Here is a 113466-nt window from a genome sequence, read left to right as displayed (position 1 = left end):
GTCGGGCACGGCGTGGCCGCGGGGAGCAGCAGTGGGCCGACGATCACCGTGCCTTCGCGGATCGTCGCCGTGAGGTGGGGGCGGTTGCGGTGGGCGCTGGTGACGGGCGGCCGGGTGGCGGGGTGATCGTGGGCCAGCTGGATGACCAGTGATGCTGCTCCGCGGCGTACCGGACGGGTTCGGGTTTTGGTGGCCGCGCGTTCGATGGCGGCCGCCACGGCCTCGGCCCGGGGCCGGCCGAGGTCGGCCTCGGTGAGCGGGCCGCCCGGGAGCTCGTGGCTGGTCACCGTGCCGGACAGGTCGGGGTGGACGTGGTTGACGCCGGCGGCGGCCAGGGCGACCGCGACGCCGGCGGCCAGGCGGCCGGGGCCGGTGACCACGACCCGGGCCGCGGCGCGTCGGCGCAGAGTGTGGGCCGGTGAGGTAGTCGCTCCGGAGAAGGCCAGGGCGGCGGCCTCAGCGGTCAGCCGGCCCGGCATCGCCGGTGGGAACAGGCTCCGGGCGGGCACCACCAGGCCGGCCGTGTGCAGGGTGTCGAGCAGGGCGGCGGCCTCGTCGGGCGGCAGGCCGAGAGCGCCGGCCCGCGCCACGGCGAGCCGCTCAGAGCGGGAGCCGTCGAGCAGATCGAGCAGGCGGGCCGCTCGCGGCTCCGGCAGATCGAGGAGTACGGCGTGAGCCGGATCGAGGCCCAGCTGCAGCGTGTGCGGGGTGCGCCAGATGCGGGGGAGTCCCGGCAGCAGGGTGGGCCGGGGTAGCGGCGTACGGCTCATGACATGACACGGTGTCACGACCTCAGCGCACAGCGGATTGGTTGTCCACAGGGGGCGCACCGCCTGAGGACAGGGTTATCCACAGGAATCTGCGAGTTATCCACAGGCAGGTGGGGAAGCGGCTCAATCACTTAACGTGTTGAGGTGGTAACTGGTTACGGACCCGTACGGGTGACACGGGGTGCGAAAGGCGACGGGGGCGACCGAAATGGTCGCCCCCGTCCTTGCTTGTCCGGCGCGGTCAGGCCTTGGCCTTGCCCAGGATCCGGTTGACCGTCGTGCCGCAGACCGGGCACTTGCCCTTGGCCATGTTCATGCCGGTCTTCGAGACCTCGACGGTGCCCTGGAAGTCGCGCTTCTCCTTGCACTTCACGCAGTAGCCGTTGTACGTGGTGTCGGCCACGGTTCCTCCTCGTCATGTTGTCAGCCGGGTTGGCCCGGCGCCTGGCTCACGGCGTCAGGCCGCGATCTGTGTTCGGCGCTGGACCGCTCCGCGACCACGTGAATGTGGCCACCCGCTCGGGGCGGTCACTACCCAGGTCGGGCCCATTCCATGTCAGCGCAGCGTCGACTGTGTCGTCGACGGCCTGAGTGTGCCGGGCGAGATGATCCTTTTTGGGAACATACGGGTAGACACGCCGACGATTTACTCCAGATCATCTGAAACAGGACGTTTGACCCGACCGGAGTATGGTCGTTTCTTCGGATACCGTGGGCGTCTGCGGCGGCCCTGGTGCGCGCGGAGAAATATTTTTCGGATTTACTGGGGCGTAGGTCACATTTTGGGAGGGTGGCGTTTCTCGTACCCTTGCGCTGACCTGGCCCTGACACATTAACGTCGCAATGTGAACCCCAGTCTGGGCCGCGCGAGCCGGTAATGGCCAGGACGCGCAAGCCTGTCGTCGAAGTGCGGCGCAGCCAGCGCCGGCGTCGCACGGTGTCCGCGTACCGGGAGGGCGAGCGCGTCGTCGTCCTGATTCCCGACCGGTTCTCCCGTGCCGAGGAGACCGAGTGGGTGGCGCGGATGCTCGAGCGCCTGGCCGCCCGCGAGGAACGCATCCGACGCACGGACAGCGAACTGCTGATGCGCGCCCGCCGCCTGATCTCCCGCTACCTGCCGGACCACTCCGGGGACATCGTGCCCGCCAGCGTCCGCTGGGTGACCAACCAGAACGGCCGCTGGGGCTCCTGCACCCCGGACGACGCCACGATCCGCATCTCCCACCGGATCCAGGAGATGCCGGACTGGGTGATCGACTACGTGCTCCTGCACGAGCTGGCCCACCTGGTCGTGCCCAGCCACAACGCGCAGTTCTGGGAGCTGGTCAGCCGCTACCCGAAGGCCGAACGCGCCCGCGGCTACCTGGAAGGCATCTCGGCAGCAACCGGCCTGGTCCTGGCCGACGACTGACCGCCCGACGCCCACCTGCCCGCCGAGTTTGCGCCGGGCCGCTAGGTCTGCGCCGGGCCGCAGGGCTGGTGGGCGTGCGCTAGGCCCTTGGGTCTGCGCGGAGCCGTCAGGCCGGTGGGCATGCGCCCGGCCGCGGTGTGCGCCGGGGCCGGGCTGTGTGCCGGGCTAGCCTTCGAGTCGTGACCAAACGTGTCGTGGTGGCGCTGCTGAATCCGGTGACCTGGAGCCCGCCCGGAACCGGGCTCGAGCAATGGCGCGCCGCCCTGGCCGAAGACGTCGTCGACCTGCTGGCCCGGCTGGCCCAGGCCGAGCCGGCCATCGCCGCCACCGCCGACGACCTCGGCCTGGCCCGCGAGATCGCCTGGCCCGGAATGCCGATCTACGAAGTCCCCACAGCCACCGTGCTGCCGGTTCTGAAAGCCGCCGAGAAGGACGGCTACAACCAAGCCGCAGTCCTGGCCGCCGACGCCGCCGACGTGCCGGGCATGATCCTCGGCAAACTCCTGCGACCCCTCAGCAGCAAACCCGTGGCTGTGGCGCCCACCGGCCAGGAGAGCGGCCTGCTGGCCCTCGCCAGCAACCTCCCGGTCCCGGCATGGCTCACGGACACCGACCTGGACACGGCGACACCGATGACAGTGCGCAGAAGCGCGCCGCAGCCCAGCCTCGTCGAATCAACGGCCGACTGGCGCCGGCTGCGAGGCCCCTACGACCTGGCAACCCTGGACCCGGCCCTGGAGGGCTGGGAAAACACCAGGGCCCTGCTCGGCGGCTGAGAAGGCCGCCCCGAGCCCCACCATGCAACCAGCAGAAGGGCGGGCAGCAGAAAGCCGGATGGAAGCCATGCAACCACCCGGCAATCGGCGGGAGCGACGGTCAGTGCCATGCAACCAGGCACGACCGCACGCTTTTACTTGTTATTCGTTCTTATCGGCGCCCGAGCCGGTCTCGTCGGTCCCGCCCAGGTTGTCCAGCTCGGAGATGTCCCAGTCGAGCTGGGCCCGGGCGAACTTCTGCGGGTCGGCGAAGTCCTCGTCGGTCGGCAGCAGGTCGGGGTGGTCCCACAGCGCGTCCCGGCCCGCGACCCCGCGGTGCTCGGTGACCGCCGCCCACAGCGCTCCGGCCTCGCGCAGTCGCCGGGGCCGCAGCTCCAGGCCGACCAGCGCCGCGAAGGTCTGCTCCGCCGGTCCGCCGGCCGCGCGCCGGCGCCGGAATGCCTCGCCCAGCGCCGCCACCGACGGCAGCCGGTCGCCCGCCGCGCTGTCCACGACGTGGCCCACCCAGCCCTCGATCAGCGCGAGCGCCGTCTCCAGCCGGGCCAGAGAGGCCTTCTGCTGCGGGGTGTCCTCTGGCGTGAAGATGCCTTCGAGCGCCATCTGCTGCATCGACTCGGGGTCGGACGGGTCGACGCGGCTCATCGCCTCCTCGATCGCCTCCCGGTTGACCGTGATGCCGTTCGCGTAGGTCTCGACCGCGTTCAGCACGTGCGCGCGCAGCCATGGGACGTGCTGGAACAGTCGCTGGTGGGCCGCCTCGCGCAGCGCCACGTACAGCCGGACCTGGTCCTCGGGCAGCTCCAGGCCGTCGCCGTAGGTCTTGATGTTGGCCGGGACCAGCGCCGCGGTGCCGGCCGGGCCGAGCGGCAGGCCGATGTCGCCGGCCGAGAGGACCTCCGCCGCGAGCTGGCCGAGGGCCTGGCCGAGCTGGCCGCCGAAGAGGGCGCCACCGAGGGTGGCCACCATCGACTGCATCGGGCCGAGCTGGGCGCGGGCCTCCTCGGGCACCAGGTCACCCATGGCACCCACCATGCGGCCCGCGATCGGGTCGCACAGTTTCTTCCACACCTCGAGGGTGTTGTAGACCCACTCGTTTCTGTTCCACGCGGTGGCGTCGCGGATGCCGGAGGGCAGCGCGGACGCGGGGTCGAGCCACAGGTCGGCGAGGCGCAGGGCCTCGGCGACGGCGTTGTGCTCGTACATGTTCACCGCGGGATCGCCGGTGGCGCTCAGCTGGCTGGCCGCCACTTGGCGGGCCAGATCCCAGTTGACCGGGCCACTGCCGGGCGCGGCGAACATCTGCTGCAGCTGATTCATGAACTGCTGCATCTGCTGCGGGTCGGAGGGGTCGGGCGGCTGGGCGCCCGGCAGGCTGAAGCCGAACGGGATATCAGGCACACCCCAACCGTACGCGTGTCAGCGGCCCTGGTGAGCAATGCCGGTGTCAGCTCAGAGAGAACTCAGGGTCGGTTGGTACGGTCACGCGCATGAGACGTCGCGGTGTCACGGTCATCCTCGGCGCCCTGATCACCGCACTGCTGGCAGTTGGTGTCATGGCCTTCCCCCTGCCCTACGTCGTGCTGAAGCCGGGGCCGACCGTCAACACGCTCGGTTCGGACAACGGCAAAGAGGTGATCCAGGTGACGAAGGCGGACACCTCGACCTCTCAGGGGCAGCTCCGGCTGACCACCGTAGGGGTCCAGCCGAGCGTGGAGCTGGTCTGGGCGATCCGCGGCTGGTTCAGCGACGAGCAGGCCGTCGTGCCGCGTGACCTGATCTACCCGCCGGACCAGAGTGAGCAGCAGGTCGAGGAGCAGAACGCCGAGGAGTTCAAGTCGTCGCAGTACAGCGCGGTGACGGTGGCGCTGCGAGAGCTCGGCTACCCGGTGCAGACCTTCGTCACCGAGGTGAACAAGGACGGCCCGTCGGTCGGCGTGTTGCAGAAGGACGACGTCATCACGACAGTCGACGGCACTGCGGTGACGAGCCCCGACAAGCTGACCCAGCTGGTGCAGGCCAAGCCGGCCGGCACGGCGCTGACGGTCGGCTACACCCGGGCCGGCAAGGCCGCCACCGCGACCATCAAGACCAAGGCTGCCGAGGGCAGCAACACCCCGCGCATCGGCGTGGCCATCGACAAGAAGCAGCCGCACCCGTTCACCGTCGAGATCGACCTGGACGAGATCGGCGGGCCCAGCGCCGGGCTGATGTTCACCCTGGGCATCATCGACAAGCTGCGGCCGGCCGACCTGACCGGCGGCAAGATCATCGCGGGTACGGGCACCATCGACGACGAGGGCAACGTGGGCCCGATCGGCGGCATCCCGCAGAAGCTGGTCGGCGCGAAGGACGCGGGCGCCAAGCTCTTCCTGGTGCCCGCCGACAACTGCGCCGAGGCGATGCGCAACGCTGTGCCCGGCCTGACCATGGCGGAGGTGGCCACGGTGGACGACGCCCTGACCGCCCTGCAGACCTTCACCTCTGGCGGCGCGCCGAAACCCTGCCCCGTGAAGTAACAATCGGCGCACCTGCCCCGGACGGAACAACGCAACACCGTAATGTGAAATACCGGTCCGACTTTGTGGGGTTCACGTTGGTCATGCGTAACAGTCCTCTACCGAGGATGAGCCGGCGCGGTCGCGTGACCGTCGGCGTCCTCGTCGGGGTCTTCCTTCTTTTCACCCTGCTCGGCTGGGGCATCGACGCGTACACCGATTACCTGTGGTACGACGAGGTCGACTTCACGGGTGTGTTCACCGGCGTACTGGTGACCCGGCTGCTGCTCTTCCTGGCCATCGGACTGCTGATGGCCCTGGTGATCGCAGCGAACCTGTACCTGGCCTACCGGCTCCGGCCGCTGCTGCGGCCGCACTCGGCCGAGCAGGCCACCCTCGAGCGCTACCGGATGGTGATCCAGCCGCGGCTCGGCACCTGGATCACGATCATCGCGGTGGTGATCGGCTTCTTCGCCGGCCTGTCCGCGCAGAGCCGCTGGAAGGACTGGATGCTCTTCCAGAACTCCCAGCCGTTCGGCGTGCGGGACCCCGAGCACAACGTGGACGTCGGCTTCTACATCTTCGAGTACCCGCTCTGGCGGTACGTGCTCGGCGTCGGCTTCACCACGATCGTGCTGTCGGTGCTCGGCGCCCTGGCCGTGCACTACATCTTCGGCGGTGTGCGCCTGCAGGGCGTCGGCGACCGGATGACCGCGGCGGCGCGGGCCCACCTGACCACTCTGGTGGCGTTCTTCGTGCTGCTCAAGGCGGTCGCGTACATCCTGGACCAGCGGGCGCTGCTGCTGGAGCAGCACGTCTCACCCGGCCTGTACGGCGCCGGCTACACCGACGTCAACGCGCTGCTACCGGCCAAGGAGATCCTGGCCTACATCTCGATCGTGGTGGCCATCGCGATCGTCGTGTTCTCCAACGCGGTGATGCGCAACCTGGTGTGGCCCGGCGTCTCCCTGGCGCTGCTGGCCATCTCCGCGGTCGCGATCGGCGGCATCTACCCGCTGGCGGTGCAGAACTTCCAGGTCCAGCCGAGCCTGGCGGACAAGGAGGCGCCGTACATCGCCCGGTCGATCGAGGCCACCAGGGCGGCGTTCGGGCTCTCGGAGACGGAGATCCGGCCGTACGCGGCGTCGACCACGGTGCCACCGGCGACGATGGCGTCCGACACCAGCGCCCAGAACGTACGGCTGATCGACCCGCAGCTGGTCTCCGAGGCCTACACCCAGCAGCAGCAGGTCCGGGGCTTCTACGACTTCGGCCCCAAGCTGGACGTCGACCGCTACACGCTGACCAACAACAAGCCGCAGGACTACGTGGTCGGCGTCCGTGAGATCAACGACAACGCGCTGACCACCCAGCAGCAGAACTGGCTGAACCGGCACACGGTCTTCACCCACGGGTACGGCATGGTGGCGGCCCCCGCCAACCAGGTCGTCTGCGGTGGCCTGCCGTACTTCGTCTCCGGCTTCCTCGGCGACGACCAACAGCCCGGCTGCGCCTCGAGCTCCGAGGAGATCAAGGTCGACCAGCCCCGGGTGTACTTCGGCGAGCAGTCGACCGAGTACGCCATCGTCGGGCAGGCGGACGCGAACAAGAAGACCGAGTTCGACCGCCCGCAGCCCAACAACAACAACGCCGAGGAGCGCTACACCTACGAGGGCACCGGCGGCGTGCCGATCGGGTCGTTCTTCCGCCGGCTGGTCTTCGCGATCAAGAACACCGAGAGCAACTTCCTGCTCTCCGACGCGGTCAACAAGGACTCGCGGCTGATGTACGTGCGTGACCCGCGCTCCCGCGTGGAGAAGGTCGCGCCGTTCCTCACCATCGACGGCGACCCGTACCCGGCCGTGGTCGACGGGCGGATCAAGTGGATCCTCGACGGGTACACGACCGCGGCGACGTACCCGTACGCGCAGCGGATCAACCTGCAGGAGGAGACGACCGACGAGCTCACCAACCGGGGCACGGTCGCGCTCGCCCGGGACAACATCAACTACATGCGCAACTCGGTGAAGGCGACCGTCGACGCGTACGACGGCACGGTCACCCTGTACGAGTTCGACGAGCAGGACCCCGTCCTCAAGGCCTGGAACAAGGCGTTCGGCGGCAAGCTGATCACCCCCAAGGCGCAGACGCCGGCCTCGCTCGCCGCGCACTTCCGCTACCCGGCGGACATGTTCAAGGTCCAGCGCAACCTGCTGGCCCGGTTCCACGTCACGCAGCCGGCCGAGTACTTCAGCGGCCAGGACTTCTGGCAGGTTCCGAACGTGCCCGACGACCCGGACAGCGGCGTCAAACAGCCACCGTTCTATCTGAACGTGCAGCTGCCCGGGCAGGACAGCACCCGCTTCCAGCTCACCTCGGCGGTCACCCCGAACAACCGGGACAACCTGGCCGCGCTGATCTCCGGGTCGTACGTCGACAACAAGCCCCGGCTCGAAGTGCTGGAGCTGCCGGACCAGACAGCGATCCAGGGCCCGGTCCAGGTGCACCAGCGCATGACCAACAACGCGACGGTCCGTTCGGAACTGACCCTGCTGTCCAACAGCAACCAGTCCCAGGTGCTGTTCGGCAACCTGATCTCGCTACCGGTCGGCGACGGCATGCTGTACGTCGAGCCGGTGTACGTCAAGAGCGGGCAACAGGACGCCGTACCGCTGCTCCAGAAGGTCCTGATGTCCTACGGCGACGGCGGCACGTACGTGGTGCTGGCCAACAACCTCAAGGACGGCCTGGACAAGCTGGTCGCCCAGGGCAAGAGCAACCAGCCCCCGGCGAACACGCCGCCGGCCAACAACCAGCCCCCGACGAACACGGGTAACGGGCAGCAGCCGGTGCTCACCGGCCAGCTGGCCCAGGCGGCGGCTGCCCTGGACAAGGCCATCGCGGACGTCAAGACGGCCCAGGCCTCCGGCGACTTCGTCCGGTACGGCCAGGCCCTGCAAGCCCTGGACACGGCGATGACCAACTTCCAGAACGCGCAGAAGGCAGCGGGCGCGACGCCGACGGCGGGACCCTCGGTCCCACCGTCGACACCACCGTCCGGCACACCATCGGCACCGGCCCCGACACCAAGCGGCTGACCAGGTGACACAGTGTGCGGCCCGCCGGGTTACCGGCGGGCCGCGCGCATGTGTGGGGCAGGTTACGGGGGGCCGTTTTGCATGCGGAGCGGCCCGCAGGCTAGGGTTGAGCTACCGACGCGGGGTGGAGCAGCTCGGTAGCTCGCTGGGCTCATAACCCAGAGGTCGCAGGTTCAAATCCTGTCCCCGCTACGAGTCTGGGAGTCCCTCATCCGCATAGTGCGCGGATGGGGGACTCTTTCGCATGTCTGCCTGGGGGGCCGAGCCCCCCAGACCCCCACGGTGCGGTGCCCGCTCTGCGTGCTCCGGTGCGGGGTCTTTGGAGCCTGCCCTAGACCTCAACGGTGCGGTGCCCACTCCGCCGGTGCGGCTCGGCGGTGAGTCATTGGGCTGGTGAGGGAGGCGCGACCCATCGGTAACGGCGCTTGGGACTTCTAGCTGCTCCGACGGCAACGGCAGTTCCTGCCTTGGTCAGGGAGCGTAAATGGTTGAGGACCGCGTTGCGTGACAACCCGGTGAGCTCGGCGAGCTCGCCGGCGGTCGCTTCGCCTCGATACCTGAGCGCCTCACCGACGTCGGGCAGCAGGCCGGAGAAGAGGTCCGGCTGCGCCGTGCGGCCCGAGGCTGCGGGATCGAGCACGTACCGCGCGTAGCGGCGCCCACCTCCTTTGACAGCCAACCCCTGGTCGACGAGGTCCCTGAGCACCTGGCCGGCAGCGATGCGATCCACCCCCCATTGCCGCAGCATCTCGTTCGTGAGGTAGTTCTCGCGCAACATAGCGAGTGCGATTTCATGCGCCGGCGTAGGCAGCTGCGCATGAAGTCCCGCGATCCAATGGCGGACCTCAGGGTTGAGAAGCTCCGAGCGAGCCATGGTGACCACGAAACTGGAGATTGAACTGCGGAAGTTGGGTCGTGGTAGGCCACGACGTCTTGCCACATCGAGCATTGCGGGAATGCCGGAGGACCTGTTCTCGGCGACGAGTTCGTTCGACGACGGAAGATAAGTGTCCGCAAGGAGGCTGGCCAGGACGGCATTGCGTGACGACGAGATTCCCTCCTCGCCCAGCTCATCGACGATGACCCCGCCGAAAAGGCCACCTGGGCTGCGGACAACGAGACGGTCGGGGAACAGCTCGATCTGCACCTGGGTGCCCCTCGTCACCGGGCTGTAGTCGCGGTGCATCAGTGCGTTGACTACTGCCTCACGGACCGCTTCGAGCGGGTACTCAACCTCGTCGACTCGACCGCCGCGGTCGCTGATGACTGCGCGGACCGCAAGGTTCCGGCGGAGCACGGACACGGTGGTCTCGACCATCTCGGGAATCGAGCCTCGCACTGTCTGGTTGTCCAGGAATCTCGTGCCGTAGGAAGGCTCAGAGCCATATACCACCACCGAGACCATCAGCTGGGGGAAGAACTGCTGCGGGAACTGCCCGTAGGCCAGCAGTCCGGCGAGCGTCAAGGGGGAGTCTGGGGAGGCTGCCGCATTGATCCCAAGCCGAAAGCGGACGGTGGCGTCGTCGGACTGCGCCAGTTTCGGGAACCCGGTCCGCATCCTCCGCAGGGTTCTGCGTACCGCATCGTCGTCCAGGTCTTCGATCGAGGATCCGGCGACCGGTTCGCGGTCGTACAGGGGTTGCACCCTGGCGGCCACTAGCATCGCAATCTCCGACTCGGTCAGGTGGCGGTCGCCGTCACCTCCCCTCAGGTACGAGCCCCCGGTGATGCCCTGTGCTGTGACGTACACCGGACGTCGGTCCGCCGGAGCGGGTGGAACCTCGGCGACCACTATCCGGCGGCCTTCGATCTCGACGATTTCGGTGCTTATCTGGAGTGCGGGCGTGAGGTCGTCCCGGGACATCTGCACCAGACCGTCCCGGAGCGCGACAGGGTCCTGCAGATCGACGAGCCCGAACCCGCTCTCTTCATCGACACCGAGAAGTAGCGTCCCGCCATCCGTGTTGGAGAAGGCAGACAGCGTTTCGCGGACGGACTTGGGCAGGCCCCCGGAGGCACGCTTCGCTTCGATGCGCGTGGGCTCCCCGCCGATCCGTCGCAGGGTGGCGAGAAGTTCCAACACATCATCGGGGATCACGTTGCTATCTCATCACCGTACTTCACACTTAGCAAGTGCGGTGTGAAGTACGGTGTGAAGTAAACGTGGAAGTGGTACCGGGAAACAGCTAGCCGAGGGATTTACGGATGTGGTCGGTGATCGCCTCTCGGCCTGCTTTTGCTTCGGGGACGGGTAGCAGGGGGTAGACGTGGATTGCTTCGGGTTCTTCGTGGTACGTGAGCGGGGTTCCGGGGGCCACGCGGTCCCTCAGGGCTCGGCAGTCGGGCAGGGTTATGTCGCGGGTGCCCACCAGGACCTGGATCGGCGGTAGGTCGTCCAGGCGGCCGTACAGGGGGCTCAGGCGGGGGTCGGTCAGGGGGACGTCGCCGGCCCAGGATGCGGCTATCGGGTGCAGGCCCGCTCGGGTCAGCCAGGGGTCAGTGCGTTCCACCGCCGGGATGTCCGGGTTGGACATGGTCAGGTCCAGCCAGGGGGCGATCGTCGTCAGGCCTGCCACCGGGCGTTGCGGGTCGTCGGCGAATGCCTGGGCCGCCAGCAGGGCCAGGCCGCCGCCGGCCGAGTCGCCGGCCAGGTAGCAGCGGCGGCCCTGGGTGGACAGGTCCTTGATCAGGGTGGTGACCAGGTCCAGGGCTTCCAGCGCGTGGTGCTGCGGGGCCAGGCCGTAGATCGGGACGTGGACGTCGTGGCCGGTCTGCTCGGCCAGGTGGGCCACCAGCGCCCAGTGCTCGCGGACGATCTCGCTGGTGTACGCGCCGCCGTGCAGGTAGATCACGGCGTGCTCCGACGGGCCCGTGGCGGCTCGGCGGGAACGCACCACGTACACGTCATGGTTCTTGACCGTGCGGTGGGCCACGACGCAGCGTTTGCGGATCCCGGGCGGTGGGGCCGAGGGGCCCTTCTTCTTGGCCAGCACCGCGCGGCCGGCGGCCTCGGTGGCGAACCTGCGCTTGTAGGCGACGCGGACGAATGCCGCCACGCCCTTCATCTGCCAGCTCGACAAACCGACTCCCCACGAGGCTCTCATGCGAAACGGCCCGCCAGATGAACTCTGGCGGGCCGTTCTGCTTTGTAGCGGGGACAGGATTTGAACCTGCGACCTCTGGGTTATGAGCCCAGCGAGCTACCGAGCTGCTCCACCCCGCGTCGGCTTCATAACGCTAGCACGGGGCCGGCCGTCAGCCCTTCTCGGGGCGGACCGAGCGCCATACGTGCTGGGCCCAGGGCAGGTCGGCCGGGTCGTCGTAGACGCAGACCAGGTGCAGGACGTCGCCCGGGACCGCGACGTAGCCGTGCAGGTTGTGCAGGATGCGGCCGTCGCCCAGGGCCGGGCGCCAGAACGCGTACCGGTGGGTTCCGTCCGTGGTCTCGGTGAGCTCGCCGTCGCGGTCCCGGGGCGCGTCCGCGGTGAGCTCGCGGATCACGTCGGCCGGCCGGGAGTCGGCCGGCGGGCCCAGCGGGTCGAGGTGCACCGTGCGGCCCGGGCCGGTGAAGTAGATCCGGTCCTCGTGCCGGCGCAGCTCCAGGCCCGCCGAGCGGTCCACCGACCAGCGGGTCGTGATCCGCTGCCGGACCGGGGTCGGCAGGGCGTACGTGAGCCGGCTCAGCACGTCGTCGCGGTCCCACTCGTCGTGCAGGATCCGGTGCATCAGGGTGCCCTCGTCGGCGACCAGGTACGGGATCGCATCCGGCTCCCGGACCTCGGCCCGGGCCGGCGCGCCCAGCATCTCCGCCCACGGCTGGACGGCGTTCGCCACCGTCCCCTCGAGGCGCAGGTCCGCGTACTCCGGGGCCTCCCAGATCTCGCTCGCGTGCTGCAACATCGGCGCGGGCACCCGGAGCCACACCGAGTATTCGAGGGTGCCGCCGCCGGTCAGGCGGACCGGCATCAGGCAGCGGACGAACGCGCCGATGCCCTCGGCCGCCCGCAGGTGTCCGTTGCCCCAGGTCGCCTCGCGTTCCGGCGGGGTGAGCGCGAGCAGCGGGTCCGGCCAGGTGGAGCGGACCGCGAAGTCGACCGGGGACAGGGCGCCCCCGCAGCAGGGGCAGTCCGGCAGATGATCAGGCACTCGGGCACCCTACCCAGCACGACGGCCCTCCGGCAGGGAAGCCGGAGGGCCGTCAGCGCGTACGGGGGCTCAGCAGTAGGTCTGGTTCTTGTTGCTGGTCCACCGGCAGGAGTCGATCGACTTGCCGCTGGGGCTGCGCAGGTACGCCGTGTCGCCGGAGTTGTTCCAGACGTAGCCGGTCCGGTTCCAGTAGCGGTGGGCGCTGTCCGGCCGGCCGTTGGTGCCCTTGCCGCTGTGCACGTAGACGGTCTTGCCGGCGCCGAGCTTGTGGTCGGACGAGACGGTGTAGACGTGCCCGGCGGCGTCGCGGATCGTCCAGCCCTTGAGGTTGACCGTCTTGCCGGTGCGGTTGGTCAGCCGGACGTACTCGGCGTTGAGGCTGGTGTTGCTGCCGTTGTCGGCGCCCGGCGAGTTGTAGACGATCTTGGTGAACTGGACGTCGCCGGCCTTGGGGGCGGGCGTCGTGGGGGTGCTCGGGGCCGGCGTGGCCGGGGTCGGCGTGGCCGGGGTGGACCCGCCGCCGCTGCCGGTTCCGCTGCCGACGTTCAGGGTCACCGTCTCGGTGTGCCCGGCCAGCAGGTTGTTGTCGGGTTCGGCGTCGATCACCGCGCGGTACGACTTCGTCCCGGTGCCCTGACCCGTCAGCGTCGTCGTGTAGATCGAGGCGTCGCCGACGGTCTGGCCGCTTGCGACGTTCGTCCAGGTGCCGTCGTTGTTGCGCTGGATGTGCACCGCCAGGCCCGGCTGGGTCGGGTCGGCCGACACGTTGACGTTGACGGTGCCGTTCGAGGCGCTCATCGTCATGGTCGGCACGATGCCCATCGCCACCGAGATGCGGCTGGACGCGACGCCGCCGGCCACGACGTAGAAGCGGAAGCCGGAGTCCACGATGCGGCTCAGCTGGTACGTGCCCGAGCTGGAGGCGATCGTCGACACGGTGCCGCCGTGGTCGTAGTCCGGCGACTTGTAGAAGTCGTTGAAGACGTACGCCGATTCGTAGAGCTCCACCGTCGAGCCCGCGGGGGCCTTACCGGTGATGGTGATCGGGCCGTAGCCGTTGCGGCTGGCCGGTGCCGAGATCGTCGGCGCCGCGTCGGCGGCGCTCGCGGGGGCGGCCAGGCCGAGGGCGGCGACGCAGCCGATCGCGGTCATGACCGCCGTCTTCCGTGCACGCATCAGCAAGTTCTCCTCATAGCTGTGGGGATTTACGCAGCGTAGTGAAGATGACAAAGCGTAGTCACCCGTACGGACGGACCTGGTTATCACCTGGACGTATGAGCGGGATGACGACTCTGAGTTACTTTCGGTCAAGTAGCGCAGTGACGGCAGGTAACCGCCATGTCGGACTCGGCAGCCGAAAGGCGGCTCGGTATACGGTCGGAGCCGTGTTGACCCCCGAGCAGCTGCGAGCGGACTGCGGGCGGTGCGCCGGCCTGTGCTGCGTCGCGCCGGCCTTCGCCAAGTCGTCCGACTTCGCCATCAACAAGCCGGCCGGCAGACCGTGCCCCAATCTGGCCGACGACTTCCGCTGCGGCATCCACGACCGGCTCCCCGAGCGCGGGTTCCCGGGCTGCGTCGTCTTCGACTGCTTCGGCGCCGGCCAGCAGGTCACCCAGGTGACCTTCGGCGGCCGGGAGTGGCGCGGCACGCCGGGCATCGCCGGGCAGATGTTCGCGGTGCTGCCGGTCATGCGCCAGCTGCACGAGCTGCTCTGGTACGTGACCAAGGCGCTCGAGCTGACAGCGGCGCGCCGGCTGCACCCGAAACTGCGCAGCGCTATCGCCGAGATCACGGCACTCACCGCCGGCACGCCGCAGGAGCTGCTCGCCCTGGACGTCGACGCGCACCGGCGGCGGATCAACCCGCTGTTGCAGCAGGCCAGTGAGCTGGCCCGGGCCGGGGTCGGCGGGCGCCGTCCCGACCACCGCGGCGCCGATCTCATCGGTCGCCGGCTCAAGGGCGCCGACCTGCGCGGCGCCAGCCTGCGCGGAGCTCTGCTGATCGGTGCGGACCTGCGTGGCGCCGATCTGCGCTGGGCCGACGTCACCGGCGCCGACCTGCGCGGGGCGGACCTGCGCGGCGCCGACCTGACCGGGACGCTGTTCCTCACCGAAGCCCAGCTGAAGGCGGCCGTGACGGACGCCACGACCAAGGTCCGGTGACGCCGGTCGTCCCCCTAGGATGATGGATCTCGCCGATCGACCGAGACTCCGTGGAGCGTGGTGGCATGCAGGTGTCCGGTCTGGTCTGGGCCTTGACCCTGGTCGGGATCCTCGGGCTCGTCCTCTTCGATTTCTACTTCCACGTCCGGCGAGCGCACATCCCGACGCTGCGCGAGGCCGGGGTGTGGTCCGCGGTCTACGTCGGCCTGGCGATCGTCTTCGGCTTCGGGGTGCTCATCTTCGGCGGCCGCGACATGGGCGCGGAGTATTTCGCGGGCTGGGTGACCGAGAAGGCGCTGTCGGTCGACAACCTGTTCGTCTTCCTGGTGCTGCTCAACAGCTTCAAGGTGCCGCGGGCCGACCAGCAGAAGGTGCTGCTCTTCGGCATCGTGTTCTCGCTGATCGCCCGGACCGGCTTCATCTTCCTGGGCGCGGCGCTGATCAACTCGTTCGCCTGGGTCTTCTACCTGTTCGGCCTGATCCTGCTGATCACTGCGGGCAACCTGCTCAAGGGTGACGAGAGCGAGGACCGGTCGGCCGACAATGTCATCATCCGGCTCGCCCGGCGCTTCCTGCGCACCTCCGACGGCTACGACGGCGACAAGCTGTTCACCGTCCAGGACGGCAAGCGGGTGCTGACCCCGATGCTGCTGGTCATGGTGGCGATCGGCGGCACCGACATCCTGTTCGCCCTGGACTCGATCCCGGCCATCTTCGGCCTCACCCAGAGCGTCTACCTGGTCTTCACGGCCACGGCGTTCTCGCTGCTGGGCCTGCGCCAGCTCTACTTCCTGCTGGACGGGCTGCTGGACCGGCTCATCTACCTCTCGTACGGGCTGGCCGCGATCCTGGCCTTCATCGGTGTGAAGCTGATCCTGCACGCCCTGCACGAGAACAACGTGCCGTTCATCAACGGCGGTGAGCACATCGACGTGGTCGAGATCAGCACCGGCGCCTCGCTGGCCTTCATCATCGGCGTGCTGGTCATCACGGTGATCGCGTCGCTGCTCAGCCCCAAGGGCCGGGCGCAGACGTACGTCGCCGCGGCGCGGCGGCACGCGACCGAGTTCCTCGACATCGAGACCGACCCGCGCTACTGCGACGAGATCTACCACAAGCTGCTCGATGAGGAGGCGCACCTCAAGGGGCTGCCGGAGAAGTACCGGGCCCGGATCCGCCAGGAGGACGAGCTGATGGATCTGCTGCGCCGGGCGCACCGGGTGCACGACGAGCGGGTCACCGCCGGCACCTGCTTCGTCAGAGTCTGACCAGCTCGGGGGCGTCGGCCGGCTCCGGCCGGTGCAGGCTGTCGCCCTCGATGTCCACCCGCGGCGTGATCCGGTCCAGCCAGCGCGGGAAGGCCCAGGCCCGGCGGCCCAGCAGGGTGAGCACGGCGGGCACCAGCGTCATCCGTACGACGAACGCGTCGATGAGCACCCCGAGCGCCAGCCCGAAGCCGATCGCCTTGATGGTCGGGTCGTCGATCAGCACGAAACCGCCGAAGACGGCTGCCATGATCAGCGCGGCGGCGGTCACCACCCGGGCGCCGTGCCCGACCCCGGCCACGGTCGCCGCGGTAGCGGTCGCGTCGCTCGGGGGCCCGGCGTGCACGAAGTCCTCGCGTACGCGGGAGACGATGAACACCTCGTAGTCCATGGCCAGCCCGAAGAGCACCCCGGTCATGATGATCGGCAGGAAGCTGACCAGCGGTCCCGGCCGGTCCACGCCGAACAGCTCCGCCGCCCGGCCGAGCTGGAAGACCGCGACCGTGATGCCGAAGGTGGCGCCGGTGGTGAGCAGGAAGCCGGCGGCTGCCTTCAACGGCACCAGCACCGAGCGGAATGCCAGCAGCAGCAACAGGAACGACAGCCCGATCACCACGCCCAGGTAGCGGGGCAGAGCCGCGGTGAGCTTCTGCGACACGTCGACGCCGACGGCGGTCGCGCCGGTGACGGCCACGCTGGTGCTGCCGCCGGCCAGCAGGGCGACCGAGTCGCGCAGGGCGTGGACCAGCCGCGCGGTCTCCGCGCTGCTCGGACCGCTGGCCGGCGTCACCACCACGACCTGGGTGGTGCCGGCGGCGTTGGCCGGCCCGGGGCTGACCGCGGCGACGTCCGGGAGCTTGCGGGCCCCGGCGGTCACCCGGCCGGTCAGCGCCGAGACGGCGTCGCGCGGGCCGCGGATCACCACCAGCAGCGGACCGTTGGCGCCGGCCCCGAAGGCGGCGGTGGTGAGGTCGTACGCGACCCGCTGGTGCGAGCCGGCCGGTGCGGTCCCGTTGTCCGGCAGCGCCAGCCGCATGTCCCGGACCGGCACGCTGAGCACGCCCAGCCCGCCGACGACCACGATCACCACCGGCACCCGGAACCGGGTCACCCAGCGGGCCCAGGTGGAGCCGAAGCCGTCCTCGCTCGCCCGCCGGGCGTGCGCGCCACGGTTGCGCAGACCGCGCGGCAAGATCCGGCCACCGGCGAAGCCCAGCATGGCGGGCAACAGCGAGAGAGCCACGAGTACGGCGGTGAGTACGGTCCCGGCGGCGGCGAGACCCATCGCGGTGAGGAACGGGACCCCGACCAGGCTGAGCCCGGCCAGCGCGATCACCACCGTGGCCCCGGCGAAGGTGACCGCCGAACCCGCGGTCGCGGTGGCCCGGGCGACCGACTCCTCGGCGGCCATCCCCGCGGCGAGCTGGGTCCGGTGGCGGGAGCCGATGAACAGCGCGTAGTCGATGCCCACGGCCAGGCCCAGCATCAGCGCGAGCACCGGTGCGGTCGACGACACCTCCGCCACGGCCGTCACCAGCAGCAGGCCGCACATGCCCGCCACCACCCCGACCAGGGCGGTCAGCAGCGTCATCCCGGCCGCCACCAGCGAGCCGAAGGTGACCACCAGGACCAGGGCCGCCACCGCCACCCCGATCACCTCGGTCGCGCCGATCTCCGGTCCGCCGCCGCTGACCCCGCCCGGAACCACCCGCGGGCGCTGGTCCGTGCCGTCGGACGCCAGCGTGTCGAAGGCCTCCCGGTCGGCGGGGGAGAGGTCGTCCGCGCCCTTGGTGTACCGCACGCTGATCAGGCCGATCGTGCCGGACCGGTCGATCCGGGACGAGGCGTAGGGATCCACCACGGCGACGACACCGGGCAGCCTCGCGGCCCGCGCGACCACTTCGGCCACGGCGGCCCGGGTGATCGCGTCCTCCAGCCGCGTCCCGGCGGGAGCCTGGACGACCAGGGTGAGAGCGGCGCCGCCGGCATCGGGCAGGTCCCGCTTGAGGGCGTCCAGGGCCTCCTGCGACTCCGTGCCGGGGATGGTGAAGGTGTCCACCGTCTTGCCGCCGAGCGTCAGGGCGCCGGCGGCCAGCAGGAGCAGGATCAGCGCCCAGAGGCCGGCCACCAACCGCCGGCGCCGGAACGAGAAACGGCCGAGGCGGTACAGCAGCTGGGCCATGGTGACGCTGTCCGATCTGCGCTGACAGGCAGGTTTGTCCTGGTCAGCGTAGCGATCGGAGCGCGCCGGGGCGGCCGATCAGGCTCAGCGGGGGCGCTGGCCCCGGGAGGAGGAGCCGATCTCGGGCTCGGGACGGCGTACCCCCGCCTTGCCCGCCGCCGAGTTGCTCGCGAAGCGGGCGGCGGCCCGCCGGACATGGGCCGCCCGGGCAGTGAGATCGGTGGTCGGCACCTCGGACAGGTCGGCCTCCTCCTCGGCCCGCAAAAGCTCGGGCGCGGCCTGTTCCGCGGCGGCCTGTTCCGCGGCGGCTGCTGCGGCCCGCTCGGCTGCGGCGGCCTGGTCCGCGATGGCTTGTTCCTCGGCGGTGGAGACCAGGCTGGCGATCCGGGCCGCGAGGTCGGCCGCGCGCGACGCGAGATCCGGCTGGTTGACGTGGGTGGCCTGCTCGGCCGCGGCCGCCTGCAGCGCCCGGGCCTCGTCGGCGGCCATTCCGGGCCGGTAGCCCGGCACACGCATCCGGGTGCCACTGACCGAGGCCGGAGAGGGCACGTCCTGCGTCTGAGACTCGGAGGTCCGAGGCTCGTACGGCTGCGGCTGAGCGGGCTGGAGCTGAGCGGGCTGGGGCTGATAGGGCTGGGGCTCGTAGCGCGGCGGGAAGTCCTGGTGCAGCGAGGCGAGCAGCAGGCTGTCGTGGTCCGCGTCGTCCATCGCCAGCCGGGACGGCTCAGGGACGGCGACCTCGAGCTCGTAGCCGGCCGGCGGGCCGGGGTCGGCCGGGCGGTGCACCGACAGAGCGCCGAGCAGCGTCACCGTCTGGCCCTCACCGCCCTGGAAGTTGCTGAATTCCGGGCCGATCAGCAGCCGCGACAGCATCCGGGCCTGCGGGGTCGACAAACTCAGCTGGTCCGCGTGGTCGACCCGGAACCGGGCGATCGAGTGCCGGATGAGGTTGGCCAGCTTGTCGGCGTCGCCCACCGTGGCCAGGTCGCCGCCCGCGAAGACCAGCGCCGGGAAGGAACCGTCGGACGCGGCGCACACGAGCTGGATCTGCGCCGCCGCGGCCGCACGGCCCGTCGTCCGGGCGCCGGGCTGCACCCGCAGGTGCTGCGGGTAGAGCCAGCGCAGCTCCCCCGAGGTGACCTCCAGGTCGTCGGGGGACTCCGAGCGGGTGTACGCGTACAGCACCCGGTTGTCGGTCACGAGCACCTCGGTGCTCTCCGGCAGCGCCCAGCGCGGCAGGGACGCCGCCTGGTCGAAGGCGTACTCGGCGACAGCGCACCGGCCCTGCCACAGGGGGCGCTCACCGCCCTGCAACGGGCCGAAGACGTCGGAGTGGCCGGTGGGAAGCGCAGTGGGGAGAAAATGCGAATCCGGCATACCTCGATTAGATCGATCCAGCAGAGGCCGGACAAGTCGCGGGGACGTGAAATTGCCTCATCGTGGAACCACGGCACCCCCGGCCCGGAGCGCCTGAACCTTTGGACGGCGGGGTCCGTACTGCTGTCTAGGGTCGCGCGCTGAACAGCCCCTCCGGAGGGGCCGGAGAGGGAAGAGCGTCGATGTCCGTCGCCGGCTGCTGACCGGAAGTGAATCGATCGAGGTCAGTCTCGACCCGGCCCGGGAACCAGTCCCCGGCCGCCCGCCGGCTCAGCTCGGCCACCGGCGGTGAGCCCCGCCCGGCCAGCACGACGAGATTGCCGAAGCGCCGGCCGCGCAGGACCGCGGCGTCGGCGACCAGGCAGGCCTGCGGCAGCGCGGCCCGGATGGTGGCGACCTGGGTACGGGCATAGCGCAACGGCGGCCCGTCGGCCACATTGGCGATCAGCCAGCCCGGCGGCGCGAGCACCCGCGCCACCTCCCGCATGAACTCCACCGACGCCAGGTGCGCCGGGGTGCGGGAACCCGCGAAGACGTCCACCACGACCAGGTCGTACCCGTCGTCGCGCATGCCGGTGACCGCCTCGCGGGCGTCGCCGACCCGTACCCGGATCTTGGCCTTGGGATCCCAGGGCAGCTCCCGGCGCACCAGCTCGACCAGCGGCCCGTCGATCTCCACCACCCGCTGCGGCGACCCGGGCCGGGTCGTGGCCACGTAGCGCGGCAGCGTCAGCGCGCCGCCGCCCAGGTGCAGGACCCGCAGCGGGGCCCCGGCCGGCGCGATCAGGTCGATGGCCGCGGCCATCCGGCGGATGTACTCGAACTCCAGGTGCGCCGGGTCGGCCAGGTCGACGTGGGACTGCGGGGCCCCGTCGAGCAGCAGCGTCCAGCCCGACGCCCGGTCGGGGTCACCGACCAGCTCGGCGACGCCCGAGCCGACGGTCTCGACCCGCCGCTCACCCCGCCTGCGCTGCGCCATGGCAGCAGTATGTCGGTTGCGATCAGGGAGCACGGCGGCGGGAACCCTGGGAATCGGCGTCCGCGGGCCGACGTCGACGGTCGTGACGGCAGCTGCGGACTTCCTCCCCGGTGACCCGTTGCTGCACCTGCTGCGCCGCGCAACGTACGGTCCGACCCCCGAGTCGGTCGCCGAGATCCGCCGACTGGGCGCGCCGGCCTGGCTGGAGCGGCAGCTCAAGCCGGCCGCCGTCGCCGACCCGGTCGCCGACGACCTGGTCGCCCGGCTGCCGCTGAGCCGGCTCACCATCGACGGTGTCCGGGCCAAGGTACGCAGCGGCGGGCTCAAGATGTACGGCTGGAACAGCATGTACGAGCTGGGCTGCGCCTCCCTGGCCCGCGCGGTCTGGAGCGAGCGGCAGCTGTTCGAGGTGATGGTCGACTTCTGGTCCAACCACCTCAACGTCACCAATCCCGCCGGCGACGTCTGGGACAGCCGGCCGGACTACGACCGGAGCGTGATCCGGCCGTACGCGCTGGGCCGCTTCGCCGACATGCTCAAGGCCTCGGCCCGGCACCCGGCGATGCTCACGTACCTGGACAACCGCTTCTCCACCAAGGCCGCGCCGAACGAGAACTACGGCCGTGAGCTGCTGGAACTGCACACGGTGGGGCTGGGCTACGCCGAGTCCGACGTCAAGAACGCCGCCCGGCTGCTCAGCGGCATGACGGTCAGCTGGGACGACGGGCGCTACCGCTACGACGCCGGCCGGCACGCCACCGGTGCGGTCAAGGTGCTCGGCTTCCGCCACGCCAACACGAGCGCCACCCGCGGCCAGACCGCGGCCCTGGCCCTGCTCGACTATCTGGCCCTGCACCCGGCGACCGCCCGGCGCATCGCCACCAAGCTCTGCGTCCGGTTCGTCGCCGACGACCCGCCGGCCGCGCTGGTGACCAGGCTGGCCAAGGTCTACCTGGACAACCGGACGGCGATCGCCCCGGTGCTGCGCGCCCTGTTCGGCTCGGACGAGTTCGCCGCGTCGGTCGGCGCCAAGACCCGCACGCCGCTCGAGGACATCGTCGCGACGGTACGCACGCTCGGCTACGCGCCCGAGAAGTCCGGCACCCAGGCGCTCAAGGCGCTCTACTGGATCACCGAATCCGCCGGGCAGGCGCCGATGGCCTGGGCGCCACCGAACGGCTACCCCGACGTAGCCGCGGCCTGGGCGTCCCCGTCCGGGCAGGTCGTGCGCTGGAACGCGCACCTGAACATCGCCGCCGGCTGGTGGCCCAGCACGCTGCAGCGGCCGGCGTCGCTGGTCACGGCCTTCGCGGGTACGGTGCCGGCCACCTACGGCGCGCTGATCGACGCGGTGGCCACCAGGCTGGTCGGCCGAAGCCTCGCCCCGGCGCACACCTCGGCCATCGCCGCCTACTACGGCAAGACGCCCGCCTCGGCCCTGAAGGCGAGCGACGCCGCTGTCGGGTGGGCGTTCCCGTACCTGGCCGCCCTGCTGCTCAACTCTCCCTACTTCGCGCTGAGGTGACCATGTCCGTTGTCGAGACCTGCGGCTGTGCCCCGGTCACCCGTCGCAAACTGCTCGCCGCGGGGGCCGCCGGGGTCTTCGCCGGACTGGTCGGTGACCAGCTCGCCACCCAGCTCGCCTTCGCCGCCGACACCTCGTACGCCGGCGACGTGCTGGTGCTGCTGTCCCTGCGCGGCGGCTTCGACGGGCTGTCCGCCGTGGTGCCGGCCGGTGACCCCGGCTACTACGCCGCGCGGCCGGGTATCGCCGTGCCGAAATCCCAGCTGATCGGGCGTGGTTCGTACTTCGGGCTGAACCCGGCGCTGGCCCCGCTGCTGCCGTTCTGGAAGGCGGGGACGCTGGGCGCGGTCCACGCCGTCGGCCAGCCGGCCCCGAACCGCTCGCACTTCTCCGCGATGGAGGAGCTGGAACGCGCGGCTCCCGGCACCACGCTGCCCACCGGGTGGCTGGACCGGATGACGGGCCGGCTGGGCGCGGACCATCCGTTCGACGCGGTCTCGGTGGGCAGCGCCCGGCCCGCCCGGGTGCTGGCCGGTCCGGCGCCGAGCCTCGGGCTGACCTCGATCGACGACTTCAAGCTGTCCGGCGAGGACCCGAAACGCCCGATGGCCGCGACCATGGCCGCCCTGTACGCGGGCGCACCCGACGCCCTGGCGCAGACCACGGCGATGACGACCGGCGCACTGGCCACCGCGGGACAGCTCAAGGCGGCCGGGTACCAGCCGGCCGGTGGGGCCGCGTACCCGGACACCGAGCTGGGGGCGGCGCTGCGGGACGTGGCCCGGCTCATCAAGGCGGACGTCGGCCTGCTCAGCGCGACTGTCGACTCCGGCGACTGGGACATGCACGAGAACCTGGGCGCGGCGGCGCCGGGCAAGAAGATGTACGACCATCTGGCCGACCTGGCCAAGGCGCTGGCGGCGTTCGCCACGGACCTCGGGCCGGCCGGGCTGGGCCGGGTCACCCTGGTCACCATCAGCGAGTTCGGCCGGCGGGTCGGCCAGAACGGTTCCGGCGGCCTCGACCACGGCTACGGCAACGCCATGCTCGTGCTCGGCGGGGGCGTCCGCGGCGGCCGGGTGCACGGCCGCTGGCCCGGCCTGGCCGCCGCCCAGCTGGTGGACGGCGACCTGGCCGTGACGACCGACTACCGCGCGGTGATCGGGGAGATCCTGCGGGCCCGTTGCGGGATCAGCGACGTGGCGAGCGTCTTCCCCGGGGTACGGCCCAGCGATCTGGGGCTGGTCAGCGCACGCTGAGCGGACCGGCCGGGGCGATGAACTCGATGCCCAGCAGCTCGGCCCAGAGCTCGCCGTCCGGGCCGACCAAGGCCGCGTCGCAGCGGGCCCCACGTTCGTCGCGGTGACCGTCGGCCACGATGCACAGCGCCGGGCCCGGCAACCGGCCCCAGCGGTGGATGCGGCACTCGGCGACCCCCATGGGCAGCACCGGGCGGTGCTCGTCCATCGCCCAGACGCCGCTGAGCTGCAGGGCACCGTCCAGGGCGGCGAGGTCCACCGGCAGGTCGTCGTCGGGCCAGCCCATCGCCCGGGCGCCGAGGACAGTGCCGACGACCCCCTGGGGACCGATCTCGCCGAGGGAGCGGACCACGTGCAACCGCGGGCCGTGGAACAGCGGCCGGCCGGCGTACACGGAGCTGCCCGGGAAGCGGGCCGGGTCACCGGCCGGCCGCCACTCGCGGTCCGGGCCCGGAGCGCCGAAGCCGGCCCGGAAGCACGGCTCACCCGCGTCGTTGCTCAGCCACACCTCCCGGCCGAACACCGTGACGCCGATGGTCTGCGGATGTTCCGTGGCCACCGAGCGCAGCACCCGGACGCCGGTCAGCACGGCGTCCTGCTCCCGGACCCGGGCGGCCGCGGCCATCCAGCCCAGCCCTGCGGCCAGGGGCAGGATCGCGACGTCCTGCGGCCGGTGGTCGGCGAGCCAGGGGTGCGTACCGGCGTCGACGGCGACGCTGGCCGGCTGGGCCCGGTCCGGGACCGTGGAGCGGGGAGTCAGCACGATGTGGGCGGGCCCGTCGACGGCCAGCTCGGCGACGAACGCGGCCGCGCGGGCGTGGACCGGAACCGTCTCGGCACCGGCCCGGTCAGCGTCGCCCCGGTCGGCGTCACCCGTCACCGGACCGGCCGGATCCCAGGCCAGCGAACGCACCAGACAGCCGGGACGGCGGCGCTGCTCCGCCTCGGCGATCCGGTCCAGGGTGGCGCCGATCAGCGCCTGGGTGCCCTGACCGAGGTCGCCGGACCAGCCGGCCACCGAGGAGAACAGCATCAGGGTGTCGAGCGGATCCTGGGTGGTCGCCGCGAGCAGGGCAGGCAGTCCGGCCAGGTGGGTGCTCAGCGCCCGGTCGGCGTCCGCCGCGGACTTCTCACCGGGGCGCCGGTCCACGACCACCTCGGCGCAGTGCAGCACTCCGGTGATCGGGCCCCACTCCGAGCGGACCAGGTCGAGCTCGGCGGTGAGGCGGTCGGCGTCGCGGTCGTCGGCGTGCACGTACCGGGCCTCGGCCCCGGCGGCCACGCAGGCGGCGATCGTCTCCCGGATCTCCCGGGCGGCCAGCACCGCCCGGGCCCGCAACCGCATCCCGGCCAGGCCGTCCGGCCCGCCGGTGCCGGCGGCGAACTTGCGCATCAGCGACACCTCGTCGGCCGCGCCGGCCAGGTGCTCCGGCTCGGCGGCCAGCGGGGTACGGCCCAGCAGCACCAGCCGGCACTGCGCCGCACGGGCCAGCTCCACCAGCGCCGCCCCGCAGAAGCCCCGGGCCTCGCCGGACGCGACGATGACCGAGTCCGGCCCGATGACCCGCTCCCGCGGCGTCCCGGCCCCGGCCGACACCAGCCGGCCCACCGAACGGGTGCCGTCCGCGGCGACCCGTACCCGCTGCGCACCCGCACCCCGGGTGAGCTCGTCGGCGATCAGGACGGCCACGTCGGCGGGCTCACGGTCCCCGCGCTCGCACTCGATGGCGATGGCGGACGCCGCCGGCCGGTCCCGGCCGACCGCGCCGACCAGCCCGACCAGGCCACCCAGCCAGGCGCCGGCCCGGCCGCTCACGGTGTCGGCGACGGTCACGAAGATCCCGCGGTCCTTGCCGTTGCGGGCCAGCCACAGGGCGGTGAGCTGGGCCTCGAGCGCCGCTTCGGGAGAGGCCGGGCGGGCCATGCCGCCGAGGAAGATGACGCCGCCCAGGCCCGGGTGGGTGGCCACCTCGGCGGCCAGACCGCGGGCGGTGAGCTCGGCGGCCACGGCGGTGGCGAGGCCGCTGCCGCCGTCGACGACGTGGACCGGGCCGGCGTGCAGGCCGGGCGGGGCGAGGCCGCCGAGCGGGGTCTGGGCCCAGGACATGGTCAGCCTGACCACGTCGATGTCCTGCGGCCCGGCCTGGGTGAGGAGGGCCGGGCCGGCCTGGGTGAAGCCGGTCGGCCCGGCCTGGGCGTGGGCCGGCCCGGCCGGGTCGAAGTCCGCCGGCTCGGTCCGGGTGAGGGTGGCCGGGCCGGTCGGGGCGGCGCCGAAGTCGAAGCCGGCCAGGCCCGGGAAGGTCGGCTCGATGAAGCCGGTGTCGGCCGGGTCGGGATCGGTCGCTTCGGTTTCGGCGGGGACCGTGGCGGTTGTCCGGTCCTCCGGGGCGGTCCGGGTGGCTTCGGGGGTGTCGGGTGCGGCCTCATCGAGATCCGGCCCGGTGGTCGCGGCGTCGGTGGCGGTGCCCTGACGATCCGGCTGGACCGGGACGGCCGTGGGTGACGTCGCGGGTCCCGGCGGCTCGGCCGGCATCCCGGTCCGGTGCTCCGCTCCCGGGCCCGGCTGGACCGGCCTGGCGCGGTGGTCCGTACCGGCAGCCTGCGGCGGGGTCCCGGTCCGGTGCTCCGCGCCCGTGACGGGGTCGGTCCGGCGGTTGATGCCGGACGCGGGCCAGGCCCGCCGGTTGGGGCTCGCCGCCGGTGTCGCCCACCGGCCGGCTGCCGTGTTGGACGCGGCGGCCGGCGCGCGGGTGGGACGGTCCGCTTCCGCCGGGCGGCCGCTTCGGTCCAGGTCGGCCGGGCGGCCGCTTCGGTCCAGGTCCGCCGGCCGGCCGGCTCGGTCCGGTTCGGCCGGGCGGCCGGTGAGGGCCTCGATGACCCGCAGGTACTCCAGGTGCGCCTCGGTCATCAGCCGCTGGAAGGTCGCGTGCGCTTCCGCGCTGTGCCGGGCCAGCTCCAGCGTCTCCCAGCCCGGAGGGTCAGCGGACTGCGCCGGCGCCGCCGAGACGGGCGCGGCGGACTGGGGGACGTGCGGGGTAGGGGGCACGGGAAGTCTCCTCGAATAGGACGGCTTTATCCGTACTATTCGGACACAGGGCGAGGCGTCGCGCCCGGGAAACGGCGGGGGTTACCCCGGTCAGGCGGGGCTGCGGCGCAGCGCGAAGCGGGCGTGGGTCAGCCCGTCCACCGAGCGGATCGCCATCGCGTCGCAGAGCTGCTGCACCAGCCACAGGCCCATGCCGCCGATCCGGCCGGGCCGCGGCGGCAGGTAGCCCGCGAGCGGACCGGGCGGCACCCGGCCGTCGTCGGTGACCTCGCACACCACCGCGTCGTCGGTCAGCCAGACCCGCAGCTCCCGGTGCTCGCCGCCGTGCCGGATGCCGTTGGTGGCGACCTCGCTCAGCGCCAGCAGGAGATTCTCGACGCGGTCGGGCGGCAGCCAGCCCTCCGCGGCGGCCCGCGCCCGGACCTGCGCGCGCAGGCCGGCCACGGAGTCGTGCACCGGTACGGCGATGACCGGCTCCCCGGTGACCGGGTACGGCGGCTCGGGCAGCTCGGTCAGCAACCGTTCCGGCGGCTCGTAGCCCACGCTCTCCAGCCAGCCGTCGTCGTACAGCCGGGGGTGGGTGCGCTCCGCCGTGCGGACGGTCTCCGGCGGGAGGTTGCTGCGGTCGTACGGGCACAGCAGATGCCCGCGCAGCCCGGCCAGTGATTCGTTGAGGGCGGACTCGAAGCGGACCCAGCTGCGCGTCCCGTGCGCCGGCGTGGTGTGCCCGATCAGCCGCATGAACGGCCGGCCGCTCGACGCCGCGGCCCGCAGCAGCTGGGACCAGCCGGCGATCGTGCGCACCGGGCGGACGTACCACTCGTCGGCCGGCAGGAACCGCACCCGGGCACCGTCGGCGGCCAGGGCGTCGCGCAGCAGGCCGGTGCAGTGGGCGTTCGCCGCGACCGCCACGGCCTCGTCACGGGCGAGCCCGTCGCGGACGAAGGCGGCCAGCGTGGTGCCGTACGCGGTGTCGGAGTCGTAGAAGAAAGCTGAGTGGGTGAACGCCGGACGCGCGTCGGCGGCTGCGCCGCTTCCCTGCACCTGGCCTCACCTCCGAGCACCGCCGATCGACCACGGTAACACCGGGAGGGCGGGCCGGAAGATGCCGAGCGTTTCCGGTGCACCACTGCGAGTGAACGAAGGCGCCCTTATACGTGAAACCCGTCATGCGAGCAGTGGGGCGCGGTCCACACTGGGCCCGACCAACCAACGTGGAGGTGAGTGGTGTCGGGTACGGGGACCAGCGCGCTGGCCGAGATCATCGGCAATGGGCCGGTGCGAGCCGCCGGGCCACCACCGGCCGACGACATGGCGGCCATCCTCGCCGCCGCCCAGCACCGGGCGGGACCGCCGCTCAAGATCCGGCGGCACGAGTCGGAGGACGGGCCGGCCTACTGGCGCTGGGACTGCGACAGCTGCGGTGAGTACGGCGGGGGCCGGCACCACAGCGACGCGATCACCCGGGCCATGCGGCACTGCGGGGAGCACCCGGAGCACCGCTCGTCCTTGCTGCCGCCGTCGCGCTGCCGGGAACGGGACCACCGGCTGGCGGTGCATCCCATGCTCTTCGCGCTCGACGACGACCCGCCGCCGGAGCCACTCGCGAACTGAGCTGCGAGCGGCCCCGGAGGGCGAAGGTCACTGCTGGGACGTGTCGCCCTGACCGGTGCGGGTCTGAGCCTGGTCCACGCCCTTGTCGATCTGGTCCGAGTACTTGTTGCCGGTGCGGTCGTCGACCTGGTCGCCGGCCTTGTCGAGGCCCTTGTCGACCTGCTCGTCGTGCTGGTCGGCGAAGTCCTTGGCCTTGTCCATGAAACCCATGTCAATTCCCTTCCGTTGGTACGGACGGGTTGCCCGGGCTCGGTGGCAGCAAACCTCAGGCCCGGGTGTCTCCCTCGCCGGTGCGCTTCTGCGCCTCGTCCACGCCCTTGTCGATGTGGGTCGAGTACTTGTGGCCGGTGCGCTTGTCGACCTCGTCACCGACCTTCTCGAGGAGCTGGTCGACCTGCTTGTCGTGTTTTTCGGCGAAATCCTTCGCCTTGTCCAGGAAGCTCATGCGGCCGTTCCCTTCTTCGCGCTCAGCACCTCGGCGATCCGGGCCACCCGGGGGTCGGCGAGGATCTCCTCCAGGCTAGCCGTGAGCGGGATCCGCCAGTTCGGATACTCGTCCGTGGTGCCCGGCAGGTTGGGCTGGCGCAGCTCGCCCAGCACGTCGTAGAGCGAGGCGGTGATGAACCGGGACGGCGTGCGGGCCAGGAACTCGTGCATCGCCACGATGATCTCGGTCGCCGGGGTGTCCGGCGTGATCAGGCCCTCCTCGGTGAGCCGGACGAGCAGCTGGGCCCGGTCCTTGTCGGCGAACTCCTGCTCATCCTCGACCGGGCCGGCCAGCTGACCGAGCTCGGCGCGGACCCGGACCTGCTCGCCGACCAGGAACCCGGCCGCGGTCGGCAGGTCATGGGTGGAGATGGTGGCCAGGGCGTTGCGGGGATAGTCCGCCGCGCTCAGGTAGCCCTCGGCCGGGTCGTCGTAGTCGCGGGTGAACCACAGCACCGCCGAGCCGAGCATGTTCATGCGTTCCAGCGTCTCGGTGACCACCGGCAGCACCGTGCCGAGGTCCTCGCCGATCACCACCGCGCCGGCCCGGTGCGCCTCCAGCGCCAGGATGCCGAGCATGGCCTCCGGGTCGTAGTGCACGTACGTGCCCTCGGCCGCGCCCATGCCCGGCGGCACCCACCAGAGCCGCCACAGCCCGGCCACGTGGTCGACCCGCAGGCCGCCCGCGCGCCGGAAGATCCGCTGGAGCATGTCCCGGTACGCGGCGTAGCCGGTCTGGATGAGCTGGTCGGGGCGCCACGCGGCGAGCCCCCAGTCCTGGCCGAGCTGGTTGAACGCGTCCGGCGGGGCGCCGGTGTGGACCCCGGCGGCGAGCACGTCCTGCAGCAGCCAGCCGTCCGCGCCGCTGGGGTCGATGCCGACGGCGAGGTCGTGCACGATGCCGACCGGCATCCCGGCGTCCCGGGCGGCCTGGTTGGCCGCACCGAGCTGGTCCTCGAGCAGCTGCTGGAGCCACACGTGGAAGGCGACCCGGTCCCCGGTGCGGGCGTCCGCCACCGCCGGGGAGTCCGGGCGCCGGAACTCGGCCGGCCACTGCTGCCAGTTCGGCCCGTGCACCTCGGCGAGCGCGCAGAAGGTGGCGAAGTCGGTCAGCCCGGGATCGGCGGTCAGGTCGACCTCATCGGCCGGCGGCCGGAGCAGCTCCAGCGCGGCCCGCTTGGCCTGCCAGACCGCGGTGTAGTCGATGAGGCCGTCGGCCGCCGGCGCCGGGCGCAGGGCGTCGACCTGCTCACGCAGGGCGGGATCGGCCCGGCGGTACGCGTCGGTGTCGGCGACCCGCAGGTACAGCGGATTGGCGAACCGGCGGCTCGACGGCGAGTACGGCGACGCCGGCACCGCCACCGCCGGGGTGATCGCGTGCAGCGGGTTGAGCAGCACCAGCCCCGCGCCGTGGCTGCCCTCGACGAAGGTGCGCAGGTCACCCAGGTCACCCAGGCCCCACGAGGCGGCCGAGTGCAGGGCGTAGAGCTGCAGCATCCAGCCCCAGGTCTCCGGCGGCTCGGGCAGCTCGGTGGGGACCACGACCAGCGTCACGTCCTGCTCGTCGGTGACCAGCCGGTGCCAGCCCAGCGGCAGGTCGCGGGGGAGCTCACCGTCGGCCCGGACCTGGGTGCCGTCCTCCAGCCGGATCGTGCCGGTGAGCGGCTGGGTGTCACCCTGCCGGACGACCACGGTGCCCGGCAGCCGGTGCTGTTCCCGGGCTGTCCGGATCTCGGCCAGCTCGGCCGCGATCGACGCCGGCGTGGTGGCGTCGACCCCGAGCAGGCCGAGGACGCCGATCACCGACTCGCGCGACACGTCCTTGCGCTCGCGATGCCAGTCCTCGTACCAGGTCGCCACCCCGTGCGCCTCGGCCAGAGCAGTCAGATCCGCGTCCATCCCCGTCCCCTCGTTCGATTCCGCTGGGTCATACCCTGCCCTGTCGGCGGTAGTCCGGTCATGCAGGTCTTGCGGGTGTCGGCCAAGATGGAGCGCATGTCTTCTGCAGTGAAGTGGTGGTCACGGCTCAGCGCCGCCGTGACAGGCGCGGTCCTGACGCTGGTCATCCCGGTGCACGCCTGGGCGGCGAGCAACGGCACGGCCGAGCTCGCGGTCGAGGCGGCGCGGTCCCGCCGGCGCCGGGGCGGCATCGGTTTCCTTCCCATTTTCGGCGGCCTGTGCTGCCTGCTCGTGGTGGCCGGCATCGTGCTGGCCTTCGTGCTGATTTCCCGGAACCGCAAACGTCGCTGAGCCCGCCCACCTAGCTTGGAGGGGTGGGTATCCGGGCGAAAGCGATCGCGCTGGGCACGGGGATAGCCGCGGTCTGCACCGTGCCCCTGGTCATCACCGTCACCGCCGACGCGGCGCCGGACGTGTTGCTCTCCAAGGGCCGTCCGGTCGTCGCGTCGACGGTTTCCGGCGCCGGTCAGGACGCCACCAAGGCGGTGGACGGCTTCGCGAGCAGCCGCTGGGCCGCCGGTGCGGCCGGCTCCCAGTGGCTGCGCGTCGACCTCGGCAAAGCGCAGGACGTCAGCCGGGTCCGGCTGCGCTGGGACGGCGGGTACGCGAAGTCGTACCGCGTCCAGGTCTCGAGCGACGGCGCCGCCTGGCGTGACCTCTACCGCACGAGCAGCGGCGACGGCGGCACCGACGACCTCAAGAAGCTCCACGGCACCGGACGCTACCTGCGCTTGCTCGCCACCCAGCCGGGCGCCGCGAGCGGCTACTCGCTCTACGAGCTGCAGGCCTTCGGGCCCGGCCCGGCCGCGCCGGTCAAGGAGGGCACGCCCGCGGTGACAGAGTCCTCGCTCGCCGCCGGTCTGGCCGACCCGCGGAAGAAGGCCATCGCGCTGCAACTGGTCTCCAGCGCGGAGAACTCGACGCTGAACTGGCGGGGCGAGTTCGGCTATCTGGAGGACATCGGCGACGGGCGCGGCTACACCGGCGGCATCGTCGGCTTCTGCTCCGGCACCTCGGACATGCTGGCGCTGGTCACCGAGTACACCCGCCGGGTGCCCGGCAACAAGCTGGCGAAGTATCTGCCGGCGCTGCGTACCGTCGACGGGTCGGACTCGCACGCCGGGCTCGACCCCGGCTTCCCGGCCGCCTGGAAGGCGGCCGCCGCCGACCCGGCGTTCCAGAAGACGCAGGAGGACGAGCGGGACCGGATGTACTTCGATCCCGCGGTCGCCCTGGCGTCGGCCGACCGGGTCCGCGCCCTGGGCCAGTTCGCCTACTACGACGCGGCGGTGATGCACGGCCAGTCCGGGCTGCGCAGCATCCGGGCCGACGCCATGCGCAAGGCCAGGACGCCGAAGCAGGGCGGCGACGAGCTGGTATGGCTCAACGCGTTCCTGGACGCCCGGGTCAAGGAGATGCGCACCGAGGAGGCGCACAGCGACGTGACCCGGGTCGAGACGGCGCAGCGGCTGTTCCTGAAGGCCGGCAACATCGACCTGAACGGGCCGCTCAGCTGGCGCGTCTACGGCGACAGCTTCACGACCCGCTGACCGGCCGTCAGCCGTTGCCGGGCTTCTTGTCGTCCTTCTTGGGGTCTTTCTTGGGGTCCTTCTTGTCGGCGTCCTTCTTGCCGCTGATCTGGATGCTCACGAAGCCGCCCTCGAGGGTCCGGCCGTCGGGCGAGGTGCCCGCCGCCTGACCCGCCGGGCAGTCCGACGCGACCTCCGTGCCCGGGCCCACGATGAAGCCCGCACCCTTGAGCTTGCTGGTCGCCGCGGCGACGCTGAGGCACTTCACGTCCGGGATCGAGCGTTGCTCGCCCTCGGGCAGCTTGTCGCCGGAGGGCTTCTTGAACTGCTCCTTCGGCTTGCCCTTCATGATGTCGTGCATGGTCTCCCAGACCGCCGGGTTCACGATGGAGTGGCTCAGCCGGTACGGGTGGTCCTGGTAGTCCGGGTTGACCAGGTAGCCGGCCACGACCATGGACGTCGTCCCGATGATCAGTGACGCGGTCTTGTCGTTGTCCGTGGTGCCGGTCTTCCCGAAGATCGGGTGACCCACCTCGCCCCGGGCGGCGCCGGCGGTGCGGCCCTTGCAGCTGCCCAGCTGGGCGAAGTCGCCGATCGGGCAGCGGGCCGCGTCGATCGCCGTCCGGGCCACGTCCGGCTTGGTGGCCTGCCGGCAGTTGGGCTTGCCGACGTCGAGCTTCTCGCCCTTGGCCGTGGTGATCTGCTGGACCGGGGTGGGCGTGCAGTACTTGCCGTCGGCGGCCAGCGTCGCGTACGCGTTCGCCATCTCCAGCGGGGTGGAGGCCGACACGCCCAGGGTGAACGCGCCCCAGTCCTTGGCGTTCTTGGTGGCCATCTCCTTCTCCTTGGGCGACCGGAACTGCACACCGAAACGCTGCGCGACGTCGACCACCTTGTCCGAGCCGACGCTCTCCTCCAGCGGCACGAAGAACGTGTTGACCGAGGCCCCGAACCCGGTCCACATGTTGTACGGGCCCTTCTCGCTCTTCGACGCGTTCGTGGGGCACCAGTACCCGCCGCCGCACGAGGCCGGCCCGGTGTCCCGGTAACCGGACTTGTACTGGTACGTGGTGTTGATCGGGTACGACGGCGGGTAGCCGTTCTCCAGCGCCGCGACCATCGTGAACATCTTGAACACCGACCCGGCCTGGTAACCGGTGATGTCGCCACCGCCGGTGAGCAGCGGGTTGGTGGTGTTCGGATAGGTGCCGCGGATCTTCTTGGCGGCCTTCTTCGGGTCCGAGGACATCTTGTTGTGCTCGACGTCCAGCTTGAAGCGGCGGTTGGCGGCCAGGGCGCGGACCCGTCCGGTGCCCGGCTGGACGGCGGCCAGCAGCAGGGCGTCGCGGTTGGTGATGCTGATCTTCTCGGAGATGTTCTTGCGCGTGGCCGCCTGCGCCTTGATGTCCAGCGAGCTCTGCACCCGGTAGCCGCCGCTCTTGAGCCGCCGCTCGCGGTCGTACACGGTCCGGCCGAACTCGGGCCGGCTGAGCCACCACCGGTAGAAGTAGTCGCAGAAGAAGCCCCAGTGGTTGGTCTTCACGGAGGCACAGCCGTTGCCGGAGCGCTGCGTCGTGCGGCCGAGCTTGACCTTGATCGCGGCGGTCGCCGCCTCGGGGGTGATGTAACCCAGGTCGCGCATGTTGCCGATCACCCAGTTGCGCCGGTCCAGCGCCCGGGGGTAGCCACGCGGGGTGGTCGGGTCGAAGCCGCTCGGCGCCTTGACCATGCTGGCCAGCAGGGCCGACTCGGCCACGGTGAGGTCCTTGGGGTGTTTCTTGAAGTACACCTGGCTGGCGGCGAAGATGCCGTACGAGCCGTTGCCGAAGGGCGCCGCGTTCAGGTAGCGCTCCAGGATCTGCTGCTTGGTCAGCTCCTTCTCCAGCTGCATGGCGTACTTCATCTCGGTGACCTTGCGGGTGGTGGTGTCCTCGGTGGCGTCCACGACCTCCTGCGGGGTGGTCGCCGAGTACGCCAGGGACATCTTGACCAGCTGCATGGTCAGGGTCGAAGCACCCTGTTTGTCGCCACCCTGCTTGTTGTTGACCAGGGCGCGTACGGAGCCCTTGAGGTCGACGCCGTTGTGCTTGAAGAACTGGTGGTCCTCGGCGGCGACGATGGCGTTCTGCATGGTGATCGAGATGTCCTTGAGCGGGACCTCGCTGCGGAACTCGTCGTAGAACATCGTGATCAGCGTCTTGTTGTCGGCTGCGAAGACCCGGGTCAGCTGCGGCGCGGAGGCCTGCTTGAGCTGGCTGGGGAGATTCTCGAAGGCTTCACCGCCGGCCTTGGCCGCCAGCCCCGACATGGCCACGGCCGGGAACGCGGCCGCGGCCACGGCGACCCCGGCCAGTAAGCCGCACACCAGCAGCGAGGACACGTTCGTGACGAAGTGGTGGTCGCGTCCGCGCATCAAGGAGATCCGTTCCACGGTGAGAAGACAATCAATGCCGCCCGGGACGCCGAAGCGGCCCGGGCGGCAGAGTAACGGTCTTACGCAAACGGTGTCAGACCTTGGTCCACTTCTGGTTCGTCGTGCCCCCGCAGTCCCACAGTTGCAACTGGGCTCCGTTGGCGTTGTTCCAGTCCTTCACGTCGACGCACTTGTTGGCCGAGACGTTGACCAGGTCACCGGCGGCCGACAGGGTGAACCGCTGCACCGGGTTGCCGTTGCAGGTGACCAGCTGGATCGGGGTGCCGTTGGTCAGCGCGCCACCGGCCGGGTCCATGCACTTGCCCAGACCCCGCAGCGTGCCGTCGCTGTTCGGCGCCCACTTCTGCGCGTTGCTGCCGTTGCACTCCCACAGCTGCAGCCGGGCGCCGTCGACGGCGTTGCCGCCGGGGATGTCGATGCAGCGGTTGCTGAAGTTGGACCGCAGCGCGGTGCCACCGGTGGCCGGCGGCGGGGCGGTGCCGCCGTCGGTCCAGGCCGAGACGCGGACGTAGTCGACCAGCATGGTCTGCGGGAACTGCGTGCTGCCGTCCGGGTAGCCGGGCCAGTAACCGCCGACGGCCACGTTCAGGATCATGAAGAAGTTGTGGTCGAAGACCCACTGGTCGCCACCGAGGCTGGCCGGCGTGATCCGGAAGTACTCCGCGCCGTCGAGGAACCAGACGATGAGGTTGGGCGACCACTCCACGGCGTACGTGTGGAATGCGTCACCCAGCGCGGCGCCGATCGTGCGGCCGGCGCCGATGCCCTCGGCGCCGGAGTAACCGGGGCCGTGCACGGTGCCGTGCACCGTGTTCGGCTCCTTGCCGACGTTCTCCATGATGTCGATCTCACCGGTGGTCGGCCAGTTGTTGCCGCCCAGCATCCAGAAGGCCGGCCAGATGCCCTGGCCCTTGGGGATCTTGATGCTGGCCTCGAAGCGGCCGTACCGCTGGGAGAACTTGTCGGCGGTCAGGATCCGGCCCGACGTGTACTGACAGGTGCCGTAGTGGCACTGGTAGTTGGCCGGGTTCTCCTTGCGGGCGGTGATCGCCAGGTGACCCTGCCCGTCCTGCCGGACGTTGCTGGTCGAGTTCGTGTAGTACTGCTGCTCGTTGTTGCCCCAGCCGCTGCCGCCGATGTCGAACTTCCACTTGCCGGCGTCGATCGGGCTGTTGGCCGCGCCGTTGAACTCGTCCTGCCAGGTGATGCCGCCGATGGCGGCGTCAGCCTTGTCGTTGCGGGAAGCGGCCACAAGGCCGCTGCTGAGGGTCGCGGCGACGACGGCCGCCGCGAGCAGAATGCGGGTTTTACGCATGGGGGATGAGCCTCCGGGGGAAGAGGTTGTCGATACTTTTAGCAGTGTTTACAGATTCGCCGGGGTCAGTCAAGGGAGACTGGCGCCGGAACCCCCGATAACGCTTTGTCCCGGTCAGATCTTCTTGAAGAGGGCCGGCAGCGCGGTCGGCTCCCAGCCGGGCAACGACGTGTGCGTCTCCAGCACCTGGTATTCGACGTTCTTGAACGTGACCAGTTGCCCGGCGACGTAGTCCGTGAACGGCGCCCACTGCGCGGCGGCCGGAGCCGACGTCGGCGGGGTCGTGGGCGGCTTGGTGGCCGCCGGCGGGCTCGTCGGAGGCGCGGTCGTCGGCTCGCTGGTGGGCGGCGCGGTCGTCGGCTCAACAGTCGGCGGGGTCGTGGGCGCCTCGCCGGTGGGCGGCGTCGTGGCGGGCGGCTCCGCCGAGGCGTCGGCCCCGGAGAAGCTGACCGAGTCGACGACCATCCGCGCCGGGAGGTCGGCGTCGCGGCGGTCGTCGCCGACGGTGAGGCTCAGCGCCAGCCGGAACGGCTGCCCGGTGTCCACGCCGCGCAGCGCCTCCCGCCGGACCGGGGAGCCGTCGACGGAGAAGCTCACCTCGCCCGGCTTCCAGTCCACCGCGTACGTGTGGAAGTCGTCGTCCGTGACCGGGTCGCCCAGCAGGTTCAGCGCACCGGTGCTGGTGCGCACGGCGCTGACCAGCTCGAACGTGGGCCGCAGACCCTCGTCGGCGGGCACCTTGATCCGCGCCTCGACGTGACCGGCGGTGCCGCGCAGCGTCCCCCGGGTGTAGAGCCGGGCGGTGGAGAAGGCGTCCCGGTCCTCGTCGCGCAGGACGATCACGAGGTTGCCGTCGCCGTCGAGCCGGGCGTTGCGCACACTCTGGCTGAACTGCACCCCGCCGTTGACCCGGTCGGTGCGCAGCGCCCACTTGCCCGGGTCGACCGTGCTGCCGCGCCGGCCGGAGAAGTCGTCGGCGAAGGCGGGCAGCGACCGGCTCAGGCGGTCGGTGCTGCGGTTGCGCTCCGCGGCGTCCGCGCTGTCGTTGCGGGTCGGCAGCCAGACGGCGGTCACCAGTCCGGCGGTCGCGACCACGAATGCGACGACTAGTCGGGGGCGCAGCCACGTGGGCTGCTGCGGCGCGCTGTGTCGCGGCACGGGGAAACCTCCGGGGGGCAATGATGCTGAAGCGTCAGCAGAGACATAAGAAGATCTGCGGGCAAACGTCAAGTCGGGACGGCCGAAATTAAAAAAAGATTCAGGATTTCGCGTCGGTGCGGCTGGAAATGCGTACGGCCGTACCGTCGGGTCCGGTTTTGATCTCACATGTGTCCGTCAGTTCCCGGACCAGCCATAGGCCCCAGCCGCCCGGTTGGTCCGGTGGTGGCCGGTGCGGGATCAGCGCCTCCAGACCGGTGCCGTGGTCGGTCACGTCGCAGCGGACGGCGCCGTCCCGGGCCCACAGCGCGAGGTGCCCGGTGCCGCCGCCGTGGCGCACCGCATTGGTGAGCAGCTCGTTGACGGCTACCACGAAGTCGTCCAGCCGGGCCCCGGTCATGCCCGCCTCCCGGGCGTGGGCCGCGACGGCATGCCGCAGCTCGGTGATCCGGCTACGGTCGAACGCCTCTGAGATCAATGGTTCCGTACCGATGACTCGACCGTAGGCGACGTCTGATCATTCCGCTGGGCGAGCAGCGCCGGGCGGCCGGCGGTATGGGATCGTCGGCCCATGGCGCAATCGAGCGGGCTGCAGAACCCGCTGTGGCGGGCGATCGCGGTGTACCGGATCGCCGCCCTGGTCTACGTGGCCGTCCTGGTGGTCCGCAACGTCGGGGCCTACGAACGGCCCATGCTGGCCTGGCCGGCCCTCGCGGTGGTGGCCGCCTGGACGGTGTTCACCACGTACGCGTACGCCGTCCCGGCCCGGCGGCGGCCACCCCTGCTGGTGGTCGACCTGCTGGTCACCATGGGTGTGATGGCCGCCAGCCTCTGGGTGGTGGGCCGGGCCGGACTCGAGGCCGGCCTGCCGACCCTGGCCGTGGCCTGGCACGTCGCCCCGGTGATCGCCTGGGCCGTGGCCGGCGGCCGGCGCTGGGGCATCGCGGCGGCGCTGGCCATGGGCGCCACCGACCTGACCGTCCGCGCCCACTACGACCAGGCCGCGTTCACCGGCACGGTGCTCATGGTGCTGGCCGCGACGGCGGTCGGTTACCTCGTCGGCATCGCCCAGCGGTCGCAGCAGCGCCTGGAACGAGCCATCCAGCTCGAGGCGACCATCCGGGAACGCGAACGGCTGGCCCGCGACATCCACGACTCGGTGCTCCAGGTGCTCGCGCTGGTCAAACGCCGCGGGGCCGGTCTGGACGGCGAGGCCGGCGAACTGGCCCGGCTGGCCGGTGAGCAGGAGGCGGCGCTGCGCACCCTGGTCACCGGACGGACGGCGGAACCGGTCGACGAGCACGCCGAGGTGGATCTGATGACGTTGCTCGACCCGTACGCGTCGGCCACCGTGTCGGTCGCCGCCCCGGCCGGGGCGGTCCGCCTGCCCTCGCGGGTGGCGACCGAGCTGGCGGCCGCCGTCGGCGCCGCCCTGGACAACGTGGTGCGGCACTGCGAGCCGGGCACCAAGGCGTGGGTGCTGGTCGAGGACGAGCCCGCCGAGGTGACCGTGAGCGTGCGCGACGAGGGCTGCGGAGTCCCGCCCGAACGGTTCGCCCAGGCGGAGGAGCAGGGCCGGCTCGGCGTGGCCCAGTCGATCCGCGGCCGGATCGCCGACCTGCGCGGCACCGTGCGCATCACCTCCGCGCCCGGGCAGGGCACCGAGGTGGAGCTCAGCGTGCCCCGGGCATCGATAGGCTGAGCCGGTGACAGAGGCACCGAGGACGCGCGTCATGGTCGTGGACGATCACCCGATGTGGCGCGAGGGGGTCAGCCGCGACCTGACCGCGGCCGGCTACGACGTGGTCGCCACCACCGGCGAGGGGCGCCAGGCGGTCCGGATCGCCGCGGCGGCCCGCCCCGACGTGGTCGTGCTCGACCTGCAACTGCCGGACGTGTCCGGCGTCGAAGTGATCAACGGCCTGCTGGAGGCGGTGCCCGGGGTCCGGGTGCTGATGCTCTCGGCCAGCGGTGAGCAGCAGAGCGTGCTCGACGCGGTCAAGGCCGGGGCGAGCGGTTACCTGCTCAAGTCGGCCGCCCAGGCCGAATTCCTGGAGGCGGTGAGCCGCACCGCCGCCGGGGACACCGTCTTCACGGCCGGGCTGGCCGGGCTGGTGCTCGGGGAGTTCCGCCGGCTGGCCGTCGAGCCGCCCGCCGCGGACGGCATGACCCCGAAGCTCACCGAGCGCGAGACCGAGGTGCTGCGGCTGGTGGCCAAGGGCCTGTCGTACCGGCAGATCGCCGACCGGCTGGTCCTCAGCCACCGCACCGTGCAGAACCACGTGCAGAACACGCTGGGCAAGCTCCAGCTGCACAACCGGGTCGAGCTCACCCGCTACGCCATCGAGCAGGGACTCGACTAGCGGTAGTCGGGCGCGTTCGTCTCGTGCATGGCCAGCTCTTCCGCGCTGGCGCCGCCACCGGAGGCGCCGGCGTCGTACGCGATGCTGTCGGCCTCGTCGTCGGTGCCATAGCCCTCGTCGGTCTCCACCAGCCGGCCCACCGGCTGCGGGTCGTCCGCGTCGAGCTGGCCGTCGTCGTAGAGCGACACCGCGGACTTCGGGTCGGAGGTCGGGCTCGCGCCCCACACGTCCGCGTCGAACCGGCGCTGCTCGGAGGAGTCGACGGTCTCGTCGATCGGGTCCCGGTCGGCCGGCAGCGGGTCCTCGGCGCCGACGTCGGGCTCCTCCTGGCTCAGCCGGTAGTCCAGCGGCTCGCCCTGCCGGGCCTCCTCGGCGGTGTCGCCGTAGCGGTTGGAACCGCCGGGGCCGACACCCGCGAGCGCGGCCGGATCGGCACCGTCGGCCCACCGGGTGCTCTCCACCGAGTCGTACGCGTTCGAGTCGTCGTCCGCGGTCTCGGGCAGCCCGGAGGCCTCCGGGTCGGACACCTCGGTCGGGTAGTCGTTGTCTCGCATGTCCCGCAATCTACCCGCGGGCGTGGCCGGCCAAGCCTGTGCTGGGCAGTTGGGTGGCGGACTCGCCGGCGTCCAGCACGGCCCACACGACCTTGCCGTCGTCCAGCGGCAGGCTGCCCCAGCGCTGCGCCACCGAGTTGATGAGCAGCAGGCCGCGGCCGCCGTACGAGGTCACCGGGACCGGGCTGCCGGTGAAGCGGGGCACGTGCGTGGAGTGGTCGCGGACCGCCACCGACATGCTCTCGCCGCGCAGGGCCAACAGCACCGTCATCGAGGTGTGCGCGTGCGCGACCACGTTGTTGACCATCTCGGTGACCACGATGCAGGCCGGCCCGGCCAGGTCGGGCAGGTCCCAGCGGGCGCACGCCTCGGTGACCAGCTCCCGCGACCGCCGGGCGGCGCCGACGACGGGCTCGAGCGGGGCCCGCAGGAAGCGCCGCGGCTCCGGGGCTCCGAGGGCGGCGACGGCCTCCTCGGGCGTCGGCCAGACGGGCAGGCCGGTGTCGCGCCAGGCCGGGACTCCCGGGCCGGCACTCAGCAGCAGGTGGCAGCCCGGCCATTCGGCGGCGTCGCGGGCGAGGTCGGTCAGCACGGCGACCGCCTCCGGCGCGTCGACGGTGAGCGGCCGGACGTCCACGACGAGGGCCTCGGGCTGATCGGCGAGCAGCCCGAGCAGGCAGGACCGCACGCGCGGGGCGGTGTCGGCGTCGAGCACCCCGGTCACCCGGACGACCGGATAGGCCTGCCCTGTGTCGACCTGGTGTCGGACCTCGCTCGCCATGATCGCTCCATTGTGCCTAACGCGTGTGGGCTTCGCATTCCGGCACGGGGCCGCCCACGGCTGCGTTGCTTCGGGGTATCTGCACTATTCGGGGCAGAAGGGCATGGGCTTGAGGCATACCCCGTGCACGCCGGCTCATGCACGTTCATCGGCCGGCGGGATGCAGCCGCGCGCCGTCCGGACGCCGCCCCGAGGCCGCGCGCGCCGTGGCGTGATGGTGCTGAGGCTCGGCGTAGCGGGTCATCGCGATCACCGCGCCGAGCGTGACGACGAAGCCGACCGCGGCCAGCCACTCACGACCCGGATGGATCCGGTCGCCGAGCAGCAGCAGCCCCACGATCGCCGCCGGCACCGCCCCGGCGGCGTCCATCGCGGCGACCGCCGCCGTGGTCGAACCCCGCTGCATGGCCAGACCGAGCAGCAGCTGGCCGACGATCGAGTGGGCGACGAGCAGATACAGCAGCGGGTTGCTGCAGTAGCCCCCGAACGACTGCTCGACGGCCAGCGGGCGGGCGGCGATGGCGGCGGCGGAGAAGGCGATGCCGGCCAGTGAACCGAGCGCGACCGAGCCCAGGGCGCCGTGCAGGCGTACCGCGAAGAAGCCCAGGACGCCGATGACGGCCACCGCGACGGCCAGGCCGACCACCCCGGCCGTCCCCAGCTGGCGGGAATGGGCGGGCTGGGCGGACAGCACCAGGGCGGTGATGCCACCGAGCAGGAGTACGAGCAGCGCGACCTCGGCGACGGGCAAGGTCCACTTCAGCAGCAGGACACCCAGCAGCGCCGTCACCCCGAGCCCGGCGGCCACGCTCGCCTGCACCAGGAACAGCGGAAGATCACGCCGGGCGATGAAGGCCAGCACGAAACCCAGGACCTGACAGATCAACCCGAGCAGATACGTACGGTGACAGGCGAGGCGGACCAGCAGCTGCGGGTCGAAGGTGTGATGCACCGTGGTGCGGGCCGCGGCCATCGACTGCAGCAGGTTGGCGACCCCGTACGCGGCAATCATCGCGGCGAGGTAGAACCAGCCCGGCGACATCACCCGGCGAGAATAGACCAGCTTCGGCGGCGCCCGGAGACTAACGGTGCGTCGAGGGCACCCCGGCTGCCAGCCGCCCGAGAATTTCGTCGTGCAGGTGACCGTTGGTAGCGATGGCACTCCCGTCGCCGGGGGCCCGCTCACCCGCGAGGTCGGTGAACGCGCCACCGGCCTCGGTGACGATGGGGATCAGGGCGGCCACGTCCCACAGCGACAACTCAGGCTCGACCATGACATCCACGGCGCCCTCGGCGAGCAGCATGTAGCCGTAGAAGTCGCCGTAGGCCCGGCTGCGCCACGAGTCCCGCATGATCTGCAGCATCGGTTCCAGCCGGCCGGCCTCCTCCCAGCTCGGCAGGCTGGCGTAGCAGAAACTGGCGTCGGCCATCCGGCGCACGGCGGACACGGAGATCCGGGCGGCGGCCCGCTGGTGCTTGCCGGCCCAGGACCCGTGGCCCAGCGCACCCCACCAGCGGCGGCCCAGCGCGGGAGCGGAGACGAGGCCGGCGACCGGCCGCTCACCCTCCAGCAGGGCGATCAGGGTGCCCCAGACGGGCACCCCGCGGATGAAATTCTTGGTGCCGTCGATCGGGTCGATCACCCAGTGCCGGTTGCCCTGCCCGGCCGGCGGGGTCGACATGCCGAACTCCTCACCGAGCACACCGTCGCGCGGCCGGGCCCGGGCCAGGGTCGCGCGGATCGCCTGCTCGACCGCCTTGTCGGCGTCGGAGACCGGGGTGAGATCCGGCTTCGACTCGACATGCAGGTCCAGGGCCCGGAACCGGGCCACGGAGATCGAGTCCGCGGTGTCGGCGAGCAGGTGGGCGAGGGCGAGGTCATCGGCATACGAGGCCATGCGGGCACGCTAGCCGATCACCCCGTACGCCCTCCGCGGGCCGCGCCGCCTCTGCGGGCCGTGGCCCTCCCGGCGCCGCGCCGGAGCGCCTTTGCCGGGCGCGCCGGCCCGCCCTCCCCGGGCCGCCGGGCGCGCCGGATCGCCCGATCCAGGGCCGCCAGGCCCGGTGCTACTCGCTCTGGTCGCGCGAGTTGTCCTCGCCGGCCCGGGAGCTCAACAGCCGGCGGTACGACGCCAGCCGCCGCGGGTCGGCCTTGCCCGCCGCCACCCAGGCGTCCAGCTTGCAGTCCACGTCGGCGGCCGTGTGCCCGCAGTTCGGCGGGCAGTCCACCGTGCCTTCGACCAGGTCCGGGAAGCCGTGCAGCAGGCTCTCCGCGCTCACGTGGGCCAGCCCGAAGCTGCGGATGCCCGGCGTGTCGATGATCCAGCCGGGGTCGCCCTTCTTGTGCACCCGGGGGAGCCGCAGTGCCACCGCGCTGGTCGAGGTGTGCCGGCCCTTGCCGATCGCGCTGACCACGCCGACCGCCCGCAGGGCGTCCGGCACCAGGCGGTTGACCAGCGTGGACTTGCCGACGCCGGAGTGCCCGACCATGACCGAGATGCGCCCGGCCAGCCGGTCGCGGACCTCGGTGAGGTCGCTCTCCGGCTTGACCAGGACGTACGGCAGGTCCAGCTCGGCGTAGTAGTCGAGCACCGCGGCCGGCCCGGCCAGGTCGGCCTTGGTCAGGCAGAGCAGCGGCTCGATGTCCGCGTCGTACGCCGCCACCAGGCAACGGTCGATGAAGCCGGTGCGGGGCGGCGGGTCGCTCAGCGCGCTGACGATGACGAGCTGGTCGGCGTTGGCCACCACGACGCGTTCCAGCCGGCCCTCGGGGGTGGTGTCGTCGTCGTCCGCCGTGCGGCGCAGCACCGAGGTGCGTTCGGCGATACGCACGATCCGGGCCAGTGCGCCGGGCGCCCCGGAGGTGTCGCCGACCAGGGCGACCCGGTCGCCGACGACCACGGACTTGCGGCCCAGCTCGCGGGCGCGCATCGCGGTGATCAGCTCGTCGAGGTGCTCGGCGTCCTCGCGGATGCAGCCGTAGCGGCCGCGGTCCACGGTGATCACGAGCGCGTCGACGGCGTCCTCGTGCTTGGGCCTGGTGCGGGTACGCGGACGCGAGGACCGCCCCGGTCGGATCCGGACGTCGTCCTCGTCGTACTCGCGCTTCTTGCCCGGCAGTTTCAGCTCCCTGTCACGAGGTCGGCCCAGAGCTCGGGGAACTCCGGCAGGGTCTTGGAGGTACACGCTACGTCGGTGAGCCGGACGCCCTCGACCGCTAGTCCCAGCACCGCCGCCGCGTGGGCCATCCGGTGGTCCGCGTACGTCTCGAGGGTGGCCGCCCGCAGCGGTCCGGGGGTGATCTCGAGGCCGTCGGGGTGCTCGACGACCTCCGCGCCGATCTTGCGCAGCTCGGTGGCCAGCGCGGCGATCCGGTCGGTCTCGTGGCCGCGGATGTGGGCGACGCCGCGCAGCTCGCTCGGCCCGTCGGCCAGCGCGGCCAGCGCGGCGACGACCGGGGTCAGCTCGCTGACCTCGGACAGGTCGGCGCGGAGGCCGTGCAGCGCGCCGGTGCCCCGGACGGTGAGGCCGGTGTCGTCCTGGCTCACGTCGGCGCCCAGCGCGGTCAGCAGCTCGCTCAGCCGGCCGACCGGCTGCCAGCTGTCGCGCGGCCAGCCGGCCAGCGTGACGGCGCCGCCGGTGACCATGGCCGCGGCGAAGAAGGGTGCGGCGCCGGACAGGTCGGGCTCGATATCCCAGGTGCGTCCGTGCAGCCCGCCGGGCTCGACGGCCCACACGTCCGGCACGGTCTCGTCCACCGTCGCGCCCGCGGCGCGCAGCATGTGGGTGGTCATCCGCAGGTGCGGCGCGGACGGCACCGGCGGGCCCTCGTGGCGCAGCACGAGCCCCTTGGCGAAGCGGGGCGCGGAGAGCAGCAGCCCGGAGACGAACTGGCTGGACCCGGAGGCGTCGATGACCGCCTCGCCGCCGGTGACCAGGCCGGTGCCGCGGATCACGAGGGGGAGCCCGCCGGTCTCCGAGGCGTCGAGGTCGACGCCCAGCGCGCGCAGCGCCTCGACGATGGGGCGCAACGGCCGGTTACGGGCGTGCGGGTCGCCGTCGAAGGTGACCGTGCCGTCGGCCAGGGCGGCCACCGGCGGCGCGAAGCGCATGATCGTGCCGGCCAGCCCGACGTCGACCCGGGCCGGTCCGTGCAGCGCGCCGGGCTCGACCCGCCACACCTCGTCGGCCGTGGTGTCGACCGCGACTCCGAGCGCGCGCAGCCCGGCGGCCATCAGCGTGGTGTCGCGGGCCCGCAGGGGGTGGCGGATCTCCGACGGGCCGTCGGCCAGCGCGCTCAGCACCAGGGCCCGGGCCGTCATGGACTTGGAGCCGGGCAGAGCGACCGTGGCCGTGACCGGCCGGCTGCTGACGGGGGCCGTCCAGGGGCGTGCTTGAGCTGTCACGGCCCCCATTCTGCCGTTCGGGTACGACAGCTCGCGCGGGGCAACACGATCGACGCGCCGGGCGTAAGGTCGGCCCTATGTGTGGGCGGTACGCGACGACGCGGAGCGAGGCCGACCTCAGCCTGCTCTTCGACGCCACGAACGTCACGGAGGCACTGGGGCCGAGCTGGAACGTCGCTCCCACCGATCCCGTCCCCCTGGTCCGCGTGTCGCAGCGGCACGGCGGCCGGGTCGTGGACTCCGCCCGGTGGGGCCTGGTGCCGCCGTGGGCCGACGACCCGCGCACCGGTGCCCGGATGATCAACGCCCGGGCCGAGACCGTGGCCACGTCGCGCGCCTTCGCCTCGTCCTTCGAGCGCCGCCGGTGCCTGGTCCCGGCCGACGGCTGGTTCGAGTGGGTCCGCGACGGCAGGACCAAGCGGGCGTTCTACATGACCCCGCGCGATTCCTCGGTGCTCGCCTTCGCCGGCATCTGGACGATGTGGCGCGAGCAGCTGTTGACGTGCAGCGTGCTGACCACCGCCGCGCTGGGCGGGCTGGCCGAGGTGCACGACCGGATGCCGCTGATCCTGCCGCGGGAGCGCTGGTCGCAGTGGCTGGCCGGCGGCGGTGACGCACCCGCTCTGCTGCAGCCGATGTCGGCCGCCGAGCTCGAGGCGATCGAGGTCCGTCCGGTCCGGCCGGACGTCGGAAACGTGCGCAACAACGGCCCGCATCTGCTGACCGCACCGGAGCCGGTGCCGACTGCGGAGGTGACCCTGTTCTGAGCCGGGAAATGCCATCATTCCGGGTGTCCGAATTGCCGCTTCGCTGACATGCGCGGAGCGTTATACCCCCATATGCAGGGGTTCTTATCTGGAAACTTTATTGCGAGATAGATAAGACCCTTGTTCTGATCTTCCTCCGTGCGATAGAAACCAGCGCCGGTGTGATGTCGATCCGTACGGTGCGGACGCCCATCACGGCTCTACCGGTACCCACGGGGGAGGTGGGCTGATGACACGTGCTCGAATGCCGCGTCCACATGAGGTCGCCATTGCCAGGCGCGACCCAAGGTTGCTCAGCGCGATCGAAGACCGTCGCAGCGATGAAGCGTGGCGCACCCGCGGCGCCTGCCGCACGGTCGATCCGGAAACGTTCTTCCCGGCTCCGAACGAGCCGTCCGAGAGTGCGGTCGCACTCTGCGGCAGCTGCGATGTCCAAGGGCCGTGCCTGGCCTGGGCCCTGCAGGTGGGCGACTGCCACGGCGTCTGGGGCGGGACGACACCACGCGAACGGCGGGCCATGCTGGTCGCCTGGCGCGAACGGGTGCAGCCGGACGGCGAGGAAGTCGACGACGGGCCGGACGAAGAAGATCGCCGCCTGCTCACCCTGGTGCCGGTGAGCCGCTAGACATAGGAGTTGTGCACAGCTTCTCGATCGACACACCGCGCGGGCCGGCGGGGATCCGGATCACGGACCCCGCCGGCCCGTCGCTCTGTCAGCTCGTCCTCGGCCACGGCGCGGGCGGTGACGTGGACGCGCCCGACCTGACCGCGGTGCACGACGCCGCCGTGGCCGCGGGCGTCAGGGTTGCGCTGGTGACCCAGCCGTACCGCGTCGCCGGGCGCCGCGCGCCGGCTCCGGCCGGCCACCTCGACGAGGCCTGGACGGCGGTGGTGACCGAGATCGCCGACGGCGATCTGCCGCTGATCCTCGGCGGGCGCTCGAGCGGGGCCCGGGTGGCCTGCCGGACGGCGGAGTCACTGGGCGCGGCCGGAGTTCTCGCCCTGGCCTTCCCGCTGCACCCGCCGGGCAAGCCGGAACGCAGCCGCGCCGAGGAACTGCCGGTCCGCATCCCGATTCTGGTCGTCAACGGCGACCGCGACCCGTTCGGCGTGCCCGAGCCGGGCGGCGTCGTGGAGGTCGCCGTACGCCCCGGCGCCGTCCACGATCTGCGCCGTGACCTGCCCGGCACCGCCGCGATCGTGGTCGCGTGGTTGCGGACGCACAGGTGGGCCCGCTGATCCGGAATGCCGGCAGCCCTGCCGCCGTTACACCACCCGGAAGGCTGTACGTCGGAAGGGGTACCCCAAAGTGCAAGCCGGAACCGGATTCGTCCAGCGCGGCGGCCCGCAGGTGCGCGTGCAGCAACTGCTGCACGCACCCGAGTGGCCGGCGGCTGTCACGGGGCCCATCACATCATCGGTGAGCGTCACATCACCGGCGGTTTTTGAATCTGTTGACGGGGCACTACCCGTATCCTCGGCGGGGCGGTCGAGGGGAGACGTGCGGGTGACGCCAGCAGAGCGGACGGAAAGAACCGAACGCAGCGAGAAGACCGAGGAGCGCCGGGCGCGCTTCGAGCGGGACGCGCTGCCCTTCGTGGACCAGCTGTACGCGGCCGGCCTGCGCATGACGCGCAACCCGGCCGATGCCGAGGACCTCGTGCAGGAGACCTTCCTCAAGGCGTTCTCCGCGTTCCACCAGTTCGAGGAGGGCACCAACCTCAAGGCCTGGCTGTACCGCATCCTCACGAACACCTACATCAACTCGTACCGGCGCAAGCAGCGTCAGCCCGTGCAGGCTCCCACCGAGGAGATCTCGGACTGGCAGCTCGCCTCGTCCGAGTCGCACACCTCCGCGGGTCTGCGCTCGGCCGAGACCGAGGCGCTGGACCGGCTGCCCGACAGCGACATCAAGGACGCGCTGCAGCAGCTGCCCGAGGAGTTCCGGCTGGCCGTCTACCTCGCCGATGTCGAGGGTTTCTCGTACAAGGAGATCGCCGACATCATGGGTACGCCGATCGGCACGGTCATGTCCCGCCTGCACCGCGGCCGGCGAAACCTCCGCAAGCTGCTCGAGCAGTACGCCGTCGACCGGGGGATCACCCGCACCTCCGGCACGCCTGCCGCACAGGAGGCGTGAGCGACGTGAACGACGAAGCCCAGAAGGCCGACTGCAGCGTCGTGATCAGCGAGGTCTACCTGTACCTGGACCTGGAGTGCAGTGACGACCGCCGGGAGCTGATCCAGCGGCACCTCGACGACTGCTCCGACTGCCTGCGTGAGTACGGCATCGAGCACGAGGTGAAGGCGCTCGTCGCCCGCTGCTGCGGCGACGAGACGGCACCGAAGGAGCTGCGCGAGCGGCTCCGGGTGAAGCTCAGCGAGTACGTGGTCGAGGCGGAGAGCCACGAGTTCCTGCCCTGACCCGCGGGAACGTCGACGTGAAGAAGGGCCGGTAGCGCGAGCTACCGGCCCTTCTCGCTGTCCACGGCTCAGGAGTTGGGACGCTTGCCGTGGTTCGCTGCGCTCTTCTTCCGGGCCTTCTTCTTACGAGACTTCTTGGCCATCTCGATCTCCGTTCGTCCTCGCGGTCAACCCGCCGATGGTAGACGGCCCGGCTCGCGCGCCCGGTATGCCCCCGCGGCCGGACCATGATTGGATACCGTCACCGGAGCAGCGCCGCGACGAGGAGGACTACCCCATGGCCGACGAGATCCGAGCCGAGATGGTGGCCAACGTGTGGAAGGTCGTGTCCGCCGCGGGCGCCGAGGTCGAGGAGGGCGACACCCTGGTGATCCTCGAGTCGATGAAGATGGAGATCCCGGTGCTCGCCGAGTCGGACGGGGTCGTGGCCCGGCTCGCGGTCAACGAGGGTGACGTGGTGCAGGAAGGCGACCTGATCGCCGTCATCGAATAGGGCGGCCCGACAGCCAGCGCCGCAGGCGACCACCGCGGCGGCGCTGACGCGGCAGCATCGGCGCCGCGTGATCCTCCTCGGCGCGCACCACCTCCGCGGCTCGCAGCCGCACCTCGGCGGTCAGATCCGGGGTCGCCAGCGCCAGCTGCGCCACCGACCAGGCCAGCGGCTGCCGCGTCGCGGTGATCTCCGTCAGCCGGCGGGTGACCAGCTCGGCGACGTCGGCCCGGGCCGACGGTTCGACCCAGGCTGCCGTGACCAGGGCGAAGAGCGCCGCCTCGGTGATCTGGTCGGTGCCCGTGGTGGCCAGCTCGACCAGCAGCCGGCGGCGCACCGAGCCGGCCCACGGCTCGTCCGTGCGCTGGTGCAGCAGCCCCAGGCAGGCCCAGACCTGCGCGCAGCGGGTCCACAACGCCGGGTCGTGGGCGGCCAGCGCCTGCCCCACCTCGTTGTCCGGGGCCGCCGGTGGGTGGGCGATCAGGGCCAGCAGGTCCTCCGGCTCGACCAGGACCAGCCCGAGGGCCGCGTCGTAGGCGGCGGGCGGGTGCGGCCACAGCGGGTGCGCGACCCGGTGCAGGCGTTCCACCGCGGCCTCCGTCGGGCGGCCCGCCCCGAACGGCTCCCGGGCCGGGTCCGGCGCTGTGCCGGGCGCGGACGGCACCCGGCTGAGCCAGGGCTGGTCGGCGCAGCAGTCGGCCAGGTCGGCGTGCTCGTGGGTGTCGTCGGGGTGGTCGCGTTGGAAGTCGGCCAGGCGGATCAGGTGGGTGAGGTCGCCGTCGGCGCGGTAGCGCAGCCGGTGCGCGGTGTGCACGGCGCAGTCGAACTCGGGGTCCTTGGCCAGCGCCCGGTCGGCCCAGGCCAGCGCGTCGTCCAGGCGGCCGTGGTCGGCCAGGGTGCCGGCGATGTCGGCGTACACCGAGAGGTCGTCGGGGTCGTACATGACCGCGCGGCGCAGGGCGGCCAGCGACTCGGGGATGCGGTCCGCGCTGCGGTAGGCGTAGCCCAGCCAGATCTCGGCCAGCTTGGACGGCCGCAGCCGGGCGCCGCGGACGGCCCACTCCACCGCCAGGGTGGGCTCGCCGAGGCGGCGGGCCAGGGCCGAGCCGGCGCCGAGCAGCATGGCCTGCTCCGGGTGCGCCTCGACGGCGTGCCGGACCAGCGTCAGATAGGGCAGCAGGGACTCGCGGCCGGCCTCGGGGGCCGGGTCGCCGATGGTGGTGCACAGCTGCATGACGATCTGGGCCAGCAGCCCCGGCTCCATCCGGGCGCCCAGCGCCGGGTCGCTGACCCAGGGCACGCCCGCCCAGTCGACGCCGGGCGTGTGCCCGCTGGCCGCGACCAGCAACGGCAGCCCGTCCTCGGGGCGGCCGGCGGCGGCGAGCAGGTGGGCCCGGGCGACCACCGTGCCGACGAAGGCGTGCTGCTCCAGCGGGAAGAGCTCCAGGCCGCCGTCGGCCCGGGCGGCCAGCCGGCTGAGCAGCTCATGGGTCTCGGGCAGGGTCGGCGCGTGCGCGATGGCGCCGGCCAGGTGATCGGCGGCGTGGTGCATCTCGCCACGCTCGAGGGCCGCGCGGGCCTGCTCGAGGTCGCGATCGGCGGAGCGCCGGGGGTCTTCCATGGCCACGCCTTCCTCGCATGGCACGCCGTGTGCCACCGACGCGAGCCTAGGCGACGAATCTCGATATGTCAGGCCGCAATCCGTGCGCATCTGTGCTCGAAACATTGCGATTAACGGCTCAAAAGTGCAACACTGCGCACCGATCGAGCTGTACCGCGCATGAGGGGGACGACCAGTGACGCAGCGAGGCCAGGGAATGGCGGCCGACATCGCAGAGCAGCCGGGAGGTTACGCACGGCTGCTGGAGGGAGAGCCCGCGAAGGTGATCGCGGATGCCGCTGCTCGGGTGGCCGAGCGGCGCCCCCGACACGTCGTCTTCGTCGGCCGGGGAACCTCCGACCACGCCGCGCTCTACGCCGCGTACCTGACCGAGATCCGGCTCGGCCTGCCGGTCGGTCTCGCCTCGCCCAGCGCCATCACCCTCTACGGCGCCCGTCCCGACCTCAAGGACGCGCTGGTGGTGGGGGTCAGCCAGAGCGGCGGCTCGCCCGACCTCACCGAGGTGCTCAAGGTCGCCCGCGAGAGCGGCGCGCTGACCCTCGCGGTGACCAACAACCCCGCCTCCACGCTGGCGCAGACCGCCGAGCTCTCGGTGGATGTGGCGGCCGGTCACGAGCGCGCCGTCGCCGCCACCAAGACCTACACGGCGGAGCTGTTCGCGCTGTTGCTGCTGGTCGAGGGCATCCGCAACGGCGACGGCACCCTCCCCGCCGAGGAACGCGCCGCGCTGGAGAAGCTGCCCCGGCTCGCCGAGGACGCGCTCAGCGATCACGGCGCGGACCAGCTCGCGCAGCGCTACCGCTTCGCGTCGCGCCTGGTCACCACCGGCCGGGGGTACGCGTACCCGACCGCCCGGGAGACCGCCCTCAAGCTGATGGAGACGTCGTACCTGCCGGCGCTGGCCTTCTCCGGCGCCGACCTGCTGCACGGGCCGCTGGCGATGACGGATCCCGACGTACCGGTGCTCGCCGTTGTCGGCACCGGACCCGGCGGCGCGTCCATGGCCGACGTGGTGACCCGCCTGGGTGAGCGACGCGCCGACGTCGTCACCGTCGGGGCCACCGACATCCCCGGCGCCGCCGGCCGGCTCGCCGTCCCGGCCGTCGACGAACGCTATGCGCCGCTGCTCGACATCCTGCCCCTGCAGCGCCTGGCCCTGGCCCTGGCGCTGGCCCGCGGCGAGGACCCGGACGCGCCGCGCGGCTTGAACAAGGTCACCTCCACGCTCTGATCGCGACGGCCCGCAACACGGGCATGGCAGGCTTGTGCGGTGTCCACGCTGCGCGATCTCGCCGAAGAACACACCGGCCTCGGTCCTGACGACATCGACCACCTGACCCGGCTCGCCGGCGACTGGCAGTTGCTGTCCGACCTCTCCTTCGCTGACCTGCTGCTCTGGGTGCCGCTGCGGGGTGAGGAGGGCCCGCGGGAGTTCCTCTGCGTCGCCCAGGTCCGGCCCAACACGTCCTCGACGGCGTACCAGGACGACCAGGTCGGCAAGAAGGTGGGCGGCCCGGAGGTCGCCCACCTCGACATCGCGTTCACCCAGGGCCGGATCTGGCGCGAGGGCGACCCGGTCTGGTACGGCGACACCCCGGCCCGGCACGAGGCGATCCCGGTGCGGCTCCGCGGCGCCGACGAGAACATCGAGGTCATCGCGGTGATCGGCCGCGACACCAACCTGTCCACCGCGCGCACCCCGAGCCAGCTGGAGCTCAACTACCTGACCACGGCCGACGACCTGGCCCAGATGGTCGCCGACGGCACGTTCCCGCCGCCCGCGCACCCGGGCGAGACCACGTCCGCGCCGCGCGTCGGCGACGGGCTGATCCGCCTCGACGCCGGCGGCAAGGTCACCTACGCCAGCCCGAACGCGCAGTCCGCGTACCGGCGGCTCGGTTTCAACGCCCACCTGGTCGGCGAGGAGCTGTCGGTGCTGTCCAGCCGGCTGGCCGCCGACCCGCTCGAGGGCACCGACGCGGCGGAACGCATCCTCACCGCCCTGCGCGGCGAGGCACCGCCCCGCAAGGAGGTGGAGGCCCGCGGCGCGACCGTGCTGATCCGGGCGCTGCCGCTGATGCCGGCGGGCGTGCCGATCGGCGCGCTGGTGCTGGCCCGGGACGTCACCGAGGTCCGCCGCCGGGACCGGGCCCTGATGACCAAGGACGCGACGATCCGCGAGATCCACCACCGGGTCAAGAACAACCTGCAGACGGTCGCGGCGCTGCTGCGCCTGCAGGCCCGGCGGGTCAACGCCCCGGAGGCCCGGGTGGCCCTGCAGGAATCCGTACGGCGGGTGGCCTCGATCGCCCTGGTGCACGAGACGCTGTCCATGTCGAGCGACGAGGCGGTCGACTTCGACGGCATCGTGGACCGGGTCGCCACGGCGGCCACCGAGGTCGCGGCCACCGAGATCACCATCAAGATGCGGCGCGAGGGCACGTTCGGCGTCCTGCCGGCGGAAATCGCCACCTCGCTGGTGATGGTCCTCAACGAGCTGCTGATCAACGCGGTGGAGCACGGCTTCCCGGCGCCCGACGAGGACGCCCCGGCGCCCGAGCCGTCCCTGACCCCACCGGCGCCGACCGGCGAGGTGGTGGTCTCGGCGCACCGGTTCCGCAAGCAGCTGCACGTGACGGTGGCGGACAACGGTCAGGGCCTGCCGGACGAGTTCCACGCGGACGCGAGCGGCCGGCTGGGCCTGCAGATCGTCCGGGCGCTGGCGACGGGCGAGCTGCGCGGCAGCATCGAGCTGCGCAACCGGGCCGGTGGCGGCACCGAGGCAGTGCTGGTCGTGCCGCTCGGCAAACGCTGACCGGCTACAAGGTGCAGCAGGAGACCCGCTCACCGGTCGACCGCCGGCCCGCTGAGCGAGCTGAATCGTCCGGGCTTGCCCGGCTGTGTGAAGATCGGGCAATGGGTGTCCGTAGTGAGGTTCTTCGATTTGTCGAGTTGGGCCCCCTGCCGTCCGAAGCGGACGACTCCGAGGCCGGCGACGCGGCCTTCGGTGAGCTGGAGCGTCGCCTGCAGGCCGTGCGGTGGCCGGTGAGCGACGAGGAGGCCCGGCTGCTCGTGCGCGGTTTCGGCGACGACGAGTGTTTCGGCCTGGCCTGGCGGCTGCTGCAGCTGGTCGAGAGCGCGCCCACCCCGCTGCCGTCCGTGGAGCCCGCGGCGGGCGCCAACGAGTGGCTGCGGCTGCTGTGGCGCCGCCAGCGGGACGCGGCCCAGGACCTCTGACTCACGGTGTCCGCCGCCACACTCCCGGAATCTGGACCGCACTGGCCGTAAAGGGTCTCGCGTGAGAGGCTTACCGGCATGACCGCTGCAGTTGACCGCCGCTTCGTGGCTCGTCGCCACGTTGATTACGGCCGTGTCCGCAGCGCGATGTGTCCGGCTTCCTGACGCCGCCCGATCTCTTTTTTCGGGCGCGCACGACGCGCCGGCCCTCGCCAGACATTGAAGTCGCGAGCCCTCACAGGAGCCGACCGCGTACAGCGCGCCCACCGGCAGAATTACCTGGAGGAACGCCGACATGGCGCTGGACAGCACCCCGGCCACCAAGCCCGCCGCTCGCCCCCGTAAGGCGCGTGGCGAGGGCCAGTGGGCGCTCGGACACCGCGAGCCGCTGAACCCGAACGAGCGGATCAAGAAGGACGACAACCCGCTCAACGTCCGGGCCCGGATCGAGAACATCTACGCCCACACCGGCTTCGCGGGCATCGACCCGCAGGACCTGCGGGGCCGTTTCCGCTGGTGGGGGCTCTACACCCAGCGCAAGGCAGGGATCGACGGCGGTCGCACCGCGGTGCTCGAGCCGCACGAGCTCGAGGACGAGTACTTCATGCTCCGCGTCCGCATCGACGGCGGCGCCCTCAACCTCGCCCAGCTGCGGACGATCGCCGACATCTCCACCGAGTTCGCCCGCGGCTCGGCCGACATCACCGACCGGCAGAACATCCAGCTGCACTGGATCCGCGTCGAGGACATGCCGGAGATCTGGCGCCGGCTCGAGGCGGTCGGCCTGGAGACCACCGAGGCGTGCGGCGACTGCCCGCGCGTCGTGCTGGGCAGCCCGGTCGCGGGTGTCTCCACCGAGGAGGTCATCGACCCGACCCCGGCGATCGACACGATCGTCGAGCGGTATCTCGGCGACCCCCGCTACTCCAACCTGCCCCGCAAGTTCAAGACGTCGATCTCGTGGCTGGCCGACACCCCGCACGAGGTCAACGACATCGCGCTGCTCGGCGTGGTGCACCCGCAGCACGGACCGGGCTTCGACGTCTGGGTCGGCGGCGGCCTGTCCACCAACCCGCGGCTCGCCGAGCGGCTGGGCGTGTGGGTGCCGCTGGACGAGATCCCGGACGTCTGGGAGGGCGTGGTCGGGATCTTCCGCGACTACGGCTACCGGCGCCTGCGCAACCGGGCCCGGCTGAAGTTCCTGCTGGCCGACTGGGGCGTGGCGAAGTTCCGCGAGGTCCTGGAAAAGGAATACCTGGGCCGGGCCCTGATCGACGGGCCGCCCCCGGCGCTGCCGGACAAGCCGGTCGACCACATCGGCGTGCACAAGCAGCGCGACGGCCGCAACTACGTGGGTGCGGCGCCGGTCGTCGGCCGGTCCTCCGGCGAGCAGCTCGGCAAGCTCGCCGACCTGGTGGCGGCGCACGGCTCCGACCGGGTGCGGCTCACCCCGTACCAGAAGCTTCTGGTCCTGGACATCGCCGACGACCAGGTCGAACCGCTGGTCGCGGGCCTGCGCGGGATCGGGCTGGAGGCCCGGCCGTCGGCCTGGCGCCGCGGCACCATGGCCTGCACCGGCATCGAGTACTGCAAGCTCGCGATCGTCGAGACCAAGGCCCGCGGCGAGGAGCTCGTCGCCCGGCTGGAGGAGCGGCTGCGTGACTTCGACGCCGACATCTCCATCCACATCAACGGCTGCCCCAACGCCTGCGCCCGCACCCAGGTGGCCGACATCGGCCTCAAGGGCATGCTCGTCATGAACGAGCACGGCGAGCAGGTCGAGGGCTTCCAGATCCACCTCGGCGGCGGCCTCGGCATGGCGCAGGGCCAGACCGCCGGCTTCGGCCGCAAGGTGCGGGGCCTGAAGGCCACCGCGGAGGAGCTCCCCGGGTACGTGGAGCGCCTCGCCCGCAACTACCTGGCCGGCCGCGGCGACGGCGAGACCTTCGCCGACTGGGTCATCCGGGCGGAAGAGGAGCTCGTGAAATGAGCGACGCCAGATCAGCCCCGCTCTACTGCCCCTACTGCGGTGAAGAGGACCTGCGCCCCAACGAGGCTTCGCACGGTGCCTGGGAGTGCCACTCCTGCGCCCGTGTTTTCACGGTCAAGTTCAACGGACTGCTCGCCAAGGGAGTGAACCGATGACTGTGGTGACCGCCGCCGGTCTGGGACTGGTGTCCCTCGGGGCCCCCGCCGCCCCGGCCGATCCGACCCGCCGCAAGCCCGCCGAACTCAAGTCGCTCGCCGACGCCGCCGGCGTCGCCCTCGAGGGCGCCCCCGCCGAGGAGATCGCCCGCTGGGCGACCAGCACCTTCGGCGACCGCTTCTGCGTGACCAGCTCGATGGCCGACGCGGTCGTGGCGCACCTGTTCTCCCGGGTCTCGCCCGGGGTGGACGTGGTGTTCCTGGACACCGGCCTGCACTTCCCCGAGACCCTCAAGGTCCGCGACACGGTCGCCCGCACGATGGACGTCAACGTGCGCTCGATCCGCCCGCGGATGACGGTCGGCCAGCAGGACGGCGAGTTCGGGCCCCGGCTCTTCGCCCGCAGCCCGGACGAGTGCTGCTTCCTGCGCAAGGTCGAGCCGCTCGAGCGGGCCCTGAGCGACTACGACTCCTGGGCCACCGGCCTGCGCCGTGACGAGTCCCCGACCAGGGCGAACACCCCGGTCGTGGCGTTCGACGCCAAGAAGGGCAAGGTCAAGGTCAACCCCATCGCGGCCTGGACCCAGGCCGATGTCGACCGCTACATCGCGCGCTGGAACGTCCCGGTCAACGAGCTCTTCAAGAAGGGGTACGGCTCGATCGGCTGCTGGCCGTGCACCCGGCGCACCAAGGCCGGCGAGGACCCCCGCGCGGGCCGCTGGGCGATGTTCGAGAAGACCGAATGCGGCCTGCACGTCTAGCCGTCACGCTGACCGCCCACGGCAGCCGTGACCCACGCGCGGCCCGGGCGACCGAGGCGCTGACCCGGGCTGTGGCCGCCCGGCATCCAAGCTGGGAGGTGCGAGCCTCCTACCTCGACCATGCCGGCCCGCGGCCGCGGGAGGTGCTGGCCTCGTACGCCGAGGCCGGCCAACGGCGGGCGGTGCTGGTCCCGTTGCTGCTGACCTCGGCGTACCACGGCCGGGTCGACGTGCCGGGCGAGATCACCGCGGCCCGGGCCGAGCATCCTGGGCTGGAGGTCTCGCAGGCGGAGGTGCTGGGGCCGGTCGGCGGTCGCGTTCCCGGGCTGCTGCTCGACGGTCTGGTGACCCGGCTGGGTCCCGTCCCGGCGGATGCGCTGGTGCTGGCGGCGGCCGGGACCCGCAACGCGGCGGCCCGCACGACGGTGGAGCAGGCCGCGGCGGCCCTGAGTGCCCGGCTGGGGGTGCCGTGCCGGGTGGCGTATGCCTCGGCCGCCCCGCCGCTGTCCGGTGACGTCGTTCGTGATCTCCGGGCTGCGGGGTACGAGCGGGTCGCTGTGGTTTCGTATTTCCTCGCTCCTGGGCTGTTGTGGGATTCGACGGTGGCATCGGCCCGGGAGGCGGGAATCGTTGCGGCGGCCGAGCCGCTGACGGACATTCCGGCCATCGCCGAGCTGGTCGCGGGGCGTGTGCTGGAGGCTACGGCTCCTCGGGCCGGCTCGGTCGCTGCGCTCGCCGCCTGAGGCGGCGGCTCGCTCTCCCGGGCCCGGCTCGTTCTGCCGAGCCCGGGCTCCGCTTTACCGGGCTCGGCTTCGCCTTCCGGGCCCGGCTCGGGTTGCCCGGGGTGCTGATCGCGACGCCGGATCATCGCTCGGCGCTGAGTCACGGGCCGTAAGACCGGGGTCCGGCGGAATTCGGGTGCTCCGGCCGGTGCTCTGCGGCACGCTGGCCGGCATGGCTGGCGAGGTTCGGCACCGGGATCCGGGGACGCGGATCTACGACCTGGCGACCGACGTCGACGTGGTCTGCCCGCGGTGCGGCGGCCGGGCGTTCGTCATCGCTGAGCTGGTCGACGGCGAGCTCGCGTTCTCCTGGCCCCGCCGGTTCGTGTGTCCGGTTGTGGACGCTCGGCGTTCCGGGCGCGGCGGTGGTCGTGCTGGGGTGGCCCGGTCGACCCGTACTTCGGGCTGCCGCTGTGGCTGCGGACGACATGTTGCGGTGGTCGGACTCTGTGGGCCTTCAACCGCGCGCATCTGGACCTGCTGGAGGGGCACCTCGCGGCCGGGTTGCGGGAGCGGGGCACGGCGGGCCAGGGCATGACGGTGCTCGCCCGGCTGCCGGCGTGGCTCAAGTCCGCCCGGCATCGTGGTGAAGTGCTCAGCGCGCTCACCCGGCTCCGCCGGTCACTCGATTGATGTGGTCACAGGCCGTCACGCTCGTGAGTGACCACATTGAGTGATCGTCCCGCTGCGGGGGTGTCCACTGCGGAGGGTGGGCGGGCATCGACGAATAGTGGCTTCGATAACGGTAATTTCGAGATCATTTCGCGAGCGGCCGTGATCGCATTCATGCCGAGCGTCACCATTGCGTGGCGTAATCGTATCGAAACAGTCGATGATCGGAGTCGGTCGGCCGGAGGGTCCCGGACAGCACGACGCCCCGGAGCCGATGCGGCCCGGGGCGTGAATGCTGTGAGGGGATTGTTCAGGCGGTGGGGGCACTGACCCGGAGGCCGCCGCGACGCTTGACCGCGCGACGCTCGTCCTCGCTCATACCGCCCCATACGCCGGCGTCCTGTCCGGACTCGAGCGCCCAGGCGAGGCACGACTCGGTCACGGTACACCGCCGGCAGACGGCCTTGGCCTGCTCGACCTGCAGGAGTGCGGGGCCAGACGTCCCGATCGGGAAGAACAGCTCCGGGTCCTCGTCGCGGCAGATCGCATGGTGACGCCAGTCCATGGCGGCAACACTCCTTGTTTCTGGATTGGGTAGAGAATGGTGCTACTTACTTTTATCTGCATCCGCGCCGGGACCGACGGACAGCGTTCGTCAGATCACCGGTGCGTGAGCAAGCTTTGTGCGCGATGCCGTTCCGTGCCTTTTGGATTAAGGAACGTGCACGAGCGGCATCGGGTTACTTCTTATCGCTTGTGAATGCTTTCACGAACTCCCGCGATGTCAAGGGTAGCGCTCGGAAATTCTCCCAGCGGGTGAGCTAGCTCACGACCCCTTTGTCCGGTTCTGGGGGTTCTTCCAGGACCGGCGGACGACCGCTCCTATCAATGTAGTACGGTACGCGCCGCGTTGCCGACCTTTTGCCCGTCTTTCTGTAACAGATCGTGATGAGCTTCCGCTCGACGTACCCGATCCTCAGCAGATCACACGCAGGGCTTCGGGGACGGACAGGAAGTGCACCTTCTGGCGTTCGCCCAGGTAGTCGCCGTCGAGCTGGAAGGGCTGCGGGCGGCTGGCGATCACGGTGAACTCGGCCTGGTCGTGCATCCGCAACACGTGCTTGCCGTGCGGATCCCCGTTGCGGGAGACCATCTGCGTCACTGTCCGTGTTGTGCTGGCGATGTATAGGTTACGAACGGCCAGCAGGTCAAGTCCCCGGTCGAACGAAGCGTCGGGGTTCGGGTTGATGGCGCGGTCGCCGACATAGGTCCACGGGGCCGTGTTCTGGATGATGACGGTGCCCAGACCGGTCTCCGGCTCCTCGCCGGGTCGCTCGATCGAGAGCGGCGGCGACTTGCGGTCCTCACCCGAGAAGATCTGCCCGATCATCGAGCGGACGTACAGCGACGGTGTCGACGTGCGGCCGCGCAGCCGCGCCTGCTCGACCCGGCGCACCACGGCCGCGTCCAGTCCGAGCCCGGCCGTGAAGGTGAAGTAGCGGTCGTCGGCGCGGCCGAGCCCGATCACCCGGTGCCGGCCGGAGCGCAGCCCGTCGAGAATCACGCTGGTGCCGTCGACCCAGTCGCGCGGCAACCCCAGCGCGCGGGCGAAGACGTTGGTGGAACCACCCGGGACGACGGCGAGCGCCGGCAGGCGGAAGGCCGGTGCGGTGCCCCGGGCCGCGAGCCCGGGGTCGGCGGTCATCAGTCCGTTCACGGCCTCGTTGACCGTGCCGTCACCGCCGAGGGTCACCACCACATCGACGCCGCTCTCGGCCGCCGCCCGCGCCAGTCCCGCGGCGTGACCGCGTTTCATGGTGTATTCGACGGTCAGGTCGACCTCGCTGCGCAGGGCCCGGACCAGGACGTCGCGGCTGCGCTCATTCGTCGTGGTGGCTTTGGGATTAACCACCAGTAACGCTCGCATGGGCGGCACTGTACCTCTCAGGAAGGCTCTGAGCTGGCCGGTATCGTACAGCGGTGACCCCCCGAGAACTCGATTCCCCGGCGACGCTGGTCTGGGCGGTACGCCTGCTCTTCGCGGAGGCCGTCGCGCTCGCGGTGCTGACCGCGTACCTGCTGGTGCTGGACTTCACCGCCGAGGCCGGCAGCATCGCGGTCGCCGTCGCACTCACCGGGTTCGCGGCTGTCGCGGCCGTCGCTGTGGTCTTCGTCGCCCGCGCGCTGGCGCGGCGCTCGTCGCACGCCCGCGGCCCGGCCATCGTCGTGCAGCTCTTCGTCATCGCCTCCGGCGGCTTCCTGCTCCAGACCGGTACGGCGTGGATCGGCGCGCTGCTGATGGTGCTCGGTGCCGGTGTCGGACTGCTGTGTGTGCTGCCGCCGACCACGCGCGCTCTCGGACTCGACTGAAGCCCCCTTCCCACCCGCGTCCGACGGCCTACTCTGAGTGGGCGGATCACAAGGGGGTGAGGGCAGTGGCCGGACCGACGGTGCGCCCACCGGCGTACCAGCTGCTGGCGGACGAACTGCGCGACGAGATCACATCGGGCCGGTTGCAGCCCGGCGAGCGGCTGCCACCGGAGCCGGAGCTGTGCGTCCGTTCGGGCGTGAGCCGCAGCACCGTCCGCGAGGCGTTACGGCTGCTGGCCAGCCAGCACCTGATCGTCACCACCCGCGGCGTCACCGGCGGTAGCTTCGTCGCGCACCCCGACGCCGAGCAGCTCTCCGATGCGCTCTCCACCGGGCTCACCCTGCTCAGCAACTCCGCCGAGGTGGGTATGGCCGATCTGCTGGAGCTGCGCCGCGCCTTGGAGGTGCCGGCCGCCGGGCTCGCCGCGCAACGCCGTACGGATGCGAATCTGATCGAGATGCGCGGCGCGATGTTCGATCCCGACCTGGACGAGCTCGAGACCATGCTGGCCGCGCACGCGGCCTTCCACGCGGCGGTCGCCTCGGCGACCGGCAATCCGCTCTTCGAGCTGGTCACCCGCCCGCTCTACCACGTCACCTACGGCGAGGAGATCGTCGAGAACCTGCCCGGCGACTACTGGGCGCGCATCGACGCCGACCACCGTGAGCTGCTGATGTGTGTGAAGGCCGGCGACTCGGCGGCCGCCATGGAGGTCGGCCGGCGCCACCTGGACTACATCATGGTGGCGACCTCGCGCTGACCCTCGACGGAACGGGTCAGATCGGAACGGGTCAGATCTCGGTGCGGCGGGTCAGCAGCCGGATCGTGGCGTGCCGGCCGGTCGCCTCGGCGGACGCCGACGTGGTGAGCGCGGTCAGCACCTTCCACGCGAAAGAGGACTCCGACGGCAGCCGGGCGCCGCGCACTGTCGACACCGTCACCTCGACCGTGAGCGCGTCGTCGGTGACCGCGAAGCGGCACTCGAGCTCGGCGCCGCGGGTGGCGATGGCCAGCAGCATGGCGCAGGCCTCGTCGACCGCGATGCGCAGGTCCTCGATCTCGTCGAGCGCGAAGTGCAGGCGGGCAGCGAGGCCGGCCGTGGCTGTACGGAGCACGCCGAGGTACCCGCCGTCGGCGGGCACGGTCAGCAGCACGACGTCGTCACCGAACGCCGGCTCCGGATGCGTTGTCTGCAGCTGAGTCACCGAACCCATCCTCCCAATGGAGGAGAACTCTAGCCCCTGACGGGGGAGGCGCGCTCGGCGAGTTGGGTCAGCGCGGCCCCGGAAAGCCGGTACGGCAGCCAGTCGGCCACCACCTCGGCCCCGATCGCGGCGTAGAACTCCGCGGCCGGATTCCAGTCCAGCATCACCCACTCGAGGCGCTTGTACCCTCGCTCCACGCAGACCTGGGCCAGCGTGGCGAGCAGCGCTCCACCCGCGCCGGTGCCCCGGGCGTGCGGGCGGACGTACAGGTCCTCCAGGTGGACGCCGTGCGTTCCCTCCCACGTGGAGAAATTCAGGAACCAGAGCGCGAAACCGTACGGCGCGTCGTCGGCGTCGACCGCGACATGGCCGAACACCGCCGGATGCGCACCGAACAGCGCCGTGTGCAACTGCTCCTCGGTGAGGTGGCAGGAGTCGGCGGCGCGCTCGAACTCGGCGAGCTCGTGCACCATCGCGACAACGGCCGGCACGTCGTCGTGACGTACCGGCCGGATCGTTGCGGGACTCACGCCTGCTTGGTCTCCCAGAAGATCTTGGAGATCTCCTCGATCTTGGCCAGCAGCTGCTCGCCGACCGCGGGGTCCATCGAGCCCTTGGCGCCGGACGCACCGGCGAGCTTGGTGGCCTCGTTGAACAGCTGGTTCAGGTTCGGGTACTTCTCGAAGTGCGGCGCCTTGAAGTAGTCGGTCCAGAGCACCCATAGGTGGTGCTTGACCAGCTCGGCGCGCTGCTCCTTGATGAGGATGGCGCGGGTGCGGAACTCGGGGTCGGTGTTCGCCTGGTACTTCTCAGCGATGGCCTTCACCGACTCCGCCTCGATGCGTGCCTGCGCCGGGTCGTACACCCCACAGGGCAGGTCGCAGTGCGCGCTGACCACAGTGCGCGGCGTGAAAATACGCGGAAGTCGCATCAGGACCCCTCCATACGTTTGCGATGATCCGAGTCGACACTACCCCTTACCGGAACACCGAACCTCGACCCCGGGATTGATGCCATGACTTGGCAATTGCCGCTCTTCGCCGTACTGGTGCGAGGGCCGTCCATGGCACCCACCCTGCACGGCGGAGATGCCCTGCTCGTGCGGCGTGTCCGCCGGGTCCGGCCGCAGTCGGTGGTGGTGGCCCGCTTCCGGGCCCGGCCGGAACTGCTGGTCGTCAAGCGAGCGATCCGCCCGCACGAAGGTGGCTGGTGGGTCGAGGGTGACAACGAGTTCGTCACCGACGACTCCCGCTCCCACGGGGTGGCGGATGTCATCGGACAAGTGGTGTTTCGCTACTGGCCGCGTCCGGGTCGGCTAAGTTAACCTGCGTTAACCGCAGCACACCTGAATCTTGCGGTTGCTTGTCCCGGGTGACCCCCGCATCGCACGTCGGACCGCGCAGACTCGCGCGAGTCCGGCTGGCACACCGACGTTCCGATGCGTGTCTGGAGTCCCTGTGTCCTTTTTCAGTTTTGAGCTCGACCCTGCCCTGGCCGCCGACCCCGTCTTCGACCTGCACAAGCAGGGCAAGATGGCGATCACCTGCACGGTCCCGCTGTCCAGCCGCGACGATCTGTCCCGGGCCTACACCCCCGGCGTGGCGCGGGTCTGCGAGGCGATCGCCGCCGACCCCGAGATCGCCGCCGACTACACCTGGACGGCCAACACGGTCGCCGTGGTCACCGACGGCTCTGCCGTGCTCGGGCTGGGCAACATCGGCCCGAAGGCCGCGATGCCGGTCATGGAGGGCAAGGCCGTGCTGTTCAAGCAGTTCGGCGGCGTCGACGCCATCCCGATCTGCCTCGACACGCAGGACATCGAGGGGATCATCGCCGTGGTCAAGGCGCTCGGTCCCTCGTTCGGCGGGATCAACCTCGAGGACATCAGCGCCCCGCGCTGCTTCGAGATCGAACGCCGCCTCGACGAGGCGCTGGACATCCCGGTCTTCCACGACGACCAGCACGGCACCGCGATCGTCGTGCTCGCCGCCCTGCGCAACGCGGTCGCCCTGCTCGGCCGGCGCTTCGCCGACCTGCGGGTGGTGATCAGCGGCGCGGGCGCGGCCGGGGTGGCCATCACGAACACCCTGATCGCGGCCGGCATCCAGGGCGCGAACGTCATCGTCTGCGACTCCCAGGGCATCATCCACGCGGACCGCCCGGGCCTGACCGGGACGAAGGCGGCCCTGGCGCAGGGCACGAACTACTCCGGGCGTACCGGTGGCATCAAGGAGGCGCTGATCGGCGCCGACGTGCTGATCGGCGTGTCCGGCGGCCAGATCGAGGAGAACGCGCTGGCCGGCATGGCGCCCGGCGGCATCATCTTCGCCCTGGCCAACCCGACCCCGGAGGTCCCGCCGGCGCTGGCCCACAAGTACGCGGCGATCGTCGCGACCGGCCGCAGCGACTTCCCCAACCAGATCAACAACGTGCTGGCCTTCCCGGGCATCTTCCGGGGCGCGCTGGACGCCCGGGCCACCCGGATCACCGAGCGGATGAAGGTGGCCGCGGCCGAGGCGATCGCGGAGGTCGTGGCGGACGAGCTGCGGGCGGACGCGATCGTGCCGTCGGCACTGGACCCGCGGGTCGCGCCGGCGGTGGCCGAGGCGGTCGCCCGGGCGGCTGAGCGGGACGGGGTGGCCCGGTTCGTCGCTCGGCCGGCCGCGCCGGTGGCGCTGGTCTGAGCTTCACGGTCCGCGGGGCGGGGCGTCCATCCGCTCTGCCCGCGGACCCTTGACCGTGGGTGATCCCGCCGATCCCCGGCAGGCCCGGATGGTGCCTGCCCCGGCGTTCGCGTGGCCGCGCCGGCTTTGTCCGGCCGCGTCGGGCCGGCGACAGGATCGGCGGGACCGGCCTAAGCTGCGGGGTATGCGAGCCGCCTATGCCAGTGCGACCAAGCCCGACGAGCCGCTGGCCGGACTGACCGTCGGGGACCAGCCCGAGCCGTCCCCGCCGGAGGGCTGGGTGACCGTCGATGTGCGGGCCAGCTCGCTCAACCATCACGAGATCTGGTCGCTGCGGGGCGTCGGCCTGCCCGCCGACCGGCTGCCGATGATTCTCGGGTGCGACGCGTCCGGTGTGGACACCGACGGCAACGAGGTCGTCGTCTACCCGGTGATCAAGGATCCGGCCGACCCGCGGGGCTTCTCGTTGTTGTCCGAGCGCTGGCCGGGCACGCTGGCCGAGCGCGTCGCCGTGCCGGCGGAGAACCTGGTGCCCAAGCCGGCCGGCATCTCGTTCCTGGATGCGGCCTGCCTGCCCACGGCGTGGCTGACCGCGTACCACATGCTCACCGCGCGCGGCCGCGTCGCCGACGCCGGATCGGTCCTGGTGCAGGGCGCGGGCGGCGGGGTGGCCACTGCCGCGGTCGCGCTCGCGACCGCGCTCGGCAAACGGGTGTACGCGACCAGCCGCGACGCCGCCAAGCGGGAGCGGATCACCGCACTGGGTGCCACCGCGGTCGAGCCGGGCGCCCGCCTGCCCGAACGCGTGGACGTGGTCATCGAGTCGGTGGGCGCGCCGACCTTCGAGCACTCGCTGAAGTGCTCGGCCCCCGGCGCCCGCATCGTGGTCTGCGGCGCCACCGGCGGCCCGTTCCCCAAGGTCGACCTGCGCCGGGTCTTCATGATGCAGCTGGAGATCCTCGGCAGCACCATGGGCACGGCCGAGGAGCTGGCCGCCCTGCTGGACCTGTGCGTCGAACGCGACGTCCGCCCGGTGATCGACTCGACCTACGGGTTCTCCGCGGTGAGCGACGCCTTCGCCCGGCTCAACTCGGGGGAGATCTTCGGCAAGGTGGCCGTCGACCACCTGCACTAGAAGTCGCTGTCGAGGTTGTCACGTCGTTCGAGCCGCCGGCCGGCGCCGGCGTCGCCGTAGAGGCTCCACCGCCAGAAGTCGGTGGTGGCGTCGGACACCAGGTCGAACTGTTCGCCGCTGGTGACGACGTGGCCGGCGTCGGGCAGGGTGAGCAGGGCTTTGGGCCACGGCACGGCTTCGAAGGCGGCGAGCCCGTCGGCGTACCGTACGGTCCGGTCCTGCCGGCCGTGCACGAAGAGCACGGGAATCGGCGGGCCGGTGAAGGCCGCGGGCAGCACCTGCCGGCCGGCCAGGACCACCGCGGCGGTGAGCCGGTCGTCCCGGGCGCCGGTGAGCATCCCCAGCGTCGTGATGCCCCCGCCGGAGTGCCCGGCCGCGGCGACGTGGTCCGGGTCGAGGCGCCCGCGCAGCGGATCGCCGGCCTGGCCGCCGAGCGCGAGGACCCGGGTGAGCACGTACGAGGCGTCGGCCGGCTGGTTGAGCAGGTCGATGACGTCGAAGTCGGCCACGCCGGCGGAGGTGTGCGGGTAGGCGGGCGCGGCGACGACAAAACCGGCCCGGGCCCAGCGGGCGAGGATGTCGGCGTAGTCGCCCGGACGCGCGGTGAGGCCGTGGCTGAAGACGATGACCGGGAACGGGCCGTCGCCGGCGGCCGGATACCAGACGGTCGTGGGCAGCGGACGGTCCTTGCCGCGGCTGAGCTTGAGCTTGCGGGTCCTGACCGGGAACGCGCGGCTCGGTGCCCGGTCGCGGGCGGGCGCAGGGCTGCTCTCCAGGCTGGGTCGGACGCTCGCGGCGGGGGACGGCGGCGCTTCGCGGGCCGGCTCGGCGGAGCACGAGGTGAGTGCGCCGGTCGCGCAGACGGCAGCGAGCAGAAGCGCGACGGTACGGCGTCCCATCCGCCAAGTGTGCCCGGCTCTCCCGGCGGCGGGCGTCGGCACGGGCAGTCCCGGACACACCCACGAACGGGTGATATCTCGACGGACGGGACGAACGCCCTGCTAGGAGGCCGGGACGCCCTGTCGCGGGGGTGCCCGGCTTCGCTATGGTCGTGCGCATGCCTGACAACACCGTCGACCCGAGCGGCAACACCGAGGCGTTCCGCGCCTTCACGCAGAGCACGCCGCAGGAGCCGCCAGCCGCCTCCAAGACCCCGCTGATCATCGGCGCCGTCGCGGTCGCGATCGTTCTGATCGCAGTGATCGCCTGGCTGGCCCTGGGCTGACCAGGACCGCGCCGACCAACCCGGGCTGAGCGCGGGCCGGGACGCGAGCGGGTCACCGCCCGCCGCACCCGGCCCGCCCGGCTTCCAACGCCCGGCCACCGGCCGCGCCCCGCCTGTAACGCCCGGCCACCGGCCGCGCCCCGCCTGTAACGCCCGGCCACCGACCGTGCCCGGCCTGCAACGCCCGGCCACCGGCCGCGCCCGGCCTGCGACGCGACCCCGCCGGCAGCAGCGGCCCGTACGGCCTCAGCCGTCCCGGTCAGCGCCCCGGCTCAGCTCTCCAGCTCGGCGGTGACCTGCTGGGCTATCTCCAGCTCCTCGTCCGTCGGGACCACGCACACCCGCACCCGCGCGCCCTCGGGCGAGATGATCCGGTCGCCCCTTTCGTTGCGGGCCGCGTCGACCTCGATGCCCAGCTCCGACAGGCCGGCCAGCGCCGCCGCGCGGACCTCCGGTGAATTCTCGCCGACGCCCGCGGTGAACGTGATCGCGTCCGCGCCGCCCAGGACCGCCAGGTACGTGCCCACGTACTCCTTGATCCGCCGGCAGTAGACGTCGAAGGCCAGCGTCGCCGCCGGGTCGCCCGCCGCCCGGCGCTTCTGCACCGCCCGCATGTCGTTCTCGCCCGCGAGGCCCTGCAGTCCGGCGTAGCGGGTCAGCGAGCGTTCGATCTCCTCGATCGGAAGACCGGCGACCCGGTGCAGGTGGAAGATCACCGTCGGGTCGATGTCGCCGCTGCGGGTGCCCATCACGAGCCCGGACTGCGGGGACATGCCCATCGACGTCGCCACGCTGCGGCCGCCCGAGACCGCGCAGGCGCTCGCGCCGTTGCCCAGGTGCAGGGTGATCACCCGGGCCCGGTCCGCGGGCAGGTCGAGCAGCTCAGCGGTCCTGCGGGCCACGTACGCGTGCGAGGTGCCGTGGAAGCCGTAACGGCGGATCTGCCAGCGCTCCGCCAGGGACGCGTCGATCGCGTAGGCCACGCCGTCCGGCGGGATCGTCTGGTGGAAGGCGGTGTCGAAGACCGCGACCTGCGGGACGTCGGGCAGCAGCTTGCGGGCCACCGCGATGCCGCTGAGCGCCGCCGGGTTGTGCAGGGGCGCGAGCGGGACCAGCCGCTCGATGACGGCGAAGAGCTCGTCGTCGATGACGGTGGCCTTGCCGAACTCGCTGCCGCCGTGCACCACCCGGTGCCCGACCGCGCCGAGGCCTTCGACGTCGACCGCGGCCATCACCTGCTGCAGGGCGGCCTCGTGGTCGCCGACGTCGCCACCGGACTCGCCGATGCGTTCGATCAGGCCCTTGGCCAGCGTCTCGGTGCCGTCGAAGAGGCGGTACTTGACCGAGGACGAGCCCGAGTTGAGCACGAGGATCTTCATGCGCGGGCCTGGATCGCGGTGATCGCCACCGTGTTGACGATGTCCTTGACCGTCGCGCCGCGGGACAGGTCGTTGACCGGGCGGCGCAGGCCCTGCATCACCGGGCCCACCGCGACCGCGTTGGCCGAGCGCTGCACGGCCTTGTAGGTGTTGTTGCCCGAGCTGAGGTCGGGGAAGACGAAGACGGTCGCCTTGCCGGCCACCACGCTCTCGGGCAGCTTGGTCGCCGCCACCTGGGGGTCGATCGCCGCGTCGTACTGGATGGGCCCCTCCACCGGCAGGTCGGGGCGGCGCTCACGGACAAGCTTGGTCGCGGCGGCCACCTTTTCCACGTCGGCGCCCGCGCCCGAGCTGCCGGTCGAGTACGACAGCATGGCGACCCGCGGCTCGATGCCGAACGCGGCCGCCGTCTGCGCCGACGACAGGGCGATGTCGGCGAGCTGGGCCGCGTCCGGGTCGGGGTTGACCGCGCAGTCGCCGTAGACCAGCACGCGGTCGGCCAGCAGCATGAAGAAGACGCTGGAGGCGACGGAAACCTCGGGCACCGTCTTGATGATCTCGAAGGCGGGCCGGATGGTGGCGGCGGTGGTGTGGTTGGCCCCGGAGACCATGCCGTCGGCCAGCCCGGTGGCGACCATCATCGTGCCGAAGTAGTTGACGTCGCGGACCACGTCGTACGCCAGGTCGAGGGTCACGGCTTTGTGTTTGCGCAGCTCCGCATATTGCTTGGCGAAGTCGTCGCGCCACTCGCTGGTCGCCGGGTCGATCAGCCGGGCCGCGCCGATCTCGACGCCCAGCTCGCGGGCCCGGCGGGCGATCTCGGCCGGGTCGCCGAGCAGGGTCAGGTCGGCGACGCCGCGGCGCAGCAGCGTCTCGGTGGCCCGCAGGATCCGTTCGTCGGTGCCCTCGGGCAGCACCAGGTGCCGGCGGTCGGCGCGGGCCTGCTCGATCAGGTCGTTCTCGAACATCAGCGGGGTCACCCGGCTGGACCGGGTCACGTCGAGCAGCCGGGTCAGCTCGGCGGTGTCCACGTGCTTCTCGAAGGCGCCCAGGGCCGCCTCGACCTTGCGCGGGGTGGCCGGGCTGAGCTTGGCCTCGATCCGGCCCGCCGCGCTGATCGTGTGGTAGCTGTCGGACTGCACCACGAGCATGGCCAGCCCGGTGTTGAGCCGCTCGATGACCCGCACGGCGCGCGGATCGGGGAACTCGCCGATGGTCAGCACCAGACCGGCGAGCGTCACGTTGCCGGCGGCGTGCGCGGCGCTCGCAGCGACGAGCAGGTCGGCCCGGTCACCCGGGGTGATGATCAGCGCCCCGTCGGTGAGGTGGTCGAGCACGGCCGGCACGTGGGCCGCGCCGACCACGTAGTCGAGCACGTCGCGGTCGAGGGCGGCCTCGCCACCGGTCACCACGGTGGCGTCGAGGGCGGCGGCGACCTCCGCGACGGTCGGCGCGGCGATCATCGGGATCTCCGGGATGGCCCAGACCGGCACCGGGAGTCCGCCGGGTGGTGCCACCCCCTCGGGCACCCGGTTGGCGATCAGGGCCAGCACGGTCGCGCTCAGATCCACCAGCGAGTGGTACGCCGAGCCGACCGCGGCCTGCAGATCGGACCGCCGGCCCTGACCACCCACGACCGGCAGGACCACGCTGCCGAACTCGTTGGCCAGCCGCGCGTTGAAGGCCAGCTCGCGGGGCAGCTCGTCGTGCCCCTCCTCCTGGCCGTCGGAGAAGTCGCTGCCGATCACCACCACGGAGGCGCACTGCCGCTCGACCTCGCGGTAGCGCTCGACGATCCGGGAGATCAGCTCCTCGCGCTTGCCGTCGGCGACCAGGGCAGCGGCCTCGGCCACCGTGACCCCGAAGGAATCCGCATAGGGAGCGACGGCCGGGTAGCGGGTGGTGAGCAGGGTCAGCAGCGGATCCTCGCCGTGGCCCGGGACCACCGGCCGGAAGACGCCGATCCGGGCGACCCGCCGGGACAGCAACTCGACCAGCCCCAGGGCGACTGTGCCCTTACCGACGCCGGGGCCCACCCCGGCCACGTACACGCTGCTCGCCACGACCTCAACCTACCGGCCGGGCAGCGATCGCGCCCGGGGTCCACCGGCCCTGTGGACAAGGCCGTCCGGCCCGCGGACGGCCGGTCCGCCGAGAGCGAACAGCGGGAAAACGGGGCGACGCCCGCGGGGACACCTCGGTAGGTTCGCCGGGATCAATCGCTGCGGGGGTGGAGTTGATGGCCGGCCAGGACGTGGGCGCCGAGGTCGACCGGTCGGTGTGGAGCGAGTTCACCGCGGGGATGGGCGGCCGCTGGGCCCAGCGCCGGGCGATGCTGCGGATCCTGCCCGGCGGCGGCCCGGCCGTCGTCACCGGCGCGGTCCTGCTGCAGATCGTCGCCGGTCTGCTGCCCGTCGGCTTCGTGCTGGCCACCGCCGGGGTCATCGCCGGGGTGCCCGCCGCGGTCGACGGTGGCGTCGATTCGCCGGCCTGGGTCGACCTGCGCGATCACCTGATCACCGCCGCCGCGCTCTTCTTCGCCGTCCAGCTGGCGCTGCCGATGCAGGCGTTCCTCGGCGAGCTGATGCGCCGGCGCATCGACGACCGGGTCCGTGACCAGCTCATGGCCGACTCCTTCACCGGGTCCGGCATCGCCGTGCTGGAGGACCCCGAGGTGCTGGACCAGGCCGCCGACGGGATCTCCCTGCTGCGGTTCGCCGACTGGACGCCGGGTGCGGCCTGCGCCGGCTTCGTCGCCCTGCTCTCGCGCTATCTGCAGACGGTCGCCGCCGTGGTCGTCGTCGGCGTGGTGTGGCAGTGGTGGGCGGCGGTCGCGGTGCTGGCCGCCGGCCTGATCATCCGGTTCGGCTACCGCGTGGGCCTGTCCGTCTTCGGGCGCATCTACATGTCGCACCAGCGCACCCGGCGGCGGCGCTTCTACTTCCGGGACCTGTTGTTCACCGCGGTCGCGGCCAAGGAGATCCGGGTCTTCGGCCTGCTCGACTGGGTCGGCGACCGCTACGCGGACGCCTTCATGGCCAGCTCGGTCCCGGTCTGGCAGCAACGCCGCCGGATCTTCTACGGCCCGTACGTGCTCTACACCCTCGTGGCGTTCGTCCTGCTCGGCGGGACGCTGGCCCTGGCGGCGCGGGACGCGGCGGCCGGCGTGCTGGGCATCGGGGCGTTCCTGATCGTGATGCAGGCGGCGCTGTCCTCGGTCCGGATCGGCGCCTTCATCGCCGAGTCCGACGTGCAGACCGAGTACGGCCTGAACGCCCAGCAGGCGTTGCGCCGCCTGGGCGAGCTGACCGCCGCGGCCGCCGGCCCGGGCGGCGGCGATCTGCCCCAACCCGACCTGCCCATCCGGGAGATCCGCTTCGAGCAGGTCACCTTCCGCTACTCGCCCGGGTCACCGGCGGTGCTCGACCGGCTCGACCTGGTCATCCCGGCCGGCGCTTCGCTGGCTGTCGTGGGGCTCAACGGCGCCGGCAAGACCACGCTGGTCAAACTGCTCGCCCGCCTCTACGAGCCGGAGTCCGGCCGGATCACCGCCGACGGCGTGGACATCCGCACCTTCGACGGGGCCGCCTGGCAGCGCCGGGTCGCGGCGATCTTCCAGGACTTCGTGCACTTCGAGCTGCCGGTCCGCGACAACGTCGGCTTCGGCGCGGGCGAGCTGAACGACGACGCGGCGATCGAGGACGCGTTGCGCCGCGCCGGCGCCCTGGAGTTCGTCCAGCGGCTGCCGATCGGTCTCGACACCCCGCTGTCCCGGCAGTACACGGACGGTGCCGACCTCTCCGGCGGGCAGTGGCAGCGCATCGCGATCGCCCGCGCATTGATCGCGGTGCAGGGCGGCGCCCGGGTGCTGGTGCTGGACGAGCCGACGGCGAGCCTGGACGCCCGGGCCGAGGTGGCGTTCTTCTCCCACTTCCTGGATCTGACCCGGGGCGCGACCAGCCTGGTGATCTCGCACCGCTTCTCCACGGTCCGCCGGGCCGACCGGATCGCGGTGCTGGAGCACGGCCGGGTGCTGGAGTCGGGCACCCACGACCAGCTGCTCGCGGACGGCGGCCGCTATGCGGAGCTGTTCACCCTGCAAGCAGCCCGGTTCGCCGACGGTGACGAGCTGATCGAGGAGCCCGCTGATGCGTGACCTGTGGCTGGGCATCACCGGCGTGCTCGGTTCCTCCTGGCGGGCGAGCCGCGGCCGGCTGCTCATCTCCGCCTTCCTGATGCTGCTGGGCAACGTGAGCGCGCCCCTGATCGCCGTCTTCCTCGCGCTCACCACGGACGCGGCGCTGGACCGGGACACCTCCGCGGCGGTCTGGGCGGCGGCTGCCGTGGCCGTGGTCGCGCTGCTCAGCCTCACCATGGAGCATTTCGCGCACATCTTCTTCTTCGAGCTCGCCGATCTGCACCACCTGCGCATCGAGCGGGAGATCGGTGACCTCGCGCACGGCACGGCCGGGCTGGACCAGCACGAACGGCAGGACTACGCCGACCGGATGGAGCTGCTGCGCAAGGAGAGCTGGGAGGTGGCCGCGGGCGTGCAGACCGTGCTCACCGCGATCACCTTGAGCGTGCAGATCGTGCTGACCGGGGTGCTGCTCGCGCGGCTGGAGCCGTGGTTGCTGTTGTTGCCGCTGTTCGCCGTACCGCCGCTCGTCGCCGGCCGGATCGGTGAGGCCCGCCTGGAGCGGGCCGAGCTCGCCACCGCCGAGTCCCGCCGGCTCGGCTGGCACCTGCTGGAGCTGGCCGTGAGCCCGGCCGCCGCCAAGGAGATCCGGCTGTTCGGGCTGCAGCGCACGCTGCGGCAGCGCCAGGCCGCGGCCCGCCGCCGGGAGGAGATCCCGCTGCGCCGCGCCGAGCTGGCCGGTCTCGGCCTGCGGCTGGCCGGCCAGCTGATCTTCGCATGCGGGTACGTGGCCGCGGTCGTGCTCGTGGTCCGGTCCGCGATCGCGGGGGAGCGGTCCGTCGGCGACGTCGTCCTCGTCATCACGCTGGCCGTGCAGACCAACGCCCAGGCGGCCGGTGCGGTCGCCGTCGCGGGTTCGCTGCAACGCAATGCCCGCGCGCTGGCCCGGGTGCGCTGGCTGCGCCGGGAGTCGGCCGGCGCGGCGGATCCGATCGTGCCGGATCATCCGGTGCCGGCCACCCTGCGCGACGGCATCGCACTCGACGGGGTCGCGTTCCGCTATCCCGGCACCGACACCGACGTGCTGCGGGATGTGACGGTCCGGATCCCGGCCGGCGCCACCGTGGCCGTCGTCGGTGACAACGGCGCCGGCAAGTCCACGCTGGTCAAGCTGCTGTGCCGGTTCTACCGCCCGACCGCGGGCACGATCACGGTCGACGGCGTGGACCTGCGCCGGATCGACCCGGCCGGCTGGCGGGAGCGCATCGCGGCCGGTTTCCAGGACTTCGTGAAGCTCGACGCGCCGGCCCGGGAGAGCATCGGGGTGGGCGACCTGCCCCGCATCGCCGACCCCGAGGCGGTGCCCGCGGCCGTACGCCGGGCGGACGCGCAGGTGGTCGTCGACCGTCTCCCGAACGGGCTGGACTCCCACCTCGGCAAGTCCTACGAGGACGGTGAGGAGCTGTCCGGCGGCCAGTGGCAGCGGGTGGCGCTGAGCCGGGCGATGATGCGCGAGGAGCCGCTCCTGCTGCTGCTGGACGAGCCGACCGCGGCGCTGGACCCGCTGACCGAGCACGCTCTCTTCGAGCGCTACGCGCGCTCGGCCCGCGAGGTCGGCGGCCGCACCGGGGGCATCACGGTCCTGGTCTCGCACCGCTTCTCCACGGTACGGATGGCCGACCTGATCCTGGTCGTGGCGGACGGCCGGATCGCCGAGGCCGGCAGCCACCAGGAGTTGATGGCCCGCGCCGGCCTCTACGCCGAGCTGTTCACCCTCCAAGCTGAGGCGTACCGGTGAACAGGGCGCGCAGATAGCCCTCCGGCCGGTCCAGGAAACGCTTCCAGTGCGCGACGATCTCCAGCTCGTCCCACGTCACCTTGCGGATGCCCTGCCCGCTCAGCTCCAGGATCGTCGCTCCGGGCAGGGCGGTCAGCAGCGGCGAGTGGGTCGCCACGACGACCTGGGCGCCGGCCGCCCGCAGCGTGTCCAGCCGGGACAGCAGGCCCAGCGTGGAAATGAAGGACAGCGGTGCCTCCGGCTCGTCCATCAGATAGAAGCCGTAGCCGTGGAACTTGCGGTCGAGCAGCTCCAGGAAGCCCTCACCATGGCTGCGATCGTGCAGGTCGTGGTCGGGCCCGCCACCCAGACCCTCCAGGTACGTGTAGAGCCCGTGCATCGTCTCGGCCCGCAGAAAGTACGAGTTCACCATCCGGCCGGGAGTGCGGATCACCCGCAGCACCGACCCCAGCGCCGACTCGGTGGCCCGGGTGCTGTGCCGCGCGGACCGCGAACCGCCCTCCGGGTTCAGCCCGTGCACGGCGGCCAGCGCCTCGATGAGGGTCGACTTGCCCGAGCCGTTCTCGCCGACCACGAAGGTCACGCCGGCCGGGATGTTGAGGCCATGGTCGAGGATGGCTCTGATCGCCGGGATCTGCGCCCACCAGGCGTCCCGGTCGATCTCGGCGCCGGGATCCGCCTCGACCCGCCGGATCGGCCGGCCCGCCTCCCTGCCCACCGCGACCACACCTCAACCTAGCCTGACTCGCACGACGACAGGAGACCATGGTGGCCAAGCCGCTCCCGGCCGAGGAAGGCGAGTGGACCGCCCGCGACAGGGTGGTCGTTGTGCTCATCGCTGCCGGCCTGCTCGCTACCGGCCTGCTGATGACCGTCGGGGGCGTCGCGGTGAAGGTGAGTGCGGCCGCCAAGGCCGAGCGCCTGCGCACGCACGGCGTGGTGGCGACGGCGACGCTCGCGGATTTGAAAGGCCGGAACAAGGCGAGCATGACGAACGTCGAACTCCGCTACGTGCACGAGGGCCGGCAGCACCGCCAAAGGATCAACTGTCCCCAGCGGGACGCTTGCGATCCGACTCACGAACCTTCTTCAACTCGTGGAAAGGCGTGGTCATCGGTGTGCTCCTTCTGCTCGGCGGCGGCCTCGCCGGCTGGGTGCGATGGCACATCGACCACCCGGTCCGCCGTTCACGCTGAGCGCTACTCCTCGTCGTCCTCGTCGTCGCGGGCGAGCCAGGTCGCGAAGCGCTCGATGGCCGTCTCGAACTCCGGGTGGGCGTCGACGAAGTTCTTGAGCTGGTCGCCGACCCATTCCAGGGTCACGGACTCCTCGCCGCGCCGCTCGACGAGTTCCTCGATGCCACGATCGGTGAAGTACATGACCGGATAGTAAGCGGGGGCGTTCCGCCGCAGCGAAACGCCCCCGTCTTGCTCAGCGCCGGGTCACGGCCGGGGCAGGGCCGCCTCGACCAGGGCCGACTGCTCGGCGTCGTGCAGCTTGGCCGAGCCGACCGCCGGGGCGGCCGCGGCGGGCCGCGAGATGCGGCGCAGGCGTACGCCTTCCAGGTGCTCCAGCAGGTTGAGCGCCACGAACGACCAGGCGCCCTGGTTGGCCGGCTCCTCCTGCACCCACGCGAAGTCCTCCGCGTTCGGGTACTGGTTGAGGACCGCCTTGAGCTCCTCGACGGGCAGCGGGTAGATCTGCTCCATCCGGATGATCGCCGTGTCGGTGCTGCCACGCTCGGCCCGGGCCTGGAACAGGTCGTAGTAGACCTTGCCCGAGCAGAGCAGGACCCGCTTGACCGCGCCGGCGTCCAGCGGCGTGCCGTTGATCCCGGCGTCGGCGATGATCGGCTGGAACCGGCCGTTGGTGAAGTCGGCGACCGACGACACCGCCAGCTTGTGCCGCAGCAGCGACTTCGGCGAGAAGACGATCAGCGGCTTGCGCTTGGGCGACAGGGCCTGACGGCGCAGCAGGTGGAAGTAGTTCGCCGGGGTGGTCGGGTTGGCCACGCGCATGTTGTCCTGCGCGCACAGCTGCAGGAAACGCTCCGGACGGCCGGACGAGTGGTCCGGGCCCTGGCCCTCCTGACCGTGCGGGAGCAGCAGCACCAGCGACGACTGCTGGCCCCACTTCACCTCGCCGGACGAGATGAACTCGTCGACGATCGACTGGGCGCCGTTGACGAAGTCACCGAACTGCGCCTCCCAGAGCACCAGCGCCTCGGGGTTCTCGACCGAGTAGCCGTACTCGAAGCCCATCGCCGCGTACTCGCTGAGCAGCGAGTCGTGGGCGAAGAAGCGGGCGTTGCCGGTCGCCAGCGTGGACAGCGGCAGGAAGTCGTTGCCGGTCTTCGAGTCGACGATCGCGGCGTGCCGGGAAGTGAACGTGCCGCGGCGCGAGTCCTGGCCGGCCAGGCGCACGGTGACGCCCTGGCTCAGCAGCGAGCCGAAGGCGATCAGCTCACCCATGCCCCAGTCGATGCCGCCGTCGGTGGCCATCTTGGCCCGCCGGTCCAGCAGCTGCTGGACCCGCTTGTGCGGGGTGAAGCCCTCCGGCAGGTCGAGGTGGGCCTGGCCCACCGCCTGCACGCCGGCCGCGTCGATCGCGGTGTCGACCTGCGGCTCCGGCTCGTCGGTGGCCGAACGCTGGGCCCGCGGCGGGGAGCCGGCGGTGTCCCGGGTGTCCTTGAAGACCTTCTCCAGCTGCGCCTGGTAGTCGCGCAGCTGCTCCTGGGCGTCGTCCACGGTGAGGTCACCGCGGCCGATGAGCTCCTCGGTGTAGAGCTTGCGGACCGAACGCTTGGTGTCGATGATCTGGTACATCCGCGGGTTGGTCATCGACGGGTCGTCGCCCTCGTTGTGCCCGCGGCGGCGGTAGCAGACCAGGTCGATGACGACGTCCTTGTTGAACGCCTGGCGGTATTCGAAGGCGAGCCGGGCCACCCGGACGACGGCCTCGGGGTCGTCGCCGTTCACGTGGAAGATCGGCGCCTGGATCATGCGGGCCACGTCGGTCGAGTAGAGCGACGAGCGGCTGTACTCCGGGGCGGTGGTGAAGCCGACCTGGTTGTTGACGACCACGTGCACCGTGCCGCCGGTGCGGTACCCGCGCAGCTGGGAGAGGTTGAGCGTCTCGGCGACCACGCCCTGCCCGGCGAACGCGGCGTCACCGTGGATCAGGACCGGCAGCACCGTGTAGCCGTGCAGGCCCAGGTCGAGGCGGTCCTGCTTGGCCCGGACGATGCCCTCCAGCACCGGGTCCACGGCCTCCAGGTGAGACGGGTTGGCCACCACGCTGACGGTGGTCGCGCTCTCGCCGTCCGGCGTCGTGTATTTGCCGGTCTGGCCCAGGTGGTACTTGACGTCACCGGAGCCGTGGGCCGACTTCGGGTCCATCTGACCCTCGAACTCGTTGAAGATCTTCCCGTACGGCTTGCCGACGATGTTCGCGAGCACGTTGAGCCGGCCGCGGTGGGCCATGCCGATGACCATCTCGTCCAGGCCACCCTCGGCGGACGCCTGCAGCACCTCGTCCAGCAGCGGGATCAGCGACTCGCCGCCCTCGAGCGAGAAGCGCTTCTGCCCGACGTACTTGGTCTGCAGGAACGTCTCGAACGCCTCGGCCGCGTTCAGCCGGTTGAGGACGTGCTTCTGCTCCTCCGGCGACGGCTTGGTGTACTTGATCTCGATCCGGTCCTGGATCCAGCGCCGCTCCTCGGGGCCCTGGATGTGCATGTACTCGATGCCGACCCGGCGGCAGTAGGTGTCGCGCAGCACGCCGAGCACGTCGCGCAGCTTCATCTTCTGCTTGCCCGCGAAGCCCCCGACCGGGAAGGTCCGGTCCAGGTCCCACAGGGTCAGGCCGTGCTGGAGCACGTCCAGGTCGGGGTGCCGGCGGATCTCGAACTCGAGCGGGTCGGTGTCGGCCATCAGGTGACCGCGGACCCGGTACGCGTGGATCAGCTCGACCACCCGCGCGGCCTTGTCGATCTGCCCCTCGGAGGTCCGGGCCACGTCGCGCACCCAGCGCACCGGCTCGTACGGGATCCGCAGGGAGGTGAAGATGTCGTCGTAGAAGGCGTGCTCGCCGAGCAGGAACTCGTGCATCGCCTTCAGGAACTCGCCGGACTGCGCACCCTGGATGACCCGGTGGTCGTAGGTGCTGGTCAGCGTGGTGACCTTGCTGACGCCGTGCTCGGTGAGCGTCTCGTCGGACATGCCGGAGTACGGTGCCGGATACTCCATCGCGCCGACGCCGATGATGGCGCTCTGCCCGGCCATCAGGCGGGGGATGGAGTGCACGGTGCCGATGCCGCCGGGGTTGGTCAGCGAGATCGTGGTGCCGGCGTAGTCGTCCATGGTCAGCTCGTTGCGGCGGGCCCGGCGGACCACGTCCTCGTACGCCTGCCAGAACTTGCGGAAGTCCATCTGCTCGCAGTTCTTGATGGACGGCACGACCAGCGTGCGGGTGCCGTCCTTCTTGGCGAGGTCGATGGCGATGCCCAGGTTGATGTGCTCGGGCTGGACCATGGCCGGCTTGCCGTCCACCTCGGCGAAGGAGTTGTTCATCTCCGGGTGCGCCATGACCGAGCGGACCAGCGCCCAGCCGATGAGGTGGGTGAAGCTGACCTTGCCACCGCGGCCCCGGGCCAGATGGTTGTTGATCACGATGCGGTTGTCGACCAGGAGCTTGGCCGGGACGGCGCGCACCGAGGTGGCGGTGGGCACCTCCAGCGAGGCGTCCATGTTCTGCACGATCCGGGCCGCGACCCCGCGCAGCGTGGTGACCTTGGCGCCGGCCGCGGGGGCCGGTGCCTGCTTGGCCGGTGCCTGCTTGGCCGGGGCGGGCGTGACCGCCGCGGGCTTCGCGGGAGCCGGCTCGGCCGCCGGTGCGGGCTTGGCCGGGGCCGGCTTGGCGGGCACGGTGGGCTTCTCGGGCGCGATCGTCGACGCGGCGGGAGCGTCGGTGCCGGCCTTGGCGGCGGTGGCCTTCGCGTTGGCGGCGGTGGCCTCGTCGGGCGTCGCGATCGAGCCCGAGGCCATCGCCGGCTTGTAGTCGGCGAAGAAGTCGTGCCAGGCGGGGTCGACGCTGGACGGGTCGGCCAGATAGCGCTGGTACATCTCGTCGACGATCCACTCGTTCGGACCGAAGTCCGCGAGTGGATTTTCATGCGAAGTCTGCTGGGTCGACACTTCCGTGTTCGCCTCTTTCACCAAGTTGTCAGCACGCGACGTTCGTCACACGGGACGGAAAGGAAATCGCCGTCAAGGCTACGCCGTGAGATTTCCGTGACCATCCGGACGTCCGGTCTGTGACCAACTTCCTGAGGGCGAGAAGGACACTCAGGCGATGTCCCGCCGCTTCATGAGCCAGGTGCCGAGTCCGCCGGCGAGCACCGCGTAGCCGATCAGCACGACGGCGCCGACCCAGCGGGGCGGGTTGCCGGGCAGCTCGGTGCCGGAGACCATCAGCTGCGAGGCCAGCGGCGGGACCAGCACCTGCAGCTTGCCGAACCAGTCGCCGATGCGCGGGGTGAGCAGGAAGAAGATCGTGGTGGCGCCGAAGTAGCCGATCACGTAGGTCGTGCTCAGCGCGATGGTGGCACCGATCTGGCTGCGGATCAGCACCCCGGCGCCGACGCCGAGAATCGCCCACAGGGCGTACGCCAGCGCGTTGAGCCCGACCGCCCGCCAGATCGCCGGCTCACCGAGCTGGGAACCGATGTTGAGCGCGTCCAGGATGAACGGCACGAAGACCAGGTTGAGCAGGGTGGTGATGAGCCAGAAGGCCAGCCCGAGCAGGGTCGAGGCGATCAGCTTGGCCAGCACCACGGACTCGCGGCGCGGAGTCACCAGGAAGGTGGTGGTGGCCGTCTGGTGGAAGAACTCGTTCGTCACCACGATCGCGGCCAGCAGCATCACCATCAGCACGCCGAAGAACTGGCCGCTGGTGTAGAGGTTCGACGCCACGTTGACGGCCTCGTTGGCCACCCGGACCTGCTCCGCCTGGTCCGGGCTCAGGCCCTCGGTGGACTCCGCGCCCGCGTTGACGGTGCTGCCGGCCCAGTTGATCAGCAGGGTCAGCGCCCACAGCACGAAGGTGACCAGGCCGAGGATCCACCAGGTGGAGGTGGACCGGATCTTGAAGAGTTCGGCTTTCACCAGGTTCATCGGATGCCCGCCTTTCCGGCCGTCAGCTGCAGGAAGACCTGTTCCAGATCGGCGCGCTCGCCGGCCAGCTCGTGCAACTCCACCGAGCTGGTGAAGGCGGTGTGCCCCACGGCGGCCGCGTCCAGGCCGGAGACCAGCAGGGCGCCGTCGGGCAGCGGGGTCACGGTGGCGTTGCGCTCGGAGAGCGCGGCGGTCAGCGCCTCGGCCTGCGGGGTGCGCACGCGCACCTGGGTCATCCCGGTCATCGAGCCGAGCACCTCGCCGACCGGGCCCTGCCGGACCAGCTTGCCGGCGGCGATGATCACCACGTCGTCGGCGAGCTGCTGCATCTCGCCGAGCAGGTGGCTGGAGACCAGCACCGTACGGCCCTCGGCGGCGAGCGCCTTGAGCAGGTCGCGCATCCAGCGGATGCCCTCGGGGTCGAGCCCGTTGGCCGGCTCGTCGAGGATCAGCACCCGTGGATTGCCCAGCAGCGCCGCGGCGATGCCGAGCCGCTGCTTCATGCCCAGCGAGTAGCCCTTGAACTTGCGCTTGGCCGCCGGGGTCAGCCCGACCTTGGCCAGCGCCTCGTCGGCGGCCTGCCAGGGCAGCCCGGCCGCGGTGCAGATCATCCGCAGGTGGTTGAGCCCGGTGCGGCCCTTGTGCGCGCTGGAGGCCTCGAGCACGGCGCCGACGTGCCGGATCGGCTGATCGAGGTCGTTGTAGCGCACGCCGCCGAAGGTCGCCGTGCCGGCGCTCGGCGTGACCAGGCCCAGCAGCATGCGCAGGGTGGTGGTCTTGCCCGCGCCGTTGGGACCCAGGAACCCGGTGACCCGCCCGGAGTGCACGGTGAACGACAGGTCGTCCACGGCTCGCAGCGACTTGTAGTGCTTGGTGAGGTGGGAGACGACGATCTCCTCGGACCCGGCCGTCACGTTTGCTCCTCACTGATCGACTGAGCGCTCAACCTACCGGTTCGCGGCAATCCCGGCGGCCCCATCGGCGACTGCGGGAAGAGTCGTTCACGTGAGCGTCATCCGGGGCCACCTGGAGCGACACGCCGTCGGCAGACGCGAGCTCTACACAGATCTCATGACGGTACTCATGACCGCCGCCGCACCCACCGGGACCAGCGGCTACTCGCTCCTCATCGCCGACGACGCCAGCCAGGTCGCGGCCGCGCAGCGCCTGCGCCACGACGTCTTCGCCGCCGAGCTCGGTGCCACGCTGCGCGGCGCCACCCCCGACGGCCGCGACGTCGACGAGTTCGACGACTTCTGCGACCACCTGATCGTCCGGGACGACGCGACCGGCCTGGTCGTCGGCACGTACCGGATGATGACCCCGAAGGCCGCCCAGCGCGCCGGGCGCCGCTACGGCGACGGCGAGTTCGACCTCAGCGGGCTGAGCCCGCTGCGCGATCAGCTGGTCGAGACCGGCCGCTCCTGCGTGCACCCGGACCACCGCTCCGGCGCCGTGGTCAACCTGATGTGGGCGGGCATCGCCCGCTACCTGCACCTGAACAACCTGCGCTGGCTCGGCGGCTGTGCCTCGGTCGGCCTCGAGGACGGCGGCGCGACGGCGGCCGGCGTGTGGGCGCGGGTCTCCGCCAGGCACCTCGCGCCGCCGGCCCTGCGGGTGCGGCCGCGCAGCCCCTGGCTGGCCCGCACCGATCAGGTCGGTGACCCCAAAACGCAGGCTCCGCCGCTGCTCAAGGGCTATCTGCGGCTGGGCAGCTGGGTGTGTGGCGAGCCGGCCTACGACCCCGATTTCCACTGCGCCGACTTCTACGTGCTGTTCTCCATGGACCGGATGGACCCGCGCTACCGGCGCCACTTCCTGGGCGCGACCCGATGAGCGCCCCTCGTGAACTGGCCTGGGGTTTTCCGCCGCGGGTCAACTCAGCGTGGCAGCCGGCGTCGGCGTGCGGGGCGCAATGTCGGCCGGCCGGCGCGGAGGCTGTGCGAGCCGGGACCGCGGTGGTGCGGTTGATGGCGCTCCTCGGCGTACTGGTCAGTGCTCTGGTCCTGGTGCCGCTGCTGCGGCACGCCGCCGCGCGGATGATCTCCCGCGGCATCCTCGCGGCCCTCGGGGTCAAGCTGGTGTGGCGCGGCCCGGCGCCGCGGCCCGGCAGCCTGCTGGTGGCCAACCACGTCTCCTGGCTGGACGTCGTCGCGCTGCTGGCGGTGACGCCGGTCCGGCTGGTCGCCAAGCACGACGTGCGGGCCTGGCCCGCGGTGGGCGCGCTGGCCGCCCGGACCGGGTCGATCTTCGTCGACCGGACCCGCCCGAAGCGGCTGCCGGCGACGGTGGCCGAGGTGACCGCGGCGCTGCGGGCCGGCCGGTCGGTCGCGGTCTTCCCGGAGGGTACGACGTTCTGCGGCGCCGAACGCGGGCGCTTCCGGCCGGCGGTCTTCCAGGCGGCGGTGGACGCGGGCGCCCCGGTCGTGCCGATCGCGATCCGGTACGGCTCCCCGCAGGCGTCCTTCGTCGGCGACGACACCCTCTGGTCCTCGGTCCGCCGGGTGGCCGGTCTGCGCGGCCTGACCGTGACGCTGGTCGGCTCGCCGGCGCTGCGCCCGGAGCCCGGGGCCGACCGGCGCGCGCTGGCCCGGGCGGCTCAGGCATCGGCCGGACTGCGGTCCACCACCTTCGATCTTGCCGCCTAGCGGGCTCACAGAAAACTTTCAGGCACTGTGCAGCGCAGGCGCAGCGACCTGGACGAAGATGGTGGGCATGGCCGCCACCCAGACCCAGGGAAAGCAGAGCGAGGCGAAGCTCCTCGTCGTCGAGGACGACGCGAACATCCTCGAGCTGCTCTCCGCCAGCCTGCGTTTCGCAGGGTTCGACGTCAGCACCGCCACCAGCGGCAGCGCCGCCGTCAGTGCGGCCAAGAACGCCACCCCCGACCTCGTCGTCCTCGACGTGATGCTGCCCGACCTCGACGGTTTCGAGGTCATCCGGCTCATGCGCGAGGGCGGCGCCCGTACGCCCGTGGTCTTCCTGACCGCCCGCGACGGCACCGACGACAAGATCCGGGGCCTCACGCTCGGCGGCGACGACTACGTGACCAAGCCGTTCAGCCTCGAGGAGCTCACCGCCCGGATCCGGGCCGTGCTGCGCCGCACCACCGCCGGTGACGAGGAGCCGTCGCGCCTGGTCTTCGCCGACCTCGAGCTCGACGAGGAGACGCACGAGGTCTACCGGGCCGGTCAGCGCGTGCAGCTCTCGCCCACCGAGTTCAAGCTGCTGCGTTACCTGATGCTCAACGCCAACCGGGTGCTCTCCAAGGCGCAGATCCTCGACCACGTGTGGAAGTACGACTTCCGGGGTGACGACAACATCGTGGAGTCGTACATCTCGTACCTGCGCCGCAAGGTGGACAACGTCCAGCCGCGACTGATCCACACGCTCCGCGGCGTCGGCTACGTGCTGCGCAAGCCCGCGGCATGAGCCGACCGTGTCCCTGACCATCACCGACCGGGTCCGCAGCCACGTCCCCGAGACCAACCTGCGGCGGGTGCCGCTGCGCACCAAGCTCGTCGCCGCCGTGCTGGCCCTCGTGTTCGCGGCGCTGTCCCTGATCAGCGCCGCGAGCACCTACGCGCTGCACAGCTACATGATCAACCGGCTCGACGTGGGCCTGGTCCGGTTCACCGACACGCTGGAGAACCTCAAGGGCAACGAGACGCTGATCCTGCCGGCCGACTACTACGTCAACGTCACCACGGTGGACGGCATCGGCGACCCGGACTACCCGAAGTACGACCCCGCGCTGAAGCCGAGCCAGCTGCCGCCGGTGCTCAAGGGCGTCAACGAGGTCAACAAGCACATCGGCAAGCAGTACACGGTCAAGTCCGCCGACGGGACCGTGATCTGGCGGATGCTGGTCACCTACGTCAACGGCGGCACCGTGCTGCACGCCGGGCAGCGGCTGCGCGGCATCGACGAGGCGATCGCCCGGCTCATCTGGGTCGACGTCCTGGTCGGCGCCGGGGTGCTGTTCGCCCTGGCCGCGGTGGGTGCGGCCATCGTGCGGCAGAGCCTGATCCCGCTGGGGCAGATCGAGCGGACCGCCGCCGCCATCGCGGCCGGCGACCTGACCCAGCGCGTGCCCGATCCCGAGCCCGACGAGGGCGAACCCAAGACCGAGCTGGGCCGGCTGTCCCGGGCCCTGAACGCGATGCTGGCCCAGATCGAGGCGGCCTTCACCGCCCGCGCGCTGTCCGAGACCGCCGCCCGCGCCGCGGAGTCGCAGGCCCGCGACGCCGCCGAGGCCGCGCAGATCTCCGAGTCCCGCGCGGTGCGCTCGGAGCAGAAGATGCGCCAGTTCGTCGCGGACGCCTCGCACGAGCTGCGGACCCCGCTGACCTCCATCCGCGGTTTCGCCGAGCTGTACCGCCAGGGCGCGGTCGCCAACCCGGAGGACACCGCCAAGCTGGTACGCCGCATCGAGGACGAGGCGGCCCGGATGGGGCTGCTGGTCGAGGACCTGCTGCTGCTCGCCCGCCTGGACCGCGAGCGCCCGGTCGAGCTGGCCCCGGTGGAGCTCCCGGTGCTGGCCATGGACGCGGTGCAGGCGGCCCGGGCCACCGCCCCGGACCGCAAGATCGAGCTGGACGTGCGGGAGTCGCCGGAGAAGCTGGTCGCGTACGGCGACGACGCCCGGCTGCGGCAGGTCATCGGCAACCTGATGACCAACGCCCTGGTGCACACGCCGGCCGATGCCGCGGTGACCCTCTCGCTCTATCCGGAGTCGGGCAACCGTGCGGTCATCGAGATCGCCGACACCGGGCCGGGTCTGTCGCCCGAGCAGAGCGAGCACGTCTTCGAACGCTTCTACCGCGCCGACGAGGCCCGGACCCGGCACACGGACCGCGCGGCCACCGGCACGGGGCTGGGCCTGGCCATCGTGGCCGCGATCGTCCGGGCCCACCACGGCACTGTGGAGGTGCTGAGCGAGCCGGGCGAGGGGGCGACCTTCCGGGTCACTTTGCCCGCTCTGGAACCGGACGACTCCTGATTTTCCCGGCACTTCCATTCACAGAAAACGTCCAGGGCCAGCACAGGTGAGTCGGAGCGGACAGGGGCAATGTAGTCCGCATGAACGAGTACGAGACCGACCCGCAGCGGCACGAAAGCTCACCGTCCGAGGAGCTGTCGCACCGGCCCGCGGACGCCTCTCCCGCGACCAGTCCGGAGCGGGGACAGTCCGACACCACGGCGCAGCAGCCGACGCTGAGCCAGCCGGCCGCCCCCCAGTCCGGCGTTCCCCAGTCCGGCGCTCCGCAGCCGGGTGCGCCTCAGCAGCAGGGCCCCTGGCCCGCGTCGCCCTGGCAGCGCGGTGGCCAGCACCCGGCCCAGCCGCACGGAGCTCAGCAGGGACCGCCGCAGCACCACACGCAGCCACTGCCCTACGGTCAGCAGCCTTACGGCGCCGGCCAGCCGCAGTATCCCGGCCAGACGCAGCCGCCCTACGCGGGTGCCTACGCCGGCCAGCCCCACCCGCAGTACGCGGCCCAGGGAGCGCCCGGCCAGCCCGGTCAGTGGACGCCCGGTGGCGGCGTACCCCCGCAGCCGGACGCCCCGGCGTGGGCCCAGGCCGTCGGCACCGAGCAGCGTGACCCCGCGCGGGCCGGCCGCGGCCGTAAGATCTTCGTGGCCGGGGCGGCCGCGGTGCTGATCGCCCTCGGTGCCGGTGGCGTCGGCGCGGCCGCCGCGCTCGCGTTCGACAATGACAACAACCCCAGGACCGTGCAGACCGCCGACGCTTCGGTGAACCGGGTGGTCGACCGTTCGTCGCTCGCCCAGATCGTCGCGGCGGTCAAGGACAGCGTCGTCTCGATCACCACCCAGACCGGTGAGGGCTCGGGCGTGGTGATCAGCGCCGACGGCTACATCGTGACCAACAACCACGTGGTCGCCACCGCCACCGGCGACTCGGTCACCGTCATCTTCGCCAACGGCAAGAAGGCCCAGGCCAAGATCGTCGGCACCGACCCGCGGACCGACCTCGCGGTGATCAAGGCGGACGGCGTCTCCGACCTGGCCGCGGCGAAGTTCGGCGACAGCTCGAAGATGCAGGTCGGCGACACCGTGCTCGCGCTCGGCAGCCCGCTGGGCCTGGAGGGCTCGGTGACCGAGGGCATCATCAGCGCCAAGGACCGCACCATCCGGTCCGGCGGTGAGGACGAGCAGACCCCGCAGAACCCGTTCGGCGGCCAGCAGCAGCAACAGCAGCAGAGTGCCGGGACGACCTCGATGTCCGGCCTGCTGCAGACCGACGCCCCGATCAACCCGGGTAACTCCGGCGGCGCGCTGGTCAACACCAACGGAGAGGTGATCGGCATCAACTCCGCCATCGCCACCTCCGGGCAGGGCTCGGGCAACATCGGCCTCGGCTTCGCCATCCCGAGCAACAAGGTCAAGGACGTGGCCGACGCCCTGATGGCGGGCAAGAAGGTCAGCCACCCGGCGCTGGGCGTCAGCGTGACCGAGGCCGAGGGCGGCGGCGCGCTGGTCAGCACGGTCACCGAGGGCGGCGCGGCGGCCAAGGCCGGCCTGGAGCGCGGCGACGTCATCAACTCGGTGAACGGCAAGGCCGTCAACGACTCCGACGACCTGATCGGGATCGTCCAGTCCGCCAAGGTCGGCGACAAGGTGACCGTCGTCTTCACCCGCAACGGCCAGCAGCAGACGGTCAGCGCGGCGCTGACCGAGGCCTCCTAAACCAACCTGGCGCCGCTCGGGCCATCGGGCGGCGTCACCTCCCCACGGCGGTGGGTGGTCGCGATCAAGGGGGTTGATCGCGACCACCCACCGCACCTTTATGTCCGCTGTGCGGATTTTCTACTGACGATCGGCTTATCGGGGCTCGCCTTCCGCCGGGCTGACCGCCTACTCTCCATCCGTCCGACCACCCCACCACCACCCTTGAACGGACTGAAGGCGTGACTTACGTCGAGACCCGGATGAGTGTCTGGGAAGCCCTGGCCGGACGTGCGCCGGGTGAGCCGCTCGGACCCGCCGACCCCGGTCTCTGGGGCGCGGTGGTCGACCGGCTCAACCCCGCGCGGGCCCGGCCGGTGCTGCGCGCCGGGATCGAGGCAGTCGAGCTGACCAGCGTGCGCGGCTCGGCGTACGTGATGCTCCGCTCGCCCGACGACGGTGGCCGGGCCTGCTATCTGCGGCTGACCCCGGACGAGTGGCAGCTCGCGCAGATGATGGACGGCACCCACACGGTGGCCCGTCTCGTCGCCGAGTTCGCCCGTCTGGCCGGCCGGCTCGCCCCCGACCAGGTCCGCCGGGTGGTGGCCGACCTGGCCGGCAACCGGATGCTCGACGAGCTGCCGGTGGACGCGTTCCGCCCGTTGCAGGAGCTCGAGCGCCAGCCGCTGCCCCGGCGGGTCGGCAGTGGCGTGCTGGCGGCGGCGCGTGGCCGCCGGATGCTGGTCTTCGACATCGACCGGGTGATCACGGCGCTCTACCGGGCCGGCGGCCGGTTCCTGTTCACCAAGGTCGCGGCGATCGTCATGGCCGTCTTCGCGGTGGCCGGGCTCGGCCTGTTCGTCGCCACCTGGTGGCGGGGCAGCCAGGCGGTCTTCCTGTCCGGCGGCTCCTACCTGCTCGGCGCGGTCGTCCTGCTGCTGCTCAACCTGCTGGCGCTGGCCAGTCACGAGCTCGGGCACGCGCTGGCCACCAAACACGCCGGGCGGGAAGTGCCCGCGGCCGGCGTGCTCGTGTATTTCGGCATCCCCTCGGTCTTCGTCGACACCACCGACGTGTGGATGGCCGGGCGCCGGGCCCGGATGCTGGTCACCGCGGCCGGTCCGGCCACCGGCCTGGTGCTCGCCGGGTCGATGCAGCTCATCGGGCTGGCCGTGCCCGCGCTCGGGCCGCTGGCCTTCAAGCTGGCCTTCGCCTGGTATCTCAACGTGCTGTTCAACCTGAACCCGCTGCTGGCGCTCGACGGCTACTACCTGCTGATGGACTGGCTGGAGATCCCCAACCTGCGCGGCCGCGGCCTGGCCTGGGTGTCCGGCCGGCTGCGGGGGCGCCCGCCGGCGTGGGCCGGGCTGGACCGCGAGGGCCGCATCGTCGCCCTGTACGGCGTGCTGGCGCTGCTGTGGGTGGCGATCGCGGCCAACCTGGCCTACCGGATCTGGGCCGACCGGGTCTCCGGGCTGGTCACCGGTCTGTGGCACGGCGGCTTCGCCGCGAAGCTGTTGCTGATCCTGGTCGTGGCCGGGCTCTGTGCCCCGCTGATCTACCTCGCCGTGGGCCGGCTGGCCCGCTCGTGGCGGCTGCTGCGCGAGCGTTCCGCCGAGAAGCGCCGCGAGGCCGACGCCCCCCGTCGGCTGGCCGCCCTGCGCGCCTCCGACCTGGGCGGACTGCCGGAGCACGCGCTGGCCGGCCTGGCCGCCCGCGCCCGCTGGATCCGCCCGCACTCCGGCACCCAGCTCGTCGTCGCCGGCACCACCCAGCAGGCCGTGTACGTCGTGGTCGACGGCGCGGTGCAGGCCCGCAAGCCCGGCGACCCCGGCGGCACGATCCGGCACCACGTCGGCGCCGGTGGCGTGGTCGGGCTGGCCAACGCCCTCACCGGCCGGGCCACGTCGCTGGACTGGCACACGGCCGGCACGACGCTGCTCGCCGTGCCCACCGCCACCGTCGCCACGGTCGTCGGTCCGCTGCCCGGCCCACCGCCGGCCGACCGGGCCGAGGCCGAGGCGTTGTTCGCCGACACTCCGGCGCTGGCCGGGCTGGCCGGGGACGAGCGGCTCGCGCTGATCGCCTCCGCGCACCCGGTGGATCTCGAGCCCGGCGCGCCGGTGGTCCTGCAGGGGCCGACCCACGCGGTGGTCGTGGAGTCCGGCGTCATCGCCATGCCCGACGGCGTCGAGCTGCGCCGGGGCACGCTGGTCGGCCCGGTCGGCGACGGCATCCCGGGGATGGTCGCGCAGGCCCGCACCCCCGTACGCCTCTGGGTGATCCCGGACGCCTCCGACCTGCCGCCGCTGGTCGGCACGCCCGGCTCCACGGCGGGCGGCCCGGCCGGCAGCGGGCCGGCCGCCGAGGGCGTGCACTCCGCCGGCGTCTACCCGCCGCTGGCCGTGCCGCCCGGTCCGCCGGACGGCACCGAGGACCCCGAGGTGGACCGCCGCTTCGAGCGCCGGATGTGGTGGCTCGTCCTGCTGCTGCTCCTGCTGTCGCTGCTGCTGACCGTGGTCAACTTCGCGCCCGGCCCGGCCTGGGCGGAGATGCCCACCGACCGCGCGTTGCTCACTTCGGACCGGGGCACGATCGTCGCGACCGTCGACGGCCGCAACGTGCGGCTCGACGAGGGCGACCGACGCTACCTGGACGAGGGCGACCGGATCATCGTCCCCGCCGGGACCACCGGCCGGCTGACGTTCCAGGGCGGCTCGGCCACCCTGTTCTGCGCCGGCTCCCAGGCCCAGGTCGGCAAGCTCTACACCGACGCCGGACGGCAGCGGGTGCCGCACGGTGTCCTCGCGCTGGAGGCCGGCCGCCTGCTCGCCGACACGGCCAGCACCAGCGGCGCCTACCAGGCGCTCTCCCTGAACGTCTCCCGGCCCGGCGGTCTGGTCACCAACAACGGCGCCTCCTGGTACGCGGTCGAGCCCGACGGCCTGATCGCCGCCACCGGCCGGGTCTTCGTGGACGGCACCCTCACCCCGGCCACCGGTACGGATCTGAGCTGCGGTGACGGCGTCAAGGTGGAGCCGCCGGCCGGTTCGCCGAGCCCGTCGCCCAGTGACGAGCCGCTGCCCTCCGACCTGCCCAGCGAGGTCACCCCGTCGCTGACGCCGACCTCGGCCCCGCCGACCGAGGCGACGACCGTGCCGCAGCCGACCGCCGACCCGGTCGACCCGATCACGCCGGACGATCCGGACCCGACCACCACCCGGCCGACGACCCGGCCCACGACGCGACCCACGACCACGCCGCCGCGCACGCCCCGGCCGACCACGCCGGTGCCGACGACCACCACGCCGCGGCCGAGTCAGACCACGACGACGCCGCCCACGACGCCGCCCACGTCGGACCCGACCACCACTCCGCCCGAACCACCTATCGGCTGACGAGGGGAAACACACGTGCTCTGCTGGTTCTGTGCCAAGGCGGCCCGGGGGACCTGCCGGTTCTGCGGCCGGGGCGTCTGCGAGGACCATGCCCGCTTCGGGCCGTACCTCCTTCAGGTGAGCCGGTCGGCCCAGCGGGACCGGGCCGAGGCCCTGGTGGTCGAGGACGCCGTCCAGTGCGGCACCTGCCGGCCCAGGCCACAGCCGGTGCCGATGCCGGAACTCGACTGAGCGGCGCGGCCGGTCCGCGGAGACTGGCCACCTCGCCGATGGCGGCGGCTGGACGCGGACTCCTACCGTGAGCGCCATGAGTGACTTCGACGAGGTGCTGGAGCGGCTGCTGACCGACCCGTCGTTCCAGGCCCAGCTCGCCGCTGACCCGGCGGGCGCCCTGGTCGGCTACGTCCTGGACGCCGAGGAGGCCGACCTGCTGCGCCAGCAGGTCAGCACCGATGCGGGCGCGCACACGGCGGTCGTGGAGGACCGGGTCACCAAGTCGAGCACGTTCGGGCTGTTCTCCTCGTTCGGCCTCGGTGACGTGGCCGGCTCGGTCGGGCACGGCCTGGTCGACCAGGGTGCCGCTGCCCCGGGAACGGTCAGCCAGGGGCTGGGGGCGGCCGCCACGGACGGTTCGGCCGGGCTCGGCGAGTGGTCGGAGTTCGGCAGCGCCACCGGGACAGCCACGGAGGGTTTCGGCTCGGCCCCGGAGGCCTGGGGGACCGGTGGCATGTCCGCCCAGTCCGGGCTGGGCACGGCGCCGGAGTTCGCCGCGCGGTCCGGCTTCGGCTCGGCGCCGGGTCCCGACCTGGACGGTCTCCCGGCGGTCTCGGCCCTCGGTGACGCCCCGCGCAGCGGTCTCGGTGAGTCCGGCTCGGCGCACAGCGGACTGGGGGAGCCCGAGCACCTGGCCCCGCCGAAGGGCTACCACAACCGGGTCGACGCCGACGGCGACGGTCACCTCGACAAGGCGACCTACCGGGGTCGTGAGGGCGGCGGCGCGGAGATCCGCGTCGATCTTGACGGTGACGGGCAGGCCGACTTCATCGGCGTCGACAAGGACCTGGACAACCGGGTCGATTTCGCCGACTACGACAAGGACCACGACGGCGTCTTCGAGAAGCGGATGTTCGACGACGACGGCGACGGTTTCCTCGACCGGACAGTCCTGCCCTAGCCCTTCCGCGGCAGCCGGGTCGGCAAAGCTCTGGCATTGATGGTCACCGAAGCCGCACCATGGGTGCATGGTGGCGATCGCCGCACGCGGCCTCACGAAGACCTTCGACGATGTCGTCGCGGTGGACAGCGTCGACCTGGAGATAACCCCCGGCGAGTTCCTGGTGGTCCTCGGGCCGACCGGCTGCGGGAAGTCGACTCTGCTGCGGCTGCTGGCCGGGTTCGAGGAGCCGACCGGGGGCACGGTGACCTTCGACGGCGTGCCGGTGGCCGAGATCGGTCCCCGCGAGCGGGACATCGCGATGGTGTTCCAGAACTACGCCCTCTACCCGCACCTGACGGTCGCCCAGAACATCGGCTTCCCGCTGCGCGCGACCGCGGCCCCGGCCGAGGACATCGGGGCCCGGGTCGCCGACGTGGCCCGCAGCGTGGGGGTCGCGGACCTGCTCAGCCGCTATCCCGAGCACCTGTCCGGCGGTCAGCGCCAGCGCGTCGCGATGGCCCGGGCGCTGGTCCGCAAGCCCGCGGTGTTCCTGCTCGACGAGCCTCTCTCCAACGTGGACGCGGGGGCCCGGGCGGCGCTGCGTGGTGAGATCGTGGCACTGGCCCGCCGCCTGGCGGTGACCACGATCTACGTGACGCACGACCAGACCGAGGCGATGAGCATGGCCGACCGGATCGCGGTGCTGCGCCTGGGCGTGCTCCAGCAGGTCGGCCCGCCGATCGACGTGTACGCGGACCCGGACACCCTGTTCGTGGCGGCGTTCCTCGGCATGCCCCGCACCAGCCTGCTCGAGGCGGCCGTGTACGCCCAGGACGGCGCGGTGGTGCTCGACCTGGGCTCGCAGGTGCTGGAGCTGCCGGCGGGGGATCCGCGTACTGCGCGGCTGGCCGAGCACCACACCGAGCGGGTCACTCTTGCGTTGCGGGCGCTGCCGTTGCGGGAGCACGACATGTCGGTGCGGGGCACGGTGTGCGCGGTGGAGAACCTGGGCCACGAGTTGCTGGCCCACGTCGACGTCGGTGGGGTGCCGAGCGTCCGGCTGGACGCGCCGGCGGCACCGTCGCGGTCGGTCGCCGCGAGCACGCCGTACGGGTTCTATCCCGCGTACGACCTGGTCGACGCGCCGCCGACGGGTGAGGTGATGGTCCGGGTGCCGGTGCCCCGGCAGGTGCGGGTGGGCGAGGAGCTGGAGGTCGGGATCGGTCTGACGGACCTGCTGCTCTTCGATCGGACCGGGTTGCGGATCCGGTTCGACCAGGCGTGAAAAAAACGTTCACTGGACAGGAACAGTTAACAGTCCTAATAATTGGCCAACTGTCGATACACCGACGTGGAGGCCACCCCCCATGCGCCGTTCACTCATCCTCGCCGTCACCGCTGCCCTGGCGGCCACCGGCTCCGCCGTCTACATAGCCTCGTCCGCGAGCGCTGCCGCCGCCTGTGCCCCGGCGTGGAGCTCCTCGGCGGTGTACGTCAAGGACAACTCCGTCTCGTACCAGGCCAAGAACTACACCGCGAAATGGTGGACGCAGGGCGAGGTGCCCACGGCCAGCGGCGAGTGGGGTGTCTGGGCCGACAAGGGCGCCTGCGGTGGCACCACGCCCCCGCCGACGACCCCGCCCCCGACCACCACCCCGCCGCCCACCACCCCACCCCCGACGACGCCACCCCCGACCACCCCGCCCCCGACCACCCCGCCGCCGGTCTCCGGGCTGCCCAAGCACGCGCTGATCGGCTACCTGCACTCGAGCTTCGCCAACGGATCCGGCTACCTGCGGATGGCCGACGTCCCCGCCGACTGGGACATCATCAACCTGGCCTTCGGCGAGCCGACCAGCGCCACCTCCGGCGACATCCGCTTCACCCTCTGCCCGGCGGCCGAGTGCCCCGGCGTGGAGAGCGAGGCGGACTTCATCAGCGCGATCCGGGCCAAGCGCACGGCCGGCAAGAAGGTGCTGCTGTCCATCGGCGGCGCGAACGGCCAGGTCCAGCTCACCACGACCGCGGCCCGGGACAAGTTCGTCAGCTCGGTCAGCGCCATCATCGACAAGTACGGCCTGGACGGCGTCGACATCGACTTCGAAGGCCACTCGCTGTCGCTGAACACCGGTGACACCGACTTCAAGAACCCGACGACGCCGGTCATCGTCAACCTGATCGCCGCGCTGAAGTCCCTGAAGGCCCGCTACGGCGCGAACTTCGTGCTGACCATGGCCCCGGAGACGTTCTTCGTGCAGCTCGGCTACCAGTACTACGGTTCCGGGCCGTGGGGCGGGCAGGACCCGCGCGCGGGCTCGTACCTGCCGGTGATCTACGCGATGCGCAACGACCTGACCGTGCTGCACGTGCAGGACTACAACAGCGGCTCGATCATGGGCCTGGACAACCAGTACCACAGCATGGGCGGGGCCGACTTCCACATCGCGATGACCGACATGATGCTGGCCGGCTTCCCGGTGGCGGGCAACACGGCCAACATGTTCCCCGCCCTGCGCGAGGACCAGGTCGCCTTCGGTGCACCGTCATCGGTCAGCGCGGGCAACGGCTACGTCGCCCCCGCGGGGGTCCAGCAGGCGGTCACCTGCCTGGTCAAGGGCAGCAACTGCGGCGGGTACGCGGTCCGCAGCGGCACCAACCCGAACTTCCGCGGCCTGATGACCTGGTCGATCAACTGGGACAAGTTCTACAACTGGGAGTTCCGTACCAACCACGAGGGCTTCCTCAACGGGCTGGGCTGATCTCGCCGGGGGCCGGGGCGGTGGTCAGATCCTTGATCGCCGCCCCGCTTCACGCGATGGCGTCGTGGACCGCGACGCGATGCGTGTCGGGGTTGGACCAGGACCAGTTGGGGTGGGCGCGGTTGGTCAGCAGCACCACGACCGTCTTGCGGGCCGGGCTGACCAGCAGCGAGGTGCCGGTGAAGCCGGTGTGGCCGTAGGTCGTCGGGGTCGCGAGCTTGCCCATGAACCAGGGCTGGTTCAGCTCGAAGCCCAGCCCGTGGTCGGCGCTGCGGCCGGGGCGGTCGGCGTCGATGGCTTTCTTGCCCTTGTTGACGTTGGTCAGGGCGGTCTTGAGGATGTCGGCCGAGAGCAGGCGCTCGCCGTTGTAGCTGCCGCCGTTGAGCAGCAGCCGGCCGATGACGGCGACGTCCTCGACCGTGCCGAAGATGCCGGCGTGCCCGGCCACGCCGCCGAGGTGGTTACAGACGTCGTCGTGGACGGTGCCGCGGAGCAGGCCCCGGGACGAGCGGGCGTCGGTGGCGACGAGCCGGTTCTTGTCGCTGACCCATTTCAAGGGCTGGAAGCCGGTGTCCTTGAGGCCGAGCGGGGTGAGCAGGTTGTCGCGCAGGGCCTTGTCGAGGCTCTTGCCGGTGAGCTTCTCGACCAGGCGGCCGAGCACCATCAGCCCGACGCTGGAGTAGCGGAAGGTGGTGCCGGGCACGCCGCCCTTGACCAGCGGGGTGGTGAGCACGGCTGCCCAGCGGGCGGCGTTGTCCGGCAGGCCGGTGACTTTCGCGCCGACCGGCAGGGCACTGGTGTGGGCCAGCAGCATCGCGATGGTGATCGCGGCTTTGCCGGTGCCGGTGAACTCGGGCAGGTAGGTGCGCAGTGGAGCGTTCAAGTCGATCTTGCCCTGGTCGGCCAACTGGAGGACGAGCAGAGCGGTGTAGACCTTGGTCAGGGAGGCCAGGTCGAAGATCGAGTCGGGCTTCATGGCGACGCGTTCGCTCGCGGGCAGCTCGACCGGGCCGGCTTTGTAGCGTAAGGCGTCTCCGACGGCGGTGTGCAGGGTGGTCCTGCCGTCGACCATGACCAGCGCGACGGCGCCGGCGTAGCCGGGGTGCTTCGGGTTGTCCGGGGTCGGCTTCAGGTATTTCGTCAGGGCGTACTGCACGCGGACCGCGTACGGCGCCGCGGCGCGGGTGGGCGCGGGCGTGATCGCCGACGGGGCGACGGAGACTTGATCGGCCACGGGAACCGTGGCCGGGCCCGGCTCGTTCCAGCTCGGTCCCTGCCTGGCGCACCCGGTGAGCGTGGCCGCGGCGGCGGCCAGCCCACCGCCCAGCAGGGACCGGCGACGAATATCCACGACGACGATGATGGCACGCCCGCGCCGCGCGCATGTACCCCGCGCGTGATTCCCGCGGTCTTGCGAGCACGTAGATGTCATCGGCGGGAGCGACGGCCAGTGCCATGCAACCAGGCACGACATCGCCTTGATCTTGCCTTTGAACTGCTTGATCTTGCCCTTCGATCTGATCACCTCCCCCGCTACCCTGGGCCGATGAACACCCCGGTCGCTTTTGTCCTCGGGGGCGGTGGCGTGCTCGGCGCCGTGCAGGTGGGCATGCTGCGCGCCCTCTTCCGGGCGGGCTACCGGCCCGACGTCGTCGTCGGCACCTCCATCGGCGCGGTCAACGGCGCGCTGGTCGCCGCCGACCCCACCGAGGCGGTCACCGAGCGCCTGGTCCGGCTCTGGTCGTCGCCCGAGGCCGCCGAGGTGTACGGCGACTCGCTCGCCCGTCAGCTCCGCCGCTTCGCCGCCCGCACCCATCTGCACTCGCCGCTGCCCTTGCGCCGCCTACTCACCGGTGAGCTGGGTGAGCAGTCCACCTTCGCCGACCTCAAGGTGCCGTTCCGGTGCTGCGCGGCCAGCATCGAACGCGCGGCCGAGCACTGGTTCGACAGCGGTCCGCTGGTCGACGCCGTGCTGGCCTCGTCGTCGGTGCCCGGGCTGCTGCCGCCGATGGAGATCGACGGGGAGCACTTCGTCGACGGCGGCATCGTCAACTCGATCCCGATCGGTGAGGCCGTCCGGGTCGGCGCCAAGCAGATCTTCGTGTTGCAGGTCGGGCGGATCGAGCGGCCGCTGGTGGTGCCGAAACGGCCGTGGGAGGTGGCCCAGGTGGCGTTCGAGATCGCCCGGCGGCACCGCTTCGCCCGCGATGTTGCATCGCTGCCCGACGATGTACGGGTGCATGTCTTGCCGACCGGCGGTGGCGACAGCCGCGACGACTCGCCGTGGGCGTACCGCGACATGGCGGCCGCGGGTCGCCGGATCAGCCGCGCCTACACCGCCTCCCGCCGTTATCTCGCGGCCAACGTGACTCCCGCCTCGGCCGACGGTTCGTGATGCTGCCACCTGTCTGGGTCCGCCGGCTGATCATCGCCCCGGCCGTGGTCGTGCTGTCCGTCGCGCTGCTGGCCACGCTGCCGGTGTGGCTGCTCCTGGCCCTGGCCGCCTCGCCGCTGGTGCCCGGGCATCTGCGGGTGCCCCGGCTGGTGTTCCTCGCCATCGCCTACCTGGTCTGGGACGCGGCCGCGCTGGTGTGCCTGGCCGCGCTGTGGCTGGCGTCGGGTTTCGGGTGGAAGATCCGCAACCCCGCCTTCCAGCGCGCCCACTACGTGCTCACCGGCTGGTTCCTCGACGTGCTGTTCTGGGTGGCCCGCTGGTCGCTGCACCTGAGCATCGACGTGGTGGGCACCGACCCGGACACCGGGATGCCGGGACGTCCGGAGGTCGTGGTCAGCCGGCACGCCGGGCCGGGCGACTCGTTCGTCCTCATCCACGGCCTGGTCAACTGGTTCGACCGGGAGCCGCGGATCGTGCTCAAGGCGACCCTGCAGTGGGACCCGGCGGTCGACATCCTGCTCAACCGCCTGCCGAACAGGTTCATCTCGCCCGGCCACACCCGTACGGCCTCGCTGGAGCAGGAGATCAGCGACCTGGCGACCGGGCTGGACGACAACGACGCGTTCGTGATCTTCCCGGAGGGCGGCAACTTCACCCCGCGCCGGCGCACCAAGGCGATCGCGTTCCTGCGGGCCAAAGGCATGGAGGACATGGCGGTCAAAGCCGAGGGGCTGCGCCACGTGCTGCCACCCAAGCCGGGCGGGCTGTTCACCGCGATCGACGCCGCCCCGGACGCCGGGGTCATCTTCGTGGCGCACACCGGGCTGGACCGGATGATCACCATCCGGGACCTGTGGCGCGAGTTGCCGATGGACAAGCAGCTGGTCATGCGGTTCTGGAGCGTGCCGCCGGAGGAGGTGCCGGCCGGCGAGGAGGAGCGGGTGGCCTGGCTCTACGACTGGTGGGCCCGCATCGACGCCTGGATCGAGGAGAACCGGCCGCGGCCGCGTCCGCTGGGCACCGACTGGTCCGCCCGGCGCACACCCGCCGCCTGAGCGCAGCGAAAAGGCCCGGACGCAGCAGCGTCCGGGCCTCCTCGTCGATCAGGTTCGATCAGCCACCCAGGCTCTTGTAGAGGCTGTCCGGCGCCTCGGTGGTCTCCGCGGCGGCCGGCTTCTGCGCCTCGACCTTGGTGCCGTAGTCGGTGTAGAGCACCTCGAGCGGCTGGGCCTGCTGGCCGTTGACCGCCGGCAGCTGGATCGTCAGCGCCGACAGCCGGCCCTGCTCGTCCAGGCCCGCGGTGAACGGCACCTTCTGGGCCTGCGCGCCCCAGGTCTTGACCAGCGTCTGGTCCACGCCCGCCACGCCGGCGGCCTTGGTCAGATCGAGCGTGCCCTTGTAGCTGCGGGCGTCGACCTGCTGCACGTCGGTGGTCGAGGTGAGCAGCTGGGCCGTGTTGGCCGGGTCGATCTGGCCCGGGCGCAGGCCCACGTTGGCGCCCTCGGGCAGCCGGGACACGTCCACGTGGGTCCAGGTGTTGCCCTTGGTGACCCCCGGGACCTTGACGTAGAGGTCCTGGCCGACCAGCAGGGTCTGCACCTTGACCTCGGTGTTGGGCCCGGTGACGGTGAGGTCGGCGGTGCCGGTGCCGTTCGGGGCGTCCATCAGGCCGGTCAGCTTGAGGCCGGGACCGGAGGTCATGGTGACCTTGAAACTGTTCGTGCCCAGCGTGGCGGTGGCTGTGGCCAGCGCGGCGGCGGCGGTCGCGTCGGGGCTGGCCGCGACGGCGGACGCGCTGGGAGCGTCCGTCACCGGGGCGCTGGCGCCGGGGGTGCCGTCGCCGTCAGCCGTGCAGCCGGTCATCGCGAAAGCGACCGCGGCCATTGATGCGAGGCCGAGTCCGGCGAGTCGTGGCGTCCGCATGTCGGTCCTTCCTTGCCCTGCCGCGCGTCCGGGGGTGACGAACGGTCGGGGGGTGGATTGCCCGATGGGACCGAAGCGCAAACGGACCCCGGGCCGGGCCGGAGCACACCGGCCCGGCCCGGGGACGCGTCAGTTGTTGAGCATGCCGGCGAGCTGCGACGGGAGCTCCTGGACCTGACCGGCGGGCGGTGCCGCGACCGAGACCTTGGTCCCGAAGTCCGAGTACGTCGTCTTGACCTTGCCGCCACCCGGCAGGGCCCCGGCGCCGGACGAGGCGCCCAGCCCGCTCATGTCCAGCGTCAGCTCGACGAGCCGGCCCTGGTCGTCGGTCTTGGCCGTGAACGGCACCAGCGTGTTGCCGCCGAGCGCCTTCAGGGCGTCCTTCTTGTTGTACGTCGGCGACTTGGCCAGGTCGAGCGAGCCCCGGTAGCCGTTCGCCCCGGCCCGCTCGACCTTGGTCATCGCGGCGACCATGGCCTTGGTGCCGGCCGGGTCGTCCGGGGACATCACGTTGAAACTGCTGCCCGCGGGGAGCTTCGCCGCGTCGACGTGCATCCACTCCTTGCTGCTCTGGCCGCCGAGCATCTGGCCCACCGCGCCGCCGAACTTCATGAAGACGTCGGTGCCGACCTTGCGCAGCTCGATCTTGTTGCCGTCGCCCAGCGCGCCCATGTCCATGGTCATCCGGGCGTTGCCGGCCTTCGGGTCCGCCTCGCCGGAGGCGGTGATCGCGCCGACCATCTCCATCTCGAAACGCAGGCTCTGCTCGCCCAGCTTCTGCGCCGCGGCGGCCAGCTCGGCGGCCGGCTTCGCCTGCTCGGCGACCGCGCCCGTGCTGCTGCCCGGCTGGGCCACGCTGTCGGCGGGACCGCAGCCGGTGAGCCCGAGAGCGGCGACCAGAGCGAGACCAGCGATCGCCGGTCGTCGATTCCTCATGGGTTTCCTCCCCGTTGTGCCCGCCCCGGTCTCATCCGGCTGCGGGCGTCAAGTCGGCGCTCACGTTAGCGAACGGGTGCGACATCCTCGTCCGAGGCGTCCTGGCCGGGGGGCGCGCGGGCATTAAGGTTGTCTCATGGCTGACCTGCTCGACGCCGATTCCGTACGCAGTGCCGTGGCCGTCCTCGACGGCTGGGAAGGCGGGACGGAGGCGATCGTACGCACCGTGGGCCTACGCAGCTTCCCAGCGGCGATCGCCGTCGTCGACCGGGTCGCGAAGGTCGCCGAGGAGATGGACCACCACCCGGACATCGACATCCGATGGCGCACGCTGACGTTCCGCTGTGTCACGCATGCGGCGGGTGGGGTCACCACGCGTGACATCGCCCTGGCCAACCGCATCGACCGGATCCTCGCCGACGCCTCCTGAGCGCCCCTGATTGGCCGCCCGCGGGCCCCAGACGGCATGATGGCCGGAGGTAGCCGCACGCGCACGTACAGGGAGGCCCCGTGAGATTCGAGGTCAGCAAGGTCCTCGACGCGATCGAGGCCCGGCTCACCACCGACCCGGCCCTGGCCCGCGCCGTGGTCGACCTGTCGGAGATCGTGCGGTACGCCGATCTCGACGGCGGCCGCCCGGCCAGCATGCTGCGCCTCGGCCTGGTCATCGACGCGCTCGGCCGGCACGTCTCGGAGGAGAACGTCCCGGTCTACGCGGTGGTGCCAAGGGGCCTGCTCTCCGACGCGGACCTGACCTCCAACGAGCGCATGGTGGTCCGCCGGTGGGCCGACGACGGCGTGGTCGAGGTCGTCCCGCAGCTCGACGACCGGGTGCTCGAGGTGGCCGAGCTGCTGGGCCTGCCCGTGCTGACCCGCACCCGCGCCGAGCAGTTCCGGGACCGCCGGCCGTGGGTCGAGGAGCCGGGCCGGCTGCTCGCCGCGGTGCCGGGCGCCGGTGGCCCGGTGCTGGTGGCGAGGATCGGTCGCGGGGAGGTGCCGGCGGTCGCCGAGCCGTCCCCGATGGGCGCGAAGCTGCTGGCCCGGGTGTGGAGCTGTCCCGAGTCGAACTGCAACGCGTACGGCTCCGGTGGCGACCCGGACAGCCCGTTCGCCGACATGCGCAAGACCACCGCCCCGGTCGCGCAGCCGCCGCCGTCGCTGCGGTCCGGCGCGCCGACCTGCCCGCGGCACGGCACCCGGCTGCGGGACGCGGGCCCGCGCCCGGCGGTCGAGGTGCTGTCGGTGCGCATCGACGGCGTGGTGCGCCAGCGGTTCGTGGTCTCGACCGACAAGCCGGTCGTGGTCGGGCGTGCGCCCGAGGGCGGCGGCGTGATGCTGGGCCAGTGGCTGACCGACGACGCCCGGAAGTGGATCAGCCGTGGTCACGTGCGGCTGGCGCTGAACGGCGGCGAGCTCACCGCCCAGGACGTCAGCACCAACGGCACGGGCATCCGCCCGGGCGGCTCACTGGACGACGACGACCGGATCACGCTGGCTCGCGACGAGACCCGCACCCTGGCGGCGAACGACGTGGTGGAGCTGTACGCGGGCGTGAACGTGGGCCGCGCCAAGCTGTGGGCGACCGGTGGTGTGACGCAGCCGTCGTCGGTCATGGCCGAGGCCCCGACGATGGCGATCCGCAAGTTCGAACGCTGAGGGGAGGCGGACTCCCGCCTCCCCGTCACGCTCAGGCCAGGATCGCGGCCAGCTGCGCCACCGCGTGCTCCAGGTCCTCCTCGGTGACCACCAGGGGCGGGGCCAGCCGGATCGTCGAACCGTGGGTGTCCTTGGCCAGCACACCGCGCTCGGCCAGCCGCTCCACAGCCTGCCGGCCGGTCATCAGCGCCGGGTCGATGTCCACCCCGGCCCACAGCCCGCGGCCACGGACCGCCAGCACGCCGTGGCCGACCAGAGCCGCGAGCCGTTCGTGCAGCAGCGCGCCCAGCCGCTCCGAGCGCTCCTGGAACTCGCCGGTGGCGAGCAGCCGGACCACCTCGGCGCCGACCGCGCAGGCCAGCGGGTTGCCGCCGAACGTCGAGCCGTGCTCGCCCGGCTTGAGCACACCGAGCACGTCCCGGTTGGCCGCCACGGCCGACACGGGCACGATGCCACCGCCGAGCGCCTTGCCCAGCAGGTACATGTCCGGCACGACCCCTTCGTGCTCGATCGCGAAGGTCTTACCGGTGCGGCCGAGACCGGACTGGATCTCGTCGGCGATGAAGAGCACGTTGTGGTCGTCGCAGAGCGAACGGACGCCGGCGAAGTAGCCCTCGCCCGGGATCAGCACCCCGGCCTCGCCCTGGATCGGCTCGAGCAGCACGGCGACGGTGTTCGGGGTGATCGCGTCGGCCAGCGCCGCCAGGTCGCCGTACGGCACGATCTTGAAACCGGGGGTGTACGGCCCGAAGTCGTCCCGCGCGTCCGGATCGGTGGAGAAGCTGATGATCGTCGTGGTGCGCCCGTGGAAGTTGCCGTCCGCGACGATGATCTCGGCCTGACCGTCCGGCACGCCCTTGACCTGGTAGCCCCACTTGCGGGCGACCTTGATGCCGGTCTCCACGGCCTCGGCGCCGGTGTTCATCGGCAGCACCAGGTCCTTGCCGCAGAGCTCGGCCAGCCCGTGACAGAAGTCGGCGAACTGGTCGTGCACGAACGCCCGGCTGGTCAGCGTGAGGCGGTCGAGCTGGGCGTGCGCGGCGGCGATCAGGCCGGGGTGCCGGTGACCGAAGTTCAGCGCCGAATAGCCGGCGAGGAAGTCCAGGTAGCGGCGGCCGTCGACGTCGGTGACCCAGGCGCCCTCGGCGTCGGCGATCACCACGGGCAGCGGGTGGTAGTTGTGGGCGGTCCAGCGCTCGGCGTCGGCCAGGGCGGCGGGTGTCCGCAGGTCCAGATCAGTCACGGGTACGAACCTCCAGGGTGCAGCACTTCGGGCCGCCGCCGGCCTTGCGCAGCTCGGAGACGTCGACCCCGACGGTGGCGTAGCCCCGCTCCCGTAGTGCGGCGGTGAGCGCGGTGGCCTGCACCGGCAACACCACGGTACGGCCGTCGCTGACCGCGTTGAGACCGAGCACCTCGGCGTCGGCCGGGGTGGCGATGACCGCGTCCGGGAACAGCCGGCGCAGCACGGCCTGCGAGCCGGGGGAGAAGGCCGACGGCAGGTAGGCGATGTTCCGCTCGTCCAGCACGCACAGGGCGGTGTCGAGGTGGTAGTAGGCCGGGTCGACCAGCTGCAGCGTGATCACCGGGCGGCCGAAGACCTCCTGGGTCTGCGCGTGCGCGGCGTGCGAGGTCCGGAAGCCGGTGCCGGCCAGCAGCACCTCGCCGGCGAGCAGGATGTCACCCTCGCCCTCGTTGGTGTGCTTGGAGTCGAAGACCTCGAAGCCGTTGCCGGCGAACCAGGCGGCGTACGCCGGGGCCTCGTCGGCCCGCTCGGCGTCGCGGAACTGCACGGCGAGCACCTTGCCGTCGACCACGGTGGCGCCGTTCGCGGCGAAGACCATGTCGGGCAGGCCGGGCAGCGGCTCGATCAGCTCGACGGTGTGGCCGAGGTCGAGGAACGTCTGCCGCAGGTTCTCCCACTGGCTGACGGCCAGAGCGTTGTCGTACGGCGCCGTCGGGTCCATCCACGGATTGATCCGGTACGTGACCGCGAAGTGGGTCGGCCGGCACATGAGATAGCGGCGCGGGGTGGCGGTGGGCGTCATGACGGCAACGCTATGCGCGAAGTGCCTGCGTACGCCCCGGAACAACCATGCGCGCGGCGGCTGATCGTTGCGTGATCAGGGGTCGGCGCGGAGATTCGTTGCACATGCGTCGGGGGCGGCGAACCGCCGCCCCCGCACAACGATGCGGTCCCGTCCCGAAGCGGCCGAGGTGATCGTCCGTTCGCGAATGTTTCCGCGCTGTCCGGCGCACCGCCGGATGATTCGGGGCGGGACGGCTGGTGACCGTCCCGGTTCCGAGATGCACCGGCGGCGCATCGCCGCCGGTGAATGTCTTATACCCGTCAGAAGCGGTCGATAAACTGTGCGTCAAGCCACTCGCGGACGCTGGTGACCGGCTGCATGTCGGTGCCGAGCCAGGAGAGCGAGCCGGTGAGGGCCAGCACGCCGACCACGATCGCGCCCAGCGACAGGATCATGCCGATCAGAGCATCGGTCTTGCCGGCGATGTGCCGGTTGCCGGTGGCGTGGATGCCGCTCAGCGACAGGATGAGGCCCAGCACGGCCAGGCCGATGCCATAGCCGAGCAACGGGCCGGAGAGCACGAGCAGGGCGGCCACGACGCTGACGATCAGGCCCAGGGTGGCGAGCAGGCTGGCCCGCGGCTTCGGCCCGGCGACGACCGGCGGCTGCTCGATGGTCTTCTCATCGCCCCGGTCGAAGCGGTCGCCCCGGTCGGTGTGGGCGGCGACCGGGCGGGGAGCCTGCAGGTCGCGGCTCTTCAGGTCGTCGCGGGTCTTCGGCTCGTGGCCGACGGCCTGCTGGTTGACCAGCGTGTCCTCGTCGGCGGGCCGGCGGCGCTCGACCACGGGCGGCGCGGCGGGCGGCGGTGTCACGCTGGCGTCGGTGCGCGGACGCACCGGAGTAGTGGCGCTGGTCGCGCCGGCCGGACGCGCTTCGGTCTCGGCGGTGGTGTCGGACTGGCGCGAGAACGTCGGAAGTCTCATCGTCAGCACCTCCTTCAACCTTCGGGGATGCCCCTCGCTATACCCCGATGGCCGGACCGCGACACAAACACGGCGGCGGCGGGCGCCGGCAGAGCCGGTCACCCGCCGCCGGAAACGCGTCAGACCAGGGCGGACGTCGCGTTGACGTCGGTCGCCTTGGAGATCACGTGGTCGACGATCCCGTAGTCCTTCGCCTCCTGGGCGGTGAACCAGCGGTCCCGGTCGGAGTCGCGGCCGATCTCCTCCGGGGTGTGCCCGGTGTGGAAGGCGATCCGCTCGTTCATGACCGACTTGATGTGCAGCATGCTCTCGGCCTGGATGGCGATGTCGGCCGCGGTGCCGCCGATGCCGCCGGACAGCTGGTGCATCATCACCCGGGCGTGCGGCAGGGCGTACCGCTTGCCGGCGGTGCCGGCGCAGAGCAGGAACTGACCCATCGAGGCCGCCATGCCCATGGCGATCGTGGCCACGTCGTTCTTGATGTACTGCATCGTGTCGTAGACGGCCATACCCGCGCTGATGGAACCACCCGGCGAGTTGATGTACAGGGCGATGTCCTTCTCGCTGTCGGCCGAGGCGAGCAGCAGCATCTGCGCGCAGATCCGGTTGGTCACCTCGTCGTTGACCTCGCTGCCGAGGAAGATGATGCGCTCCCGGAGCAGCCGCTCGAAGACCTGGTCGTCAAAGGATGCGCCACCCGCCCGCATCGCGATCTCGTCATTCCTCATCGCTGTCATGGACCCACCCTCTCGCACCAGCCGGGAGCGTTGTGCACCCACCCGGCATTCGACCTTTACCACCTTCCCCGGTAACGGGCGCCCAGCCCAGCAATTCTCCTGAGGGCGAAAGCCCGGTTACTGTTCGACGGTGCCAGAGGGACACACCATTCATCGCCTCGCCGCGCGGCATCGGGCGCTGTTCGCCGGTCAGGTCGTCCGGGTGGCCAGCCCGCAGGGGCGGTTCGCCGCCGGGGCCGCGCTGCTGGACGGGCGCACGCTGGTCGACACCGAGGCGTACGGCAAACACCTGTTGCACCACTTCGACGACGAGTCGACCATGCACATTCATCTCGGGCTCTACGGGAAGTTCGCCGACGGTGACCTGCCCGCGCCGGCGCCTGTCGGGCAGGTGCGGCTGACCATGACCGGTGCCCGGCACTGGCTGGAGCTGCGCGGTCCGACCGCCTGCGAGGTGCTCGACCCGGTGCAGGTCGCGGCGTTGCGGGCCCGGCTCGGGCCGGATCCGTTGCGCGACGACGCCGAGCCGCGGCTGGCGTACGCCCGGGTGGTGGCCAGCGGCAAGCCGGTGTTCGCGCTGCTGCTCGACCAGACGGTGGTGGCCGGGTGCGGCCTCATCTACGCCAACGAGGTGCTGTTCCGGGCCGGGCTCGCGCCGACCACGCCGGGGCGGGACGTCAGCGCGCAGTGCTGGGCCGAGCTCTGGGACGACCTGCGGGCCCTGATGAAGGAGGGGGTCGTGCGGGGGCGGATCGACACAGTCCACACCGCCCACACGCCGGAGGCGATGCGGCGGGCGCCGCGGGTGGACCGGCACGGCGGTGAGGTCTATGTCTATCGCCGTACGGGTCAGGCGTGCCTGGTCTGCGGCACCGCGGTCACCCGGGGGCCGATGGCCGGGCGGAATCTCTACTGGTGCCCGGTCTGCCAGCCGTCAGAGTGAGGACGCCGGGCCGGTGGCCGCCGCGGTGGGGGCCGGCGGCTGGTCCGGGATGCCGAGCTGGAAATTCTCGGTCAGCCAGGGCAGCAGCTGCTCGTACGCCAGGATGGTGTCCGGCTGGTTGAAGTCGTGCGACAGCACGATCGCGCCCGGCCGGGTGTCCTTCTGCACGCCCTTGACGATCTTGTCGACGTGGGTGGCGTCGTCCTCCTGCTCGGCGTGCTCCCAGTCGCGGGGGTCGACCTCCCAGTAGAGCGAGGTCATGCCGTCCGCGTACGCCGTCTGGACCAGCGCGTCGGTGAAGTTGCCGCCCGGGGCGCGGAAGAACGGGATCTTCGCACCCGGCACCGCGGCCTGGATCGCCTCGTTGGTGCGGCGCAGATCGTCCTGGATCTTCTCCGGCCGCTTCTTGCCGATGGTCAGGCTGTGGTCCCAGGTGTGGTTGCACAACGTGTGGCCGGCGGCGGCGATCTGCTGAACGATCTCCGGATGCCGCCGCACCTGGCTGCCGACCAGGCAGAACGTGGCCTTGACCTGGTACTTCGCCAGCAGTTCGAGGATCTTCGGGGTCTGCACCGGGTCGGGGCCGTCGTCGAAGGTGAGCGCGACGGTGGCCGAGCCGGTCGTGCGCAGCGACTTGGCCGGGCCGGCGCCCTCGGGCACGAGGATCGCGGGTGCCGGGCTGGTGGCGGCGGCCGAGGGCGTCGCGGGGCCGGAAGGCTTGGCGGCGGGCTTGCCCGGCGTGGTCGCGGTGGGCTCGGCGGCCGCGGTGGGCTCCTCGCCGGGCTTCTGCTGCGGGGTCTTGTCCTTCTTCTTCGCCGGTGCCTTGGTCGAGGTGGCGACCGCGTGGTCGGCGGCGTTCACCGGGTTGACCGCGGGGTCGCCGCTCTGCTGGATCGGCACGATCAGCAGGAGGCCGACCGCCACCAGGGCGGCGAGCAGGGCCTGCTGCCGGCGCCGGCCGATGAGCAGCCAGGACTCGATCGGCAGGGTGCCGGGGGCGCGGTGGCTGCCGGTGACGGGCGGGCGGCCGGAGTCGGCGAGCGCCCAGCCGCGGACCGCTTCGGCCGCGTCGCGGACGACCGGCAGCGGGCGGACGGTGATGGCGAGCGGGTCGGCCGCCTTCGCGTGCTTGCCGCGGGACGGGCCGCCGGCGGCGGTCGCCCGCCGGGTCCGCGTGCTGGTGCGCCGGTCGTCCCGGTTGCGGCGGGGGGCCAGGTCGAGGGAGGTACGGCGACCGCCGGCCACCCGGGTCGTCGTCGGGGGACGCAGCACCGTGGGGTCGGCCAGTGACTCGGGGCGCCGGTGCCGTCCGTTGGCGGTCTCGCCGTCGAGGACCTGGACGTGCGGGAAGCCGCCGGTCGTCGCGGTCAGCGCGCCGCCACTGCGGGCGCGCGCCACCGGCTGGGCCGCGTGCCGCGGTCCGTTCTCCGGCGCCGTACGAGGTGAGGGGAGCGACGGCATTCGTCATGCCTACCGGTTTACAAGATCAAAGACGATACCGCTTTCGTGATCATTGCGTGACCGCAAGTGATCGTACCTGCTCACAGCTTTGCGCGCAGAGCGGATTGATGACGACACATCGGACGATAAGCATCAGCCCGCTGCGTGCACGGCGTCCGTCGCCTTGCGCGCGGCGATCAGCACGGGATCCCACACCGGGGAGAACGGCGGCGCGTAGCTGAGATCAAGGGCCGTCATCTCCTCGACGGTCATCCTGTTCCAGACCGCGATCGCCAGTGAGTCGATGCGCTTGGCCGCCTCCTCGCGGCCCACGATCTGCGCGCCGAGCAGCATGCCGGTCCGCTTCTCGGCGATCAGCTTCACCGCCATCGTGCTGGCCCCGGGGTAGTACCCGGCCCGGCTGGTCGACTCGACCGTGGCCGTGACGAACGCGAAGCCGGCCGCGCCGGCCTCCTTCTCCGTCAGCCCGGTCCGGGCCACCTCCAGCTCGCACACCTTGGTCACCCCGGTGCCGATCACGCCCGGGAACGTGGCATAGCCGCCGCCGATGTTGATGCCCGCCACCCGGCCCTGCTTGTTGGCATGGGTGCCCAGCGGCACGTGCACCGGCTGGCCGCTGACCCGGTGCACGGTCTGCACGCAGTCGCCGGCCGCCCAGATCCGGTCCAGGTGTCCCTGCGGCCCGATGACCCGCATCCGCAGATCGGTGCGCAGCCCGCCGGTCACTCCGACCGGGATGCCCGACCGCACGGCGAGTGCCGTGTTCGGGCGTACCCCCAGGCCCAGCACCACGATGTCGGCCGGAAGCGTCCCCTCGGGGGTGACGACCGCGGAGATCCGGCCGTCGGTGGTCTCCAGACCCTGCACGTGGGTCCGGGTGCGCACCTCGATGCCCAGCCCGCGGATGGCCTCGCCGACCCGTTCGCCCATGTCCGGGTCGACCGTGGCCATCGGCTGCGCCGACTTCTCCAGCAGCGTCACCGCCAGGCCGCGCCGGACCATCGCCTCGGCCATCTCCACGCCCACGTAACCGCCGCCGATCACGACCGCGGTGCGTGGCTGCGGCTCGCGGTCCAGCCAGGCGTGGATGGCTGCGCCGTCGTCCAGCGTCTGCACGCCGAAGACGCCCTCGCCGTCGATCCGGGCCCAATCCGGCGTCACCGGCACCGCGCCGGTCGCGTACACCAGATGGTCGTAGCTCTCCCGCCGTTCGCCGCCGCCTTCCAGGTCCCGGGCCACGACCTCGCGGGCGGCCAGATCGATGCCGACCACCTCGTGGCGGGTGTGCACGCTGATGCCGACGTCACGGAACTCCTGCGGCGTACGCGCGACCAGCGCGTCGCGGTCCTTGACCGCACCGCCGATCCAGTACGGGATCCCGCACGCCGAGTACGACGTGAAGTGCCCCCGCTCGAACGCGACGATCTCCAACTCGTCCGGCCCCAGCCGCTTGCGGGCCTGCGACGCCGCGGACATCCCGGCCGCGTCCCCGCCGACGACGACGAGTTTCACCGCTCGCCCCGGGTGGTGGCCGCGAGCCAGTCCACGACGCCCGCGACCGACCCGCCCTGGGCCAGCAACGCCCGCTGCCGGGCCGCGCCGGTGCCGTGCGCGCGCAGCCGTCCCATCAGGACAGTGGTCATCTCCAGGTCGCCGTGGCGTTCGAGCTCCGGGCGTACGTAGTCGAAGAGCTGGCGCATCAGTTTCCAGGCCGGCCGCGGCTCCCGGGTGGCCATGTCGATGTTCAGGCCTTCCAGCCCGTCGTGCGCGGCCCGCCAGTGTGCGGCCATCAGCAGCGGGTGCGGCACGTTCGGCGCCTTCTTGCCGTCCTCGACCTCCCGCAGCAGGGTGGCGACCAGCGCGCGGGCGAGCGCCGCCAGCAGCATCGCGTCGTCCGGGGTGGGGCAGACGTCGCCCATCCGGATCTCCACGGTCGGGTAGTTCGCCGACAGCCGGGCGTACCAGTAGAGCATTCCCTCGTCGAGCATCGCGCCGCTAGCGACCAGGTCGGAGATCATCGTCTCGTACTGCTCGTAAGACTCCAGGTACGGCGTCGGGCCCACCGTGGGCCAGCGCTCCCAGAGCATCGAGCGCCAGCTCGCGTACCCGGTGTCGCGGCCGTCGAAGAACGGCGAGTTCGCCGTCGCGGCCTGGAAGATCGGCAGCCAGGGCCGCAGGTGGTTGAGCACCTGCACACCGGTCTCCGGGTCGGGGACGCTGACGTGCACATGCATGCCGTTGAGGCCGCCGCCGGGGGAGAGGTCGCCGAAGCGCTCGCGCATCCGGTGGTACCGAGGTTTGTCGACGACCCGGGAGTGCTCCCCGGACGCGGGGCTCGCGCCGACCGCGACCAGCCGGGCGCCGGCGCGTCCGGCCGCGGCGGCCAGCCCGGACCGCAGCCGGGTCATCGACTCGGAGAGATCCCGCAGCTCCAGCTGAGGCGGACTCGCCGTCTCGATCTGGCTGCGCACGAACTCGTGCTGCACCGAGTCGCGGATGTCGTCGCCGAGGTGGTCGAACACCTCCTCGACGCGGTCGACCGCGCGGGGTTCGGTGGCGTCGACGAGCAGATACTCCTCCTCCACGCCGAGCGTGAGGAGTCCCTGGGCTTCCGCTTCGTCGGCCATCTCCTCGGAGATCGTTGTTGCCGTCGCCGCACTCTCCGAAGTTGCCATGACCGCAAATTACCCGGCTGGGGTCTCCGGAAAACGAAGGTTGCGCCGCGCGCGTAGCGTTCGAGGCATGCTGCTGCTGGGGTTCTGGGTGTTCGCCGCCCTGCAGAGCCCCGCCTCCGGGTCGTCCACCCAGCTGGTGCTGGGTCTGGCGACTGTCGCGGCCGCACTGCTGGTGGTGCTGGCGGCCGCCGCGGTGATCCCGGTGCCTTCCCTGCGTCCCGCCTCGGCCGGCGTCGGCCTGGCCGTGCGGGCCCTGCGCCGGCGGCTGCCCCGCCTGCTGGATCCCGACGCGGCCGGGCGGCCGCGTCCGCGAGCCCCGTCGGCGTGCCCGGCGGTCGTGCTCCCCGCGCGCTGACGCGCGCCCGGGCCGGCCGTCTCCGCGTCCTTACTTCCTTTCGGACCGCAGGGGTACGCCCATGTCCTTTTCCGCTGCGCTCGATGCCGTCGTCGGTGTCGCGCACTCCGCCCTCGAGGGTCTCGCCACCCTCCTGACCCCGGCCGCCGGCGGACTCTCCGCCGCGCTGGCCATCGTCCTGTTCACCGTCGCCGTCCGGCTGTTGATCAGCCCGCTCACCTGGTTGCAGGCCCGCTCGGCCCGGCGTGGCGCCGCGCTGGCGCCCGAGCTCGCAGCACTGCGGGAACGGCACCGCGACGATCCGATGCGGCTGGCCACCGAGACGCTCGCTCTGCAACGTGCCAACGGGGCCGGTCCGTTCGCGGCGATGCTGCCCGCGCTGGCCCAGGCGCCGTTCTTCATGCTGATGTTCCACCTGGTGCGGCCCGGTGCCGGCGCGCCCACCGGGGTGCTCGGCGGTCACCTGTTCGGCGTGCCGCTGACCGCGCACCTCGCGGCCGGCCTGCCGGTCTTCACCGTGCTGCTGGCGCTGGCCACCGCGCTGGCCTGGTGGTCCTCGCGCCGCACCCGGCGGTTGCAGCCGCCCCCGGCCGATCCGGCTCAGCCCGGTGCGCTGCTGCTGCCGCGGATCCTGTCCTGGTTGCCGTACCTGACGGTGGTGATGGTGGCCTGGCTGCCGCTGGCCGGTGGCCTCTATCTACTCACCTCGGCCGCCTGGACCGCGCTTGAGCAGGCGGTTTGGCGTCGTCCCGCACCGGTGGGCAATCGGTAGTCATGCATATTGACAAGCTTCCGTAACAGCGTGGAAACTTCCAGAGAGCGCTCTCAGTGCTGCCTTCCCCTAGCGGCTCCTCATCCCCATCCCCCCGAAAGGCCGTTGTCATGAGAAGCACCCCGCACAAGTGGCGCCGGCGGTTGCTCGCTGCCGCCGCTGTCGTGATCGCCGGAGGCGCCTCGGCCGTCTTCGTGGCGCAGGCCGACGCGGCCGTACCGCCCGCCCCCTCGGGCATGAGCCTGATCTTCAGCGACGACTTCACCGGCGCCGCGGGCACCGGCCTGAACCGCAGTAACTGGATCTACGACATCGGCACCGGCTACCCCGGCGGCGCGGCGAACTGGGGCACCGGCGAGATCGAGCGGATGACCGACTCGACGCAGAACGTCTACCAGGACGGCAACGGCAACCTGGCGATCAAGCCGATCCGCGACTCCTCCGGCAACTGGACCTCGGGCCGGGTCGAGACCCAGCGCAGCGACTTCGCCGCACCGGCCGGCGGCAAGCTGCGCATCGAAGGCCGGCTGCAGCAGCCGAACGTCACGGGGGCGGCGGGCGCCGGCTACTGGCCGGCGTTCTGGACCCTGGGTGACGCGGCCCGGCCGGTCGGCGCGACCAACTGGCCGAGCATCGGCGAGTGGGACATCATGGAGTCGATCAACGGCCGGCCCTCGGTCTTCTCGGCCCTGCACTGCGGCGTCAACCCGGGCGGTCCCTGCAACGAGACCACCGGCCTGGGCAGCGGCGAGAAGTCCTGCCCGACCTGCGGCACCGCCTTCCACACGTACGCGGTCGAGTACGACCGCAGCGTCTCCCCGGAGCAGCTGCGCTTCTACCTCGACGGCGCGCAGTACCACCAGGTCAGCGCCAATCAGATGGACGCCACGACCTGGAACAACGCCACTCACCGCGGCGTGTTCATCATCCTGAACGTGGCCATGGGCGGCGGCTTCCCGGCCGCGTTCGGTGGCGGTCCCTTCGCCTCGACCCAGTCCGGCGTGCCGATGCTGGTCGACTACGTGGCCGTGTACCGCTCGGGTTCAGGTGGCACCACCCCACCGACCACGCCGCCCACCACGCCGCCGGCCGGTGGCGTGCGCAACGCCTACGGGCAGATCGAGGCCGAGTCGTACAACGCCGCGTCGTCGGTGATCAAGGAGACGGCGTCCGAGGGCGGTCAGAACGTCGGCGCCATCAGCAACGGTGACTGGCTGCAGTTCGACAACGTCGACTTCGGCACCGGCGGGGTACGCGACTTCGTGGGCCGGGTCTCCTCCGGGGCGGCGGGCGGCGTGAGTGGCCTCGTCGAGGTCCGGATCGACAGCCGCAGCAACGCGCCGATCGGCAGTTTCGCGCTCGCCAACACCGGTGGGTGGCAGTCCTGGCGGTCGGTGCCGGCCAACGTGGCCAACGTGTCCGGGCGGCACACGGTTTTCCTGACCTTCACCAGTGGGCAGCCGGCCGACTTCGTCAACGTCAACTGGATCCAGTTCCGCAGGTAGCGACTTCGTTCAATACGTACGCGTAAGGGCCGGGGGCGTGACCAGCGCCTCCGGCCCGCGCACCTTAAAGAACTTTAAGGTGCCGGGGGTCTGGACTAGTTCTGTTAACAGTCCTAATAATCAATGAACCTAACTGTTCGACGTGGAAGGCCCACCCCCATGCGCCGATCCCTGGTCCTCGCCGTGTCCGCCGCTCTCGCGGCCGCCGGCTCCGCTGTCTACATAGGATCTTCCGCGAGCGCGGCCACCGCCTGTGCCCCGGCGTGGAGCCCCTCGGCGATCTACGTCAAGGACAACTCCGTCTCGTACCAGTCGAAGAACTACACCGCGAAGTGGTGGACCACCAACGAGGTCCCCACCGCCAGTGGGCAGTGGGGCGTCTGGGCCGACAAGGGAGCCTGCGGTGGCGGGACGACGCCGACCACCCCGCCGGCCACGACCCCGCCGACCACCCCACCCACCACCCCGCCCACCACGCCGCCGACGACGCCGCCGCCCACCACGGTGCCGCCGAGCAACGGCACGCTGCCGGCCCACTTCATCACCGGCTACTGGCAGAACTTCGACAACCCGGCCAACGAGCTCAAGCTCGCCGCCGTGCCGAACACCTACGACCTGGTCGCGGTGGCCTTCGCGGACGCCACCGGCACCCCGGGTGCGGTCTCCTTCACCATCGACCCCGGGCTCTCCGCCTCGGTCGGCGGCTACACCAACGACCAGTTCAAGGCCGACATCGCGACACTGCACTCGCGCGGCAAGAAGGTCATCATCTCGGTCGGCGGTGAGAAGGGCTCGGTCAGCGTCAACGACGCGGGCGCGGCGACCAACTTCGCCAACTCGGTCTTCTCGCTGATGCAGACGTACGGCTTCGACGGCGTCGACATCGACCTGGAGAACGGGCTCAACCCGACGTACATGGGCCAGGCGCTGCGCAGCCTGCGAGCCAAGGCCGGCGCCAACCTGATCATCACGATGGCTCCGCAGACCATCGACATGCAGAACCCGGCCGGGTCCTACTTCAAGCTCGCGCTCGACATCAAGGACATCCTCACGGTCGT

The 113466-nt window shown here is 71.6% G+C and carries 103 protein-coding genes, 2 tRNA genes and 1 pseudogene (2 of these 106 running past the window's edge); 54 read left to right on the top strand and 52 right to left on the bottom strand.

Annotated features, from left to right (window positions below):
* Together ACWEOZ_RS08645 and ACWEOZ_RS08640 are read right to left on the bottom strand one after the other, a co-directional pair.
* Positions 1-770 carry the 5' portion of a hypothetical protein gene (locus tag ACWEOZ_RS08645; RefSeq protein ID WP_451910098.1) on the bottom strand. It extends 259 nt beyond the left edge of the window, so 770 of the gene's 1029 nt are visible here — the first part of the coding sequence; it begins with the start codon at positions 768-770; its stop codon lies off the left edge, out of view.
* Between the two features lie 241 nt (positions 771-1011).
* Positions 1012-1173, bottom strand: coding sequence for a DUF5679 domain-containing protein (locus ACWEOZ_RS08640; protein ID WP_023562255.1), 162 nt, complete (start codon positions 1171-1173; stop codon positions 1012-1014).
* Positions 1174-1647: 474 nt separating this feature from the next.
* Here ACWEOZ_RS08640 and ACWEOZ_RS08635 point away from each other — a divergent pair, with 474 nt between their 5' ends.
* Positions 1648-2181, top strand: a complete 534-nt coding sequence (locus ACWEOZ_RS08635) for a M48 metallopeptidase family protein (protein WP_451910097.1) — start codon at positions 1648-1650, stop codon at positions 2179-2181.
* A gap of 179 nt (positions 2182-2360) precedes the next feature.
* Entirely contained in the window at positions 2361-2957 is a 597-nt protein-coding gene (locus ACWEOZ_RS08630) for a hypothetical protein (RefSeq protein WP_451910096.1), read from the top strand.
* 141 nt (positions 2958-3098) lie between these two features.
* On the opposite strand, the gene ACWEOZ_RS08625 is transcribed toward ACWEOZ_RS08630, so the two are convergent.
* The gene (locus tag ACWEOZ_RS08625) at positions 3099-4355 is read right to left on the bottom strand and encodes a zinc-dependent metalloprotease (protein WP_451910095.1); all 1257 of its coding nucleotides are present in this window, start codon (positions 4353-4355) and stop codon (positions 3099-3101) included.
* An 89-nt stretch (positions 4356-4444) separates the two neighbouring features.
* On the opposite strand from ACWEOZ_RS08625, the gene ACWEOZ_RS08620 reads away from it, so the two are divergent.
* The 3 genes from ACWEOZ_RS08620 to ACWEOZ_RS08610 all read left to right on the top strand — a co-directional run bounded on the left by ACWEOZ_RS08620 (position 4445) and on the right by ACWEOZ_RS08610 (position 8742).
* Positions 4445-5473 carry a YlbL family protein gene (locus tag ACWEOZ_RS08620; RefSeq protein ID WP_451910094.1) on the top strand — a complete coding sequence of 343 codons (1029 nt, stop codon included), beginning with the start codon at positions 4445-4447 and terminating at the stop codon, positions 5471-5473.
* A 107-nt stretch (positions 5474-5580) separates the two neighbouring features.
* A complete protein-coding gene (locus ACWEOZ_RS08615) occupies positions 5581-8550 on the top strand; it encodes a UPF0182 family membrane protein (protein WP_451910093.1) in 2970 nt (989 codons plus the stop codon).
* 118 nt (positions 8551-8668) lie between these two features.
* Positions 8669-8742 (top strand) — tRNA-Met (locus tag ACWEOZ_RS08610).
* Between the two features lie 190 nt (positions 8743-8932).
* Here ACWEOZ_RS08610 and ACWEOZ_RS08605 read toward each other — a convergent pair.
* The 5 genes from ACWEOZ_RS08605 to ACWEOZ_RS08585 form a co-directional block, all read right to left on the bottom strand.
* Positions 8933-10648 carry an ATP-binding protein gene (locus ACWEOZ_RS08605; protein WP_451910092.1) on the bottom strand — a complete coding sequence of 572 codons (1716 nt, stop codon included), beginning with the start codon at positions 10646-10648 and terminating at the stop codon, positions 8933-8935.
* A gap of 88 nt (positions 10649-10736) precedes the next feature.
* Entirely contained in the window at positions 10737-11630 is an 894-nt protein-coding gene (locus ACWEOZ_RS08600; protein WP_451910091.1) for an alpha/beta fold hydrolase, read from the bottom strand.
* Positions 11631-11699: 69 nt separating this feature from the next.
* Positions 11700-11773 (bottom strand) — tRNA-Met (locus ACWEOZ_RS08595).
* A 32-nt stretch (positions 11774-11805) separates the two neighbouring features.
* The gene (locus tag ACWEOZ_RS08590) at positions 11806-12696 is read right to left on the bottom strand and encodes a DUF2199 domain-containing protein (RefSeq protein WP_451910090.1); all 891 of its coding nucleotides are present in this window, start codon (positions 12694-12696) and stop codon (positions 11806-11808) included.
* A 69-nt stretch (positions 12697-12765) separates the two neighbouring features.
* On the bottom strand, positions 12766-13872 hold the full coding sequence (locus tag ACWEOZ_RS08585; RefSeq protein ID WP_451910089.1) for a lamin tail domain-containing protein: 1107 nt from the start codon (positions 13870-13872) through the stop codon (positions 12766-12768).
* A 212-nt stretch (positions 13873-14084) separates the two neighbouring features.
* Between ACWEOZ_RS08585 and ACWEOZ_RS08580 the strand changes: the two genes are divergently transcribed.
* Together ACWEOZ_RS08580 and ACWEOZ_RS08575 are read left to right on the top strand one after the other, a co-directional pair.
* Entirely contained in the window at positions 14085-14858 is a 774-nt protein-coding gene (locus ACWEOZ_RS08580; protein WP_451910180.1) for a pentapeptide repeat-containing protein, read from the top strand.
* A 65-nt stretch (positions 14859-14923) separates the two neighbouring features.
* Positions 14924-15904 (top strand): annotated as a pseudogene (locus tag ACWEOZ_RS08575) (TerC family protein); the annotation flags it as partial.
* 211 nt (positions 15905-16115) lie between these two features.
* Here the strand turns inward: ACWEOZ_RS08575 and ACWEOZ_RS08570 are convergent.
* The 3 genes from ACWEOZ_RS08570 to ACWEOZ_RS08560 form a co-directional block, all read right to left on the bottom strand.
* On the bottom strand, positions 16116-18305 hold the full coding sequence (locus ACWEOZ_RS08570; RefSeq protein WP_451910088.1) for an MMPL family transporter: 2190 nt from the start codon (positions 18303-18305) through the stop codon (positions 16116-16118).
* A gap of 84 nt (positions 18306-18389) precedes the next feature.
* A complete protein-coding gene (locus ACWEOZ_RS08565; protein ID WP_451910087.1) occupies positions 18390-19682 on the bottom strand; it encodes a translation initiation factor 2 in 1293 nt (430 codons plus the stop codon).
* 127 nt (positions 19683-19809) lie between these two features.
* A complete protein-coding gene (locus tag ACWEOZ_RS08560; protein ID WP_451910086.1) occupies positions 19810-20661 on the bottom strand; it encodes a spermidine synthase in 852 nt (283 codons plus the stop codon).
* A gap of 82 nt (positions 20662-20743) precedes the next feature.
* Between ACWEOZ_RS08560 and ACWEOZ_RS08555 the strand changes: the two genes are divergently transcribed.
* Together ACWEOZ_RS08555 and ACWEOZ_RS08550 are read left to right on the top strand one after the other, a co-directional pair.
* Entirely contained in the window at positions 20744-22186 is a 1443-nt protein-coding gene (locus ACWEOZ_RS08555; protein WP_451910085.1) for a DUF1800 domain-containing protein, read from the top strand.
* Positions 22187-22188: 2 nt separating this feature from the next.
* Positions 22189-23445: a DUF1501 domain-containing protein gene (locus ACWEOZ_RS08550; protein ID WP_451910084.1), complete on the top strand. Its 1257-nt coding sequence runs from the start codon at positions 22189-22191 to the stop codon at positions 23443-23445.
* Here ACWEOZ_RS08550 and ACWEOZ_RS08545 read toward each other — a convergent pair.
* Positions 23432-26491, bottom strand: a complete 3060-nt coding sequence (locus tag ACWEOZ_RS08545) for a KR domain-containing protein (protein ID WP_451910083.1) — start codon at positions 26489-26491, stop codon at positions 23432-23434. The genes ACWEOZ_RS08550 and ACWEOZ_RS08545 overlap by 14 nt on opposite strands.
* Before the next feature lie 90 nt (positions 26492-26581).
* Positions 26582-27535, bottom strand: a complete 954-nt coding sequence (locus ACWEOZ_RS08540) for an anti-sigma factor RsbA family regulatory protein (protein ID WP_451910082.1) — start codon at positions 27533-27535, stop codon at positions 26582-26584.
* Between the two features lie 183 nt (positions 27536-27718).
* On the opposite strand from ACWEOZ_RS08540, the gene ACWEOZ_RS08535 reads away from it, so the two are divergent.
* Positions 27719-28105 carry a hypothetical protein gene (locus tag ACWEOZ_RS08535; protein ID WP_451910081.1) on the top strand — a complete coding sequence of 129 codons (387 nt, stop codon included), beginning with the start codon at positions 27719-27721 and terminating at the stop codon, positions 28103-28105.
* 27 nt (positions 28106-28132) lie between these two features.
* Here ACWEOZ_RS08535 and ACWEOZ_RS08530 read toward each other — a convergent pair whose 3' ends face one another.
* Genes ACWEOZ_RS08530 through malQ form a run of 3 tightly spaced genes read right to left on the bottom strand, consistent with a single transcriptional unit; the run spans position 28133 to position 30490 of the window.
* Positions 28133-28315 carry an antitoxin gene (locus ACWEOZ_RS08530; protein ID WP_451910080.1) on the bottom strand — a complete coding sequence of 61 codons (183 nt, stop codon included), beginning with the start codon at positions 28313-28315 and terminating at the stop codon, positions 28133-28135.
* 55 nt (positions 28316-28370) lie between these two features.
* Positions 28371-28550 (bottom strand): antitoxin, encoded by a 180-nt coding sequence (locus tag ACWEOZ_RS08525; protein WP_451910079.1) that lies wholly within the window; start codon positions 28548-28550, stop codon positions 28371-28373.
* Positions 28547-30490: a 4-alpha-glucanotransferase gene (gene malQ, locus ACWEOZ_RS08520; RefSeq protein WP_451910078.1), complete on the bottom strand. Its 1944-nt coding sequence runs from the start codon at positions 30488-30490 to the stop codon at positions 28547-28549. Before malQ ends, ACWEOZ_RS08525 begins: the two co-directional genes overlap by 4 nt.
* Before the next feature lie 96 nt (positions 30491-30586).
* On the opposite strand from malQ, the gene ACWEOZ_RS08515 reads away from it, so the two are divergent.
* Together ACWEOZ_RS08515 and ACWEOZ_RS08510 are read left to right on the top strand one after the other, a co-directional pair.
* The gene (locus ACWEOZ_RS08515) at positions 30587-30841 is read left to right on the top strand and encodes a hypothetical protein (protein WP_212991153.1); all 255 of its coding nucleotides are present in this window, start codon (positions 30587-30589) and stop codon (positions 30839-30841) included.
* Between the two features lie 23 nt (positions 30842-30864).
* On the top strand, positions 30865-32100 hold the full coding sequence (locus ACWEOZ_RS08510; protein WP_451910077.1) for a chitosanase: 1236 nt from the start codon (positions 30865-30867) through the stop codon (positions 32098-32100).
* A gap of 7 nt (positions 32101-32107) precedes the next feature.
* Here ACWEOZ_RS08510 and ACWEOZ_RS08505 read toward each other — a convergent pair whose 3' ends face one another.
* The 4 genes from ACWEOZ_RS08505 to ACWEOZ_RS08490 form a co-directional block, all read right to left on the bottom strand.
* On the bottom strand, positions 32108-34492 hold the full coding sequence (locus tag ACWEOZ_RS08505) for a penicillin-binding protein (protein ID WP_451910076.1): 2385 nt from the start codon (positions 34490-34492) through the stop codon (positions 32108-32110).
* A 94-nt stretch (positions 34493-34586) separates the two neighbouring features.
* Entirely contained in the window at positions 34587-35828 is a 1242-nt protein-coding gene (locus ACWEOZ_RS08500; RefSeq protein WP_451910075.1) for a family 16 glycosylhydrolase, read from the bottom strand.
* Positions 35829-35942: 114 nt separating this feature from the next.
* Positions 35943-36986 carry a carbohydrate-binding protein gene (locus tag ACWEOZ_RS08495; RefSeq protein WP_451910074.1) on the bottom strand — a complete coding sequence of 348 codons (1044 nt, stop codon included), beginning with the start codon at positions 36984-36986 and terminating at the stop codon, positions 35943-35945.
* Positions 36987-37086: 100 nt separating this feature from the next.
* Positions 37087-37464 carry an ATP-binding protein gene (locus tag ACWEOZ_RS08490; protein ID WP_451910073.1) on the bottom strand — a complete coding sequence of 126 codons (378 nt, stop codon included), beginning with the start codon at positions 37462-37464 and terminating at the stop codon, positions 37087-37089.
* A 93-nt stretch (positions 37465-37557) separates the two neighbouring features.
* On the opposite strand from ACWEOZ_RS08490, the gene macS reads away from it, so the two are divergent.
* Both macS and ACWEOZ_RS08480 read left to right on the top strand, forming a co-directional pair.
* A complete protein-coding gene (gene macS / locus ACWEOZ_RS08485; protein ID WP_360544972.1) occupies positions 37558-38688 on the top strand; it encodes a MacS family sensor histidine kinase in 1131 nt (376 codons plus the stop codon).
* Positions 38689-38719: 31 nt separating this feature from the next.
* Positions 38720-39349, top strand: coding sequence for a response regulator (locus tag ACWEOZ_RS08480; RefSeq protein ID WP_433732296.1), 630 nt, complete (start codon positions 38720-38722; stop codon positions 39347-39349).
* Here the strand turns inward: ACWEOZ_RS08480 and ACWEOZ_RS08475 are convergent.
* The 6 genes from ACWEOZ_RS08475 to aroA form a co-directional block, all read right to left on the bottom strand.
* Positions 39346-39903, bottom strand: coding sequence for a DUF5709 domain-containing protein (locus ACWEOZ_RS08475; protein ID WP_451910072.1), 558 nt, complete (start codon positions 39901-39903; stop codon positions 39346-39348). The genes ACWEOZ_RS08480 and ACWEOZ_RS08475 overlap by 4 nt on opposite strands.
* 10 nt (positions 39904-39913) lie before the next feature.
* A complete protein-coding gene (locus ACWEOZ_RS08470; RefSeq protein WP_451910071.1) occupies positions 39914-40684 on the bottom strand; it encodes an ATP-binding protein in 771 nt (256 codons plus the stop codon).
* Between the two features lie 145 nt (positions 40685-40829).
* A complete protein-coding gene (locus tag ACWEOZ_RS08465) occupies positions 40830-41696 on the bottom strand; it encodes a hypothetical protein (RefSeq protein WP_451910179.1) in 867 nt (288 codons plus the stop codon).
* 70 nt (positions 41697-41766) lie between these two features.
* Positions 41767-42582, bottom strand: coding sequence for a histidinol-phosphatase (gene hisN, locus ACWEOZ_RS08460; protein WP_451910070.1), 816 nt, complete (start codon positions 42580-42582; stop codon positions 41767-41769).
* 169 nt (positions 42583-42751) lie between these two features.
* Entirely contained in the window at positions 42752-43804 is a 1053-nt protein-coding gene (gene rsgA / locus ACWEOZ_RS08455) for a ribosome small subunit-dependent GTPase A (protein ID WP_451910178.1), read from the bottom strand.
* Between the two features lie 2 nt (positions 43805-43806).
* Positions 43807-45099, bottom strand: coding sequence for a 3-phosphoshikimate 1-carboxyvinyltransferase (aroA, locus tag ACWEOZ_RS08450; protein ID WP_451910069.1), 1293 nt, complete (start codon positions 45097-45099; stop codon positions 43807-43809).
* Positions 45100-45167: 68 nt separating this feature from the next.
* Here aroA and ACWEOZ_RS08445 point away from each other — a divergent pair, with 68 nt between their 5' ends.
* The 5 genes from ACWEOZ_RS08445 to rsrA all read left to right on the top strand — a co-directional run bounded on the left by ACWEOZ_RS08445 (position 45168) and on the right by rsrA (position 48281).
* Positions 45168-45857, top strand: a complete 690-nt coding sequence (locus ACWEOZ_RS08445; RefSeq protein WP_451910068.1) for an SOS response-associated peptidase — start codon at positions 45168-45170, stop codon at positions 45855-45857.
* A 229-nt stretch (positions 45858-46086) separates the two neighbouring features.
* On the top strand, positions 46087-46482 hold the full coding sequence (locus ACWEOZ_RS08440; protein ID WP_433721838.1) for a WhiB family transcriptional regulator: 396 nt from the start codon (positions 46087-46089) through the stop codon (positions 46480-46482).
* A gap of 11 nt (positions 46483-46493) precedes the next feature.
* A complete protein-coding gene (locus ACWEOZ_RS08435; RefSeq protein ID WP_451910067.1) occupies positions 46494-47096 on the top strand; it encodes an alpha/beta hydrolase family protein in 603 nt (200 codons plus the stop codon).
* A 70-nt stretch (positions 47097-47166) separates the two neighbouring features.
* Positions 47167-47997, top strand: a complete 831-nt coding sequence (locus ACWEOZ_RS08430; protein ID WP_451910066.1) for a sigma-70 family RNA polymerase sigma factor — start codon at positions 47167-47169, stop codon at positions 47995-47997.
* The gene (gene rsrA / locus ACWEOZ_RS08425; protein ID WP_451910065.1) at positions 47994-48281 is read left to right on the top strand and encodes a mycothiol system anti-sigma-R factor; all 288 of its coding nucleotides are present in this window, start codon (positions 47994-47996) and stop codon (positions 48279-48281) included. Before ACWEOZ_RS08430 ends, rsrA begins: the two co-directional genes overlap by 4 nt.
* Before the next feature lie 68 nt (positions 48282-48349).
* On the opposite strand, the gene ACWEOZ_RS08420 is transcribed toward rsrA, so the two are convergent.
* On the bottom strand, positions 48350-48424 hold the full coding sequence (locus ACWEOZ_RS08420) for a 50S ribosomal protein bL37 (RefSeq protein ID WP_369814844.1): 75 nt from the start codon (positions 48422-48424) through the stop codon (positions 48350-48352).
* Between the two features lie 134 nt (positions 48425-48558).
* Between ACWEOZ_RS08420 and ACWEOZ_RS08415 the strand changes: the two genes are divergently transcribed.
* A complete protein-coding gene (locus ACWEOZ_RS08415; RefSeq protein ID WP_360833583.1) occupies positions 48559-48774 on the top strand; it encodes a biotin/lipoyl-binding carrier protein in 216 nt (71 codons plus the stop codon).
* Here the strand turns inward: ACWEOZ_RS08415 and ACWEOZ_RS08410 are convergent.
* Positions 48764-50392, bottom strand: a complete 1629-nt coding sequence (locus ACWEOZ_RS08410; protein WP_451910064.1) for a tetratricopeptide repeat protein — start codon at positions 50390-50392, stop codon at positions 48764-48766. The two genes, ACWEOZ_RS08415 and ACWEOZ_RS08410, sit on opposite strands and share 11 nt — an antisense overlap.
* 196 nt (positions 50393-50588) lie before the next feature.
* Between ACWEOZ_RS08410 and ACWEOZ_RS08405 the strand changes: the two genes are divergently transcribed.
* From ACWEOZ_RS08405 to ACWEOZ_RS08375, 7 genes are all read left to right on the top strand, one after another.
* Entirely contained in the window at positions 50589-51623 is a 1035-nt protein-coding gene (locus ACWEOZ_RS08405) for an SIS domain-containing protein (RefSeq protein ID WP_451910063.1), read from the top strand.
* Between the two features lie 39 nt (positions 51624-51662).
* Entirely contained in the window at positions 51663-53207 is a 1545-nt protein-coding gene (locus ACWEOZ_RS08400) for a sensor histidine kinase (protein ID WP_451910062.1), read from the top strand.
* A gap of 137 nt (positions 53208-53344) precedes the next feature.
* Positions 53345-53629, top strand: a complete 285-nt coding sequence (locus ACWEOZ_RS08395; RefSeq protein ID WP_451910061.1) for a hypothetical protein — start codon at positions 53345-53347, stop codon at positions 53627-53629.
* A 295-nt stretch (positions 53630-53924) separates the two neighbouring features.
* Positions 53925-55619, top strand: a complete 1695-nt coding sequence (locus ACWEOZ_RS08390) for a nitrite/sulfite reductase (RefSeq protein WP_451910060.1) — start codon at positions 53925-53927, stop codon at positions 55617-55619.
* Between the two features lie 151 nt (positions 55620-55770).
* Positions 55771-56535, top strand: a complete 765-nt coding sequence (locus ACWEOZ_RS08385) for a phosphoadenylyl-sulfate reductase (protein ID WP_451910059.1) — start codon at positions 55771-55773, stop codon at positions 56533-56535.
* Complete coding sequence (locus ACWEOZ_RS08380; protein ID WP_451910058.1) at positions 56517-57278, top strand: sirohydrochlorin chelatase; 762 nt, start codon at positions 56517-56519, stop codon at positions 57276-57278. Before ACWEOZ_RS08385 ends, ACWEOZ_RS08380 begins: the two co-directional genes overlap by 19 nt.
* Before the next feature lie 366 nt (positions 57279-57644).
* Complete coding sequence (locus ACWEOZ_RS08375; RefSeq protein ID WP_451910057.1) at positions 57645-57950, top strand: hypothetical protein; 306 nt, start codon at positions 57645-57647, stop codon at positions 57948-57950.
* A 289-nt stretch (positions 57951-58239) separates the two neighbouring features.
* Here ACWEOZ_RS08375 and ACWEOZ_RS08370 read toward each other — a convergent pair whose 3' ends face one another.
* Both ACWEOZ_RS08370 and ACWEOZ_RS08365 read right to left on the bottom strand, forming a co-directional pair.
* Complete coding sequence (locus ACWEOZ_RS08370) at positions 58240-58494, bottom strand: WhiB family transcriptional regulator (protein WP_203769420.1); 255 nt, start codon at positions 58492-58494, stop codon at positions 58240-58242.
* A gap of 411 nt (positions 58495-58905) precedes the next feature.
* Complete coding sequence (locus ACWEOZ_RS08365; protein ID WP_451910056.1) at positions 58906-59856, bottom strand: diacylglycerol/lipid kinase family protein; 951 nt, start codon at positions 59854-59856, stop codon at positions 58906-58908.
* Positions 59857-59909: 53 nt separating this feature from the next.
* Between ACWEOZ_RS08365 and ACWEOZ_RS08360 the strand changes: the two genes are divergently transcribed.
* Positions 59910-60299: a hypothetical protein gene (locus ACWEOZ_RS08360; protein WP_451910055.1), complete on the top strand. Its 390-nt coding sequence runs from the start codon at positions 59910-59912 to the stop codon at positions 60297-60299.
* A 65-nt stretch (positions 60300-60364) separates the two neighbouring features.
* A complete protein-coding gene (locus tag ACWEOZ_RS08355; RefSeq protein WP_451910054.1) occupies positions 60365-61060 on the top strand; it encodes a FadR/GntR family transcriptional regulator in 696 nt (231 codons plus the stop codon).
* Positions 61061-61091: 31 nt separating this feature from the next.
* On the opposite strand, the gene ACWEOZ_RS08350 is transcribed toward ACWEOZ_RS08355, so the two are convergent.
* From ACWEOZ_RS08350 to sodN, 3 genes are read right to left on the bottom strand one after another with little or no spacing between them, the layout of a single operon-like run.
* Entirely contained in the window at positions 61092-61505 is a 414-nt protein-coding gene (locus ACWEOZ_RS08350; RefSeq protein ID WP_377882631.1) for an ATP-binding protein, read from the bottom strand.
* A gap of 29 nt (positions 61506-61534) precedes the next feature.
* Positions 61535-61978, bottom strand: a complete 444-nt coding sequence (locus ACWEOZ_RS08345; RefSeq protein ID WP_451910177.1) for an N-acetyltransferase family protein — start codon at positions 61976-61978, stop codon at positions 61535-61537.
* Between the two features lie 53 nt (positions 61979-62031).
* Positions 62032-62436 carry a superoxide dismutase, Ni gene (gene sodN / locus ACWEOZ_RS08340; RefSeq protein WP_203769414.1) on the bottom strand — a complete coding sequence of 135 codons (405 nt, stop codon included), beginning with the start codon at positions 62434-62436 and terminating at the stop codon, positions 62032-62034.
* An 84-nt stretch (positions 62437-62520) separates the two neighbouring features.
* Here sodN and ACWEOZ_RS08335 point away from each other — a divergent pair, with 84 nt between their 5' ends.
* From ACWEOZ_RS08335 to ACWEOZ_RS08325, 3 genes are all read left to right on the top strand, one after another.
* Entirely contained in the window at positions 62521-62829 is a 309-nt protein-coding gene (locus ACWEOZ_RS08335; RefSeq protein WP_451910053.1) for a S26 family signal peptidase, read from the top strand.
* Positions 62830-62962: 133 nt separating this feature from the next.
* Entirely contained in the window at positions 62963-64189 is a 1227-nt protein-coding gene (locus tag ACWEOZ_RS08330) for an NAD(P)-dependent malic enzyme (RefSeq protein WP_451910052.1), read from the top strand.
* Positions 64190-64373: 184 nt separating this feature from the next.
* Positions 64374-65324: a zinc-binding dehydrogenase gene (locus tag ACWEOZ_RS08325; RefSeq protein ID WP_451910051.1), complete on the top strand. Its 951-nt coding sequence runs from the start codon at positions 64374-64376 to the stop codon at positions 65322-65324.
* Here the strand turns inward: ACWEOZ_RS08325 and ACWEOZ_RS08320 are convergent.
* Complete coding sequence (locus ACWEOZ_RS08320; RefSeq protein WP_451910050.1) at positions 65321-66223, bottom strand: alpha/beta hydrolase family protein; 903 nt, start codon at positions 66221-66223, stop codon at positions 65321-65323. The genes ACWEOZ_RS08325 and ACWEOZ_RS08320 overlap by 4 nt on opposite strands.
* A gap of 158 nt (positions 66224-66381) precedes the next feature.
* Here ACWEOZ_RS08320 and ACWEOZ_RS08315 point away from each other — a divergent pair, with 158 nt between their 5' ends.
* Complete coding sequence (locus ACWEOZ_RS08315) at positions 66382-66549, top strand: hypothetical protein (protein WP_360550479.1); 168 nt, start codon at positions 66382-66384, stop codon at positions 66547-66549.
* A gap of 272 nt (positions 66550-66821) precedes the next feature.
* Here ACWEOZ_RS08315 and ACWEOZ_RS08310 read toward each other — a convergent pair whose 3' ends face one another.
* Both ACWEOZ_RS08310 and pta read right to left on the bottom strand, forming a co-directional pair.
* On the bottom strand, positions 66822-67928 hold the full coding sequence (locus ACWEOZ_RS08310) for an acetate/propionate family kinase (RefSeq protein ID WP_451910049.1): 1107 nt from the start codon (positions 67926-67928) through the stop codon (positions 66822-66824).
* Positions 67925-69991 (bottom strand): phosphate acetyltransferase, encoded by a 2067-nt coding sequence (gene pta, locus ACWEOZ_RS08305; protein ID WP_451910048.1) that lies wholly within the window; start codon positions 69989-69991, stop codon positions 67925-67927. Before pta ends, ACWEOZ_RS08310 begins: the two co-directional genes overlap by 4 nt.
* A 176-nt stretch (positions 69992-70167) precedes the next feature.
* Between pta and ACWEOZ_RS08300 the strand changes: the two genes are divergently transcribed.
* Together ACWEOZ_RS08300 and ACWEOZ_RS08295 are read left to right on the top strand one after the other, a co-directional pair.
* Positions 70168-72084, top strand: a complete 1917-nt coding sequence (locus tag ACWEOZ_RS08300; protein WP_451910047.1) for an ABC transporter ATP-binding protein — start codon at positions 70168-70170, stop codon at positions 72082-72084.
* The gene (locus ACWEOZ_RS08295; protein WP_451910046.1) at positions 72077-73864 is read left to right on the top strand and encodes an ABC transporter ATP-binding protein; all 1788 of its coding nucleotides are present in this window, start codon (positions 72077-72079) and stop codon (positions 73862-73864) included. The genes ACWEOZ_RS08300 and ACWEOZ_RS08295 overlap by 8 nt, the downstream gene beginning before the upstream one ends.
* Here ACWEOZ_RS08295 and ACWEOZ_RS08290 read toward each other — a convergent pair.
* The 6 genes from ACWEOZ_RS08290 to ACWEOZ_RS08265 form a co-directional block, all read right to left on the bottom strand.
* Positions 73836-74582, bottom strand: coding sequence for an AAA family ATPase (locus ACWEOZ_RS08290; RefSeq protein WP_451910045.1), 747 nt, complete (start codon positions 74580-74582; stop codon positions 73836-73838). The genes ACWEOZ_RS08295 and ACWEOZ_RS08290 overlap by 29 nt on opposite strands.
* Positions 74583-74599: 17 nt before the next feature.
* Positions 74600-74944, bottom strand: a complete 345-nt coding sequence (locus ACWEOZ_RS08285) for a hypothetical protein (protein ID WP_451910044.1) — start codon at positions 74942-74944, stop codon at positions 74600-74602.
* A gap of 119 nt (positions 74945-75063) precedes the next feature.
* Positions 75064-75243 (bottom strand): DUF6104 family protein, encoded by a 180-nt coding sequence (locus ACWEOZ_RS08280; RefSeq protein WP_451910043.1) that lies wholly within the window; start codon positions 75241-75243, stop codon positions 75064-75066.
* A gap of 63 nt (positions 75244-75306) precedes the next feature.
* Complete coding sequence (locus ACWEOZ_RS08275) at positions 75307-79059, bottom strand: multifunctional oxoglutarate decarboxylase/oxoglutarate dehydrogenase thiamine pyrophosphate-binding subunit/dihydrolipoyllysine-residue succinyltransferase subunit (RefSeq protein WP_451910042.1); 3753 nt, start codon at positions 79057-79059, stop codon at positions 75307-75309.
* A gap of 150 nt (positions 79060-79209) precedes the next feature.
* Positions 79210-80037, bottom strand: coding sequence for an ABC transporter permease (locus ACWEOZ_RS08270; RefSeq protein WP_451910041.1), 828 nt, complete (start codon positions 80035-80037; stop codon positions 79210-79212).
* Positions 80034-80951: an ABC transporter ATP-binding protein gene (locus ACWEOZ_RS08265; protein ID WP_451910040.1), complete on the bottom strand. Its 918-nt coding sequence runs from the start codon at positions 80949-80951 to the stop codon at positions 80034-80036. The genes ACWEOZ_RS08270 and ACWEOZ_RS08265 overlap by 4 nt, the downstream gene beginning before the upstream one ends.
* Positions 80952-81108: 157 nt before the next feature.
* Here ACWEOZ_RS08265 and ACWEOZ_RS08260 point away from each other — a divergent pair, with 157 nt between their 5' ends.
* The 10 genes from ACWEOZ_RS08260 (at position 81109) to ACWEOZ_RS08215 (ending at position 94037) form a co-directional block, all read left to right on the top strand.
* Positions 81109-81873 carry a GNAT family N-acetyltransferase gene (locus tag ACWEOZ_RS08260; RefSeq protein ID WP_451910039.1) on the top strand — a complete coding sequence of 255 codons (765 nt, stop codon included), beginning with the start codon at positions 81109-81111 and terminating at the stop codon, positions 81871-81873.
* A 134-nt stretch (positions 81874-82007) separates the two neighbouring features.
* Complete coding sequence (locus ACWEOZ_RS08255) at positions 82008-82685, top strand: lysophospholipid acyltransferase family protein (protein WP_451910038.1); 678 nt, start codon at positions 82008-82010, stop codon at positions 82683-82685.
* A 67-nt stretch (positions 82686-82752) separates the two neighbouring features.
* On the top strand, positions 82753-83469 hold the full coding sequence (locus tag ACWEOZ_RS08250) for a response regulator transcription factor (protein ID WP_023562178.1): 717 nt from the start codon (positions 82753-82755) through the stop codon (positions 83467-83469).
* A gap of 13 nt (positions 83470-83482) precedes the next feature.
* Positions 83483-85039 (top strand): sensor histidine kinase, encoded by a 1557-nt coding sequence (locus ACWEOZ_RS08245; RefSeq protein ID WP_451910176.1) that lies wholly within the window; start codon positions 83483-83485, stop codon positions 85037-85039.
* 80 nt (positions 85040-85119) lie between these two features.
* On the top strand, positions 85120-86745 hold the full coding sequence (locus ACWEOZ_RS08240; protein WP_451910037.1) for a trypsin-like peptidase domain-containing protein: 1626 nt from the start codon (positions 85120-85122) through the stop codon (positions 86743-86745).
* Between the two features lie 221 nt (positions 86746-86966).
* The gene (locus tag ACWEOZ_RS08235; RefSeq protein WP_451910036.1) at positions 86967-90122 is read left to right on the top strand and encodes a cyclic nucleotide-binding protein; all 3156 of its coding nucleotides are present in this window, start codon (positions 86967-86969) and stop codon (positions 90120-90122) included.
* 15 nt (positions 90123-90137) lie between these two features.
* Complete coding sequence (locus ACWEOZ_RS08230) at positions 90138-90353, top strand: hypothetical protein (RefSeq protein WP_360821960.1); 216 nt, start codon at positions 90138-90140, stop codon at positions 90351-90353.
* A 76-nt stretch (positions 90354-90429) separates the two neighbouring features.
* A complete protein-coding gene (locus ACWEOZ_RS08225) occupies positions 90430-91296 on the top strand; it encodes a hypothetical protein (RefSeq protein ID WP_451910035.1) in 867 nt (288 codons plus the stop codon).
* 67 nt (positions 91297-91363) lie between these two features.
* The gene (locus ACWEOZ_RS08220; RefSeq protein ID WP_451910034.1) at positions 91364-92563 is read left to right on the top strand and encodes an ABC transporter ATP-binding protein; all 1200 of its coding nucleotides are present in this window, start codon (positions 91364-91366) and stop codon (positions 92561-92563) included.
* A gap of 82 nt (positions 92564-92645) precedes the next feature.
* Complete coding sequence (locus ACWEOZ_RS08215; protein WP_451910033.1) at positions 92646-94037, top strand: chitinase; 1392 nt, start codon at positions 92646-92648, stop codon at positions 94035-94037.
* Positions 94038-94086: 49 nt separating this feature from the next.
* On the opposite strand, the gene ACWEOZ_RS08210 is transcribed toward ACWEOZ_RS08215, so the two are convergent.
* Positions 94087-95388 (bottom strand): serine hydrolase domain-containing protein, encoded by a 1302-nt coding sequence (locus tag ACWEOZ_RS08210; protein ID WP_451910032.1) that lies wholly within the window; start codon positions 95386-95388, stop codon positions 94087-94089.
* Between the two features lie 195 nt (positions 95389-95583).
* On the opposite strand from ACWEOZ_RS08210, the gene ACWEOZ_RS08205 reads away from it, so the two are divergent.
* Positions 95584-96432 carry a patatin-like phospholipase family protein gene (locus tag ACWEOZ_RS08205; RefSeq protein WP_451910031.1) on the top strand — a complete coding sequence of 283 codons (849 nt, stop codon included), beginning with the start codon at positions 95584-95586 and terminating at the stop codon, positions 96430-96432.
* A complete protein-coding gene (locus ACWEOZ_RS08200; RefSeq protein ID WP_451910030.1) occupies positions 96429-97487 on the top strand; it encodes a 1-acyl-sn-glycerol-3-phosphate acyltransferase in 1059 nt (352 codons plus the stop codon). The genes ACWEOZ_RS08205 and ACWEOZ_RS08200 overlap by 4 nt, the downstream gene beginning before the upstream one ends.
* Positions 97488-97545: 58 nt before the next feature.
* Here the strand turns inward: ACWEOZ_RS08200 and ACWEOZ_RS08195 are convergent, their stop codons facing one another.
* Together ACWEOZ_RS08195 and ACWEOZ_RS08190 are read right to left on the bottom strand one after the other, a co-directional pair.
* The gene (locus ACWEOZ_RS08195) at positions 97546-98355 is read right to left on the bottom strand and encodes a hypothetical protein (protein WP_451910029.1); all 810 of its coding nucleotides are present in this window, start codon (positions 98353-98355) and stop codon (positions 97546-97548) included.
* A gap of 129 nt (positions 98356-98484) precedes the next feature.
* Positions 98485-99291 carry a hypothetical protein gene (locus ACWEOZ_RS08190; RefSeq protein WP_451910028.1) on the bottom strand — a complete coding sequence of 269 codons (807 nt, stop codon included), beginning with the start codon at positions 99289-99291 and terminating at the stop codon, positions 98485-98487.
* Positions 99292-99427: 136 nt separating this feature from the next.
* Here ACWEOZ_RS08190 and ACWEOZ_RS08185 point away from each other — a divergent pair, with 136 nt between their 5' ends.
* Together ACWEOZ_RS08185 and ACWEOZ_RS08180 are read left to right on the top strand one after the other, a co-directional pair.
* Positions 99428-99721 (top strand): 4a-hydroxytetrahydrobiopterin dehydratase, encoded by a 294-nt coding sequence (locus ACWEOZ_RS08185; RefSeq protein ID WP_451910027.1) that lies wholly within the window; start codon positions 99428-99430, stop codon positions 99719-99721.
* 80 nt (positions 99722-99801) lie between these two features.
* Positions 99802-100947, top strand: coding sequence for an FHA domain-containing protein (locus ACWEOZ_RS08180; protein WP_451910026.1), 1146 nt, complete (start codon positions 99802-99804; stop codon positions 100945-100947).
* A 31-nt stretch (positions 100948-100978) separates the two neighbouring features.
* Here ACWEOZ_RS08180 and rocD read toward each other — a convergent pair whose 3' ends face one another.
* From rocD to ACWEOZ_RS08160, 4 genes are all read right to left on the bottom strand, one after another.
* Positions 100979-102190, bottom strand: coding sequence for an ornithine--oxo-acid transaminase (gene rocD, locus ACWEOZ_RS08175; RefSeq protein WP_451910025.1), 1212 nt, complete (start codon positions 102188-102190; stop codon positions 100979-100981).
* Complete coding sequence (gene ddaH, locus ACWEOZ_RS08170; RefSeq protein WP_451910024.1) at positions 102183-102995, bottom strand: dimethylargininase; 813 nt, start codon at positions 102993-102995, stop codon at positions 102183-102185. The genes rocD and ddaH overlap by 8 nt, the downstream gene beginning before the upstream one ends.
* 302 nt (positions 102996-103297) lie before the next feature.
* The gene (locus ACWEOZ_RS08165; protein ID WP_451910023.1) at positions 103298-103960 is read right to left on the bottom strand and encodes a hypothetical protein; all 663 of its coding nucleotides are present in this window, start codon (positions 103958-103960) and stop codon (positions 103298-103300) included.
* A 119-nt stretch (positions 103961-104079) separates the two neighbouring features.
* The gene (locus ACWEOZ_RS08160; protein ID WP_451910175.1) at positions 104080-104688 is read right to left on the bottom strand and encodes an ATP-dependent Clp protease proteolytic subunit; all 609 of its coding nucleotides are present in this window, start codon (positions 104686-104688) and stop codon (positions 104080-104082) included.
* A gap of 139 nt (positions 104689-104827) precedes the next feature.
* On the opposite strand from ACWEOZ_RS08160, the gene ACWEOZ_RS08155 reads away from it, so the two are divergent.
* Entirely contained in the window at positions 104828-105640 is an 813-nt protein-coding gene (locus ACWEOZ_RS08155) for an Fpg/Nei family DNA glycosylase (protein WP_451910022.1), read from the top strand.
* Here the strand turns inward: ACWEOZ_RS08155 and ACWEOZ_RS08150 are convergent.
* From ACWEOZ_RS08150 to ACWEOZ_RS08140, 3 genes are all read right to left on the bottom strand, one after another.
* Positions 105632-107101 carry a polysaccharide deacetylase family protein gene (locus ACWEOZ_RS08150; RefSeq protein ID WP_451910021.1) on the bottom strand — a complete coding sequence of 490 codons (1470 nt, stop codon included), beginning with the start codon at positions 107099-107101 and terminating at the stop codon, positions 105632-105634. The genes ACWEOZ_RS08155 and ACWEOZ_RS08150 overlap by 9 nt on opposite strands.
* Positions 107102-107233: 132 nt before the next feature.
* Complete coding sequence (locus ACWEOZ_RS08145) at positions 107234-108613, bottom strand: FAD-dependent oxidoreductase (protein WP_451910020.1); 1380 nt, start codon at positions 108611-108613, stop codon at positions 107234-107236.
* Entirely contained in the window at positions 108610-109776 is a 1167-nt protein-coding gene (locus ACWEOZ_RS08140; RefSeq protein ID WP_451910019.1) for a carboxylate-amine ligase, read from the bottom strand. The genes ACWEOZ_RS08145 and ACWEOZ_RS08140 overlap by 4 nt, the downstream gene beginning before the upstream one ends.
* 67 nt (positions 109777-109843) lie before the next feature.
* On the opposite strand from ACWEOZ_RS08140, the gene ACWEOZ_RS08135 reads away from it, so the two are divergent.
* The 4 genes from ACWEOZ_RS08135 to ACWEOZ_RS08120 all read left to right on the top strand — a co-directional run.
* A complete protein-coding gene (locus ACWEOZ_RS08135; RefSeq protein ID WP_451910018.1) occupies positions 109844-110131 on the top strand; it encodes a DUF6412 domain-containing protein in 288 nt (95 codons plus the stop codon).
* A gap of 61 nt (positions 110132-110192) precedes the next feature.
* The gene (gene yidC / locus ACWEOZ_RS08130) at positions 110193-110903 is read left to right on the top strand and encodes a membrane protein insertase YidC (RefSeq protein ID WP_451910017.1); all 711 of its coding nucleotides are present in this window, start codon (positions 110193-110195) and stop codon (positions 110901-110903) included.
* Positions 110904-111013: 110 nt separating this feature from the next.
* Positions 111014-112408 (top strand): carbohydrate-binding protein, encoded by a 1395-nt coding sequence (locus tag ACWEOZ_RS08125; RefSeq protein ID WP_451910016.1) that lies wholly within the window; start codon positions 111014-111016, stop codon positions 112406-112408.
* Positions 112409-112567: 159 nt separating this feature from the next.
* On the top strand, positions 112568-113466 hold the 5' portion of the coding sequence (locus ACWEOZ_RS08120; protein WP_451910015.1) for a chitinase. The gene runs 364 nt beyond the window's last position; only the first 899 of its 1263 coding nucleotides appear in the window; the start codon lies at positions 112568-112570; its stop codon lies beyond the right edge, outside the window.

It is taken from the genome of Actinoplanes sp. NPDC004185, from assembly GCF_053603475.1.
This window is presented reverse-complemented; position numbering and strand designations above follow the sequence as displayed.

What these genes read in the sequence shown, in the direction of transcription:
- ACWEOZ_RS08500 (WP_451910075.1), bottom strand. Translation starts at nt 35,828, where the DNA reads ATGCGTAAAACCCGCATTCTGCTCGCGGCGGCCGTCGTCGCCGCGACC.
- ACWEOZ_RS08385 (WP_451910059.1), top strand. Translation starts at nt 55,771, where the DNA reads ATGACTGTGGTGACCGCCGCCGGTCTGGGACTGGTGTCCCTCGGGGCC.
- ACWEOZ_RS08550 (WP_451910084.1), top strand. Translation starts at nt 22,189, where the DNA reads ATGTCCGTTGTCGAGACCTGCGGCTGTGCCCCGGTCACCCGTCGCAAA.
- ACWEOZ_RS08480 (WP_433732296.1), top strand. Translation starts at nt 38,720, where the DNA reads ATGGTCGTGGACGATCACCCGATGTGGCGCGAGGGGGTCAGCCGCGAC.
- ACWEOZ_RS08260 (WP_451910039.1), top strand. Translation starts at nt 81,109, where the DNA reads ATGACGGTACTCATGACCGCCGCCGCACCCACCGGGACCAGCGGCTAC.
- ACWEOZ_RS08190 (WP_451910028.1), bottom strand. Translation starts at nt 99,291, where the DNA reads ATGAGGAATCGACGACCGGCGATCGCTGGTCTCGCTCTGGTCGCCGCT.
- ACWEOZ_RS08310 (WP_451910049.1), bottom strand. Translation starts at nt 67,928, where the DNA reads ATGAAGATCCTCGTGCTCAACTCGGGCTCGTCCTCGGTCAAGTACCGC.
- ACWEOZ_RS08615 (WP_451910093.1), top strand. Translation starts at nt 5,581, where the DNA reads ATGAGCCGGCGCGGTCGCGTGACCGTCGGCGTCCTCGTCGGGGTCTTC.
- ACWEOZ_RS08635 (WP_451910097.1), top strand. Translation starts at nt 1,648, where the DNA reads ATGGCCAGGACGCGCAAGCCTGTCGTCGAAGTGCGGCGCAGCCAGCGC.
- ACWEOZ_RS08315 (WP_360550479.1), top strand. Translation starts at nt 66,382, where the DNA reads ATGCCTGACAACACCGTCGACCCGAGCGGCAACACCGAGGCGTTCCGC.
- ACWEOZ_RS08380 (WP_451910058.1), top strand. Translation starts at nt 56,517, where the DNA reads ATGCGGCCTGCACGTCTAGCCGTCACGCTGACCGCCCACGGCAGCCGT.
- ACWEOZ_RS08215 (WP_451910033.1), top strand. Translation starts at nt 92,646, where the DNA reads ATGCGCCGTTCACTCATCCTCGCCGTCACCGCTGCCCTGGCGGCCACC.
- ACWEOZ_RS08250 (WP_023562178.1), top strand. Translation starts at nt 82,753, where the DNA reads ATGGCCGCCACCCAGACCCAGGGAAAGCAGAGCGAGGCGAAGCTCCTC.
- ACWEOZ_RS08530 (WP_451910080.1), bottom strand. Translation starts at nt 28,315, where the DNA reads ATGGGTTTCATGGACAAGGCCAAGGACTTCGCCGACCAGCACGACGAG.
- ACWEOZ_RS08240 (WP_451910037.1), top strand. Translation starts at nt 85,120, where the DNA reads ATGAACGAGTACGAGACCGACCCGCAGCGGCACGAAAGCTCACCGTCC.
- ACWEOZ_RS08300 (WP_451910047.1), top strand. Translation starts at nt 70,168, where the DNA reads ATGGCCGGCCAGGACGTGGGCGCCGAGGTCGACCGGTCGGTGTGGAGC.
- ACWEOZ_RS08515 (WP_212991153.1), top strand. Translation starts at nt 30,587, where the DNA reads ATGTCTTCTGCAGTGAAGTGGTGGTCACGGCTCAGCGCCGCCGTGACA.
- ACWEOZ_RS08255 (WP_451910038.1), top strand. Translation starts at nt 82,008, where the DNA reads ATGGCGCTCCTCGGCGTACTGGTCAGTGCTCTGGTCCTGGTGCCGCTG.
- ACWEOZ_RS08195 (WP_451910029.1), bottom strand. Translation starts at nt 98,355, where the DNA reads ATGCGGACGCCACGACTCGCCGGACTCGGCCTCGCATCAATGGCCGCG.
- ACWEOZ_RS08440 (WP_433721838.1), top strand. Translation starts at nt 46,087, where the DNA reads ATGACACGTGCTCGAATGCCGCGTCCACATGAGGTCGCCATTGCCAGG.
- ACWEOZ_RS08185 (WP_451910027.1), top strand. Translation starts at nt 99,428, where the DNA reads ATGGCTGACCTGCTCGACGCCGATTCCGTACGCAGTGCCGTGGCCGTC.
- ACWEOZ_RS08410 (WP_451910064.1), bottom strand. Translation starts at nt 50,392, where the DNA reads ATGGAAGACCCCCGGCGCTCCGCCGATCGCGACCTCGAGCAGGCCCGC.
- ACWEOZ_RS08525 (WP_451910079.1), bottom strand. Translation starts at nt 28,550, where the DNA reads ATGAGCTTCCTGGACAAGGCGAAGGATTTCGCCGAAAAACACGACAAG.
- ACWEOZ_RS08150 (WP_451910021.1), bottom strand. Translation starts at nt 107,101, where the DNA reads ATGCCGTCGCTCCCCTCACCTCGTACGGCGCCGGAGAACGGACCGCGG.
- ACWEOZ_RS08370 (WP_203769420.1), bottom strand. Translation starts at nt 58,494, where the DNA reads ATGGACTGGCGTCACCATGCGATCTGCCGCGACGAGGACCCGGAGCTG.
- ACWEOZ_RS08125 (WP_451910016.1), top strand. Translation starts at nt 111,014, where the DNA reads ATGAGAAGCACCCCGCACAAGTGGCGCCGGCGGTTGCTCGCTGCCGCC.
- ACWEOZ_RS08465 (WP_451910179.1), bottom strand. Translation starts at nt 41,696, where the DNA reads ATGATTGCCGCGTACGGGGTCGCCAACCTGCTGCAGTCGATGGCCGCG.
- ACWEOZ_RS08345 (WP_451910177.1), bottom strand. Translation starts at nt 61,978, where the DNA reads ATGGTGCACGAGCTCGCCGAGTTCGAGCGCGCCGCCGACTCCTGCCAC.
- ACWEOZ_RS08320 (WP_451910050.1), bottom strand. Translation starts at nt 66,223, where the DNA reads ATGGGACGCCGTACCGTCGCGCTTCTGCTCGCTGCCGTCTGCGCGACC.
- macS (WP_360544972.1), top strand. Translation starts at nt 37,558, where the DNA reads ATGGCGCAATCGAGCGGGCTGCAGAACCCGCTGTGGCGGGCGATCGCG.
- sodN (WP_203769414.1), bottom strand. Translation starts at nt 62,436, where the DNA reads ATGCGACTTCCGCGTATTTTCACGCCGCGCACTGTGGTCAGCGCGCAC.
- ACWEOZ_RS08140 (WP_451910019.1), bottom strand. Translation starts at nt 109,776, where the DNA reads ATGGCAACTTCGGAGAGTGCGGCGACGGCAACAACGATCTCCGAGGAG.
- ACWEOZ_RS08220 (WP_451910034.1), top strand. Translation starts at nt 91,364, where the DNA reads ATGGTGGCGATCGCCGCACGCGGCCTCACGAAGACCTTCGACGATGTC.
- ACWEOZ_RS08505 (WP_451910076.1), bottom strand. Translation starts at nt 34,492, where the DNA reads ATGCGCGGACGCGACCACCACTTCGTCACGAACGTGTCCTCGCTGCTG.
- ACWEOZ_RS08335 (WP_451910053.1), top strand. Translation starts at nt 62,521, where the DNA reads ATGACTTGGCAATTGCCGCTCTTCGCCGTACTGGTGCGAGGGCCGTCC.
- ACWEOZ_RS08160 (WP_451910175.1), bottom strand. Translation starts at nt 104,688, where the DNA reads ATGAGGAATGACGAGATCGCGATGCGGGCGGGTGGCGCATCCTTTGAC.
- ACWEOZ_RS08585 (WP_451910089.1), bottom strand. Translation starts at nt 13,872, where the DNA reads ATGCGTGCACGGAAGACGGCGGTCATGACCGCGATCGGCTGCGTCGCC.
- aroA (WP_451910069.1), bottom strand. Translation starts at nt 45,099, where the DNA reads ATGGGGGCCGTGACAGCTCAAGCACGCCCCTGGACGGCCCCCGTCAGC.
- ACWEOZ_RS08405 (WP_451910063.1), top strand. Translation starts at nt 50,589, where the DNA reads ATGGCGGCCGACATCGCAGAGCAGCCGGGAGGTTACGCACGGCTGCTG.
- ACWEOZ_RS08325 (WP_451910051.1), top strand. Translation starts at nt 64,374, where the DNA reads ATGCGAGCCGCCTATGCCAGTGCGACCAAGCCCGACGAGCCGCTGGCC.
- yidC (WP_451910017.1), top strand. Translation starts at nt 110,193, where the DNA reads ATGTCCTTTTCCGCTGCGCTCGATGCCGTCGTCGGTGTCGCGCACTCC.
- ACWEOZ_RS08270 (WP_451910041.1), bottom strand. Translation starts at nt 80,037, where the DNA reads ATGAACCTGGTGAAAGCCGAACTCTTCAAGATCCGGTCCACCTCCACC.
- ACWEOZ_RS08135 (WP_451910018.1), top strand. Translation starts at nt 109,844, where the DNA reads ATGCTGCTGCTGGGGTTCTGGGTGTTCGCCGCCCTGCAGAGCCCCGCC.
- ACWEOZ_RS08295 (WP_451910046.1), top strand. Translation starts at nt 72,077, where the DNA reads ATGCGTGACCTGTGGCTGGGCATCACCGGCGTGCTCGGTTCCTCCTGG.
- ACWEOZ_RS08365 (WP_451910056.1), bottom strand. Translation starts at nt 59,856, where the DNA reads ATGCGAGCGTTACTGGTGGTTAATCCCAAAGCCACCACGACGAATGAG.
- malQ (WP_451910078.1), bottom strand. Translation starts at nt 30,490, where the DNA reads ATGGACGCGGATCTGACTGCTCTGGCCGAGGCGCACGGGGTGGCGACC.
- ACWEOZ_RS08470 (WP_451910071.1), bottom strand. Translation starts at nt 40,684, where the DNA reads ATGGCGAGCGAGGTCCGACACCAGGTCGACACAGGGCAGGCCTATCCG.
- ACWEOZ_RS08225 (WP_451910035.1), top strand. Translation starts at nt 90,430, where the DNA reads ATGAGTGACTTCGACGAGGTGCTGGAGCGGCTGCTGACCGACCCGTCG.
- ACWEOZ_RS08280 (WP_451910043.1), bottom strand. Translation starts at nt 75,243, where the DNA reads ATGTACTTCACCGATCGTGGCATCGAGGAACTCGTCGAGCGGCGCGGC.
- ACWEOZ_RS08390 (WP_451910060.1), top strand. Translation starts at nt 53,925, where the DNA reads ATGGCGCTGGACAGCACCCCGGCCACCAAGCCCGCCGCTCGCCCCCGT.
- hisN (WP_451910070.1), bottom strand. Translation starts at nt 42,582, where the DNA reads ATGGCCTCGTATGCCGATGACCTCGCCCTCGCCCACCTGCTCGCCGAC.
- ddaH (WP_451910024.1), bottom strand. Translation starts at nt 102,995, where the DNA reads ATGACGCCCACCGCCACCCCGCGCCGCTATCTCATGTGCCGGCCGACC.
- ACWEOZ_RS08205 (WP_451910031.1), top strand. Translation starts at nt 95,584, where the DNA reads ATGAACACCCCGGTCGCTTTTGTCCTCGGGGGCGGTGGCGTGCTCGGC.
- ACWEOZ_RS08560 (WP_451910086.1), bottom strand. Translation starts at nt 20,661, where the DNA reads ATGGCGCAGCGCAGGCGGGGTGAGCGGCGGGTCGAGACCGTCGGCTCG.
- ACWEOZ_RS08445 (WP_451910068.1), top strand. Translation starts at nt 45,168, where the DNA reads ATGTGTGGGCGGTACGCGACGACGCGGAGCGAGGCCGACCTCAGCCTG.
- ACWEOZ_RS08565 (WP_451910087.1), bottom strand. Translation starts at nt 19,682, where the DNA reads ATGCCGGATTCGCATTTTCTCCCCACTGCGCTTCCCACCGGCCACTCC.
- ACWEOZ_RS08570 (WP_451910088.1), bottom strand. Translation starts at nt 18,305, where the DNA reads ATGGCCCAGCTGCTGTACCGCCTCGGCCGTTTCTCGTTCCGGCGCCGG.
- ACWEOZ_RS08620 (WP_451910094.1), top strand. Translation starts at nt 4,445, where the DNA reads ATGAGACGTCGCGGTGTCACGGTCATCCTCGGCGCCCTGATCACCGCA.
- ACWEOZ_RS08475 (WP_451910072.1), bottom strand. Translation starts at nt 39,903, where the DNA reads ATGCGAGACAACGACTACCCGACCGAGGTGTCCGACCCGGAGGCCTCC.
- ACWEOZ_RS08165 (WP_451910023.1), bottom strand. Translation starts at nt 103,960, where the DNA reads ATGAGACTTCCGACGTTCTCGCGCCAGTCCGACACCACCGCCGAGACC.
- ACWEOZ_RS08415 (WP_360833583.1), top strand. Translation starts at nt 48,559, where the DNA reads ATGGCCGACGAGATCCGAGCCGAGATGGTGGCCAACGTGTGGAAGGTC.